General features: G+C 63.7%; 104 protein-coding genes and 2 tRNA genes (2 of these 106 running past the window's edge). 58 read left to right on the forward strand and 48 right to left on the reverse strand.

Annotated elements, in window-relative coordinates:
- From ACQ4W7_RS20090 to ACQ4W7_RS20110, 5 genes are all read left to right on the forward strand, one after another.
- Positions 1 to 66, forward strand: the end of a protein-coding gene (locus tag ACQ4W7_RS20090) for a response regulator (protein ID WP_426072058.1). The gene continues 300 nt to the left of window position 1, outside the view; 66 of the gene's 366 nt are visible here — the last part of the coding sequence; the start codon falls outside the window, past its left edge; the stop codon is at positions 64 to 66.
- A gap of 11 nt (positions 67 to 77) precedes the next feature.
- On the forward strand, positions 78 to 698 hold the full coding sequence (locus ACQ4W7_RS20095; RefSeq protein ID WP_436532737.1) for a chemotaxis protein CheW: 621 nt from the start codon (positions 78 to 80) through the stop codon (positions 696 to 698).
- Complete coding sequence (locus tag ACQ4W7_RS20100) at positions 698 to 2,935, forward strand: methyl-accepting chemotaxis protein (protein WP_426072060.1); 2,238 nt, start codon at positions 698 to 700, stop codon at positions 2,933 to 2,935. The genes ACQ4W7_RS20095 and ACQ4W7_RS20100 overlap by 1 nt, the downstream gene beginning before the upstream one ends.
- 74 nt (positions 2,936 to 3,009) lie before the next feature.
- Positions 3,010 to 8,343, forward strand: coding sequence for an Hpt domain-containing protein (locus ACQ4W7_RS20105; protein ID WP_436532740.1), 5,334 nt, complete (start codon positions 3,010 to 3,012; stop codon positions 8,341 to 8,343).
- Positions 8,344 to 8,372: 29 nt separating this feature from the next.
- Positions 8,373 to 9,005, forward strand: a complete 633-nt coding sequence (locus ACQ4W7_RS20110) for a hypothetical protein (protein WP_436532742.1) — start codon at positions 8,373 to 8,375, stop codon at positions 9,003 to 9,005.
- A 39-nt stretch (positions 9,006 to 9,044) separates the two neighbouring features.
- Here the strand turns inward: ACQ4W7_RS20110 and ACQ4W7_RS20115 are convergent, their stop codons facing one another.
- A complete protein-coding gene (locus ACQ4W7_RS20115; protein WP_436532744.1) occupies positions 9,045 to 10,508 on the reverse strand; it encodes a cryptochrome/photolyase family protein in 1,464 nt (487 codons plus the stop codon).
- Positions 10,509 to 10,962: 454 nt separating this feature from the next.
- On the opposite strand from ACQ4W7_RS20115, the gene ACQ4W7_RS20120 reads away from it, so the two are divergent.
- The 6 genes from ACQ4W7_RS20120 to ACQ4W7_RS20145 all read left to right on the forward strand — a co-directional run bounded on the left by ACQ4W7_RS20120 (position 10,963) and on the right by ACQ4W7_RS20145 (position 15,799).
- On the forward strand, positions 10,963 to 11,565 hold the full coding sequence (locus ACQ4W7_RS20120) for a YqgE/AlgH family protein (RefSeq protein ID WP_426072180.1): 603 nt from the start codon (positions 10,963 to 10,965) through the stop codon (positions 11,563 to 11,565).
- A 165-nt stretch (positions 11,566 to 11,730) separates the two neighbouring features.
- A complete protein-coding gene (gene ruvX / locus ACQ4W7_RS20125) occupies positions 11,731 to 12,114 on the forward strand; it encodes a Holliday junction resolvase RuvX (protein ID WP_426072181.1) in 384 nt (127 codons plus the stop codon).
- Positions 12,115 to 12,154: 40 nt separating this feature from the next.
- A complete protein-coding gene (gene pyrR, locus ACQ4W7_RS20130; protein WP_426072064.1) occupies positions 12,155 to 12,679 on the forward strand; it encodes a bifunctional pyr operon transcriptional regulator/uracil phosphoribosyltransferase PyrR in 525 nt (174 codons plus the stop codon).
- A complete protein-coding gene (locus ACQ4W7_RS20135) occupies positions 12,672 to 13,637 on the forward strand; it encodes an aspartate carbamoyltransferase catalytic subunit (protein WP_034746695.1) in 966 nt (321 codons plus the stop codon). Before pyrR ends, ACQ4W7_RS20135 begins: the two co-directional genes overlap by 8 nt.
- Positions 13,638 to 13,661: 24 nt before the next feature.
- A complete protein-coding gene (locus ACQ4W7_RS20140) occupies positions 13,662 to 14,963 on the forward strand; it encodes a dihydroorotase (protein ID WP_071075540.1) in 1,302 nt (433 codons plus the stop codon).
- An 86-nt stretch (positions 14,964 to 15,049) separates the two neighbouring features.
- Entirely contained in the window at positions 15,050 to 15,799 is a 750-nt protein-coding gene (locus tag ACQ4W7_RS20145) for a lysophospholipid acyltransferase family protein (RefSeq protein WP_436532747.1), read from the forward strand.
- A 5-nt stretch (positions 15,800 to 15,804) separates the two neighbouring features.
- Here ACQ4W7_RS20145 and ACQ4W7_RS20150 read toward each other — a convergent pair whose 3' ends face one another.
- The 7 genes from ACQ4W7_RS20150 to ACQ4W7_RS20180 form a co-directional block, all read right to left on the reverse strand.
- The gene (locus tag ACQ4W7_RS20150; RefSeq protein WP_436532749.1) at positions 15,805 to 16,569 is read right to left on the reverse strand and encodes an ABC transporter permease; all 765 of its coding nucleotides are present in this window, start codon (positions 16,567 to 16,569) and stop codon (positions 15,805 to 15,807) included.
- 2 nt (positions 16,570 to 16,571) lie between these two features.
- Positions 16,572 to 17,816: an ABC transporter substrate-binding protein gene (locus tag ACQ4W7_RS20155; protein ID WP_436532751.1), complete on the reverse strand. Its 1,245-nt coding sequence runs from the start codon at positions 17,814 to 17,816 to the stop codon at positions 16,572 to 16,574.
- Between the two features lie 17 nt (positions 17,817 to 17,833).
- Positions 17,834 to 18,640: an ABC transporter ATP-binding protein gene (locus tag ACQ4W7_RS20160; protein WP_436532753.1), complete on the reverse strand. Its 807-nt coding sequence runs from the start codon at positions 18,638 to 18,640 to the stop codon at positions 17,834 to 17,836.
- A complete protein-coding gene (locus tag ACQ4W7_RS20165; protein ID WP_436532755.1) occupies positions 18,637 to 19,722 on the reverse strand; it encodes an acyl-CoA dehydrogenase family protein in 1,086 nt (361 codons plus the stop codon). The genes ACQ4W7_RS20160 and ACQ4W7_RS20165 overlap by 4 nt, the downstream gene beginning before the upstream one ends.
- A 1-nt stretch (position 19,723) precedes the next feature.
- Positions 19,724 to 20,278 (reverse strand): carboxymuconolactone decarboxylase family protein, encoded by a 555-nt coding sequence (locus tag ACQ4W7_RS20170; RefSeq protein ID WP_436532757.1) that lies wholly within the window; start codon positions 20,276 to 20,278, stop codon positions 19,724 to 19,726.
- 118 nt (positions 20,279 to 20,396) lie between these two features.
- Entirely contained in the window at positions 20,397 to 21,317 is a 921-nt protein-coding gene (locus tag ACQ4W7_RS20175) for an AraC family transcriptional regulator (protein WP_436532759.1), read from the reverse strand.
- 100 nt (positions 21,318 to 21,417) lie between these two features.
- On the reverse strand, positions 21,418 to 22,257 hold the full coding sequence (locus ACQ4W7_RS20180) for a symmetrical bis(5'-nucleosyl)-tetraphosphatase (RefSeq protein WP_436532761.1): 840 nt from the start codon (positions 22,255 to 22,257) through the stop codon (positions 21,418 to 21,420).
- Positions 22,258 to 22,711: 454 nt separating this feature from the next.
- Between ACQ4W7_RS20180 and ACQ4W7_RS20185 the strand changes: the two genes are divergently transcribed.
- The 4 genes from ACQ4W7_RS20185 to waaA all read left to right on the forward strand — a co-directional run bounded on the left by ACQ4W7_RS20185 (position 22,712) and on the right by waaA (position 26,827).
- Positions 22,712 to 23,020 carry an H-NS histone family protein gene (locus ACQ4W7_RS20185; RefSeq protein WP_077408468.1) on the forward strand — a complete coding sequence of 103 codons (309 nt, stop codon included), beginning with the start codon at positions 22,712 to 22,714 and terminating at the stop codon, positions 23,018 to 23,020.
- A gap of 93 nt (positions 23,021 to 23,113) precedes the next feature.
- Positions 23,114 to 24,508, forward strand: a complete 1,395-nt coding sequence (locus ACQ4W7_RS20190) for a phosphomannomutase/phosphoglucomutase (protein WP_436532763.1) — start codon at positions 23,114 to 23,116, stop codon at positions 24,506 to 24,508.
- Positions 24,509 to 24,512: 4 nt separating this feature from the next.
- A complete protein-coding gene (waaC, locus tag ACQ4W7_RS20195; RefSeq protein ID WP_436532765.1) occupies positions 24,513 to 25,535 on the forward strand; it encodes a lipopolysaccharide heptosyltransferase I in 1,023 nt (340 codons plus the stop codon).
- Between the two features lie 17 nt (positions 25,536 to 25,552).
- On the forward strand, positions 25,553 to 26,827 hold the full coding sequence (gene waaA, locus ACQ4W7_RS20200) for a lipid IV(A) 3-deoxy-D-manno-octulosonic acid transferase (RefSeq protein ID WP_436532767.1): 1,275 nt from the start codon (positions 25,553 to 25,555) through the stop codon (positions 26,825 to 26,827).
- On the opposite strand, the gene ACQ4W7_RS20205 is transcribed toward waaA, so the two are convergent.
- The 11 genes from ACQ4W7_RS20205 to miaB form a co-directional block, all read right to left on the reverse strand.
- Entirely contained in the window at positions 26,824 to 27,747 is a 924-nt protein-coding gene (locus tag ACQ4W7_RS20205; RefSeq protein WP_436532899.1) for a M48 family metallopeptidase, read from the reverse strand. The two genes, waaA and ACQ4W7_RS20205, sit on opposite strands and share 4 nt — an antisense overlap.
- A 44-nt stretch (positions 27,748 to 27,791) precedes the next feature.
- Positions 27,792 to 28,532, reverse strand: a complete 741-nt coding sequence (locus tag ACQ4W7_RS20210; RefSeq protein WP_100874414.1) for a lysophospholipid acyltransferase family protein — start codon at positions 28,530 to 28,532, stop codon at positions 27,792 to 27,794.
- Positions 28,533 to 28,548: 16 nt separating this feature from the next.
- Positions 28,549 to 29,136, reverse strand: coding sequence for a D-glycero-beta-D-manno-heptose 1,7-bisphosphate 7-phosphatase (gene gmhB, locus ACQ4W7_RS20215; protein WP_436532769.1), 588 nt, complete (start codon positions 29,134 to 29,136; stop codon positions 28,549 to 28,551).
- Positions 29,136 to 31,238, reverse strand: a complete 2,103-nt coding sequence (gene glyS / locus ACQ4W7_RS20220; protein WP_436532771.1) for a glycine--tRNA ligase subunit beta — start codon at positions 31,236 to 31,238, stop codon at positions 29,136 to 29,138. The genes gmhB and glyS overlap by 1 nt, the downstream gene beginning before the upstream one ends.
- Before the next feature lie 53 nt (positions 31,239 to 31,291).
- Complete coding sequence (gene glyQ, locus ACQ4W7_RS20225; protein WP_426072079.1) at positions 31,292 to 32,209, reverse strand: glycine--tRNA ligase subunit alpha; 918 nt, start codon at positions 32,207 to 32,209, stop codon at positions 31,292 to 31,294.
- 147 nt (positions 32,210 to 32,356) lie between these two features.
- Entirely contained in the window at positions 32,357 to 33,883 is a 1,527-nt protein-coding gene (gene lnt / locus ACQ4W7_RS20230) for an apolipoprotein N-acyltransferase (protein WP_436532774.1), read from the reverse strand.
- Between the two features lie 79 nt (positions 33,884 to 33,962).
- A complete protein-coding gene (locus tag ACQ4W7_RS20235; RefSeq protein ID WP_034746750.1) occupies positions 33,963 to 34,841 on the reverse strand; it encodes a CorC family transporter in 879 nt (292 codons plus the stop codon).
- 117 nt (positions 34,842 to 34,958) lie between these two features.
- Positions 34,959 to 35,378: a DUF4259 domain-containing protein gene (locus tag ACQ4W7_RS20240; protein ID WP_436532776.1), complete on the reverse strand. Its 420-nt coding sequence runs from the start codon at positions 35,376 to 35,378 to the stop codon at positions 34,959 to 34,961.
- Positions 35,375 to 35,848: an rRNA maturation RNase YbeY gene (ybeY, locus tag ACQ4W7_RS20245; RefSeq protein ID WP_436532778.1), complete on the reverse strand. Its 474-nt coding sequence runs from the start codon at positions 35,846 to 35,848 to the stop codon at positions 35,375 to 35,377. The genes ACQ4W7_RS20240 and ybeY overlap by 4 nt, the downstream gene beginning before the upstream one ends.
- Positions 35,832 to 36,896 (reverse strand): PhoH family protein, encoded by a 1,065-nt coding sequence (locus ACQ4W7_RS20250; RefSeq protein ID WP_426072083.1) that lies wholly within the window; start codon positions 36,894 to 36,896, stop codon positions 35,832 to 35,834. Before ACQ4W7_RS20250 ends, ybeY begins: the two co-directional genes overlap by 17 nt.
- Complete coding sequence (miaB, locus tag ACQ4W7_RS20255) at positions 36,893 to 38,260, reverse strand: tRNA (N6-isopentenyl adenosine(37)-C2)-methylthiotransferase MiaB (RefSeq protein ID WP_436532780.1); 1,368 nt, start codon at positions 38,258 to 38,260, stop codon at positions 36,893 to 36,895. Before miaB ends, ACQ4W7_RS20250 begins: the two co-directional genes overlap by 4 nt.
- A gap of 686 nt (positions 38,261 to 38,946) precedes the next feature.
- Here miaB and ACQ4W7_RS20260 point away from each other — a divergent pair.
- Positions 38,947 to 39,273, forward strand: coding sequence for a hypothetical protein (locus ACQ4W7_RS20260; RefSeq protein ID WP_034746769.1), 327 nt, complete (start codon positions 38,947 to 38,949; stop codon positions 39,271 to 39,273).
- 152 nt (positions 39,274 to 39,425) lie between these two features.
- On the opposite strand, the gene ACQ4W7_RS20265 is transcribed toward ACQ4W7_RS20260, so the two are convergent.
- Entirely contained in the window at positions 39,426 to 40,271 is an 846-nt protein-coding gene (locus tag ACQ4W7_RS20265) for an HDOD domain-containing protein (protein WP_426072085.1), read from the reverse strand.
- Positions 40,268 to 40,606, reverse strand: a complete 339-nt coding sequence (locus ACQ4W7_RS20270; protein ID WP_426072086.1) for a hypothetical protein — start codon at positions 40,604 to 40,606, stop codon at positions 40,268 to 40,270. The genes ACQ4W7_RS20265 and ACQ4W7_RS20270 overlap by 4 nt, the downstream gene beginning before the upstream one ends.
- Before the next feature lie 206 nt (positions 40,607 to 40,812).
- Here ACQ4W7_RS20270 and ACQ4W7_RS20275 point away from each other — a divergent pair, with 206 nt between their 5' ends.
- From ACQ4W7_RS20275 to ACQ4W7_RS20290, 4 genes are read left to right on the forward strand one after another with little or no spacing between them, the layout of a single operon-like run.
- Positions 40,813 to 42,378, forward strand: coding sequence for a sensor histidine kinase (locus ACQ4W7_RS20275; RefSeq protein WP_426072087.1), 1,566 nt, complete (start codon positions 40,813 to 40,815; stop codon positions 42,376 to 42,378).
- A 15-nt stretch (positions 42,379 to 42,393) separates the two neighbouring features.
- The gene (locus ACQ4W7_RS20280) at positions 42,394 to 42,981 is read left to right on the forward strand and encodes a DUF1697 domain-containing protein (RefSeq protein WP_426072088.1); all 588 of its coding nucleotides are present in this window, start codon (positions 42,394 to 42,396) and stop codon (positions 42,979 to 42,981) included.
- The gene (locus tag ACQ4W7_RS20285; protein WP_436532784.1) at positions 42,981 to 43,382 is read left to right on the forward strand and encodes a DUF3224 domain-containing protein; all 402 of its coding nucleotides are present in this window, start codon (positions 42,981 to 42,983) and stop codon (positions 43,380 to 43,382) included. The genes ACQ4W7_RS20280 and ACQ4W7_RS20285 overlap by 1 nt, the downstream gene beginning before the upstream one ends.
- Positions 43,379 to 43,561, forward strand: coding sequence for a hypothetical protein (locus ACQ4W7_RS20290; protein WP_436532786.1), 183 nt, complete (start codon positions 43,379 to 43,381; stop codon positions 43,559 to 43,561). The genes ACQ4W7_RS20285 and ACQ4W7_RS20290 overlap by 4 nt, the downstream gene beginning before the upstream one ends.
- Positions 43,562 to 43,628: 67 nt before the next feature.
- Here ACQ4W7_RS20290 and ACQ4W7_RS20295 read toward each other — a convergent pair whose 3' ends face one another.
- Positions 43,629 to 44,033 (reverse strand): hypothetical protein, encoded by a 405-nt coding sequence (locus tag ACQ4W7_RS20295; protein ID WP_436532788.1) that lies wholly within the window; start codon positions 44,031 to 44,033, stop codon positions 43,629 to 43,631.
- A 331-nt stretch (positions 44,034 to 44,364) separates the two neighbouring features.
- On the opposite strand from ACQ4W7_RS20295, the gene ACQ4W7_RS20300 reads away from it, so the two are divergent.
- From ACQ4W7_RS20300 to ACQ4W7_RS20315, 4 genes are read left to right on the forward strand one after another with little or no spacing between them, the layout of a single operon-like run.
- Complete coding sequence (locus tag ACQ4W7_RS20300; RefSeq protein WP_426072091.1) at positions 44,365 to 44,718, forward strand: ArsR/SmtB family transcription factor; 354 nt, start codon at positions 44,365 to 44,367, stop codon at positions 44,716 to 44,718.
- Between the two features lie 7 nt (positions 44,719 to 44,725).
- Positions 44,726 to 45,151: a YeeE/YedE family protein gene (locus ACQ4W7_RS20305; RefSeq protein WP_436532790.1), complete on the forward strand. Its 426-nt coding sequence runs from the start codon at positions 44,726 to 44,728 to the stop codon at positions 45,149 to 45,151.
- 8 nt (positions 45,152 to 45,159) lie between these two features.
- On the forward strand, positions 45,160 to 45,591 hold the full coding sequence (locus ACQ4W7_RS20310) for a DUF6691 family protein (RefSeq protein ID WP_426072093.1): 432 nt from the start codon (positions 45,160 to 45,162) through the stop codon (positions 45,589 to 45,591).
- 43 nt (positions 45,592 to 45,634) lie between these two features.
- The gene (locus ACQ4W7_RS20315; protein WP_426072094.1) at positions 45,635 to 46,492 is read left to right on the forward strand and encodes a ChaN family lipoprotein; all 858 of its coding nucleotides are present in this window, start codon (positions 45,635 to 45,637) and stop codon (positions 46,490 to 46,492) included.
- 27 nt (positions 46,493 to 46,519) lie between these two features.
- On the opposite strand, the gene ACQ4W7_RS20320 is transcribed toward ACQ4W7_RS20315, so the two are convergent.
- Positions 46,520 to 47,347: an IclR family transcriptional regulator domain-containing protein gene (locus ACQ4W7_RS20320; protein WP_436532793.1), complete on the reverse strand. Its 828-nt coding sequence runs from the start codon at positions 47,345 to 47,347 to the stop codon at positions 46,520 to 46,522.
- Between the two features lie 166 nt (positions 47,348 to 47,513).
- Here ACQ4W7_RS20320 and ACQ4W7_RS20325 point away from each other — a divergent pair, with 166 nt between their 5' ends.
- The 7 genes from ACQ4W7_RS20325 to ACQ4W7_RS20355 all read left to right on the forward strand — a co-directional run bounded on the left by ACQ4W7_RS20325 (position 47,514) and on the right by ACQ4W7_RS20355 (position 54,510).
- Entirely contained in the window at positions 47,514 to 48,212 is a 699-nt protein-coding gene (locus ACQ4W7_RS20325) for a 3-oxoacid CoA-transferase subunit A (protein ID WP_353660054.1), read from the forward strand.
- Positions 48,213 to 48,223: 11 nt separating this feature from the next.
- Positions 48,224 to 48,865: a 3-oxoacid CoA-transferase subunit B gene (locus tag ACQ4W7_RS20330; protein ID WP_436532795.1), complete on the forward strand. Its 642-nt coding sequence runs from the start codon at positions 48,224 to 48,226 to the stop codon at positions 48,863 to 48,865.
- 41 nt (positions 48,866 to 48,906) lie between these two features.
- A complete protein-coding gene (gene pcaF / locus ACQ4W7_RS20335; RefSeq protein WP_436532797.1) occupies positions 48,907 to 50,109 on the forward strand; it encodes a 3-oxoadipyl-CoA thiolase in 1,203 nt (400 codons plus the stop codon).
- 152 nt (positions 50,110 to 50,261) lie between these two features.
- The gene (locus ACQ4W7_RS20340; protein WP_426072098.1) at positions 50,262 to 51,557 is read left to right on the forward strand and encodes an MFS family transporter; all 1,296 of its coding nucleotides are present in this window, start codon (positions 50,262 to 50,264) and stop codon (positions 51,555 to 51,557) included.
- A 76-nt stretch (positions 51,558 to 51,633) separates the two neighbouring features.
- Entirely contained in the window at positions 51,634 to 52,329 is a 696-nt protein-coding gene (locus tag ACQ4W7_RS20345) for a fumarylacetoacetate hydrolase family protein (RefSeq protein ID WP_436532799.1), read from the forward strand.
- 18 nt (positions 52,330 to 52,347) lie between these two features.
- The gene (locus ACQ4W7_RS20350; protein WP_426072100.1) at positions 52,348 to 52,671 is read left to right on the forward strand and encodes a thioredoxin family protein; all 324 of its coding nucleotides are present in this window, start codon (positions 52,348 to 52,350) and stop codon (positions 52,669 to 52,671) included.
- A gap of 540 nt (positions 52,672 to 53,211) precedes the next feature.
- Complete coding sequence (locus tag ACQ4W7_RS20355) at positions 53,212 to 54,510, forward strand: MFS transporter (RefSeq protein WP_436532801.1); 1,299 nt, start codon at positions 53,212 to 53,214, stop codon at positions 54,508 to 54,510.
- A gap of 86 nt (positions 54,511 to 54,596) precedes the next feature.
- Here ACQ4W7_RS20355 and ACQ4W7_RS20360 read toward each other — a convergent pair whose 3' ends face one another.
- The 9 genes from ACQ4W7_RS20360 to ACQ4W7_RS20400 form a co-directional block, all read right to left on the reverse strand.
- A complete protein-coding gene (locus ACQ4W7_RS20360) occupies positions 54,597 to 56,201 on the reverse strand; it encodes a histidine-type phosphatase (RefSeq protein ID WP_495542748.1) in 1,605 nt (534 codons plus the stop codon).
- A gap of 111 nt (positions 56,202 to 56,312) precedes the next feature.
- Entirely contained in the window at positions 56,313 to 58,790 is a 2,478-nt protein-coding gene (locus tag ACQ4W7_RS20365; RefSeq protein ID WP_436532803.1) for a TonB-dependent siderophore receptor, read from the reverse strand.
- Positions 58,791 to 58,873: 83 nt separating this feature from the next.
- Positions 58,874 to 59,878, reverse strand: coding sequence for a FecR family protein (locus ACQ4W7_RS20370; RefSeq protein ID WP_436532805.1), 1,005 nt, complete (start codon positions 59,876 to 59,878; stop codon positions 58,874 to 58,876).
- The gene (locus ACQ4W7_RS20375; protein WP_426072104.1) at positions 59,875 to 60,402 is read right to left on the reverse strand and encodes a sigma-70 family RNA polymerase sigma factor; all 528 of its coding nucleotides are present in this window, start codon (positions 60,400 to 60,402) and stop codon (positions 59,875 to 59,877) included. Before ACQ4W7_RS20375 ends, ACQ4W7_RS20370 begins: the two co-directional genes overlap by 4 nt.
- A gap of 182 nt (positions 60,403 to 60,584) precedes the next feature.
- A tRNA-Met gene (locus tag ACQ4W7_RS20380) sits at positions 60,585 to 60,661 on the reverse strand.
- A gap of 61 nt (positions 60,662 to 60,722) precedes the next feature.
- Positions 60,723 to 60,799 (reverse strand) — tRNA-Met (locus ACQ4W7_RS20385).
- A 91-nt stretch (positions 60,800 to 60,890) separates the two neighbouring features.
- Positions 60,891 to 61,850: a tRNA (adenosine(37)-N6)-dimethylallyltransferase MiaA gene (miaA, locus tag ACQ4W7_RS20390; RefSeq protein ID WP_436532807.1), complete on the reverse strand. Its 960-nt coding sequence runs from the start codon at positions 61,848 to 61,850 to the stop codon at positions 60,891 to 60,893.
- Positions 61,851 to 61,940: 90 nt separating this feature from the next.
- Positions 61,941 to 63,848 carry a DNA mismatch repair endonuclease MutL gene (gene mutL / locus ACQ4W7_RS20395; RefSeq protein ID WP_436532809.1) on the reverse strand — a complete coding sequence of 636 codons (1,908 nt, stop codon included), beginning with the start codon at positions 63,846 to 63,848 and terminating at the stop codon, positions 61,941 to 61,943.
- Positions 63,849 to 63,886: 38 nt separating this feature from the next.
- A complete protein-coding gene (locus tag ACQ4W7_RS20400; RefSeq protein WP_436532811.1) occupies positions 63,887 to 64,825 on the reverse strand; it encodes a peptidylprolyl isomerase in 939 nt (312 codons plus the stop codon).
- A 269-nt stretch (positions 64,826 to 65,094) separates the two neighbouring features.
- On the opposite strand from ACQ4W7_RS20400, the gene ACQ4W7_RS20405 reads away from it, so the two are divergent.
- Entirely contained in the window at positions 65,095 to 65,745 is a 651-nt protein-coding gene (locus ACQ4W7_RS20405; protein WP_436532813.1) for a VTT domain-containing protein, read from the forward strand.
- Between the two features lie 99 nt (positions 65,746 to 65,844).
- Here the strand turns inward: ACQ4W7_RS20405 and ACQ4W7_RS20410 are convergent, their stop codons facing one another.
- Positions 65,845 to 66,048, reverse strand: a complete 204-nt coding sequence (locus tag ACQ4W7_RS20410; protein ID WP_436475399.1) for a hypothetical protein — start codon at positions 66,046 to 66,048, stop codon at positions 65,845 to 65,847.
- On the opposite strand from ACQ4W7_RS20410, the gene ACQ4W7_RS20415 reads away from it, so the two are divergent.
- Entirely contained in the window at positions 66,047 to 66,961 is a 915-nt protein-coding gene (locus tag ACQ4W7_RS20415; RefSeq protein WP_436532815.1) for a carbonic anhydrase, read from the forward strand. The genes ACQ4W7_RS20410 and ACQ4W7_RS20415 overlap by 2 nt on opposite strands.
- Here ACQ4W7_RS20415 and ACQ4W7_RS20420 read toward each other — a convergent pair.
- Genes ACQ4W7_RS20420 through tsaE form a run of 3 tightly spaced genes read right to left on the reverse strand, consistent with a single transcriptional unit; the run spans position 66,958 to position 69,658 of the window.
- Positions 66,958 to 67,794 (reverse strand): D-hexose-6-phosphate mutarotase, encoded by an 837-nt coding sequence (locus ACQ4W7_RS20420; RefSeq protein ID WP_426072111.1) that lies wholly within the window; start codon positions 67,792 to 67,794, stop codon positions 66,958 to 66,960. The two genes, ACQ4W7_RS20415 and ACQ4W7_RS20420, sit on opposite strands and share 4 nt — an antisense overlap.
- Positions 67,795 to 67,808: 14 nt before the next feature.
- Positions 67,809 to 69,206: an N-acetylmuramoyl-L-alanine amidase gene (locus tag ACQ4W7_RS20425; RefSeq protein WP_426072112.1), complete on the reverse strand. Its 1,398-nt coding sequence runs from the start codon at positions 69,204 to 69,206 to the stop codon at positions 67,809 to 67,811.
- The gene (gene tsaE, locus ACQ4W7_RS20430) at positions 69,170 to 69,658 is read right to left on the reverse strand and encodes a tRNA (adenosine(37)-N6)-threonylcarbamoyltransferase complex ATPase subunit type 1 TsaE (RefSeq protein WP_436532818.1); all 489 of its coding nucleotides are present in this window, start codon (positions 69,656 to 69,658) and stop codon (positions 69,170 to 69,172) included. The genes ACQ4W7_RS20425 and tsaE overlap by 37 nt, the downstream gene beginning before the upstream one ends.
- An 88-nt stretch (positions 69,659 to 69,746) precedes the next feature.
- On the opposite strand from tsaE, the gene queG reads away from it, so the two are divergent.
- Positions 69,747 to 70,838, forward strand: coding sequence for a tRNA epoxyqueuosine(34) reductase QueG (gene queG / locus ACQ4W7_RS20435; RefSeq protein WP_436532820.1), 1,092 nt, complete (start codon positions 69,747 to 69,749; stop codon positions 70,836 to 70,838).
- A 7-nt stretch (positions 70,839 to 70,845) separates the two neighbouring features.
- Here queG and ACQ4W7_RS20440 read toward each other — a convergent pair whose 3' ends face one another.
- Both ACQ4W7_RS20440 and ACQ4W7_RS20445 read right to left on the reverse strand, forming a co-directional pair.
- Complete coding sequence (locus ACQ4W7_RS20440) at positions 70,846 to 71,016, reverse strand: hypothetical protein (RefSeq protein ID WP_436532822.1); 171 nt, start codon at positions 71,014 to 71,016, stop codon at positions 70,846 to 70,848.
- A gap of 183 nt (positions 71,017 to 71,199) precedes the next feature.
- Positions 71,200 to 71,337, reverse strand: a complete 138-nt coding sequence (locus ACQ4W7_RS20445) for a hypothetical protein (protein ID WP_436532824.1) — start codon at positions 71,335 to 71,337, stop codon at positions 71,200 to 71,202.
- Here ACQ4W7_RS20445 and ACQ4W7_RS20450 point away from each other — a divergent pair.
- The gene (locus ACQ4W7_RS20450; RefSeq protein WP_426072117.1) at positions 71,332 to 71,880 is read left to right on the forward strand and encodes a PadR family transcriptional regulator; all 549 of its coding nucleotides are present in this window, start codon (positions 71,332 to 71,334) and stop codon (positions 71,878 to 71,880) included. The two genes, ACQ4W7_RS20445 and ACQ4W7_RS20450, sit on opposite strands and share 6 nt — an antisense overlap.
- Before the next feature lie 22 nt (positions 71,881 to 71,902).
- Positions 71,903 to 72,730 carry a siderophore-interacting protein gene (locus ACQ4W7_RS20455; protein ID WP_426072118.1) on the forward strand — a complete coding sequence of 276 codons (828 nt, stop codon included), beginning with the start codon at positions 71,903 to 71,905 and terminating at the stop codon, positions 72,728 to 72,730.
- Between the two features lie 46 nt (positions 72,731 to 72,776).
- On the opposite strand, the gene ACQ4W7_RS20460 is transcribed toward ACQ4W7_RS20455, so the two are convergent.
- Positions 72,777 to 73,361 (reverse strand): response regulator transcription factor, encoded by a 585-nt coding sequence (locus tag ACQ4W7_RS20460; RefSeq protein ID WP_426072119.1) that lies wholly within the window; start codon positions 73,359 to 73,361, stop codon positions 72,777 to 72,779.
- Between the two features lie 53 nt (positions 73,362 to 73,414).
- Positions 73,415 to 75,427, reverse strand: a complete 2,013-nt coding sequence (locus ACQ4W7_RS20465; RefSeq protein ID WP_426072120.1) for a PAS domain S-box protein — start codon at positions 75,425 to 75,427, stop codon at positions 73,415 to 73,417.
- 136 nt (positions 75,428 to 75,563) lie between these two features.
- Between ACQ4W7_RS20465 and ACQ4W7_RS20470 the strand changes: the two genes are divergently transcribed.
- The 6 genes from ACQ4W7_RS20470 (at position 75,564) to ACQ4W7_RS20495 (ending at position 80,661) form a co-directional block, all read left to right on the forward strand.
- The gene (locus ACQ4W7_RS20470) at positions 75,564 to 76,556 is read left to right on the forward strand and encodes a TRAP transporter substrate-binding protein (RefSeq protein ID WP_436532903.1); all 993 of its coding nucleotides are present in this window, start codon (positions 75,564 to 75,566) and stop codon (positions 76,554 to 76,556) included.
- Positions 76,557 to 76,672: 116 nt separating this feature from the next.
- Entirely contained in the window at positions 76,673 to 77,245 is a 573-nt protein-coding gene (locus ACQ4W7_RS20475) for a TRAP transporter small permease (protein ID WP_436532827.1), read from the forward strand.
- The gene (locus ACQ4W7_RS20480) at positions 77,242 to 78,522 is read left to right on the forward strand and encodes a TRAP transporter large permease (RefSeq protein ID WP_436532829.1); all 1,281 of its coding nucleotides are present in this window, start codon (positions 77,242 to 77,244) and stop codon (positions 78,520 to 78,522) included. The genes ACQ4W7_RS20475 and ACQ4W7_RS20480 overlap by 4 nt, the downstream gene beginning before the upstream one ends.
- A 425-nt stretch (positions 78,523 to 78,947) precedes the next feature.
- The gene (locus ACQ4W7_RS20485; RefSeq protein ID WP_436532831.1) at positions 78,948 to 79,460 is read left to right on the forward strand and encodes a methylated-DNA--[protein]-cysteine S-methyltransferase; all 513 of its coding nucleotides are present in this window, start codon (positions 78,948 to 78,950) and stop codon (positions 79,458 to 79,460) included.
- Complete coding sequence (gene xerD / locus ACQ4W7_RS20490; RefSeq protein WP_426072124.1) at positions 79,457 to 80,374, forward strand: site-specific tyrosine recombinase XerD; 918 nt, start codon at positions 79,457 to 79,459, stop codon at positions 80,372 to 80,374. The genes ACQ4W7_RS20485 and xerD overlap by 4 nt, the downstream gene beginning before the upstream one ends.
- A gap of 80 nt (positions 80,375 to 80,454) precedes the next feature.
- Entirely contained in the window at positions 80,455 to 80,661 is a 207-nt protein-coding gene (locus ACQ4W7_RS20495; protein WP_426072125.1) for a hypothetical protein, read from the forward strand.
- A gap of 66 nt (positions 80,662 to 80,727) precedes the next feature.
- On the opposite strand, the gene ACQ4W7_RS20500 is transcribed toward ACQ4W7_RS20495, so the two are convergent.
- The 3 genes from ACQ4W7_RS20500 to ACQ4W7_RS20510 are packed head-to-tail and all read right to left on the reverse strand — an operon-like array spanning position 80,728 to position 86,213.
- Entirely contained in the window at positions 80,728 to 82,005 is a 1,278-nt protein-coding gene (locus ACQ4W7_RS20500) for a TolC family protein (RefSeq protein ID WP_436532834.1), read from the reverse strand.
- Positions 81,992 to 85,096, reverse strand: coding sequence for an efflux RND transporter permease subunit (locus ACQ4W7_RS20505; RefSeq protein WP_436532836.1), 3,105 nt, complete (start codon positions 85,094 to 85,096; stop codon positions 81,992 to 81,994). Before ACQ4W7_RS20505 ends, ACQ4W7_RS20500 begins: the two co-directional genes overlap by 14 nt.
- Positions 85,089 to 86,213, reverse strand: coding sequence for an efflux RND transporter periplasmic adaptor subunit (locus ACQ4W7_RS20510; protein ID WP_436532838.1), 1,125 nt, complete (start codon positions 86,211 to 86,213; stop codon positions 85,089 to 85,091). Before ACQ4W7_RS20510 ends, ACQ4W7_RS20505 begins: the two co-directional genes overlap by 8 nt.
- Positions 86,214 to 86,455: 242 nt before the next feature.
- Between ACQ4W7_RS20510 and ACQ4W7_RS20515 the strand changes: the two genes are divergently transcribed.
- Positions 86,456 to 87,136, forward strand: a complete 681-nt coding sequence (locus ACQ4W7_RS20515; RefSeq protein WP_436532840.1) for a response regulator transcription factor — start codon at positions 86,456 to 86,458, stop codon at positions 87,134 to 87,136.
- Entirely contained in the window at positions 87,129 to 88,526 is a 1,398-nt protein-coding gene (locus ACQ4W7_RS20520; RefSeq protein ID WP_426072130.1) for a HAMP domain-containing sensor histidine kinase, read from the forward strand. The genes ACQ4W7_RS20515 and ACQ4W7_RS20520 overlap by 8 nt, the downstream gene beginning before the upstream one ends.
- On the opposite strand, the gene ACQ4W7_RS20525 is transcribed toward ACQ4W7_RS20520, so the two are convergent.
- From ACQ4W7_RS20525 to ACQ4W7_RS20540, 4 genes are all read right to left on the reverse strand, one after another.
- Positions 88,518 to 88,826 (reverse strand): hypothetical protein, encoded by a 309-nt coding sequence (locus ACQ4W7_RS20525; protein WP_436532843.1) that lies wholly within the window; start codon positions 88,824 to 88,826, stop codon positions 88,518 to 88,520. The two genes, ACQ4W7_RS20520 and ACQ4W7_RS20525, sit on opposite strands and share 9 nt — an antisense overlap.
- A gap of 2 nt (positions 88,827 to 88,828) precedes the next feature.
- Positions 88,829 to 89,548, reverse strand: a complete 720-nt coding sequence (locus ACQ4W7_RS20530; protein WP_436532905.1) for an MgtC/SapB family protein — start codon at positions 89,546 to 89,548, stop codon at positions 88,829 to 88,831.
- Positions 89,549 to 89,914: 366 nt separating this feature from the next.
- Positions 89,915 to 93,022 carry an efflux RND transporter permease subunit gene (locus ACQ4W7_RS20535; protein WP_436532845.1) on the reverse strand — a complete coding sequence of 1,036 codons (3,108 nt, stop codon included), beginning with the start codon at positions 93,020 to 93,022 and terminating at the stop codon, positions 89,915 to 89,917.
- Positions 93,023 to 93,025: 3 nt separating this feature from the next.
- A complete protein-coding gene (locus ACQ4W7_RS20540; protein WP_436532847.1) occupies positions 93,026 to 94,267 on the reverse strand; it encodes an efflux RND transporter periplasmic adaptor subunit in 1,242 nt (413 codons plus the stop codon).
- A 395-nt stretch (positions 94,268 to 94,662) separates the two neighbouring features.
- Between ACQ4W7_RS20540 and ACQ4W7_RS20545 the strand changes: the two genes are divergently transcribed.
- Entirely contained in the window at positions 94,663 to 97,197 is a 2,535-nt protein-coding gene (locus tag ACQ4W7_RS20545) for a sensor domain-containing protein (protein WP_426072134.1), read from the forward strand.
- 20 nt (positions 97,198 to 97,217) lie between these two features.
- Here ACQ4W7_RS20545 and ACQ4W7_RS20550 read toward each other — a convergent pair whose 3' ends face one another.
- Complete coding sequence (locus ACQ4W7_RS20550) at positions 97,218 to 98,189, reverse strand: endonuclease/exonuclease/phosphatase family protein (RefSeq protein ID WP_436532849.1); 972 nt, start codon at positions 98,187 to 98,189, stop codon at positions 97,218 to 97,220.
- A 37-nt stretch (positions 98,190 to 98,226) separates the two neighbouring features.
- Here ACQ4W7_RS20550 and ybaK point away from each other — a divergent pair, with 37 nt between their 5' ends.
- The 13 genes from ybaK to ACQ4W7_RS20615 form a co-directional block, all read left to right on the forward strand.
- Entirely contained in the window at positions 98,227 to 98,718 is a 492-nt protein-coding gene (gene ybaK / locus ACQ4W7_RS20555; protein WP_436532851.1) for a Cys-tRNA(Pro) deacylase, read from the forward strand.
- Between the two features lie 97 nt (positions 98,719 to 98,815).
- Positions 98,816 to 99,460 (forward strand): glycerol-3-phosphate 1-O-acyltransferase PlsY, encoded by a 645-nt coding sequence (gene plsY, locus ACQ4W7_RS20560; RefSeq protein ID WP_426072137.1) that lies wholly within the window; start codon positions 98,816 to 98,818, stop codon positions 99,458 to 99,460.
- Between the two features lie 90 nt (positions 99,461 to 99,550).
- A complete protein-coding gene (locus ACQ4W7_RS20565) occupies positions 99,551 to 100,216 on the forward strand; it encodes a DsbA family oxidoreductase (RefSeq protein ID WP_426072138.1) in 666 nt (221 codons plus the stop codon).
- Between the two features lie 70 nt (positions 100,217 to 100,286).
- The gene (locus tag ACQ4W7_RS20570) at positions 100,287 to 100,577 is read left to right on the forward strand and encodes a DUF427 domain-containing protein (RefSeq protein ID WP_426072139.1); all 291 of its coding nucleotides are present in this window, start codon (positions 100,287 to 100,289) and stop codon (positions 100,575 to 100,577) included.
- 42 nt (positions 100,578 to 100,619) lie between these two features.
- Positions 100,620 to 101,579, forward strand: a complete 960-nt coding sequence (locus ACQ4W7_RS20575) for a DUF2157 domain-containing protein (RefSeq protein WP_436532854.1) — start codon at positions 100,620 to 100,622, stop codon at positions 101,577 to 101,579.
- Positions 101,576 to 103,237: a GDYXXLXY domain-containing protein gene (locus tag ACQ4W7_RS20580; protein ID WP_436532856.1), complete on the forward strand. Its 1,662-nt coding sequence runs from the start codon at positions 101,576 to 101,578 to the stop codon at positions 103,235 to 103,237. Before ACQ4W7_RS20575 ends, ACQ4W7_RS20580 begins: the two co-directional genes overlap by 4 nt.
- Before the next feature lie 74 nt (positions 103,238 to 103,311).
- Entirely contained in the window at positions 103,312 to 104,556 is a 1,245-nt protein-coding gene (locus ACQ4W7_RS20585; RefSeq protein WP_436532858.1) for a metal-dependent hydrolase, read from the forward strand.
- Positions 104,557 to 104,662: 106 nt separating this feature from the next.
- Complete coding sequence (locus ACQ4W7_RS20590; RefSeq protein WP_436532860.1) at positions 104,663 to 106,414, forward strand: cation:proton antiporter domain-containing protein; 1,752 nt, start codon at positions 104,663 to 104,665, stop codon at positions 106,412 to 106,414.
- 69 nt (positions 106,415 to 106,483) lie between these two features.
- Positions 106,484 to 107,392, forward strand: a complete 909-nt coding sequence (locus tag ACQ4W7_RS20595) for an ion transporter (protein ID WP_426072144.1) — start codon at positions 106,484 to 106,486, stop codon at positions 107,390 to 107,392.
- A 49-nt stretch (positions 107,393 to 107,441) separates the two neighbouring features.
- Positions 107,442 to 108,422: a 3-oxoacyl-[acyl-carrier-protein] synthase III C-terminal domain-containing protein gene (locus tag ACQ4W7_RS20600; RefSeq protein WP_426072145.1), complete on the forward strand. Its 981-nt coding sequence runs from the start codon at positions 107,442 to 107,444 to the stop codon at positions 108,420 to 108,422.
- A gap of 10 nt (positions 108,423 to 108,432) precedes the next feature.
- Positions 108,433 to 109,470, forward strand: coding sequence for an NAD-dependent epimerase/dehydratase family protein (locus ACQ4W7_RS20605; RefSeq protein ID WP_436532862.1), 1,038 nt, complete (start codon positions 108,433 to 108,435; stop codon positions 109,468 to 109,470).
- Entirely contained in the window at positions 109,463 to 110,293 is an 831-nt protein-coding gene (locus ACQ4W7_RS20610; protein WP_436532864.1) for an MBL fold metallo-hydrolase, read from the forward strand. The genes ACQ4W7_RS20605 and ACQ4W7_RS20610 overlap by 8 nt, the downstream gene beginning before the upstream one ends.
- Positions 110,290 to 111,209: the 5' portion of a F390 synthetase-related protein gene (locus ACQ4W7_RS20615; protein ID WP_436532866.1), read on the forward strand. 394 nt of this gene lie beyond the right edge of the window; 920 of the gene's 1,314 nt are visible here — the first part of the coding sequence; its start codon is at positions 110,290 to 110,292; its stop codon lies beyond the right edge, outside the window. Before ACQ4W7_RS20610 ends, ACQ4W7_RS20615 begins: the two co-directional genes overlap by 4 nt.

Genomic DNA, 111,209 nt, shown 5'->3' on the forward strand with positions numbered 1-111,209 from the left:
CGCGATTACTTGGTCAAGCCGGTGGTCGAAGCCGAGCTGCTGGTCAAGATCGCTGCGCTTTCCTGAGAATGCAAACGATGCCAGGTTACGGCGTTTCCACAGCGGCCTTCCCGCCTGCCGCTACCGCCATGCCATCCTTCGAGACGGGCGCGCGGCAGGGGCGCTTGCGCCAGTATCAGTTGCAATTGATCGAGCGGATACAGGCCGCGCGCGGCGGCGCGCTGGCCGCGCGCAAGGAACTGGGCGTGATGCTCGGTGGCCGGCCGTGCCTGCTCGACCTGACGCAGCTCGGTGAAATCGTCATTGCCGCCGGCGTGCAGATCCAGGGCGTGCCGCTGGCGCAGGACTGGTACCTGGGCCTGGCAGCCATGCGCGGGCGCCTGACGGGGGTCGTCGACCTGGCCCGCTACATGGGCGAACCGCCTTGCGCGGCAGGCAATCACTGCCGCATCATCACGTTTTCTCCCCGCCTGGGCCTCAATTGCGCTTTGCTGGTCGAGCGCGTACTGGGCTTGCGCCAGCTGCGCACGCTGCAATCCGTACCCTTGCCGGATGCGCCACCATCCTGGGCGGCGCAGGCGCTGTGCGACAGCGAAGGGCAGCAGTGGCTGCGCCTGGACCTGGCGCAGCTGGCGCAATCGGAACGCTTCCTCGATGCCGGTTTTGGCGGCCTGGCCGCACACAAGGATATTTGCTGATGGGCGCCCATTCCCCTATCCTGGCCGCTGGCATGCCCGAAGCGGAACACCTTGCTGGCGAGCCGGCATCGGCGGCCGACCTGCCGCTACGCTTGCGCGACGCGCTGGGACGGCGCAAGTCGCTGGCCAGCGCGCCGGTCAGCGACTTGAAGCTGCCGCTGATTGGCCATTTGCCGCTGCAAAAGCAATTAAGCATCCTGTCGACGGTGATGGCCCTGAGCCTGGCCGCCAGCCTGCTGTTCGTCGGCCTCAACACGCGCAGCGGCAATATCGCCTCGGCGCAGACGCAGCTGGCCAGCGACGCGCTGATGCATTCTCAGCGCATCGGCAAGGCTGCGCCGAATGCCGTGCAAGGCAATCCGGAAGCCTTCCGCCAGCTCGAGGAAAGCCGCAATGAACTGAACCAGGATTTCCGCCTCATGCTGCGCGGCGGGACGTATCACGGGCGCGATATCGGCGAGTCGCGTTCCGGCCTGCTGGCGGCGGTGGCCGACGCGCGCAAGAAGTGGGCCAGCAGCGACCGCGCAGCCAGCACCATCTTGCGCCTGAAGACGGAGCTGGGTGAATTCGACAAGACCTTGCAGCAATTGAACGCGCTGTCGCCGGCTTTGCTGGCGCAGACGGAAGAAATCGCAGCGCTCAAGGTACAGCACGGCGGCAACGCGCGCGACCTGGCCGTCATCGGCCGCCTGATGATGCTGAGCCAGCGCATGAGCCGCAGTGCCAGCGAGTTTCTGTCGTCGGGCAGCATCAGCTCGGAAACGGCATTTTCGCTGGGGCGCGACACGACGTATTTCCGTACTGCCGTCGAAGGCTTGCTCAATGGCAGCGTGGCGCTGCAATTGGCACCCACGCGCGACGCCGAATTGCGCGACCGGCTGGTGGCGCTGAAAGCCAGTTTCGACACTTACCAGAAAATGGTCTCGTCGATACTCGACCGGCTGGATAAATTCAGTTCGGCCAAGAGCGCCGAACAGCTGATCTTCAACGAGAACGAAGACCTGCGCCAGCGCTTGACCCTGCTGCAGCAGATGTACCATGTGAACCAGGAAACGCTGGGCATGGTTTTCTGGATGATGGTCGGCGGCGTGTTGCTGACCCTGATCGCGGCGGCCGGCATTGGCCGCGTGCTGCTGCAGGACTCCGTCAACCGCACGCGCGACGCCGAGCGGCGGCGCCAGGAGGCGGAAATCCTGCGCCTGCTGTCGCAGGAAAAGGAAGCGCAGGCCAAGGCCAAGAATGAGCAGAACCAGGCGGCCATCCTGCGCTTGATGAACGAATTGCAGAAGGTCGCCGACGGCGACCTGACGGTGCAGGCCACCGTGTCGGAGGATATCACGGGCGCCATCGCCGATTCCGTCAACTACACGGTCGAGGAATTGCGCGGCCTGGTGGGGCGCGTGACGGCGACGGCCGAGCAGGTCAACCGCGCCTCGACGCAGGCGCAAGGCATCTCCAGCAAGCTGCTGATCGCTTCACAGCAGCAGTCGCGCGAAATTCAGGGCGTCAGCGCCACCGTGGTCAAAATGGCCAATGCGATTACCGACGTGTCGAAGTCGGCCAGTGTCTCGGCCGACGTAGCGCGCCAGTCGGTGGCGGCGGCGCAGCAGGGGGCGACGGCGGTGGAAAACGCCATCAAGGGCATGCATGAAATCCGCGAGCAGATCCAGGATACCTCCAAGCGCATCAAGCGCCTGGGCGAATCGTCGCAGGAAATCGGCGAAATCACCGAGCTCATTTCCGACATCACCGAGCAGACCAACGTGCTGGCGCTGAACGCCGCCATCCAGGCCGCCTCGGCCGGCGAGGCGGGGCGCGGCTTCTCGGTCGTCGCCGAGGAAGTGCAGCGCCTGGCCGAACGCTCGGCCGCCGCCGCCAAGCAAATCGGTGCGCTGGTGCGCACCATCCAGGCCGACACCCAGGATGCGACGCGGGCGATGGAAAAATCCACGCAGGGCGTGGTCGAGGGCGCACACCTGTCCGACGCTGCCGGCGCTGCCTTGAACGATATCAGCCAGGTGTCGAAACACCTGGCTGAACTGATCCAGGGCATCTCGTTTGCCACCGGCACGCAGGCCAGCTCGGCCAGCGGCGTGGCCTTGAATATCCAGCATATCCTGAGCGTGACGGAGCAGACCCAGGACGGCACGCAGCAAACGGCGCAGTCGATCCACAAGTTGTCGATGCTGGCGCAGGAACTGAAAAACTCGGTGTCGCGCTTCCGCGTCGCCGCCTGAACGGCGCGCCATTCCAGGCGCGGCGTGTTGTGCGTACCGATTTTTTGCGCTACGATTTCTTTACCGAGGCATGCATGAGCACACCTGATAGTCCGCAGCAGTCCAAGCCGTTCGACAGCGAACCCCTGTCGTGGGTGATGCTGGAAATCCGCGAAGCGCTGGGCCGCTCGAAAACGGCGCTGTTCGAAGCGGGTGGCCGCGAGCGCGAGGAACGCGCCACGGCACTGCAGCATGCACGCTCGCACTTGCACCAGGCGCATGGCGCGCTGGTGATGGTGGACGTGGCCGGTGCCAGCCTGCTGACGGATGGCGCCGAACAGGCATTGACGCGCTTTCGCGACGGCAGCCTGGAATACACGCTCGACCATGCGCAGATCGTCGCCGGGCTGTATCAGGCCCTGATCGAATACCTGGAAGACCTGGTGGCCGGCACGCCGCCGCAGCCGACGCGTTTGTTCCCCTACTACCGCGACCTGCAAACCATGCTGGGCGCCGAGCGCAGTCACCCGGCCGACCTGTTTTTCCCGCCCCCGGCTATGCTGGAAGGCCATGCCATTGCGCTGGCGGACGCTCCCCTGGTGACCGATTATCCGGCCTGGCGCGGGCGCTTTGAAAAGTCCTTGCTGCCTTTCCTGAAGGCGCAGGATGACGCGGCGCGGCGCCAGCATGCGGGCGACCTGCACGCCACCCTGACCCTGGTGGCGGCCGCGCAGCAAGAAGCGCCGGCGCGTACCTTCTGGTTCGCCATGCAGGCGTTTGCAGGACTGGCGGCCAGCGGCGAGGGCATGGGCACGCTCAACATCAAACAGTTGTTCGGCCTGATCAATCTGCAATTGCGCCGCCTGGCGCAGGGCACGGCCAGCCTGCCTGCATCGATGCTGCGCGACGCCTTGTTCTTCATCGCCTCCGCCGCCGAGCCGACGCCGGAGGCGCGCCAGCTGCGTGCCGCTTTTGCGCTGGAGGGGCTGGTGCCCGCCGACGTGGAAGCGCGGCGCTACGGCCAGGTCGACCAGGATGCCTTGCAAGGCGCGCGCACGGCATTGGCGCAGGCGCGCGCCAGTTGGAGCCGTCTGGCGCAAGCCGACCTGGATCCTGACCTGGACGAAGCATTCGAACAGTCCTTGCAGCAGGTGGCGGCGCAGACCGACATCTTGAAGCAGCCGGCCCTGGCCAGCCTGCTGCGCGAATGCGCGGCCGTGGCGCGGCAAGCCGTGGCCAGCGGGCGCAGTGCGGCCTTGGCGAATGAAATCGGCATGGCGCTGCTGTTTGCCGACACGGGCCTGGAGCAGGTGCGCCGCCTGCCCGACGATTTCGCCGGCAATGCGGAAACCATTGCCGCGCGCCTGCAGGCGCTGCTGGCTGGCGAAGCGCCGCCGCCCGTCACGGCGGGCGAGCTGTCGCGCCAGATCGAACAGGGACAGACCGTCGCCGCGCTGGCCGAGGACATGAAGACGGGCCTGCGCCAGGTGGAAAAGGTGCTCAATGCGTACTACGCGGATGCCTCGCGTGGCGTAGCGGGGTCCCTGGATTGCGTCGCGCCCGTGCTGGGGCAGTTGCAGCAGCAGTTGGCCGGGCTGGGACAGGACGATGCGCGCGCCGCCGTGCTGCAGGTCGACGCGGCCGTGCGGCAGCTGGCCGGTGGTGACGCCAATGCGGATACCAATGCGGAGGCGCACGCCGACGCGCTCGACGAGATCGCGCAAAATGTCAGCGCGCTGGGCTTTTTTATCGATATGCTGGGCCGCAACGCGCAGGCGGCCAGCGGGCGTTTCCATTTCGATGCCGCCGCCGGTACCTTTCGCGCCCTGCCCTTTGAAAAAGTCGCCGCCGCCGGCGTCGTGCCGGTGCCCTTGCTCGACCAGGCCCTGGCGCCCGCCGCGCCTGCCGGCATGGATGCCGCGCCGGCAGTGACCGATGTCGATGCGCAGATGCTCGACATCTTCATCGCCGAAGCACGCGAAGTGCTGGCCTTTATCGATACCACGCTGGCCCTGCCGCGCGAGCAGGCCGCCAGCGGCGACCACCTGGCCATGCTGCGCCGCTCGTTCCATACCCTGAAAGGCAGTAGCCGCATGATCGGCCTGGCGCAGTTTGCCGAGGCCGCCGGCGCCATCGAGCGTGTCATGAATACCTGGCTGGCCGAGGCGCGCCCTGCCAGCGACGACTTGTTCACCCTGCTCAATTACGGCTGGTACCAGCTCAGCGAATGGGTGGCCGAACTGGAAGGCGGCGCAGGACGCGAGCGCGAGGCCGGCATGCTGCTGGCGGCGGCCGAGCGCGTGCGCGAAGGCGGTCCGTTCGAACTGCGCAAGCCGCGCCCGGCCGCGCCCGTTGCCAGCAATGGCAATGTGATCGGTTTTCCTTCCGCCACGGCGCCCGCCGCGCACGAAGCGCCTGACGATCACCTCAAGCATGTCGGCGAACTGCGCATCAGCCTTCCCTTGTACAACATCTATCTGGCCGAGACGGATGAATTGCTGCGCGTGCTGACGCGCGACTTCGGCGAATGGCGGCATGAACAGCGCGCCGTCAGCGCGGAGGCGCTGCAAGCCGTGCATACCCTGGCGGGAACGTCCGGCACGGTCGGCTTCCAATCTCTGCGCGACCTGGCGCACGCGCTCGAGACGGTGATCGAGACGGTGGTGCCGCCACTGGCCGGCTTGCGCGCCGCGCAGCACGATGTGCTGGAGCAGGCCACGCAGCGCATCGCGCAGATGCTGCAGGCGTTTGCGCTGGGCGACCTGGCGCCATCGCAGCCGGACATGATCGAAGCGCTCAACACCCTGTGGCGCGCATTGACGGCGGCACCAGGAGCGGGCAAGGAAGAGCAGCTCGACGCCCTGTTTGCCGCCGCTTACGCCAGCATCGTCGGCACGCCGGCGCAGCCTGCCGAAGCGCAGGCCAACGCCTTGGCCGAGATCCCTGCGGCGCAGCTCGAGACCTTGTTCGAGGCAACGTATGCGAGCATCGTCGCCGATGCGCTGCAGTCGGCCACGCCAGTCACGCCAGCCACGCCCGCAGCGCTGGTGCCGACGCCGACGCAGGACAGTGGCGCCAGCGATGACCTGTTCGACGCCGGTTTCGAGCACTCGCCGCCGTTGGAGCACGTGGAGCCGGAAGCGCCGGCGCCCACCATCATGCCGGCCGATGCGGCTGCGCTGCTGGCGGCGAGCGCCGGCATCAGCGATGAACTCGACCTTGATTTGCTGTCCGTCTTCCTGGAAGAGGGCGCCGACCTGCTGCCGCAGATCGGCGAGGCGCTGCGCAGCTGGCAGCAGCAGCCGCACGACAGCGGCCAGGCGCAGATGCTGCTGCGCACCCTGCATACCGTCAAAGGCAGCGCGCGCATGGCCGGCGCCATGCGCCTGGGCCAGCATGCGCATGAAATCGAGACGCATATCGAAAACATGCTGCACGCAGGTACCGCCACACCGCAGGCTTTCGATGAATTGCTGGCCCATTACGACCATGCGCTGCACCTGTTCGAACAGTTGCAGCAGCCCTTGCTGCCTTTGCCAGGCATGGAAGACACGCCGGCGGCCGAACCGAAGGCGGCGCTGGTGCGCGTGCGCGCCGATATCCTCGACCGTCTGGTGAACCAGGCTGGCGAAGTGTCGATTACGCGCTCGAAGATGGAAAATGAAGTGGGCGTGCTGGGCGCTTCGCTGTCCGAGTTTTCCGACAACCTGGCGCGCCTGCGCCGCCAGCTGCGCGAAGTGGAAATGCAGGCCGAATCGCAGATCGCCTCGCGCATGGCCGTCGGCAGCGAGCGCGATTTCGATCCGCTCGAATTCGACCGCTTTACGCGCTTGCAGGAACTCACGCGCATGATGGCTGAAAGCGTCAACGACGTGGCCTCGTTCCATGAAAACCTCAGCCACAGCGTCGATGCGGTGACGGACGACCTGGTGCTGCAGGCGCGCCTGACGCGCGAGCTGCAGCGCGACCTGATGCAGATCCGCATGGTGCCGTTTGCCAGCATTGCCGAACGCCTGTTCCGCGTGGCGCGGCAAAGCGCCAAGGAAGTCGACAAGCGCGTCAATCTCGATATCCGGGGCGGTGGCGTGGAAATCGACCGCAGCGTGCTCGAACGCATGGCGGCGCCCTTCGAGCACCTGCTGCGCAACGCCATCGTGCACGGCATCGAGCCGCGCGATGCCCGCCTGGCCGGGGGCAAGAACGAGACGGGCGAGCTGCTGATACAGGTCAGCCAGCAGGGCAATGAAGTGGCGATCGCTTTTTCTGACGATGGCGCGGGGCTGGACCTGGAACGCATCCGCGCCAAGGCGCACGGCGCCGGCCTGGTGGCGACGGATGCGCCTTTGACCGACGCGCAGGCGGCCGAGCTGATTTTCAAGCCCGGTTTTTCCACCGCCGACAGCCTGACGGAACTGGCCGGACGCGGTGTTGGCATGGACATCGTGCGTTCCGAGGCATTGGCCCTGGGCGGGCGCGTGGAAACGTTGACGCAGGCGGGACTGGGCATGCGTTTTACCATCCACTTGCCGCTGACCCTGGCCGTTACGCAAGTGGTGCTGCTGGCGGCGAACGGCAAGACGTATGCCTTGCCATCAGTGCTGGTGGAGCAGGTGTTGCACCTGAAAGGCGCGCAGCTGGAGCAGGTGCGGGCGGCCGGGTGCGTCGAGTCGCACGGGCAGTCGCTGGCGCTGCACCACCTGTCGGCCATGCTGGGCGAGACGCCGACGGCGCAGTCCACGCAGCGTTATGCACCCGTGCTGTTGCTGCGCAATGGCAATGACCGGCTGGCCTTGCAAGTCGATGACGTGGTGGGCAACCGCGAAGTCGTGGTCAAGCATGTGGGGCCGCAGCTGGCGCGCATGCCGGGCATCGCCGGCGCCACGGTGCTGGGCACGGGCGATATCGTGCTGATCCTCAATCCGGTGGCGCTGGCGCAGCACCTGGAACATCATCCGGAACTGCTGTCGCAATATGCGCTGGCCAGCAGCGAACAACATGCCGCTTCCAGCGCACTGGCCGTGCCAGCCGTGCGCGTGATGGTGGTCGACGATTCACTGACGGTGCGCCGCGTGATGCAGCGTTTGTTCGAGCGCGAAGGCTACCAGGTATTGCTGGCCAAGGATGGCGTCGATGCGCTGGAACAGCTGCATGCGCTGGAAGCCGCTGCCGTGCCGGCCCTGCTGCTGGTCGACGTGGAAATGCCGCGCATGGACGGTTTTGACTTGACGCGCAATGTGCGCAGCGACGACAAGACGCGCGCCATCCCCGTCATCATGATTACCTCGCGCAGCGCCGACAAGCACCGCGCGCACGCATTCGAGCTGGGCGTGAATGCGTATTTCGGCAAGCCGTTCCAGGAAGAGGAATTGCTGGCCGAAGTGCGGCGCTTACAAACGGGGGCGGGTTCCGAACTACCTCGGCAACCATGACAGGCGTGCATCGCCGCGCCAGGAAAATAATGAGCCTTCACGCCAAACTGAAAAAACTCGAAGACAAAGCCACGGCCAAAGGCGAGCATGCGGTCGCCGCGGCAGCAGCCCATCTGTTGCAAAATATCGACGCCATCGACAGGCAAATCAACCTCGTCGGGGCGCTGCACGAAGTGGGCTACCTGCAAAACTCGCTGAAGCCCTACTGGAATGCGTTCAGAGCCGATGAGTCAGCATGGATAGAACGCTGCCTGGCGAGGCTGCTCATGTCCGATCATGACTATTGGGCACTCGCCGCGCTGCTGGGATGCGATGGCCCGGCCACCATCGGCATCGCCATGGGCAAGGGATTCAACTCCGCCGCGACGCGGCTATATGAGCGTTTTGATCAACCCGATGTCCATGTCGATACCTTGTATTTGACAGGTGTGGGGAGGGTGCTGCATCCCATATTGGAAGTCGGTTATGACACCAGGGAAATGATCAATGTGGACGTGGGAAGGGCGCGGGCACTGAGTTTGGACAATAAGCTGGACAATGCGCCATGGCAGCCTGGTGACCCGCTGGGAACGGGGGGACTCTCCATTTCCATGCAGGCGAAACTTCCGCACGGCGCCTGGCGGTCGGCCTGGACCGCGTTCACGCCACCCGATGCCACCTGACGGCAGTGGCGGCGCCCGGCTTTGCTCCCGCCAGCTGCCTTATTTGACCACTTTGACGACTTCATAACGCTCCAGGGTTTCCTTGCGCGCCTCGTCGTGCTGTACCAGCGGTTCCGGATAGTCGCGCCCCAGCACGATATTTTTTTGCTCGAGCAGCATGCGTGGCACCAGCCAGGGCGCATGGATTTCCTTGTCGCCCAGCGCCTTCAGTTGCGGCAGGTAGCGGCGGATGAAGCGCCCGCTGGCATCGAATTTTTCCGACTGCGTGATCGGGTTGAAGATGCGGAAGTAGGGCTGGGCGTCGCAGCCGGACGACGAAGCCCATTGCCAGCCGCCGTTGTTCGAGGCCAGGTCGAAGTCATTCAGGTGCAGCGCGAAATACGCTTCGCCGCGGCGCCAGTCGATGCCCAGATCCTTGATCAAAAAGCAGGCCGTGACCATGCGCAGGCGGTTGTGCATATAGCCCGTCTGGTTCAGCTGCGCCATGGCCGCGTCCACCAGCGGATAGCCGGTGCGCCCCTCGCACCAGGCCGCAAAGGCGGCATCGGCGTCAAGCCCCGTTTCCCAGGCGATGGCGTCGTAGGCCGGTTTGAAGGCGCCGCCTTCCACATGCGGGTTCTGGTACAGGATCATGGCGTAGAAATCGCGCCAGATCAGTTCTGCCAGCCACACGGGGGCGCCATCGCCGCCGCTACCCCGGTCCATCAGGTCAAGTACGGTGCGCACCAGGTAGCGCAGCGATACGGTACCGAAGCGCAGATGCATGGACAGGTAGGACGGCCCCTTCAGGGCAGGAAAATCGCGTGCCACGTCATAGCGGGCCACGCGCGGCAGGAAATCCTCGAACAGCTTGCCGGCGCCCGACATGCCCGTGGGAATGGCCAGTTCGGCCAGGTTGCTCGCTTCGAAACCCAGCTCGCCCAAGGTCGGCAGGGGGGCAGGCGTGCCGGTGCGCGGCGGCGCCAGGCTGGCCGCGTGCGGTTCGATATCGAACGGCGCCAGGCAGCCGGGTTCGGCGCGCATTTTCTTCAGCCAGGCATTCTTGTACGGCGTGTAGACCGTGTACGGCTTGGCCGAGAGCGTCAGCACCTCGTCCTTTTCAAAGATGACCTGGTCCTTGAAACTGAACCACAGGCGCGCGTCGCGCGTAAGCGCCGCGGCTACCCTGGCGTCGCGGGCGATCGCTTGCGGCTCGTAGTCGTGGTTGGCAAACACGGCGTCGGCGTTCAGCTCGGCGGCCAGGCGCGGGATGGCTTCGGCGGCGTCCGCGTGCAGCACGATCAGGTCGCCACCCAGCTGACGCAGCTCGCCGGCCAGTTCGGCCACGCTGGCATGGATGAAATCGACCCGCCGGTCGCGGCGCGGCAGCGCTGCCAGGATGGCGGTGTCGTATACGAAGACACAATGCACGGCCTGACTCTGACGCAGGGCGTGATGCAGTGCAGCATGGTCAAATGCGCGCAGATCGCGCCGGAACCATACCAGGGAAGTCTTGATTGTCATTATTTTGCGTGTTCAGGGTCAAAGATAGGTTATTTTTTGCCGCCAACAGGGCTTTGTGGGCGCGCGCGTCGTGCCTTTGGCGTCTCTGCGGCCGCAATTCAGTGTAAACTACCGGGTATGTTCGTGGTGCTTTATATGCGACAGCGATTGTGCAATCAATTTTTCAATTGGCATTGAAATGCGTCTGCAGGCAAAGCGATGTTTGATATTGAACAAGCCATTGAGCAAGTCGTTGAGCGTGCAGGATGTTGCCGCAGGGCGCAGCGAATAAATAATTAATTTACAATATAACAAGAATAGCGCCTGGCATCACGGTGCGCGCCGCCCAATATTCGCGGCAGCTTGCGCCAGGCGTACGATAGCGGGGTAAGCGAGACTTGCCAGCAAGCCCACAGAGAGAGCATCGCGTATGAAAAAGAGTAAAATCGACCAGACTCTACTAGGGCATCGTTTGATGCAGGGTGTGGGAGAGCCTGCCGCGACCGGTTCCTCCACCTTGAATCTGGCCAATCACTTCCTGATCGCAATGCCGGCCATGCAAGATCCGATCTTCGGCGGCACGGTCGTGTACGTCTGCGAGCACAATGAAAACGGCGTGCTGGGCGTCGTCATCAACAAACCCACCGACATGACCATGGAAGTGCTGTTCGACCGCATCGATCTGAAACTGGAGGCTGGCAGCGACACGCCCATCATCAACGAGCCGATCATGTTTGGCGGCCCCGTGCAGGACGACCGCGGCTTCGTGCTGCATACGCCGGGCGCGCATTATTCCTCATCGCTGACGGTGACGGATGAAATCGCGTTTACCACCTCGATCGACGTGCTCGAAGCTGTCGCCAAGGGCGATGGTCCCCAGCGCATGCTGGTGTCGATCGGCTATTCGGGCTGGAGCCCGGGCCAGCTGGAAGACGAGATCGGCCGCAATGGCTGGCTGACGGTGGGTGCCTCGGCCGACATTCTGTTCGACTTCCCCATCGAGCAGCGTTACGTGGCGGCCATCAAATTGCTGGGCATCGATCCCCTCATGTTGGCATCGGAAGCCGGACACGCATGAGGTGGATGCCATAAACCTACTGCGCAGCCCACTTTCGGGCATCCGTTGCTCGCTGTACCTTTGTACAGCTCCGCTACTCAACCCGACATTGAGCTTGCTCGCTACGGTTTCTGACACCACCTATGTTGATCTTTATTATGGAAAAATGCTGTGACGAGTGACGCCATCGACACCATCCTCGCCTTCGATTTCGGCTTGAAACGCATCGGCGTGGCCATCGGCAATACCATGATTTGCCAGGCCAAGCCGCTCAGCGTGATCACGGCCACGGCGAATGAGCCGAAGTTTGCCGCCATCGATAGCCTGATCAAGGAGTGGGGCGCGAGCCGCATCGTGGTGGGCCTGCCCAGCCATCCGGATGGCACCGAACACGAGATGAGCGCGCGTTGCCGCCGTTTCGCCAACCAGGTACATGGCCGCTTCAACCTGCCGGTGGAACTGGTCGACGAACGGTATTCCTCGGCCGTGATTACCGCCAAGCGCGGCGAAGTCATCGACGACCGCGCCGCCGCCATCATCCTGCAACAGTATTTCGACGCGAATTATTAATCTGACCTTAGCCCTCCATCCCTGAATGATTAAGAACTCTATGCCGCATCTTACGAATCCTTCCCAACTCGACGCCGAGGCCCTGTATGCGGTCTTGCTGCAGCAGGTGCAGAGCGGCCTGGCGGGCATCCCCAACGTTGCCATCGTCGGCATCCATTCGGGTGGCGCCTGGCTGGCCGAACGCCTGGCGCGCGACCTGAACCTGGTTGATCGCCTGGGCGTGCTCGACGTGTCGTTCTACCGCGACGACTTCGCCCAGAAGGGCCTGCATGCCGACGTGAAGCCGACGCAAATCAGTTTTGACGTGGCCGGCGCCACCATCCTGCTGGTCGACGACGTGCTGTACACGGGCCGCACCACGCGCGCGGCCATCAATGAATTGTTCGACTATGGCCGTCCGGCCAAGATCATGCTGGCCGCCCTGGTCGACCGCGGCGAGCGCCAGTTGCCGGTGGCTGCCGATTTCGTGGCCGCCTTCACTGCCGTGCCGCCTGGCCAGGCCCTGGTCCTGAAGCAAGCCGACGATGGAAAATTCACGCTCACCATAGATACCCACCATGCTTAATCCGCAACTGAATAAACACGGCGAACTGCAACATCTGCTGACGATTGAAGGCTTGCCGAAGTCTATCGTCAACCACATCCTCGATACCGCTTCTTCGTTCGTCGGCATATCCGACCGCGATGTGAAAAAGGTGCCGCTGATGCGCGGCAAGAGCGTTTTCAATCTGTTCTTTGAAAACTCCACGCGCACCCGCACCACCTTCGAAATCGCCTCGAAGCGGCTGTCGGCCGATGTCATCAACCTGAATATCCAGGCTTCGTCGGCCAGCAAGGGCGAGTCCCTGCTCGACACCATCGACAACCTGTCGGCCATGCATGCCGACATGTTCGTCGTGCGCCACGCGCAGTCGGGCGCGCCCTACCTGATCGCCAAGCACCTGATCGACACGAAGCAGCCGCACGTCCACGTCGTCAACGCGGGCGACGGACGCCACGCGCACCCGACCCAGGGTTTGCTCGACATGTACACGATCCGCCACTACAAGAAGGATTTCACCAATCTGACGGTGGCCATCGTGGGCGACATCCTGCACAGCCGCGTGGCCCGTTCCGACATCCATGCGCTGACCACCCTGGGCGTGCCCGAAGTGCGCGCCATCGGTCCGCACACTTTGCTGCCGGGCGGCCTGGAACAAATGGGCGTGCGCACCTTCACCAACATGGATGAAGGTCTGAAGGGCGTGGACGTGATCATCATGCTGCGCCTGCAGAATGAACGCATGAGCGGGGCACTGCTGCCCTCGGCGCAAGAGTATTTCAAGAGCTACGGCCTGACGCCCGAGCGCCTGGCGCTGGCGAAACCGGACGCCATCGTCATGCATCCGGGCCCGATGAACCGCGGCGTGGAGATCGATTCGGCCGTGGCCGACGGTCCGCAGGCGGTGATCCTGCCGCAGGTGACGTTCGGTATCGCCGTGCGCATGGCGGTGATGAGTATTTTGGCTGGTAATCAGGGCTGATAGCCCAAGGACGAGTAAGCGAGCATGACGACACTACATATCAAGAACGGCCATCTGATCGACCCTGCCAACGGCATCGATGGCTTGCAAGACCTGTTTATCGCCGATGGCAAAGTGCTGGCCGTGGGCAGCGCCCCGGCCGGTTTTACCGCCGACACCACCTTTGACGCGGCCGGCCTGGTGGTTTCCCCCGGCCTGGTCGACCTGTCCGCGCGCCTGCGCGAGCCGGGCTACGAATACAAGGCGACCCTGGAATCGGAATTGCAGGCAGCCCTGCAGGGCGGCGTCACGAGCCTGGTCTGCCCGCCCGACACCGATCCCGTGCTCGACGAGCCGGGCCTGGTGGAGATGCTGAAATACCGCGCCAAGACGCAGAACAAGGCCCACGTGCACCCGCTGGGCGCGCTGACCATGGGCTTGAAGGGCAAGTCGCTGACGGAAATGGCGGAATTGACGGAAGCGGGCTGCATCGGCTTTGCGCAGGCGGAAGAGCCAATCGAAGACACCACCGTGCTGCTGCGCGCCATGCAGTACGCGAACACCTTCGGCTACACGGTCTGGCTGCGCCCGCAAGATCCGCACATCGGCCGTGGCGGCATCGCCCACAGTGGCCCGCTGGCGTCGCGCCTGGGCCTGTCCGGCGTGCCCGTGATGTCCGAAACCATCGCCCTGCATACGATCTTTGAATTGATGCGCGCCAGCCGCGCGCGCGTGCACCTGTGCCGCATCTCGTCGGCGGCGGGCCTGGAACTGATACGCGCTGCCAAGGCCGAAGGCTTGCCGGTCACCTGCGACGTTGGCGTGCACCATGTGCACTTGACGGACGCCGATATCGGCTTTTTCGATTCGAACGCGCGCGTCACGCCGCCGTTCCGCAGCCAGCGCGACCGCGATGCGATCCGCGCCGGCCTGCTCGACGGCACGGTGGACGCGATGTGCTCGGACCATACACCAGTCGACGACGATGAAAAACTGCTGCCCTTCGGCGAAGCGTCGCCCGGCGCCACAGGTTTGGAACTGCTGCTGTCGCTGGCCTTGAAATGGGCCGACGACTACGCGCTGGCGCAACCGCAAGCCGGTGCCCGTCCGCTGGCGCGCGCCGTGGCCAAGGTCACGTCCGACGCGGCCCGTGTCGCCGGCATCCCGGCCGGCAGCCTGGCCGTGGGCGAAGCGGCCGACATCTGCGTCTTTGATCCGGCCGCGCGCTGGACGGTATCGTCGGCGTCGCTGGCCAGCCAGGGCAAGCACACGCCTTTCCTCGGCTATGAGCTGAGCGGCATCGTCAAGGCGACCATCGTGGCTGGACAGGTGGCGTTTCAGCGTTAAAAATCAGATCCATGGACCGGGGCACGCTGCCCCGGCATCCCTTGTCTGCTCCCGGATTTCGGTTCTGGTTTATTTGTTGGTGTGATTTGAAACTTCTGCTTACCTACCGCCTCGCGCGCATCGTTATCCACCTGAGCTGCGGCATGGCCAAGAGCGCCGTGCTCTTTCCCTGGCTGGACCTGGAAGGGCGCAACCGGCGCATCCGCCGTTGGTCGACGCAGCTGCTCGATATCTGCGGCGTGCAAGTGGTGCATCCGGCAGACAGCGTGCCTGCACTCGACCATGCGATGGTGGTGGCGAACCATGTCTCGTGGCTCGACATCTTCGTCATCAATGCCGTCCACCCCTGCCGTTTCGTCGCCAAGGCGGAAATCCGCGCCTGGCCGATTCTTGGCTGGCTGGCGGGACGCGCCGGCACCATCTTCATTTCGCGCGGCAGCAAGCGCGACCTGCGTTTGATTTTCCAGGGCCTGGTGGATAAATTGACGGCGGGCGAGCGCATCGCGTTTTTCCCCGAAGGTACGACCGCCGCGCAAGGACAAATCCTGCCGTTTCACGCGAATCTGTTTGAGGCGGCCATCGACGCGCAAGTGCCGGTGCAGCCGTTCGCGCTCGTGTATGTGGATGGCCAGGGAGCTTTGCATCATGCCGTCGACTTTATCGGCGACATGAGCTTTGCGCAAAGCATGGTGGCGATTTTGAGCGGCCCGCCCATCACGGCGCGCCTGACCTGTTTGGCGCCAGTGGCGACGCTGGACGCACACCGCCGCGAACTGGCGGCGGCAACGCAGGCGGCGGTGGCCGCCGCGCTGCCGCTGGAAAAGCTGCCTAGCTGATTGGCTTAGTTCTTCACGTGCAGCCAGCGTGCATGCGCGGCGCGGGCCAGGTAGTCGAGGATGAAACCGAGTATGCCGATCAGCACGATGGCGGCCATCAGTTCCGAATATGCGAGGCGGTCGCGCGTGTCGAGGATGAAGTAACCGAGACCGGCCGACACACCCAGCATTTCCGCCGGCACCAGCACGATCCAGATGATGCCGATGGCCAGGCGCACGCCCGTCAGGATATCGGCCGTGATGCCCGGCAAAATCACCTTGAAGACGATTTCGCTGCGCGTCGCCGACAGGCTGCGCGCCAGCAGCAGCCAGTTCGGATCGAGGCGCGCCACGCCGGCCGCCGTATTGAGCAAAATCGGCCAGATGGCCGCAAACGCCAGCAGGAAGTACACGGGCGCGTCGCCCACGCCCAGCACCATCACGGCAATCGGCATCCACGACAGCGGCGAAATCATGCGCAGCAGCTGGAACAGCGGCATGGCCGCACCGGAAAAACTTTTCGACATGGCCACCAGCACGCCCAGCGGCACGCCGATGATGATCGCCAGCCCCAGGCCGACAGCCACCCGTTGCAGGCTCAACACCACGTGCAGCCAGATATCCGCGCCGCCCAGCATTTCCCGGAACGCCAGCGCCGTGGGCAGCGGTGCAAAGGCGGTGGCGATGGGCGTGGATTTCTCCAGCGCCGTCACGCCCATGGACCACAGCAGCAAGGCACAGGCCAGCCCCACCAGGGGCAGTCCGAACTTCGTGAACAACTTGCTTGCCATCGTCAGACCGCCACGGTTTCGCTGCGCAGCAGGTTGGCCGGCAAGCCGAAGGCGGCAGGGCCGCCGACGGCCGTGATGGCCTTGCGCACGAAGCGGTCATCGACCAGGTCGCGCGCGGCGAACTTCGGATCGAGCTTGGCCAGGAAGCGCGTATCGCCTTCAACCTTGGTGCGGCCGATGGCGCGCACCAGTTCTTCCGTGTACGACGCGAACGGATACGGCTGGAAGTCGATGCGGCGCTGCTGCCAGTTCTTGTGCACGATCAGGCCCTGTTTTTCGTAGCTGGCGTAATCGGTGGTGGCCAGCACCTTGGTCAGCACTTGCAGCGGATGCGGCGTGTAGCGATGCTCGCCCACGTTTGACAGCAGCTTGGCCGTATCGACCTGGTTCGAGCGCGTCCACAATTGCGCCTTGACGATGGCGTTGGTGACCTTCTGTGACCATTCCGGACGCGTGTTAATGTCGCGCTCGGACAGGAACGTGACGCAGCACGCATGGTTTTTCCAGACGTCGCCCGAGAAGCGCAGGATCTTGCCGATGCCGGCGTTTTCCGCCGCCGCATTGAATGGTTCGGCCACGATGTAGCCGGCGATGGACTTGCTGGCCAGGGCCGAGACCATTTCGGCCGGCGCCAGCACGATCAGGTTGACTTCATTCGGTTTGATGGCCGCGTTGCGCGCGCGTGTGACCGGCGTCAGGCCGTTGGCGCTGAGGATTTGCTGCAGCAGGATGTTGTGGATCGAGTACCAGAAGGGGATGGCGACCGTGCGCCCGCCCAACTCGGAGACCTTGTTGATCTCGTTAGCCACCGTCAGCGCGGAGCCATTGACGTGGTTCCACGCGACGACCTTCGCCGGGAACTTGGCGCCGTAGCGCACCCACAGGGTGGCGGGCGACAGCAAATGGATGACGTTGACCTGGCCGGCGACGAAGGCTTCGATGATTTGCGCCCAGCTGCGGAACAGGCGTGGCGTTTCCGCCTGCAAGCCTTCCGCTTCAAACATTTTACGGGCGTGGGCGACGAGCAGCGGAGTGGCGTCGGTAATCGGCAGGTAGCCGATTTTCACGGGTTGGTCGTCGCCTTTCGGACCTTGCTGGGCCATGGCGTCGCCGGCGAACAGCAGCGGCGAGGCGACGCTGGCCGTGGCCAAGGCCGACATGCGCAGGAAGTCGCGCCGGGTCAGGCCGCAATCGCAATCGGAAGAGGCGCAGATGTGCAGGGGTTTGTTTTGATCTTCGAATGTCATGGAAAAGTTCCGGTCGATTAATTGGGAGCAAAGGCGGGCGTTTGATCTTGCTTTTGCAGCGCTTGCAGGGCATCCAGAATGTCCATCTTGAGGGCGATGACCTCGGCGCTGTGGCCGATTCTGGGTTGGGCGATGGCGACGGGCCATTCGCGCATGATGTTGCCCGGCTTGCCGCCCATCAGCAAAATGCGGTCGGCCACCAGGATCGCTTCATCGATATCGTGCGTGACCAGCAGCACGGCCGTGTGCCAGCGGTGCACCACGTCGACCAGCAGCGACTGCATCTCGGCGCGCGTGATGGCGTCGAGCGCTGAAAACGGCTCGTCGGCAAACAGCAGTTCCGGTTCGCGCGCCAGCGCGCGGGCCAGCGCCACGCGCTGCGCCATGCCGCCCGACAGCGCGGACGGATACAGCTTTTCGCGGCCCTTCAAGCCCACCGCTTCGATGGCTTGCGCCACGCGCGCCTGGTGCGCTTCGCGCGTCAACTGCGGCTGGTGCTTGAAATCCAGGCCAAAGCCGGCGTTGCCCGTGACATTCAGCCAGGGCAAGAGGCTCGCCTGCTGGAACACGAGGGCGCTGCGCGGGTCCGGTTCGCGCATGGTCGCATCGAGAAACTGGATCTCTCCCGTCGATGGCGGCTGCAAGCCGGCCAGCACGCGCAGCAGGCTCGATTTGCCGCAGCCGCTGCCGCCCAGCAGGCAGACGATTTCGCGCTTGCGCACGCCCAGCGAGACATGCTGAAACACGGGCGCTGTGGCGGGATAGGCGTAGCTGAGATCCTGCGCCTGCAGCGCCCAGTCTTGCGCTTCCACTGCTGCCGTCATGCGGGCGCTCCTGCAGCCTTAGCCGCCTGCTGGCTATCGAACAGCTGCAAGGCTGCCTGCAATTGCGTCAGGCTGGGGGTGACGATGGGGATGAATGACGACTCGCGCCAGCGGCGCGCAAAGCCCTGCTGTTCGGCATTCAGGTAGGCGCGTCCACCCATGGCTTGCAGTTCCAGCATCAAGGCTTGCTGCAGCACGTCGGCCAGTTGTATGCGCAGGCGGAACATGGCTGGCGCCTGCGTCTTGAAGCGGCCATCGTGCACGCCGGCCAGCAAGGCAGCGACAGCGGCTTCCAGGGTCGCTTGCAGCGCTTCGATGCGCGGCGTGAGCTGGTTGCGCGAACCGGCGGAAATCTGCGCCGCTTGCGCCAGGCTGGCGCGCGCCAGGCCGATCGACAGGCCGCACTGCATGCCGAGGAACGATGGGCGCACCTGCGGCAGCCAGGCTGGCGCATTGTCGCTGATGATGTCCGCAGCGGGGATGTGCACCTGCGTCAGCTTGACGGAGGCCGTATTGCTGGCGCGCAGGGCGATCAGGTCCAGGTCGTCGCTGCGCTTGACGCCTGCCGTGCCGCTGTCGAAGGCGACGATGACGGGTGGCGCGCCGTCGTTGGGCGCCACGGCGGCCGCGGCGACAAAGCCCGCCTTGCGCAAATTCGTCACCCAGGCCAGGCCGCCGTCGACCAGCAAGCCGTCATCCTGGCGCGCCCCCGTGATTTGCAGCTGCTCGATGCCGGACAAGAATTTCATGGCGTTCGACAGGCCGCTGGCGCCCGCCTGCGTGCCCGCCAGCAGGCCTGGCAGGCGGCGCTCGGCCAGCGCGCGGTTCTCGCTTTGCAGTAGGAATTCGATGAAGCAGCGCTGGCCCCAGAAGACAAAGGCCGCTGTCACCGATTGCTCGGCCACTTTGGCGATGGCATCGATGGCGTCGCGCACGTCGCCGCCCGCGCCGCCATGTTCCTGCGGCACGCCGATGGCCAGCAACTGGTCGCTGGCCAGCGTCGGCAGGATGGTTTCAGCCAGTGCCGACGATTGGTCGAGCTGGTCGGCATGCGTGTGCAGCCAGTCAGTGAGCTTGCCCATGTCAGACGGCGCCGGGCAGGTAGGGCGTCAATTGCGGATTGACGGGCGTGCCGGCCAGGCTGTTGGAGAAATTGCACAGGGTAGCCAGGCAGATGCCCAGCACCACTTCCAGCGCCTGCTGCTCGTTGTAGCCGGCGGCCAGGAAGGTTTGATATTCGGCGTCGCTGACGGCGCCGCGTGTGGCGATGACGGCCGTGGCGAAGGCGGCGACAGCGTCCAGCTTGGCGTCCCCCGTCGGCTGGCCATGCTGCAGGGCGCGCACGATATCGGGCGTCTGTCCCGCTTTTTTCAGCGAGATGGCGCTATGGCCGGCGATGCAGAAGTCGCAGCCATGGATGCGCGCGGCCGTGATCTGCACCACTTCGCGTTCCATTAACGTCAGGCTGGCGCGTGCATTGATGCCGGAGACGGTCAGATAGGTTTCCAGGGCCAGCGGGGCATTCGCCAGCACGCCGATCAGGTTAGGCAGGAAGCCGTTGTTGGCGATGGCCTTTTCCACGAAGGGGCGGCTATCGGCCGGGGCGGTATCGAGAGTGTGCAGCGTCAGACGGGGCATGGGGTACCTTGCTAAGTTAGTAAGTCACCCAGCCATTATATCGGCCATGCCGTGCAGGTAACAGACGTCAGCGTCGTCCTTTTGTGCTCGTTCGTCTGCGAATGTGCGATTCTTGATTTCAGCTGGCCAGTTGACGCTGGCGCTGGTCGCGGCGGTAGGCACCCGGTTGCTCGCCCGTGACCCGCTTGAAGGCGCGCGTAAAGGCGGCGTGCGAGCGGTAGCCCACCAGTTCGGCCGCGCGTTCGACGGAGACGCCTTCGTGCAGGCGTCGCGCGGCGATCTTCATGCGCAGCAGGAGCAGGAATTGGGCCGGCGATTGGCCGCTGGCGCTGGCAAAATGCTTGCAGAAGCTGGCGCGCGACATGCAGGCCGCTTTGGCCATTTTCTCGATCGACCAGTCGTCGGCGGGGGCGTCGAGCATGCGTTCGAGCAGCGGCGAAAATGCGGGCTGGTGCAGCAGCGACAGCAGGCCGGCTGCCACCTGTTCGCCCTGCGCCACATGGCGGATCAGGTAAAAAAACAGCAGTTCGACCAGGCGCGCGATGAGTGGCGACGGCTGTTCCGGATCGCCGCCCGCCTCTGCCAGGATCAGGTCGAACAGCGCGGCGGCGGCGCTGAAGGCGGGTGCATCGCCGCGTATCAGCAGATACGGCGGGAAGGAGTCGACGATCAGCGCGGAGAGGGCGCCGCGAAATTGAAAGAAGCCGCAGGCCAGCGCCGTCGCCGGCTGCTCCGTGAGCGCCTGCAGCGGCAGCATGGCTTGCGCGCTTACCGCCTGCAGCGGATCGCTGTGGGGGCTGAGGAAATGCGGCAAGTCGCGCAGCAGGAAGACGCCATCGCGCGGGCCGAGCGCTATCGGCGCCGCGCCATCGAAATGCAAATAGCAGTGGCCATCGAGCACCAGGTGAAAGCTGCCCAGTTCCCGGCCCGCCGTGGAAGCGCGCCAGCGGCCACAGTACTGGCCCACATGCAGGACAGCGGTGTCGAGCTCCAGGCTGCCGAGCAGCCAGCGCGCCAGTCTGTCGGTATCAGGATGCATGGGATGGCACAGGCAAAAGCTGCATCATACGGGGCTTGGGCGGCAAGGCAAACGACCGATTTCGACTAAGCATATGCGCGCCATGCGTATCACTTGGCACTTACCGCTTGCCACTGTGCTGCTGGAAGGCGGGACAGTCCACTTGCAGCAGCGAGCGGTCTTCCAGGCACACGGCGGAGAGTTTTCCACCCCAGACGCAGCCGCTATCGAGGCCGATCAGGTGGGGCCGCAACTGCAGTCCCAGCGCCGACCAGTGGCCGAAGACGATGGTGTCGCCGGCGCTGCGCCGGCCCGGCACGTCGAACCAGGGCAGCAGACCGGAGCCCGGCGGCGCGCTGCCGCTCTCCTTCATCTTGAAGTCCATCACGCCGCCCGGCGTGCAAAAGCGCAGCCGCGTCATGGCGTTGACGATGCAGCGCAGCCGGTCGGCGCCCTGCAGGTCGTCGCGCCAGGCAGCCGGCTCGTTGCCGTACATGCTGCGCAGGAACGCCACCCAGCCATCGCTGCGCAGCATGGTGGACACTTCCTCGCCCAGGGACAGGGCCTGCGAGGCGCTCCATTGCGGCAGCAAGCCTGCATGCACGAGCACATGGCCCTGATGCTGCAAGACGAGCGGACGGTGGCGCAGCCAGGTAATCAATTCCTCGCGGTCGGGCGCGTCGAGGATCTCGGCCAGCGTATCGGACGCATGCTCCGGGCGGATGCCGTTGGCCACGGCCAACAAGTGCAAGTCATGGTTGCCCAGGACGCTGTCGGCCAGGCCCTGTTGCGCCAGCGCATGCACATGGCGCAGGGTGGCCAGCGATGCCGGGCCACGATTGATCAGGTCGCCCGCGAACAGCAGGCGGTATGGGCCTTCTGCCGCCGCCTGGATCCGTTCGATCAGTTCGACGGTTTGTGCATGGCAGCCTTGCAGATCGCCGATAAAGTAAGTTTTCATAGGTACCGAGGTGAAGTGAACTACGCACATGCATTATAAGCATGGCTGCCCTTAGTCGTTGGGTGCATTCTTTGCTGGCGCCTGATTGCGCCAATGGTTGCTCGGCAGGATAAATCCGGGCGCCGGTTAATCTGTATTGGCATTTGCTGTGGCTGAATGTCCCGCTGTTTTATATCGATAATCATTTTATGGCTCGCTCGCTGGAATGGATGACCTCGCCATGCCGGCCTTGCCAGCACGCCCATCAGACCTGCCGGAATGCCAATCATCCATGTTTACGCATTTTCCACGCGTGCTGCCTGCATACTCTTCATTTAATCTTAATGTTGGGCCGTGAAATAAATCCGGGGCCGTGATTCAATTGGCGATGGATTATGCAACGGTGCGCAAATGTTTATGCAATGTAGTATATTCCACGTGATTTTATTATTTAACAATGTAAAGGATATACCGGATGGATCTGTCAACGATGACGATGCTGGAATTGCGCAAGCTGGAAGATAATGTGAAGCAGGAATTGAACAGCCGCGAGCGTGAAGACTTGAACAAGGCGCGCGAACAGATCATGGCCATCGCGCAGCAAGCGGGCATTCCGCTGAAACAGCTGATACTCGATGGCTTGCACCCGCGCACGGGCAAAGTCGCGGTACGTTACCGCCATCCTGACAATGCAACTGAACAATGGACAGGCCGTGGCCGCCAGCCGCTGTGGGTCAGGCAGTGGGTGGAATCGGGCAAGTCCATCGATCTGCTGCGCGTATAATTCGGTATACTCTTGGCGCAGTGGCAAGCTGCCAGTCGCATGCTGCACCTTGCCAGGCACCCTATTGATACCCTTACTTATAGCGCCCATACCATGCTTCCATTGTCCAGAACGATCTTCAAGGCCTACGATATTCGCGGCATCATCGCTAAAACCCTCGATGCCAGCGTGGCCTACAAGATCGGTCAGGCATTTGGCCAGGCGGCCCTGGCCAAGGGCGAGCAGCGGGTCGTGATCGGCCGCGATGGCCGCCTGTCGGGGCCTGAACTGACGGCGGCGCTGGCGCAGGGCTTGCAGGCCGCCGGCGTCGATGTGATCGACCTGGGCGTGGTAGCCACACCGATGGTCTACTTTGGCACGAACGTGCTCGACACGCGCTCCGGCATCATGGTCACGGGCAGCCACAATCCACCCGATTACAACGGCTTCAAGATGGTGCTGGCGGGCGAAGCGATCCACGGTGTAGCGATCCAGGCGCTGTACCACAGCATCGTGGCCCACGATGGCAGCGCCAGTACCGAGGACGTTGCCAACCTGGGAAGCTACACCACGCACGATATCCGTGCCGCCTACCTGGAGCGCATCCTGGGTGACGTCAAGCTGGCGCGCCCGATCAAGATCGCCGTCGACTGCGGCAATGGCGTGGCCGGCGCATTTGCCGGCGACCTGTTCCGCGGCATGGGCTGCGACGTCATCGAACTGTTCTGCGAAGTCGATGGTAATTTCCCGAACCACCATCCGGACCCGGCGCATCCGGAAAACCTGCAAGACCTGATCCGCTGCCTGGCCGAGACGGATGCGGAAATCGGCATCGCCTTCGACGGCGATGGCGACCGTCTGGGCGTGGTCACAAAGGATGGCCAGATCATCTACCCTGACCGCCAGATGATGCTGTTTGCCGCCGACGTGCTGACTCGCCATCCGGGCGCGCAGATTTTGTATGACGTGAAATGCACGCGCCACCTGGCACCGTGGATCAGCAAGCATGGCGGCGTGCCGCTGATGTACAAGACGGGCCACTCGCTGGTGAAAGCCAAGCTGCGTGAAACGGGTGCGCCGCTGGGCGGCGAAATGAGCGGCCATATCTTCTTCAAGGACCGCTGGTACGGTTTCGATGACGGCCTGTACTCGGCCGCGCGCCTGCTGGAAATCCTCACCCGCGAAGCAGATCCTTCGGCCCTGTTGAACTCTCTGCCGCAGTCCGACAGCACGCCGGAACTGCATCTGGAATTGAAGGAAGGCGAGAATGTCGCGCTGATGGACATGCTGCGCCGCGACGCCGTCTTCCCCGGCAATGAACAGATCATCACCATCGACGGCTTGCGCGTGGAGTACGCGGACGGTTTTGGCCTGGCCCGTTCGTCGAACACCACGCCGGTGATCGTCATGCGCTTCGAAGCGGAAACGCCGCAAGCCCTGGCGCGCATCCAGGGACAGTTCAAGAGCGTGATCCTGGCCGCCAAGCCTGACGCCGTTCTGCCCTTCTGACAGCATGGCCGGTCAATCTGGCGCACAGGCGCCCTTGAAAATCCTGCTGGTGCGGGTATCTTCGCTGGGCGATGTGCTGCATAACCTGCCGATGGTGGCAGACATCGCCCGCCATTATCCAGATGCGACCATCGACTGGGTGGTCGAGGAAGGCTACACCAGCCTGGTGCGCCTGAACCCCCGTGTGAATACCATCTTCCCGTTCGCGCTGCGGCGCTGGCGCAAAAGCCTGGGCAAGAAGGAGACGCGCGCGGAAATCGCCGCCTTCTTCCGCAGCCTGCGCCAGACGCATTACGATTATGTGTTCGATACCCAGGGCTTGCTCAAGACGGGCATCATCATGGGCGCCGCGCGCCTGGCGCCGGGCGGACAGAAGGTCGGCCTGGCGAATGGCAGCGAAGGTTCCGGCTACGAAGGCATTTCGCGCATTTTTCACACGAAAAGCATTCCGCTCGACCCGCGCACGCATGCGGTAGCGCGCGGCCGCCTGGTGGCCGCCGCCGCACTCGGCTACACGGCCGATACGCCGGCCGATTTCGGCTTGCCGGTATTGGCAGGCAGCGAGCCGCGCCCGGACTGGATGGGCGAGGCGCCGTATTGCGTATATTTCCACGGCACGGCGCGCGACGCCAAGAAATGGGCGCCGCAGAACTGGATCGCCCTCGGCCATGCGCTGGCACCGATGCCGATTTTGCTGCCCTGGGGTTCGCCCAAGGAAAAGGCGGAAGCCGAACAACTGGCGGCCAGCCTGCCGAACGCGCGCGTGCTGCCGAAGCTGTCGATGGGCGACGCCACCCTGCTGGCGCGCCACGCGGCACTGGTGATCGGCGTCGATACGGGCCTGACGCATATCGCCGCCGCCTTCCTGCGCCCGACGGTGGAAATCTATGCTGATTCGCCGTTGTGGAAAACGGAAGGCAACTGGTCGCCGAACATCATCAACCTGGGCGACAAGGGTGCGCCGCCCGGCGTGCCGGAAGTGCTGGCCGCGGCGCAGCGCCTGCTGGCCGAGCATCCTCCCGCCTGACTTCAACGTTACCTATCATGCGACTTCTTTATACCCTTGCCTGGTGGCTGGCCTTGCCCCTGGTGCTGGCGCGGCTATGGCTGCGCGGACGCCAGGAACCCGGCTATCGCCAGCATTGGGGCGAGCGCCTGGGCTGCTACGGGCGCCAGCCGACACCTGCGGATACCATCTGGCTGCACGCCGTCTCCGTCGGCGAGACGCGCGCGGCCGAGCCGCTGATCGATGCGCTGCTGGCCGCATGGCCCGTTTGCCGCATCGTCCTCACGCACATGACGCCCACGGGACGTGCGACCGGTAAAACCCTGTTCGCCAAGCACGGCGCGCGCCTGGTACAAAGCTACCTGCCGTACGACACGGGCGCCATGCCGGCCAGTTTCATCCGTCACTTTGCGCCGCGCATCTGCATCCTGATGGAGACGGAAGTGTGGCCGAATTTGATCCACCAATGCAATCGCCACGGCGTGCCCGTGGTGCTGGCCAACGCGCGCCTGTCGCAGCGCTCGCTGGGCAAGGCGCAGCGCCTGGGTAAACTCATCGCCGATGCGGCGCGCGGCATCACCCTGGTGGCGGCGCAGACGCAGGACGACGCCGATCGCGTGCGCCAGCTGGGCGTGCAGGAGGTGGTCGTCACGGGCAGCATCAAGTTCGACGTCGTCGTGCCCGAGGCGGCCCTGGCGACGGGTTCCTGGCTGCGCGGCGCCATCGGCACACGCCCCGTGCTGCTGTGCGCCAGCACGCGCGAAGGCGAAGAGCCATTGATTCTTGATGCCTTTACCCGCGCCAGCCTGCCCGCCAACGTGCTGCTGCTGATCGTGCCGCGCCATCCGCAGCGCTTCGACGAGGTGGAAAAACTGGTGCTGACGCACGGCCTGGCCGTGCAGCGCAGGTCCGGCCTGGCGCAGGACGACGCCGTTGCTGCGGGCACGCAGGTGCTGCTGGGCGATACCATGGGCGAGATGTTTGCATATTACGCGGCCTGCGATTGCGCTTTCGTCGGCGGCAGCCTGCTGCCGCTGGGCGGGCAAAACCTGATCGAACCGGCGGCACTGGGCAAACCCGTGCTGATCGGCCCCCACACTTTCAATTTTGCGCTGGTGACCGAACAGGCGATTGCCGCCGGCGGCGCCGCGCTGGTGGCGGACGCCGACGCGCTGATGGCGCAGGCGTCGGCCTTGCTGCAGGATCCCGCGCGCCTGGCGGCTATGGGACAAAAGGCGCTGGCCTTCGCGGCGCAGCACCGGGGCGCCACGCCGCGCACGATTGCGGCCATCAAGACCCTGCTGCCCGTTTAATTGAACAAGACGGGGAGTTCCTGCGAGCGTTTTCTCAGCGCCTGCTTGGCGCCATCGTAATCGGGATAGATCGATTCCACGGTGGCCCAGAAGCGGGGGCTGTGGTTCATTTCCAGCAGGTGCGACAGTTCATGCGCCACCACGTAGTCGATCAGCGGCAGGGCGAAGTGGATCAGGCGCCAGTTCAGGCGGATCTTGCGCTCGATGGTGCAGCTGCCCCATCGCGTGCCGGCCGAGGATAGCGATAATGAATCGTAGCGCACACCCAGCTTGTCCGCATACAGGTCCAGCCGCGCCTCGAACAGCTGGCGCGCTTCATGCTGGAACCAGCCTTTCACTTTTTCCTTCAACTGTTGTTCGCTGCCCGCGGGCGTGACCCATACGTGCAGTTCATTCGTCTCGCGCTGGAAGCTGGCGCGGTGGCGCGGCGCCTGGTGCAGTCGCAAAATGATTTCGCCACCAAGATACGGCAGCACGGCGCCATCGACCCATGCCACGGGCGGGCGCTGCTGGCGCTGTACCTTGCGCTCGCCCCGCTCCAGCAGTTTCGAGACGATCCAGCCTTGCTTGGCGCGGATGGCGTTGTCGATTTCGGCCAGGGTGACGCGCTTGGGTGCCGTGACGCGCAAGCCGTTATCGTCGATCATGAAGCCGATGGAGCGGCGCGTTGAGCGGCGCAGGGCGAATTCGACGAGGTGGCTGCCCAGCTGAAGCTGGCGCAATGGCGGGCCATCGGCGGTGCGTGGCGGGGACGGCAGGGGAGGCGGGGCAGGACGAACGATGGGGGGCGCGGGTGCCACTAGCGGTGGTGCCACGGGCGGCGCTGGCGGTGCCGTGGGGCGCACCGCCGGGGGCGTGCTGGTCGAGACGTCGTGCGCGAACAGGTCCAGTTGCTGGTCGCCGACCTTGATGGTCTTCATCTGCTGGCGCAGAGTCGGCTCCTGGATGACCGCGCTGATGCCGTCTAGCCAGCGTTGTAGGCGTGAGGCGAAATGACGCGCATTTCTGATTCTATCCAATTTTCCACCTGTTGCATCATGCTGTCCGGGGTTTGCCCTTCCGGCGAAATCGGTTTGCCTATCGAGACGGTGATCAGTCCCGGGCGTTTGAGGAATGACTGCTTGGGCCAGCATTCGCCTGAATTATGCGCAATCGGCACCACCACGGCGCCCGTGGCGATTGCCAGGCGCGTGCCGCCGCTCTTGTACTTGCCGGCCTGGCCCACCGGAATGCGGGTACCTTCGGGGAACATGATAATCCATTGGCCGTCGGCCAGGCGGCGTTTGCCATGCGCGACCACGCTTTTGAAGGCATGCTTGCCCTGCTTGCGGTCGATGGGGATCATGCGCAGCAACGCCATGGCCCAGCCGAAAAACGGGATGTACAAAATCTCCTTCTTGAACACATACACGAGCGGGCGTGGAAGGCTGGGCAGCAAAAAGATGGTTTCCCATGCCGACTGGTGCTTCGACAGCACGATGGCCGGCGCATCCGGGAAGTTCTCGGCGCCCTTGACTTCATAGCGGATGCCGCAAATGACCTTGGCGCACCACAGGATAAACACGTTCCAGCGCGAGGTGACCCAATAGCGCTTGTTGTAGCTCAATGGCGCGGCAAAAAAGCACACGCAGGCCCAGACGATGGTGGCCACGATCATGATGGTCATGAACAGCAGGGATCGCAGGAACAGGGAAATATTACGCAATGCGGTTCTCCGAAAATTAGATACTGAATGCCACGGTGGGCGCTGGCGCCGCTGGCGCCTTGAGCAGGTGGCTGACCACGGCGGCCAGGTCGGGGAAGACCTGGCTGCCAGGCGGCAGGCCACCCGTTTCGTTGGTTTTTTCACCCTTGCCCGTCAGGACCAGGTAGGGCACGCAGCCGCTGATGAAACCTGCCTGCAGGTCGCGCAGCGAATCACCAACGGTGGGCACGCCTTTCAGGTTAGTGTTGTAGCGCTTCGAGATTTCATGGAACATGCCCGGTTTCGGCTTGCGGCAGTCGCAATTGTCCGCGCCCGCGTGCGGGCAAAAGAAGATGGCGTCGATATCGGCGCCCACCTGCTGCGCCAGGGTATGCATCTTCTGGTGGATCGCGTTCAGCACCGTCATGTCGAAGTACTCGCGCGCGATGCCCGACTGGTTCGAGGCGACGACGACGCGATAGCCGGCCTGGTTCAGGCGGGCTATCGCTTCGAGCGAACCGGGAATCGGCAGCCATTCGGCAGGCGACTTGATGAAGTCCGGCGAGTCATGATTAATGACGCCGTCGCGGTCGAGAATAATCAGTTTCAGCACCGGAGTGCCCATTATGCCGCCAGCTTGGAAATGTCGGCCACGCGGTTCATCATGCCGTGCAGCGACGACAGCAAGGCCAGGCGGTTGTTGCGCAGGGCGACATCTTCGGCCATCACCATCACGTCGTTGAAGAAGCCATCGACGTCGTCGCGCAGCTGCGCCAGCGTTTGCAGGGTGCTGGTGAAGTCGCCTTTGGCGAAGGCCGCGTCGACTTCCGGCTGCACGCGCGAGACGGCGGCGGCGAGTTTTTTCTCCGCTTCGTCCTGCAGCAGGGCCACGTTGACGCCATTGTCGGCAACCAGCTTGAGCGCTTCCTCGTTCTTTTTCAGGATGTTCGTGATGCGCTTGTTGGCGGCGGCCAGCGAGGCGCTTTCCGGCAGGGCGGCAAACGCCTGCACGGCTTCCAGGCGCTGAACGATGTCGTCCAGGCGGTCCGGATTTTGCGCCACGACGGCTTCGATTTCATTCGGCGAGAAACCGCGTTCGCGCAAAATGCCGCGCAGGCGGTCCAGCATGAAAGTGGTGACGTCCGCCACAGGGTCCTTGAAACCGGGGATGGCGGCAAATTGCGCAGCGGCGTCGCCCAGCAAGCTCTGGATCGACAGGGGCAAGCGCTTTTCCAGCAGCATGCGCAGCACGCCCAGGGCGTGGCGGCGCAGCGCGAACGGGTCCTTGTCGCCCGTGGGTGCCAGGCCGATAGCCCAGATGCCGACCAGGGTTTCGAGCTTGTCGGCCAGGGCCACGGCGGTGCCGGTGGCGGTCGATGGCAGGCTGTCGCCGGCAAAGCGCGGCTGGTAATGCTCGGAGGCGGCCAGCGCCACTTCTTCCTGCTCGCCGTCATGGCGCGCGTAGTACGTGCCCATGATGCCTTGTAGTTCCGGGAATTCGCCCACCATGTCGGTCAGCAGATCGGCCTTGGCCAGCAGGGCGCCGCGTTCGGCCAGGGCCGCGTCGTAGCCCAATTTGGCGGCGATGGCGCCGGCCAGCGACTTGACGCGCTCTGTGCGGGCGGCTTGCGTCCCCAGTTTGTTGTGGTAGACGACGTTGGCCAGCAGCGGCAAACGCGATGCCAGCGTTTTCTTCTTGTCTTGCTCGAAGAAGAACTTGGCGTCCGACAGGCGCGGACGCACGACGCGCTCGTTGCCGCCTATGATGTGTTCGGGCGTGTCCGTTTCGATGTTCGAGACGATCAGGAAGCGCGAGCGCAGCTTTCCTTCACTGTCGGTCAGCGCGAAGTATTTCTGGTTTGTCTGCATGGTGAGGATCAGGCATTCCTGCGGCACGGCCAGGAATTCTTCCTCGAAGTGGCACTCATACACGACCGGCCATTCGACCAGGGCCGTGACTTCGTCGAGCAGTGCTTCTGGCATCAGCACCTGGTCGGCACCGGCCTTGTCCAGCAGTTGGGCGCGGATGCGTTCCTTGCGCTCCTCGTTGCTGGCGATGACGCTGGCGTTGAGGATCAGGGACGGCGCATAGTTTTCCGCGTGCGCGATGGTGATAGCCTTGCCGTCGGTCAGGAAGCGGTGGCCCAGGGTGGTGCGGCCGGCGCTAAGGCCCAGCAGGGTCAAAGGCAGCACGTTGATGCCATGCAGTGCGATCAGGCTGTGGGCAGGGCGCACGAATTGCACGGTCGTGCCATCCGGGCGCTGATAGCTCATCAGTTTTGGAATCGGCAGCTTGGCGGCCGATTCGCTCAGGGCCGCCTGCGCGCCGGTGGCGAGCTGGCTGCCAGGGGCCGTGTAGGTGTAGAAGAAGCTTTCGGCCTTGCCATCGGCGGCGCGTTCCAGGTCGGCCACCGTCAGCTCGGGGAAGCCCAGCGCCGCCAGTTTCTTGGCCAGCGGCGGCGTGCCGTTGCCGTTCGCGTCCAGCGCCACGGAGACGGGCAGGACTTTTTCACGAATGGATTTATCGGGCGAGACTTCGCGCACGTTGGTGATGGAGACGGCCAGGCGGCGCGGCGAGGCATAGCTGGTGGCGACGCTGTCGGCTTCCAGGAAATCGCGCGCCTTGAGGCCGTTGACGATGCCGGCGGTAAAGGCCGCGCCCAGTTTGGCCAGCGCTTTCGGCGGCAGTTCTTCGGTCAGCAGTTCGATGAGCAGTGTTTGGTTCATGGTGTTCTTGTCTGGTACGGCGGTGTAGAGGCTCGAATGATGGAGGCTCGAAGTTAAGCGGCGGCGGGTTGGTCTGCGGCGGGCAGCATCGGGAAACCGAGGCGCTCACGCGAGTCGTAATACGCTTGCGCCACCAGGCGCGACAGGGTGCGCACACGGCCGATATAGGCGGCGCGTTCCGTCACCGAGATGGCGCCACGCGCGTCCAGCATATTGAAGCTGTGCGAGGCCTTCATGATTTTCTCGTAGGCGGGCAGGGTCAGTTGCAGCTCGATCAGGCGCTTGGCTTCCGCTTCGTAGTTGCTGAACTGTTCGAACAGCAGGTCTGTATTCGCGTGCTCGAAGTTGTAGGTCGATTGCTCCACCTCGTTCTGGTGGAAGACGTCGCCGTAGGTCAGTTTTTTGGTCACGCCGTTTTCTTCCCACTCGGTCCACACAAGGTCATACACGTTTTCCACGCCTTGCAGATACATGGCCAGGCGTTCGATGCCGTAGGTGATCTCGCCCAGCACGGGCTTGCAATCGAGGCCGCCCACTTGCTGGAAGTAGGTAAATTGGGTCACTTCCATGCCATTCAGCCAGACTTCCCAGCCCAGGCCCCAGGCGCCCAGAGTCGGGCTTTCCCAGTCGTCTTCGACGAAGCGCACGTCATTCTGTTGCAGGTCCAGGCCCAGTGCGACCAGCGAACCCAGATACAGGTCGAGGATGTTTTCCGGCGCGGGCTTGAGCACCACCTGATACTGGTAGTAGTGCTGCATGCGGTTCGGGTTTTCGCCATAGCGGCCATCTTTCGGGCGGCGCGACGGTTGCACATACGCGGCGCGCCAGGGTTCCGGGCCGATAGCGCGCAGGAAGGTGCCGGTGTGGAAGGTGCCGGCGCCGACTTCCATGTCGTAAGGCTGGAGCAGGGCGCAACCTTGCTTGTCCCAATAGGTTTGCAAGGTCAGGATAATTTGTTGAAATGTGAGCATCGTATGAGTTCGCCGCGCGGGAGGCTGCGCGCTGTAAGGGGTTGCTTGAAGCCCGGACGCAGTTAATCAAGCGCGTCCGGGCCGGAGTTTTGCTAATTTTAGCGGTTTTTACGGGCCCACTGTGACTCTTCGGGCAATATCGGCCGCTTATTGCTGCGCGGCGCCGCCACGGCGCGCGGCGCGCGACAGCAGGAAGGCCGCCAGCAGGGCCAGTGTGGCCAGGGCCAGCACCAGTTTATTGCCATACAAAATGTACGGCGTCATGCCGCCCATGCCTTGCACCTTGGCTGCCAGCGTGGCTTGCTGTTCCGGCGGCAGCAGGCTTTGCACCACGCCTTTGCCGTCGATGACGGCGGTGGCGCCCGTATTCGTCGAGCGCAGCATCGGGCGGCCCGTTTCCAGGCTGCGCATCTGCGAAATCTGCAGATGCTGCGGGATGGCGATCGAATCGCCAAACCAGGCCAGGTTGGAGATATTCAGCAGCACCGAGGCCGACTGCTTGCCATTGCGGTGGGCGCTGGCCAGCTGGCCCGCGATTTCTTCACCAAACAAGTCTTCGTAGCAGATATTCGGCAGCACCAACTGGTCGCGCACCTGGAGCGGCGCTTGCACGTCGGCGCCGCGGCCCATGTCGCCCAGCGGGATGGCCATCATGGCGACAAACCAGTGCAGGCCGGGCGGCACAAATTCGCCGAATGGCACCAGGTGGTGCTTGCGGTACTGGTAGTAGGGGCCAGCTGCGCTGTTGGGCGTGATGCCCAGGGCCGCATTGTAGAAGCGCTGCTGTTCGTCGAGCACGGGCATACCGAGCAAAATCGTGCTGCCCGTCTGCTGCGAATAAGTCGCCAAGCTATCCAGATAGCCGGGCGGCAGCTGGTGCGGCAGTACGGTGACAGCCGTTTCCGGCGTGGCGATCAGGTCGGCCGGCGCGCTGGTGATGGCGCTCTGGTACATTTGCAGGGCGCCCAGCACGAAGCCGGGGTCAAATTTCTGCTGCTGCGGCACATTGCCTTGCAACAGGCGTACCGTGATCGGGCGTCCGACCGGATGGGTCCAGTTTATGTATTGCAAGCTATAGCCTGCCGCGTACAGGGCGATGACGCCGCCCAGCGCGCTCCAGCGCGTGCGGTGCAGGGGGTGGACTAGCAAGAGCAGGGCACCGGCCGATAGCGCCGCCAGCCAGCCCAGGCCATATGCGCCGACGATGGGGGCAAAGCCGCCCAGCGGGCTGGTATTGTGGGCGTAGCCGGTGGCCAGCCACGGGAAACCCGTAAACAGCCAGCCGCGCGTCCATTCGAACAGGGTCCACAGGGAAGGTAAGATCAACAGCGTCATCGTCGGCAGCGAGAGTACCCAGCGCTGGCGCAGCCAGGCGGCCGCGCCCATGGCCAGGGCCACGTAAATGGCCATCAAGAGTGCCAGCAGGGCCACGGCGATGGCCGCCAGCGGCGCGGCCATGTCGCCATAACGGTGCATGGAAATGTACAGCCAGTGCGTGCCGGCCGCGCACCAGCCAAAACCGTAGGCCCAGCCGATCAGCGTGCCGGCCTTGACGTTCGCCGCGCGCAGCACCTGGTAGAACAGTACGCCCAGGCTGAGGATTTGCAGCGGCCAGTAACCGAAAGGGGCGAACGCCAGCACCGCGACGGCGCCGGCGATGGCGGCAGTCAGCATGCGCGCCCACGTGCTGCGGGGCGGTTTGGCGGGGGCGTTGGGATCCAAGCGTCTGAAACGCATTTACAGCACGCGCATGTCAGAGTTCCAGTTCCGGCACGTTGGGCAGGCGCTCGACGAGCAGCACGTGCACCTGGCGCGCGTCGGCGCGCAGCACCTCGAAGCGCAAATTGCCCAGGTCGAAAATATCGCCCTTGTGCGCCATGCGGCCCAGGTACTTCGAGACCAGACCGCCGATGGTGTCGACGTCGTCGTCCACCAGGTGGCTACCCACTTCTTCGTTGAACTGTTCGATCTCGGTCAGCGCCTTGACGCGCCAGCGGGGGCCGAACTGGCCTTCCTTGAGCGACAGGATATTGTCCTCGGCTTCATCGAAGTCGTATTCGTCCTCGATATCGCCGACGATCTGTTCCAGCACGTCTTCGATGGTGATCAGGCCGGCGACGCCGCTGTATTCATCGACGACGATGGCCATGTGATTGTGGTTGGCGCGGAAATCGCGCAGCAGCACATTCAGGCGTTTCGATTCGGGAATGAAGATGGCGGGGCGCAGCATGTCGCGCACGTCGAAAGTTTCTTCTGCGTAATAACGCAGCAAATCTTTCGCCAGCAGGATACCGATGACCTTGTCGCGCTCGCCTTCGATCGCGGGGAAGCGCGAGTGGGCGGTGGACAGGACTTCCGGCATCCATTCCTCGATCGGCTTGCTGATGTCGATGACATCCATTTGCGAACGGGGAATCATGATGTCGCGCGCACAGAGATCCGATACCTGGAACACGCCTTCGATCATCGACAGGGCGTCGGCGTCGATCAGCTTGCGTTCATGCGCATCGTGTAGAACTTCGAGCAATTCTGCACGGTTCTCTGGCTCGGGGGAGATGAGTGCGGTCAGGCGTTCAAACAGTGACCGGTGGGGCTTGACGTCAGTTCTGACGCCACTAGGGTGCTCGGGCATAGGAGGCGTGAGCCGTTGTTGCGAAGGGATATAGGATACACCAAAAGTGGGCCAATACCGGATTTCCCCGCTTTTGATGCAAATTTAATACGTTGAAGTGTGCCGTTGCCCGACGTTTCAGGCGTCCTGGCCCAGCACGCGTGCGCGCAAGGCTGCCACGTCCGCCTGCCAGTCGGCGAAATGCTCGCTGTCCTGCCATAGCTGGCGCAGTTCCGACGTTTCCGCCACGATCTTGTCCAGTGCCAGGCGTGCTTTTTCCAGCAACGGCGGCGTGACTTTCTTCTTGCAGGCAGCGACCCATGCGTCCACTTCGGCGGTGGCCGGGTCGTCCTCGCCCGGTTTGCCCAGCAGGCGCGCGATTACTTCCAGCGCGGCCAGCGCTTCGGCGGCAAACGGCGCTTCCAGTTCCGCTGCCTGGCTGTCGATGACGTTGTCGAGCGTCGTCTCGACCAGTTCCAGGGTTTTATATTCGTGCAAATCCTGCGCCCAATCCATGGCGTAGTCGTTGCCGAAGGCATCCAGTGCCCAGGTGCTCATGGCGCGCACTCCTGGTACGGGTCTGTGATGCCGAGTTTCGCGAGGATGTCCGTTTCCAGGCCCTCCATCTCGGTGGCTTCCTCGTCATCCATGTGGTCGTAGCCCTGCGCATGCAGCACGCCGTGCACGATCAAATGGGCCGTATGCTCTTCCACGCTTTTCTTTTGCTCTTGCGCTTCCTTTTCCAGCACGTCCGTGCACAGGATGATGTCGGCGCGCGTGGGCTCGTCGTCACCGAGTTCTTCGCCTTCGTTGTAGGCAAAGGTCAGCACGTTGGTGGCGTAATCCTTTTCGCGGTAGTCGCGGTTCAAGGTACGGCCTTCTTCCGCATCGACGAAGCGGATGGTGAATTCGGCCGGCGCGAACAGAGCCGCCTTGACCCAGCGGCGCACTTTCGGGCGCGTGATCAGGGTTTCCAGGCGGGTGTCCGGGTATTGCACGGACAGCGAGAGTTTATTTTTTTCGGACATTTTTGGCGGCAGCTGGTTTCAATAAGGGGAGTAACTGGGCGGCGTTGGCGCCGGCCGCCTGCGCCGTTTCATAGGCATCGACGATGCGGGCGACGAGCGGATGGCGCACCACGTCGCTACTGTTAAATTGCGTAAAGCCGATGCCGCGCACATCTTTCAGCACGTGTACGGCGTCGATCAGACCGCTTGTCTGGCTCTTGTGCAGGTCGACTTGCGTCACGTCGCCCGTCACCACGGCCTTGCTGCCAAAGCCGATGCGCGTCAAAAACATCTTCATCTGCTCGACGGTGGTGTTTTGCGCTTCATCGAGGATGACGAAGGCATGGTTAAGGGTGCGCCCGCGCATATAGGCCAGCGGGGCGATCTCGATCACCTGTTTTTCAAACAGTTTTTGCGTGCGGTCAAAGCCCAGCAAATCGTACAGTGCGTCGTACAGGGGACGCAGGTAAGGGTCGACCTTTTGCGCCAGGTCGCCCGGCAAAAAGCCCAGGCGTTCGCCCGCTTCGACGGCGGGGCGCGTCAGGATGATGCGCTTGACGGCGTCGCGTTCGAGCGCGTCGACGGCGCAGGCGACGGCCAGGTAAGTCTTGCCCGTGCCGGCCGGACCCACGCCGAAGCTGATGTCGTGTTCGAGGATGTCGCGCAGGTAGGCGATCTGGTGCGGCGTGCGCCCGCGCAGGTCGCTGCGCCGGGTTTTCAGCACGGGGCTGGCGATGTCCGGCTCGACGAAGGTGCTGATGGGCGCGTTGGTATGGTGTTCCGAGGCGGCGGACAGCCCTGCGCGCTGTTCCACCAGGGCCAGCTGCACTTCTTCCAGCGGCACGACCTTGTTGGCGATGGCGTAGAACTGTTCGAGAATTTCCACGGCGCGTACGGCATTGCTGCCGCCAACGATGAATTTCTCGCCGCGGCGGAAGATCGTCACGTCGAGAGCGGCGGAAATCTGGCGCAGGTTTTCATCGAGCGGCCCGCACAGATGCGCCAGGCGCGTGTTGTCCAGCGGCTCGGGGATGAAGTAATGCGGCTGTATCGGGGCTTTGGTTTTCAACTGGCTCTTTTCAATGCGGGTGCGCTGGCGACAAGTTCGCCGCGCAGGGTGTAGGAATGGCTTTCGGTGATGCGCACGTCGACCAGTTGGCCGACCAGCTGCAGCGCGTCCGGGCCGGCGTCGAAATTGACCACGCGGTTGTTTTCCGTGCGGCCTTGCAGCTCGCGATCAATCGTATCTTTCTTCGAGCGGCCTTCGACGAGGATGGTTTGCACGCTGCCCACCATGGCCAGGCTGTACTTGCGCGTGTTGGCGTCGATGGCCGCCTGCAGCTGCTGCAAACGGGCCAGCTTGACGTCATGCGGCGTGTCGTCTTCCAGGCTGGCAGCCGGCGTGCCGGGGCGCTTGCTGAAGATGAAGCTGTAGCTGTTGTCGAAACCGACGTCGGCGATCAGCTTCATCATGGCGTCGAAGTCGGCCTGGGTCTCGCCAGGGAAACCGACGATGAAGTCCGAGGAAATGGCCATGTTCGGGCGCACGGCGCGGATGCGGCGGATGATGGACTTGTATTCGAGGCCCGTGTAGCCGCGCTTCATGGCGCCGAGGATCTTGTCGGAACCGTGCTGCGCCGGCAGGTACAAATGGTCGACCAGTTGCGGGATCTTGGCATAGGCGTCGATCAGGCGCTGCGTGAATTCCTTCGGGTGGCTGGTGACGAAGCGCATGCGGGCGATGCCGGGAATGTCGGCCACGTACTCGAGCAGCAGGGCGAAGTCGGCGATCTCTCCCCCTTCCATCGCGCCGCGGTAGGCGTTCACATTTTGGCCCAGCAGGGTGATTTCCTTGACGCCCTGGGCGGCCAGTCCCGCCACTTCCTTCAGCACGTCCTCGAAGCGGCGCGACACTTCTTCGCCGCGCGTGTAGGGCACGACGCAGTAGCTGCAATATTTGCTGCAGCCTTCCATGATGGAGACAAACGCCGAAGCGCCGTCCACTTTGGCCGGCGGCATGTGGTCGAACTTTTCGATTTCCGGGAAGCTGATGTCGACCTGCGAGGCGCCGCTGGAGCGACGCAGGGCTATCATCTGCGGCAGGCGGTGCAGGGTTTGCGGGCCGAAGACCATGTCGACATACGGCGCGCGCTTGACGATGGCGTCGCCTTCCTGCGAGGCCACGCAGCCGCCCACACCGATCAAGAGGTGCGGCTTGGCCAGTTTCAGCTCGCGCAGACGGCCCAGGTCGGAAAACACCTTTTCCTGCGCCTTTTCGCGCACGGAGCAGGTGTTGAGCAGGATCACATCGGCATCTTCCGGCGTGTCGGTACGCACCAGGCCGTCGGAGGCGCCCAGCACGTCGGCCATCTTGTCTGAGTCGTACTCGTTCATCTGGCAGCCGAAGGTTTTAATGAATACTTTTTTCTGCATGGAGTCGGGTGCTTATCGGTAAATGTGGCGGCAAATAAATGGGGCAAAAAATGGGGCAAAAAATGGGGCAAATAAGTGTGGCGACAAGGGGGCTTGCGCCGTGCGCCGCCCAGGGTGGGGACGGTGGATGACCGGCCGGGCGCCTCTGGCTGCCCGGTGGCAGGCTCGCTGCAAGTTCAAGCCATAGTTTAGCGTAAATCGCCGGGACGGGCCATGGCGCGCTGATCTTGCCGACCAGATTGCAGCGTGAATACGGCGCACGACATGACGATGCTGAAAAGCATTTATTGCCGTGCGACACCATTGATTTGTAACAAGTTGCTGCAAAGCCTTGTGCGCGCCCGCTGGCATCCTAATGTGTTGAAATAGCATCGTTTCCAAGCCAACCAGCAGCTTGATTGATATTTAACAATCAGGAAGTTTGCGCGAGGCGCAGATGCGGCCTGTTTGGGCTAGTATATTGTCTTATATGCAATTCATTTTAGTGAATTGCACGTGTTTTACTCACGCGGCATGCTGCACACGTTGGCTGAACGTGGCTGTGCGAGTCCTGTGCAGGCAGTGCGAGAAGGAGGGAAGAAGGAGGGGAGGCTGAATCGGATGGGAAGACGTTTATTTAAACACTCTAAGCCAGCCTTAAGTTCGTATCGGCATTATTTTCTACATTCACCAGACGAGGAAAAATCATGGCACATCATGCATTAGCATCGCAAGAGAGTTACAACCCGAATCACCTGCTGGATATTCTGCTGAGCAAGATGCAGCTGAAAAACGACGCAGCCCTGTCGCGCCTGCTTGAAGTGGCGCCACCCGTCATCAGCAAGATCCGCCACCACCGCTTGCCGGTCGGCGCCTCGCTGTTGATCCGCATGCACGAAGTGACGGGCATGAGCATCCGTGACCTGCGCGACTTGATGGGCGACCGCCGCACCAAGTATCGTCTGTCCGACGCCCAGGGTCGTCCAAAAGCGGAAGACCGCGGCGATGCGCAAGAATCGAATTACGCGCACTGATGTGGTTGCGCGCTGACTGTGCCGCTTGCGTAGCTGCTGGCGGCAACAGGCTGGCGCGGACCGGGCAGCATGGACCGGGTAAGATGGATATACCGCAGTACCCATAACGGCTTTCGCTTCGCGGCGAGAGCCGTTGGCATTTGGCGCGGCGGTTAGCTCAGCAGTGCCGAGGTGATTTCGTCGTAGCGCAGCTCCGTTTCACGGAACAGTTGCAGATACGTGTCTTCGCCCAGGCCCAGCGCATCCCAGGCCACCGGCGAGACGCGCGGCACCATGTCGTCGCCCGCTTGCGCCAGGTCGAGCGCGCAGACGATAGCATTGGCCACGTGGATCAGCGCTGCCAGGAAGCCGGCCCCCGGCGCTTCCGGCTGCAGGTAGTTGGCCAGTGCCAGGTGCATGGTGTCGGAAAAATTCCAGTGCTCGGCCAGTGCCACGCCTGCCTGCACATGGTCCACGCCCAGCACGGCCCGCTCCGCTTCGAGCAGGCTGCTATCGTGCGTTGCCTGGTGCGCGATGACTTGGGCGTAGTGCGCGGGAAAACTGCTGACCAGCACCAGACGGCCGATGTTATGCAGCAAGCCGGCCGTAAAGGCGTAATCCTGGTTAAAGCGGATCTGCCGCGCCAGCACCTTGGCGCAGGCGGCCGTCGCCACCGAATGGCGCCAGAAAGCCTTGTCGTCGAAGCCGGGACAGCGTCCTTCCGGGAAGCAACCCGTGATGGCGGCGGACGTGATCAGGCTGCGCGTGGTCTGGAAGCCCAGGTAGGTAATCGCCTGCTGGATGGTGGTGGCCTTCACTTGCAGGCCATATTGGGAAGAGTTGGCCAGGCGCAAGGTTTTCGCCGTCAGCGCCTGGTCGTACGACACTTTTTTGGCCAGCACGGAAATATCGACGTCTTCCTGGTCGATGCTGTTGAGTAACTCCATCACGACGGCGGGCAGCGAGGGCAGGTTATCAAGGTGGGCGACGATATCGTCTAGGGTCAACTGGGTGCTCATGTCGCGTCTCCCGTACCCAGGCGGTATTGCATGACATAGCTGCGCAGCAAGGTGGTGGCCGCGTCCTCGGGATCGTCCGGATCATGCTTGCGGAACAGATGGGCTAGCCGCGCGCTGTGGGCCGCTTGCTGTGCGGCGATTGCTTCCGGCGAGGGCGGCGGCGCCTGGATCGGCAGCATGTCGATGCCGTGGCGCGGCATCAGGGCCAGCATGTTTTCCGTCAGTACCGCGCCTTGCGGCAACAGCACTTGTCCATGCGCGTCGAGCAAGACATCCGACAAGACCATGCCAGGACGCACTTGTTCAAGGGGTAGATGTTGATGCATGACCGCCATGACGACTCCTTAGATGATTGCGGGATATTACCATTGCCATGACGCAATGTCTCAACCTGTATCAAGACCACGCTGGAAAACGGGGCTGCTGTAAATCTTGCCAATAAGCATGTCATACCGTACATTTGCTTCAGGCTGTTGTCCGCTGACGTATCTGCGCCCGCACCGCGGGCCGGCGAGCTGCCTGGTCCGGGGAGTGTTGATCGATGGTGAGTATCCAAGTCCGGCTGACCCTGCTTTTTGTCGTGATCGTCACCTTGGTGTTGGGCATTTCCGGCAGCTATACCCAATATACACTGAGCCAGGAACTCGAATCGGGCAGTGCGCGCCTGCGCAGCGGCGTGCTGACGCGCTTGCAGACCAGCTTGCCTTCCGCCCTGTGGGACCTCGATAAATCCAAGGTCGACAGCATCGTCGCTGCCGAAATGCTGCCGCCGGAACTGGTCGGCATCCGCGTCTACGATGCTTCCGTGGGCCTGTTCGCGGGCGAAGTGCGCGATGCGGCCGGCACCTTGGTGCCTTTGACCTCCGACGTGGCCATGGGCGGCATGCCCGTCGAGGCGCCGCTGGTGTTCCGCGACGCCGTCGCGGCGGCCACGGGTGGCAAGCCGGTGATCGTCGGCAAGGTCATCGTCAATTTCAGCCGTGCGCAGATCGATGCGGCCCTGCGCAGCGAAGTGCGGCGCAAGGTGCTGGAAGTGTTGCTGCTTGACATCATCCTGGTGGGTGCTCTGGCGCTGAGCCTGCGCATCGTCTTCGGGCCCTTGAAACAGTTGCGCGACGGCTTGATCGACCTGGCCACGCGCGGCAGCGATGAGGTCGAGGAGTTGCCGGAAAACCGGCGCGACGAATTGGGCGACGTGATCCGCGGCTTCAATGCCGTGCAGCGCAAGCTCAAGTCCATCATCGAGGGCAGCCGCGAGGCGGAAGACATGGCGCGCCGTTCGCAGCAGGAGACGGCGCAGGCCATGGACGAGCTGCGCCGCGCGCAGGAATCGTTGCTGCAGTCGGAACGCCTGGCCTCGCTGGGCAGCCTGGTGGCGGGCGTGGCGCATGAAATCAATACCCCGGTCGGCATTGCGCTGACCAGCGCTTCGGTGCTGAAGGAAGCCACCGATCACATCAGTGCAGCGGTGGCCGGCGGCAGCGTGAAGAAAACCGATATCGTGCGTTACCTGGAAACGGCCAGCGAAAGTGCGCGGCTGATCATGAACAATGCCTACCGCGCCGCACATCTGATCCACAGCTTCAAGCAGATCGCCGTCGACCAGGTCAGCGAGGCGCGCCGTTTGTTCGAATTGCGCGACTATATCGGTGAAGTGGTCTCGAGCCTGCAGCCGACCTTGAAAAAGACGCGCATCAGCATCGATATCCATTGTCCGCCTGACATCATGCTCGACAGCTATCCGGGCGCGCTGGCGCAGGTGCTGACCAATTTGGTCTTGAACTGTGTCGAGCACGCCTTCGATGCAGATACTGCCGGTAACATCCATATCGGCGTGCGCCGCGACGGCGAGTGGATCTCCATGCAGGTGCGCGACAACGGCCGCGGCATCGCGCCCGATATGCTCGACCGCGTGTTTGACCCGTTTGTCACCACGCGGCGCGGACAGGGCGGCACGGGCTTGGGCTTGAATATCGTGTTTAACTTGATTGCCAAGCAGTTTGGCGGCACCATCACGGTCAGCAGCACGCTGGGGCAGGGCGCGACATTCCTGCTGCGTCTGCCCACGGTGACGCCGTTACCTGACAGCACCAGCAGCCAGGCATAGGCAAGGAGAAGAGACATGGCACAGCTAGAAAACAGTCAGCAAGTCGCGTTTTTGCGCGGGATCAATGTGGGCCGTGCCAAGCGCGTGGCCATGGCCGATCTGCGCAAGCTGCTGGGCGACTTGGGTTTTGCGCAGGTACGTACCGTACTCAACAGCGGTAACGTCGTATATGAGGGGGGCAAGGTGGCACCGGCCGAGGCCGCTGCCCGCATCGAAGAAGCGCTGGTACTGAAACTGGGCGTGGCGGCCAGGGTGACGGTGCTGTCGGCCAGCCAGTTTGCCGAACTGATGGAGCAGAACACCTTGGCGCCCGCGGCCGATGCCGCCCGTCTGCTGACGCTGGTGCTGAACAATCCTGCCGACGTGCAGCGCCTGGCGCCGTTACTGCAGCGGCCGTGGCAGCCGGAAGCGCTGGCGCTGGGGCGGTGGGCAGCGTATGCATGGTGTCCCGATGGCGTGCTGGCCAGCAAGGTGGTGGCGGCGCTGGGCGTACTGCTGGGTGATGGCGTCACCTCGCGCAACTGGGCCACCATGCAAAAATTACATGCGCTGCTGAACGGGCCCGATGCGGCTGCCACATCCTCATTTTCCAAGGAGTACTGATGCCTGCCATTACCGGCGCATTCGACGTCACCATCAGCCCGGAAACCTTGTCGGACACGGCCGCGCAGTCGGGGTTGGGACGCTTGTCGCTAGCCAAGCGCTACCATGGCGCTCTCGACGCCAGCGCACAGGGCGAGATGCTCAGCGTGCGCGCTGCCGTGGCCGGTTCGGCAGGCTATGTGGCGCTGGAACGGGTCGAGGGTGCCCTGGACGGGCGCCACGGCAGTTTTTATCTGCAGCACAGCGGCAGCATGACGCGCGGTGCGCCCGCCTTGTCGGTGACGGTGGTGCCCGATACGGGGACGGGCCAGTTGCAAGGGCTGTCGGGCAGCCTGGCCATCCGCAGCGAAGACGGCAAGCATTATTATGATTTCACGTATGACATTGCTGAGACGCCATGAACTGGGATATCGTCAAGGGCGTGCTGATCCTGCTGGTCGCCGTCAGCGCCCTGGGCATGGCATTCGTACTCATGTCCGCCTCGGGGCCGGACAAGGCAGGCTGCATCGCGCGCGCCCTGAAATCAGGCATTCCTGTGGGTAATATCGAGAGAGTCTGCCGTCTGCTGGACAAGTCGTAGCGCAGATAAAAAATTCCGCGCAAGGCGGAATTTTTTACGCTGGCGCCATGACGCCGCACAAGTCGCTTCAACTATCGAATTTTTCCTGTTTTTCACCGTGCATGCTCAAGGCCAGCAAACCCAGTCCCACCATTAACATCGAAACCATGCTCGCTTCTGGCACGGGCGCAGGTACATTGGATTGCTGTGCAGGCGCTGCCGTGATGGGCTTGGGAGGTGCCAGGGTGCCATGGCGTGCGCCGTTGCTCCAGTGTGACACCGTAATCGCGGTACTGCTGGCCAGCAGGCGCGCGTACGGCAAGTCCGGCGTTTCCCAGCCGGGATTGTTATTCAAGCTGATGCTTTCATCGATCGTCACAGCTTCGCTGGCATCGTGTAGCTTGCCCACCGTCGTATCGCTGACTGCCGCCACGCTCCATGCACTGGCCGACAGCGCCAGCATGGCCACGCATAGCGGCTGAAAGATCTTCATCTTTGACTCCTTGGTTCACCGTTCGGCGCGGCCGAAACCGGCCTGCGCCTGGACGGACAATGCGCCTGTACGGGGGCGTATCACGATTTTTCTGATGAGGCCTTATTACAGCACAAATCGTGGCAATTTTGCTACGTAAATTTGCATTAAATTACGAATATTTATCATTTTGATAGTGCGAAGACTATCGCTGCGGCACACTTTGCATGAGCACGCTATCGTTGAAAAACACTGTTGTTTTTTTGTGCGAATCGCCAGCAGGAAAACAATATATTGATTAGTATATTGTTTATCGCACGATGCACAACATGACCGCCTGTGGGAGGGCAAGATGGAGACAGTTGCAACACAACACGCCGAATACAAGCTCGATGCCATGCGCGCCTCGGCCTACAAAGCCAGCGCGCTGCTCAAGGCCATGGGCAATGCCGACCGCCTGATGCTGCTGTGCCAGCTTTCGCAGGGCGAGCATTGCGTCAGCGACCTTGAGCAAAAGGTGGGCATCGGCCAGCCGACCCTGTCGCAGCAACTGGGCGTGCTGCGCGAGGAAATGCTGGTGGCCACGCGGCGCGACGGCAAACAGATTTATTACCGTGTCGCCAGCGCATCCGTGTTGGCCGTGCTGCAGGTGTTGTACGCGCAATTTTGCGCGCCGCGCCCCCTGTTCAACGACGAAGCGGACTGACCTTGCCATGAATATAGCCTGGCAACACTTCACCCCCTGGGCCTCGCTGGCCGGCGGCATGCTGATCGGCCTGGCGGCTGCCCTGCTGATCCTGTTCAATGGCCGCATTGCCGGCATCAGCGGCATCCTCGGCGGCCTGCTGCGCCCGCGCCAGGGCGACCTGGGCTGGCGCATCGCTTTTCTAGCGGGCCTGATCGGCACGCCCCTGTTGTATTCGCTGTGGCAAGCCTTGCCGCCTGTACAGATCGACGCGGCCACGCCGGCCCTGATCGTCGCGGGCCTGATGGTGGGCGTGGGCGTGCGCTATGGCGCCGGCTGCACCAGCGGCCACGGCGTGTGCGGCCTGTCGCGCCTGTCACCCCGTTCGCTGGCGGCCACCATGGCCTTCATGGCGGCCGGTTTCCTCACCGTGTATCTGTTGCGCCATCTGTGAGCAAGCCTATGAGCAAGCTACTCCTTTCCCTGTTAAGCGGCCTCGTCTTTGGCTTGGGCCTGATCGTTTCCGGCATGAGCAACCCGGCCAAGGTGCTTGGTTTCCTCGACCTGGCAGGCGCCTGGGACCCGTCGCTGGCGCTGGTGATGGGCGGTGCCATCGCCGTGGGCCTGCCTGCGTTCTGGCTGGCAGGACGGCGCAGCACGGCGCTGCTGGGCGAGCCCATGCAATTGCCAGCGGCGCGGCGCATCGACCGGCGTTTGCTGCTGGGCAGCCTGGCCTTTGGCGCAGGCTGGGGCATCGCCGGTTTCTGTCCCGGTCCCGCCCTCGTATCCCTGCTGGCGGGCCAGCCGAAGGCATGGATTTTTGTGGGCGCGATGCTGGCCGGTATGGCCCTCTTTGAAGTACTGGAGCGCCGCAAGGCACCCGCGCCGGCCTGAGACGGTACAATCTGGCGCATCGTCACTCTGGATACCCGCATACATGAAGACCGTGATTTTCCGCGCCGGCGCGCGTGCCGCCCTGCTGTGCAGCGTGCTGGCGCTGGCTGCCTGCGGCAACTTGCTGAAGAAGACAGCGCCGCCCGCTCCCGCGCCCGTGGCCGATACCTTGCCCAATCCGCAAGTATTGCTGCTGGGTGAAGTGCATGACAATGCGCAAGGCCAGCGCCTGCGCGTCGAGGAGTTGCAGCGCCGCCTGGCGGCTGGCTGGCGTCCCGTGATTGTCATGCAGCAGTTCGACCGCGAAAACCAGGCCTTGCTGACGCGCGCCGCGCGCGATTGCGCCGACCCCGACTGCATCATCCGCGTGATGGAACAGCCGCGCTGGGACTGGAGCTTGTACCGGCCCGTGCTGGACCTCGTCATCAGCTACCAGCTGACTCTGGTCGCCGGCAATTTGTCGCCGGCCGATGCCTCGCGCATCGTGCGCGACGGCATCCAATCGGCGATGCCGCCCGCCATGGTGGCCACTTACCTGGCCGCGCCCGTGCCGGCCGATATCCTGGACGGGCAACAGAAGGAGGTCCAGGCGGCCCGCTGCAATATGCTGCCCGAGATGATGATCAAAGGTGTCGTCAACGCCCAGGTGGCGCGCGATATCTGGATGGCCAAGCTGATCCGCGACCAGGCGCCGCGCGATGTGGTGCTGATCGCTGGCAATGCGCATGTGCGCAAGGATATCGGCGTGCCCCGCTGGCTGAAGCTGGCCGACCCGCAACTGAACGTGCGCAGCATCGGCTACCTGGAGCAGGGCGGCAGCGGCTACAAGGGCACGTTCGACTTGACGCAAACCATGCCGGCGCAGTCGCGTCCGGACCCGTGCGCGAAGTTCAAGCAATAAAACAAGCAATATATCAAGCAATAAGCGCTACTGCTGCACCCGCACCAGGGCGCTGACCCGGCTGGCCGTATCGAGCAGTTTCGGCAAGCTGTCTTCCAGCAAATGCGCCACGGACGGCCCCGCCGTCTGGCCGCTGACATTGATCGCCGCCACCACCTTGCCGCCCCGGTCGAACACGGGCGCGGCCAGGGCGATCAAGCCCTGTTCCAGCTCTTCCTGCACCAGGCACCAGCCCTGGCGCCGCACTTGCGCAATCTCTTCCATCAAAGCCTCGATATCGACCTTGGTCGCCGGCGTGATTTTCAGCAGCGCCATCTTCGACAGCCGTTCGCGCAGCACGTCGGGCGTCAGGCCCGACAGCAAGACTCTGCCCATCGAAGTGCAGTAGGCGGGCAGGCGGCTGCCGATGCCCAGGTTGATCGACATGGTGCGGTGCGCGGACAGGCGCACCACGTACACGATGTCGTCGCCGTCGAGCACTGTAGCCGAGCACGACTGGCGCAAGGTGTGCATCAATGCTTCCAGCAGCGGCTGCGCCTGGGTCCACACGGGCAAGGACGACAGGTAGGCGTAACCGAGGTCGAGCACCTTGGGCGTCAGGCGGAACAGCCGCCCGTCCGCTTCCACATAACCGAGATGCAACAAGGTGAGCAAGATGCGCCGCGCGCCCGCGCGCGTCAGCTGCGCCCGTTCCGCCACTTCGCTCAAGGTCTGTTGCGGCGCCTCCGCGCCAAAGCTGCGCAAGACGGCCAGGCCCCGTGCGAACGATTGCACATAGCTGTCGCCAGGGCGGGGCGCGCCGTCGCCATCCAGGGTTTCTTCGGCGGAAAGGGGCGTGCTGCGGCGGTCGGTCATGGCGATTCCAATGGGTCAAGGTGGCAATTATAGCCATGGCGCTGGTGAAACCGGCAAATTGACAAGCGCGCCGATCAGGCATATTCTCACGAATAAGTTCTAAATACGAATATTTGTTCTTTATGCGAACAAATGGTTGATGAGTTTGATTTGGAGGAGACAGGCAATGATCGACAAACTGCGTTCCAGCGTCCTAGAGGCGCTGGCCGATATCCACGATGGCGCCACCGTCATGATTGGCGGCTTCGGCGGCGCGGGCCAGCCGGCCGAGCTGATCGACGGCTTGATCGCCCAGGGGGCGCGCGACCTCGTCATCGTCAACAACAATGCGGGCAATGGCGACACGGGTCTGGCCGCCCTGTTGAAAAACGGGCAGGTGCGCAAGATCATCTGCTCGTTCCCGCGCCAGGCCGATTCCCACGTTTTTGACGCGCTGTACCGCGCGGGCAAGCTGGAACTGGAACTGGTGCCGCAGGGAAACCTGGCCGAACGCATCCGCGCTGCCGGCGCCGGCATCGGCGGCTTTTTTACGCCCACGGGTTACGGCACGGACTTGGCCAAAGGCAAGGAAACGCGCGAGATCGATGGCCGCATGTATGTGTTCGAGTCGCCCATCCACGCCGATTTCGCGCTGATCAAGGCGGAGCAGGGCGACCGCTGGGGCAACCTGACCTACCGCAAGACGGCGCGCAACTTCGGCCCCATCATGGCCATGGCCGCGAAAGTCAGCATTGCTTCTGTGCATGAAGTAGCCGAGCTGGGCAGCATCGATCCCGAACACGTCATCACGCCGGGCCTGTTCGTGCAGCGCCTCGTGCAAGTGCCGCGCACGGCCACCGGCCCCGCCGGCTTCAAAGCTGCCTGAGGAGTATCAAATTGAACAAATGGAATCGAGAGCAAATGGCGGCCCGCGTGGCGGCCGACATTCATGAAGGCGCCGTGGTGAACCTGGGCATCGGCTTGCCGACCCTGGTAGCGAATCACTTGCCGGCTGGCGCCGACATCATCTTGCACAGCGAAAATGGCGTGATTGGCATGGGTCCCGCGCCCGCGCCCGGCGAGGAAGACTACGACTTGATCAACGCGGGCAAGCAGCCCGTCACCCTGTTGGCGGGCGGCAGCTATTTCCACCATGCCGACAGCTTTGCCATGATGCGCGGCGGCCATCTGGACATCTGCGTGCTGGGTGCTTTTCAAGTGTCCGCCACGGGCGACCTGGCCAACTGGCACACGGGTGCCCAAGACGCCATTCCCGCCGTGGGCGGGGCCATGGACCTGGCCATCGGCGCGAAAAAAACCTGGGTCATGATGGAATTGCTGACCAAGACCGGTGAAAGCAAGCTGGTGCAGGCGTGCAGCTATCCGCTCACGGGCATCGCTTGCGTCAGCCGCATCTACAGCGACCTGGCCGTGCTCGATCTGGGGCCAAACGGCGCCACGGTCGTCGAACTGGCCGATGGCTTGAGTTTTGAGCAGTTGCAAGCGTTGACGGCCGTGCCGCTGACGGACGGATGTTAATTCATCATCAATACGCACACCACTTTCTTGGAGGAATGAACATGCACCACGCGTACATTTGCGACGCCCAGCGTACGCCATTCGGCCGTTATGGCGGCGGACTCGCTGGCGTGCGCGCCGACGACCTGGGCGCCGTGCCCATCCGTGCCTTGATGGCGCGCAATCCGAACGTGGACTGGAGCTTTGTTACTGACGTGCTGTACGGCTGCGCCAACCAGGCGGGCGAAGACAACCGCAACGTGGCGCGCATGGCCGCCTTGCTGGCAGGATTGCCCGACAGCGTGCCGGGCGCCACCCTGAACCGTTTGTGCGGCTCGGGCCTGGACGCCATCGGCAGCGCCGCGCGCTTCATCAAGAGCGGTGAAGCGGGCATGCTGATCGCCGGCGGCGTAGAAAGCATGAGTCGCGCACCGTTTGTCATGGGCAAGGCCGACAGCGCCTTTGCACGCGGCATGAAAATGGAAGACACGACCATCGGCTGGCGCTTCATCAATCCCCTGATGAAGGCGCGGTACGGCGTCGATTCGATGCCGGAAACGGCGGAAAACGTGGCGTCCGACTTTGGCATCAGCCGCGCTGACCAGGATGCATTCGCCCTGGCCAGCCAGCTGAAAGCGCTGGCGGCGCAGCAGGCGGGCGTGTTCGACAGCGAAATCTGTCCCGTCAGCATCGCCCAAAAGAAGGGCGATCCCATCGTCGTTGCCCGCGACGAGCATCCGCGCGCCACCACGCTGGACACCCTTGCCAAATTGCAGCCCGTCGTGCGCGCGGATGGCACGATTACTGCCGGTAACGCGTCCGGCGTCAATGATGGCGCGGCAGCGCTGTTGCTGGCCGACGAAGCAAACGCGGCCCGTTTTGGCCTGACACCCCGCGCGCGCGTCGTGGCCATGGCGACGGCCGGCGTGGCGCCGCGCATCATGGGCATCGGCCCTGCGCCCGCCACCCTGAAAGTGCTGGCCATGACGGGTTTGCGCCTGGCCGACTTCGACGTCATCGAACTCAACGAAGCGTTTGCCGCGCAAGGGCTAGCCGTGCTACGCCAGCTGGGCTTCCAGGATGACGACCCGCGCGTCAACCCGAACGGCGGCGCGATTGCCCTGGGCCATCCGCTGGGCGCCTCGGGTGCGCGGCTGGCCATGACGGCCGTCAATCAGTTGCACCGCACGGGTGGACGCTACGCGCTTTGTACGATGTGCATCGGCGTAGGCCAGGGCATCGCGCTGGTGCTGGAACGCGTCTGATCGGCAGCGCCGGATGGCGAAAAAAGTTGCCGACGCTACGTATTAACCCGTATGTCGGGCGGCTTTTTCACCTTGACCCAGCGCGTATGATGCAACACCAGCCCGGGCAGCCTGGTTGGCGTTGGCTTTTTTACACGAACAAGAAGATTGATATGACATCCCACGATACTCCGCATGACGTTGCGCAGCTGACTTCCCAGCAGCGCATCAAGGCCATCATTGGCGCTTCCTCCGGTAACCTGGTCGAATGGTTCGACTTCTACATTTACTCGTTCTGCGCGCTGTATTTCTCGCACGCCTTCTTCCCTTCCGGTAACCCCACCACGCAGCTGCTGCAGACGGCCGGCATCTTTGCCGCCGGCTTCCTCATGCGTCCGGTGGGCGGCTGGCTGTTCGGCCGCATTGCCGACAAATACGGCCGCCGCCAGTCGATGATGATTTCCGTGCTGATGATGTGCGGCGGTTCCTTGATGATCGCCGTGCTGCCCACGTATGAAACCATCGGCGCCTTCGCCCCGTTCCTGCTGCTGGTGGCGCGGCTGTTCCAGGGCCTGTCCGTGGGCGGCGAATACGGCACCAGCGCCACCTACATGAGCGAAGTGTCGGAATCGGGCAGGCGCGGTTTCTTTGCTTCGTTTCAGTACGTGACCTTGATCGGCGGCCAGTTGCTGGCATTGCTGGTGCTGGTGGTCTTGCAGCAATTGCTGACCCTGGAAGAATTGCGTGCCTGGGGCTGGCGCATCCCGTTTGTGTTTGGCGCGCTGGCGGCCCTGGTGTCGCTGAACCTGCGTAAATCCCTGACGGAAACGACCACCGCCAGCGAGCGCAAGGACAAGGACGCGGGCAGCCTGCGCGGCTTGCTCAAGCATAAGCGCGCCTTCATCACCGTGCTGGGCTTTACGGCCGGCGGCTCGCTGGTGTTCTACACCTTCACCACCTATATGCAGAAATACCTGGTCAACACGGCCGGCATGGATACCAAGACGGCCAGCGCTGTCATGACCTGCGCGTTGCTCGTCTACATGATTTTGCAACCGGTGTTCGGCGCCCTGTCCGACCGCATCGGACGCCGCACCTCGATGCTGTTCTTCGGCGGTCTGGCCACCCTGTGCGTGCTGCCGATCATGCATGCCCTGAAAGACATCACCAGCCCGTACGCGGCGTTCGGCTTGATCATCATCGCGCTGGCCGTCATCAGTTTCTATACGTCGATCAGCGGCTTGATCAAGGCGGAAATGTTCCCCGTCGAAGTGCGCGCGCTGGGCGTGGGCCTGTCGTATGCGGTCGCCAACGCCATGTTCGGCGGTTCGGCCGAATACGTGGCGCTGCAGTTCAAGGCCTGGCACGTGGAAGAGTATTTCTATTGGTACGTGACCATCATGTGCCTGATTTCCTTCATCGTCGCCATCCGCATGCCGGACCCAAGCCGCTCGGGCCTGCTGAAGTAATGTTGCCGTAAAATGGGGGACACTGCGGTGTCCCATTTTCATCACCGCCTTTTTATCGTGCCGATCAGGAGTCTTCATGTCGTATGTCATTCCCGCACCGATCCAGCCCAGCGTTCCCGTTACCGGCAGCGTTGATACTTTTCCTGTCCACCGCATCTATTGCGTGGGCCGCAACTATGTCGACCACGCCAAGGAAATGGGCCACACGGGCCGCGAGGCGCCGTTTTTCTTCATGAAACCAAACGACGCCGTGCTGCCCGTGCCTGCCGGCACGACGGGCGAGTTGCCGTACCCCGCGCAAACGCAGGATTTCCAGCACGAAATGGAACTGGTGGTGGCCATCGGCAAGGGCGGCAGCGATATCGGCGTAGCCGATGCGCTGAGCCACGTCTGGGGTTATGCGATTGGTCTGGACATGACGCGCCGCGATGTGCAGGGCGCAGCGAAAAAGCAGGGTCGTCCGTGGGAGACGGGCAAGGCCTTCGAGCACTCGGCGCCCATCGGTTCCATCACCCCGGCCGCGCAGGCGGGCGACGTCAGCCATGCCGCCATCACCTTGCACGTGAATGGTGAGCTGCGTCAAAGCAGCAGCATCGACATGCTGATCTGGAACGTGGCCGAAACCATTGCTGACCTGTCGAGCTACTTTAGCTTGCAGCCGGGCGACCTGATCTACACGGGCACGCCGGCCGGCGTGGCGGCGGTGCAGCGCGGCGACGAACTGGTGGGAGCCATCGATGGCCTGGGCACCTTGCGCATGAAAGTGGTCTAAGCTGTCAAGGAGACTGGCATGATGAACGATACCTATTCTGTAGCACAACCGGCGCGCGCCGAGATCGACGCCTTGACGGGGCCGGCTTTGCTGGAATTTGGCACGGGCTGGTGCGGTCACTGCCGCGCCACCCAGGCGCCGCTGGCCGCCGCCTTTGCGCAGCATCCCGGGGTGCCGCACCTGCGCGTGGAAGACGGGCCCGGCCGCGCGCTCGGGCGTTCATTCCGGGTGAAACTGTGGCCGACCTTGATCTTTCTCAAGGATGGCCAAGAAGTGGCGCGTCTCGTGCGTCCGCTCGATAGCGCGGAGATCGCCAGCGCGTTGGCCCTGATTGATGTGTAGGCCGTTTTAAACCCAACAGCAAGGACTGGGTTTGCACTTCAAACTGTCTTGCCGCACTGCAGCACTGCGCGTATGATAAGGCGCTTACAGCAAGATCAACCGCATCCTTCGGGATGTTGGCGCGATCATCGCCGGCCCGCTCCACCCGGAGGGGCCGCAGGCAAGGATTCACCACAAATGACCGATGCCGCGATGCCGACGCGCGGGTCTGGTACGGAATGCCTGGCGATACGCCGGGCCTGATACACGTCGACCATCCCCTGACGCCTTTCCTGCCGTGCCCCGGGTAACCGGATGGCGCACGACCGTTGTTTCTCTAAATCAGCACTGATCACAGCGCGTTAGCGCGCGTTGCCGGCAGTTCGCTACGGCAATAAAAAACCGTTGTTTTTGTTTGCAAATTTAATAGCAAATGCACAGCAAACGCTGGCGTGCGCAGCTATGATATGCCAACAACGCGCCTAGACAACGTGCTGTGCTGCTGCCTGAAAAAACATCCAGAGAATGGCCTTTAGACACCCTCCCCAAGGAGCGCAGTAAATGAGTATGCCCCGGAGCACCCCCCCCAAGAAAAATTCCCCCGGCACGGTGCTGTTCGCCAGCCTGATCGGCACCACCATCGAGTTCTTTGATTTTTATATCTACGCCACCGCCGCCGTGCTGGTGTTCCCGAAACTGTTCTTCCCGGCCGGCGACCCGTCGGCCGCCGTGCTGCAGTCGCTGGCCACGTTTGCCATCGCCTTCTTCGCCCGCCCCATCGGTTCGGCCGTATTCGGCCACTTCGGCGACCGCATCGGCCGCAAGGCCACCCTGGTGGCCGCCTTGCTGACCATGGGGATTTCCACCGTCATCATCGGCTTGTTGCCCACGTATGCCGCCATCGGCACCCTGGCACCATTGCTGCTGGCACTGTGCCGTTTCGGCCAGGGCCTGGGCCTGGGCGGCGAGTGGGGCGGCGCGGTGCTGCTGGCCACGGAAAACGCGCCACCGGGCAAGCGCGCCTGGTATGGCATGTTCCCGCAGCTGGGTGCGCCGATCGGCTTCTTCCTGTCCGGCGGCATCTTCCTGCTGCTCAGCGAAACCATGACCGATGAACAATTCTTCAGCTATGGCTGGCGCATCCCGTTCCTGGCCAGCGCGCTGCTGGTCATCGTCGGCCTGTACGTGCGTCTGAAGATTACGGAAACGCCGGACTTCCAGAAAGTCATCGACAAGAACGAAGTCGTCAAACTGCCCGTCGCCACCGTGTTCCGCCAGCATGGCCGCATGCTCTTCCTGGGCACCATCATCGCCCTGGCCACCTTCGTGCTGTTCTATCTGATGACGGTGTTTGCCTTGAGCTGGGGCACGACCAAGCTGGGCTTTACGCGCAAGGAATTCCTCATCGTGCAGCTGTTCGCCGTGCTGTTCTTCGCCCTGACGATTCCGTTTTCCGCCGTGCTGGCCGACCGCCGCGGCCGCCGCGCCACCCTGATCTGGGTCTCCGTCGCCATTGCCATCTTCGGCCTGGTGCTGGCGCCGATGTTCGGCTCCGGCGTGACCTGGGAAGTGACGCTCTTCATGGCTGTCGGCCTGGGCCTGATGGGCATGACTTACGGACCGCTGGGCACCATGTTGTCCGAGCTGTTCCCGCCCGAAGTGCGTTACACGGGCGCCTCGCTGACCTTCAACCTGGCGGGCATTTTGGGCGCCTCGCTGGCGCCGTACATCGCCACCTGGCTGGCCACCAACCATGGCTTGCAATACGTGGGCTATTACCTGTCGCTGGCGGCCGTGCTGACCCTGGGCGCGCTGCTGATGGTGGGCAAGCCGAGGGCAGGCAAGGAAGCCTGGGAATAAACGCGCACGCCGTGTGAGCACCCCACAAACCGCCAGCCTTCAAGCTGGCGGTTTTTTTGCGCCGTTATTGCGCCGTTATTGCACCGTTATTGCACCGCTACGTGGCCATAGCAGGCTTTCAGCCCCGCGTAGTCGTAGAATACGCTGCCCGGCGCGATGCGGGCGCCATCGCAGGCCGCCTGGAACGGCGTTTCCTTTTCGTTGTACAGCAGGTGCACGATAAGCTGGCCCGTCGCATTGCGGTACACATCCCACTGCAGGTTGGCCGCCAGCGGCGAGACCTGTGCGCCGCGCCATGGATTGTTGGCGTAACTGTAGGGCGTGGACTCCGGCAGGGGCGCCAGCACCTGCTGTAAACCCATGGCCGAGGCGAGCGGAATGATCATCTCGGCATGCGTGAAGCGCAGCTTGGCCGCATGGCGCAGGTCACCCTTGGCCAGCGCATCGACTTCCCGGAAAAAATCCTCGCGCAGCGCCACGGCGAAGCGCCAGGTGACGCCGGCACTGTCCGTGGTGGACGGCCCCTTCTTGTAAAAATCTTCGTGGTCGGCCACCGAAGCGTAATAGCGCGCATCGTCGGCCGGCATATAGCGGCTGAAATCGGCCTTCACCTCGTGGCGCATGCCGGCGGCGATGGCGTACAGCGCATACAGCGTCGTGGCGGCCGCATTCACGCTGCGGATGGCCGTCTTGCCGCTGCCCTTCAGGGTGCGCGTGAGTTTACCGTCCGCGCTGGTAAACGTGTAGCTGCCCGTATCTGTATAGCTGGTGGCGCCGCCGTTAAACTGCGCCAGGAAGGCGGGCGTGAACAAGCGCTCCAGCACCTGGCGCGCATGCTTGGCTGCCGCCGGCTGCCTGGCGGGGGGTGTCATCAGGGTGTCCAGCCGCTTGGTCCTGATGTAATGCTGGTAAGCCTGGCTGGCGGCATAGGTGGCGGCATAGGTGGTGGAATAGGTGGTGGAATACGGGTTGGCGCGATCGGCCACAAAATCCGTCTGCGGCACCAGCTTGTGTGCATATAGCAGGAAGCGGTTCACGCCATCCGGTTGTAATATCGGTCGTACTGCGGGCGAGCGTCCCTGCGGGTACGGCGCCGGTGCGGGCGGCAGGTACAACAAGGGTGCCAGCGCGGGCGCATGCTCGAGCAGCGACTGCGTGAAGAAGCGCGCGCTGTCGCGCGCGCGGTCCACGCCGGAATGGATGGTGACGAGCTGACGCGGTGCCGTGGCAGCATCCTGTCCCACTTGCGCAAACAGCGTGGGCAAACGTGCGAGCAGGCGCGCGGCCAGTTGCCGGTGTTCCTCGATGCCCGTCTGCGACAGATTGCCGTAACCGGGTTGCTCGATGCCGGGTACGCCATGGCCGAGCAGGGCGTTGGCCTGCATCAGGGCCAGGATGTCGGGTCCCAGTTCGCGTCCCAGCGGCGTCAGAGCATCCTGCGCGGCCGCCTGCTTCCACATCGCGTACAGGGCCGCGTCGCCCTTCATGCCGGTCAGCCCGCGCGAACCGTGGCGCGCCACCAGTTGCGTGAAGATGGGCTGGAAGCCGGCCGGTGGCACGGCATACGTGGCCGGGTCCTGCTGCGGCGCGTAGGGCGTCTTGGTCTGGTAGTAGCCCTCGAAGGCCAGGGCGGGACTGGCGCAGGTGGCCAGGGCCAGCAGCATGCTGGACAGGGGAAGCGGTGGGGGCATGGTTTTTTTGGCGGATGGTTTCTTGAATACAAGCCTAGCACTGAACGAAAGAAAAAAAAGCGGGCACGGCAGAATGCCGGCCCGCCTGTTCCGTTACCGCAGCGTGTCAGCTTACCACTTCGGCGTGTACTTCAAGGTGAACTGCAGGTTGCGCGGGTCGCCATAGTAGTTATTCGAACCGGTGGTGTTGTAGGACGGAATGATATAGCGCTTGTCGAAGACGTTGTTGACGTTCAGCGACAGGGCCACTTGCGGCGTGGCTTGCCAGGCCAGACGCGCATTCCAGATCGAGAAGCCGGCAACCTTGAAGGTGCGCTCGGTATCGAGCGTATGGCTTTGCAGGTTGGCGCCAGCGCCTAAGCTGAACTTGTCCCACGCGCCGGGCAGCGTATAGCTCGACCAAAGGCGCAGCATGTGCTTCGGCGTCCAGGTGGAAAAGACCTGGCCCTTGTTGTCCGGATCGTCCAGGTAGGTCGTCGTCGTATAGGCGTAGCCGGCCGACAGTTGCAGGCCACGCGCCACTTCGCCCGACACTTCCGCTTCCAGGCCCTGGCTGCGCACCTTGCCCGAGGCGCGTGAGCAGTACCAGCCATCGCAGGCGAAACCGGCAGCGTAGTCGTTGACGGCGCGGTCCTTATGGTCGTAGCGGAACACGGCCAGCGATGTGTTGACCTGGCCGTCCAGCAGTTCACCCTTGATGCCGCCCTCGTAGCTGCTGCCCGTGATCGGTTTGAGGATCTGGCCTGCCACATTGTGGTTGGTCTGCGGCTGAAACACGTCCGCATAGCTGGCGTAGGTCGACCATTGAGGCGTCAATGCATAGATCAGGCCCACCGATGGCGTGAACTTGGCCGCGACGCTGGTGGTGTCGCGGTAGCCGTCCGGCGTGGCGTACACGAAGTCATACCAGTTGAAGCGCCCGCCCAGCAGGGCTTTCAGATTGCTGGTCAGCTGGCCGTTCCAGGTGCCGTACAGGCCTTTCTGGCGCATGTCATAGCTGCTGTAGCTGGTGACGCCCGTCTTGCGCGCGGCAATGGTATCAAAGTCTTGCCACGGGCGATGGTGGTTGATATTGAAGATATCCGCGCCCGGCTCCCACGCGCGCGCATAACGGTCATTCGACGTGAGGCTGACATAGCTGGCGCCGACGACGATTTCCTGCGCGATGCCCAGGCCGTCGAATTTGCCACGTACGAAGGCGTCGATGCCGCGCTTGCGGTTGTCGAAATCGGTGGAAAAATCGCCATAGCGCGCGCCGCTGCCGTCGGGGGTGATGGCGAAGGCCGTGCGCTGGTGCGTTGAGCTGGTGCTTTCATTCATGCCCAGCGCCGAGGCTTTCAGGCTCCATTGGGTATTGAAGTGGTGTTCCAGGTCCAGGTAGACAGTGCTTTGCTCCACCTGGCTGCGATTCCAGTCGGCACCCGTGAAGGTAGAGCGCGGCAGCGGCAGTTCGCTGCCGTCCGCGTAGCGGGGCAGGCCGATGAACGTGGGGCGGCCGTGGGCTTTGACGTGGCTGGCGGCCAGGCCCACGGTGGTGGCTGGCGCCAGGTCGTAGTCGAGCGCCGCGTACAGGGTGCGGTTCTTGCTCCACACCTGGTCGATGAAGGAGTGGCTGTCGTCTTCATCGACAATAACGCGTCCGCGCAGGCTGGCGTCCGCGTTCAAGGGGCTGCTGACGTCGAGCTGGGCGCCAAAGTGGTTCCACGAGCCGGCGCGCGCCGTCATGCTGACACTGCGCGCGGCGGTCGGACGCTTGCGCACCAGGTTGACAGAGCCGCCCGGACTGCCCGTGCCAACCAGCATGCTCGATGCGCCGCGCAGCACTTCCAGGCGGTCGTAGATGACCATGTTTTCCTGGCCCCAGTTACCCAGTGCATAGGTATTGCGGTCGATCGGCACGCCATCGTATTGCCATTGGTCGATCTGGAAACCGCGCGCCGTGATGACCACGCCCGGCCCCACGCCATGCACGCCGACCACGCCGGTGACGTTGTTGACCGCCTCGCGCAAGTCCGTGATGCCCTGGTCGTCCAGGCGCTGGCGCGTCAGCACGCTGACCGATTGCGGGATGTCCTTCATCGCTTGCTCGCCCTTGCCGATGCTGATCTTGCGCGCCGTGTAGGAGCCGCTGCCTTCCGTGGTGGCGCCTTGCTCGGCCCGGCCGACGATGGTAATCGAGGGCATGGTGCGCTCGGCCGCCGAAGCGGAGGATGCGGCTGCAGTCGATGGAGCCGTTGCCGGCGCGGGGGCTGTCACCAGCACATAGCCGGTCGGCGTCTTGCCGATGGCGTAGCCGCTGCCGCGCAGCAGCACGGCGAAGCCGTCCTCGATGGCGTAGCTGCCTTGCAGGCCTGCGCTGGTCAAACCCTGCACCTTGGAGGCGTCGATGACGATGGACACGCCAGCCTGCTGGGCATAGCGGTTCAGGGCGCCGGCCAGCGGACCGGCGGGGATGGTGTAGCTGGCGACAGGCGGTGCAGCCTGGGCATGCAGGCCGACGCCAGCCAGCAGCATGGCCGCCAGGGCCAGCGGGCGCAGCCGCGTGCGCAGGGTGTTCGGGGAGGAAACGGCAAGGACTTGAACGGACATGGTGACAGCCTTTTTTTGATTGATCTCAGCTGCCTTGACGCACGAGATGCGCAAAGTGGAACCGCGAACGCAAAAATATTTATTTATTTTTTTGCGGGGCTGCGGGCCGGAGCGTCGACCATCACCAGGTAGCGCGTCAGCATGCGGATGCGCAGTTGCGGAAAATTGTCGATCAACAGTTGCAGCGCCTTGTCCGTGTCGTCCAGCGGCAGCACGGCGGCCACGCGGATGCCGGTGATCTGCGCGCGGTCATAATGCAGCTGGCCGGGGCGGTGGCGCGCCAGTTCGTCGAGCACCTCGGCCAGCGGCAAGTCGTCGACTACCAGCTGGCGCGCGCGCCACGCATCCTGCACGCTGGCCGCATCGATGGCTTGCAACGGGCCAACCCCATTGTCCGTGATGCGCGTGCGCTGGCCCGCCTGCACCATGACGGGCGGATGTTGCGGCACCTGCGCCAGCACTTTGGATTCCAGCATGCTTAAGATGGTGGCGCCGTTTTCCTTGCGCACGCTAAAACGCGTGCCCAAGGCGCGGATCGCCGCCTGCTTGCTGTCGACGATGAAGGGGCGCTGCGCATCCTTGGCCACGTCGACGAGGATGTCGCCACGCACCAGCTCCACATGCCGCTCGCCTGCATTGAAACGCACGTTGACGGCGCTGTCGCTGCCCAGGGTGAGGCGGCTGCCATCGTCCAGCGTGTGCGTGCGCCATTGTCCTGTGGGGCTGCGCAGGTCGGCCAGCAGGTAGGCGGGGCGCTCGCTGATGACCAGTGCACCGGTCAGCACCAGCATGGTCACGGCGCTGGCCGCAGCCAACTGGCGCAAATGCTGGCGCGGACGCTTTGGTGCGATGGCGGCCAGGGCGGCGCGCGCGGGCCTATGGTTGCCGCCGGCCGGCTCGCGCACGACGTTCAATTGGCGCAGCAGGTTTTCCATGCCGGCGGCCGCGCTCGCGTGCAGCGGGTCGGCCGCCTTCCACGCAGCGAAGCCGGCCTGCGCGGTGTCGCGCTCGGCCGGATCGTCGGCGCTCAGCCGCACGATCCAGTGCGCGGCCTGCTCGGCTACCACGTCGGTGTGGGGGCGATTCATGCCGCCATGGCCGGACAGGCGTGGCGGCAGGCCAGCAAGGCTTGCACCAGGTATTTTTGCACCATGCGCGTGGAGACCTTCAGTTGCGCCGCCACCGCAGCCTGCGGCTGCTCTTCCAGGTAGTGCAGCAAAAAGGCGTCGCGCGCCTTGGCTGATAAGCCGGCCAGCGCCATGGCGATTTGCTCGAGCGCCTGCACGGCCATCAGGATCTCGTCGGGCGAGGGCGCGCCGGGCAAGCTGTCGGCCAGCATTGCCAATTCCGCCATGTAGCTGCGTTCGAGTATTTGCCGGCGCGCGCGGTCGAGCAGCAATCGCTTCGCCGTGGTGGACAGATAGGCGCGCGGCTCGCGTATGCCGAACAGGGCATCACGCGAAGCGATGATGCGCACAAACGTGTCTTGCGCCACGTCGGCCGCGCCGTGTGGGCAGCTGAGTTTTTTGCGCAGCCAGCCGAGCAGCCAGCCGTGATGCTCGCTGTAGAGCGATTGCACTTGCTGTTGCAGGCTGGGCTGGATGGCGGACATGAGTGACGAATAATATAAATGAGAATTATTCTCATTGTAAGCGCCAGTGGCGGCTTGCCACAATCCCCAATGCTTGCGGATGGGGCAGGTGTTGCATGCAGGCCGCACGCGAGGCGATGCAGGAAATGAAAAAACCCGCCGCTGCGCGAGGCAGGGGCGGGTTCATCAATGCTGCACATTCTTGGTGGTGATAGGTGGACTTGAACCACCGACCCCAGCATTATGAATGCTGTGCTCTAACCAACTGAGCTATATCACCAAACAGACCGGTCAGACCGGATGCTCGTTGCGACCATGGCAACACCATGATCTTTGTTCTTTGGTGGTGATAGGTGGACTTGAACCACCGACCCCAGCATTATGAATGCTGTGCTCTAACCAACTGAGCTATATCACCCAACAGCCGAGCATTATCCAGTCTTCCCATTTCCTTGTCAATGCCGGCCATGAAAAATCTGTGGATTTTTCATGGAGATTTGCCGGTATGATTATTTTTGTAACGGCGTCAGCAATGGCTGGATCTGCGCCAGCATGGCGCTGGCCGGGTCAAAGCCCAGGCAATCAATGACGATGCGCTCCGGCATGGCGCGCAGCCAGGTCAGCTGCCGCTTGGCCAGTTGGCGCGTGGCGATGATGCCCGTCTCGCGCAAGGCGGCGCGGTCGATGCGGCCATCGAGGTACTCCCAGGCCTGGCGGTAGCCCACACAGCGCATGGACGGCAGGCCCGGATGCAGGTCGCCGCGCCGACGCAACCGTTCCACTTCATCGAGCAGGGCATCGTCTTTCAGCATGCTGTCGAAGCGCGTGGCGATGCGCGCATGCAGCACGGCGCGGTCCGATGGTTCCAGCGCAAACGACTGTAATTGAAATGGCAGCACGGTCTTTTCGCGCAGGGCCAGCAGGGCCGACATGGGCTGGCCCGACAGGGCGATGATTTCCAGCGCGCGGCCGATGCGCTGCGCGTCCTGCGGCGCCAGGCGCGCGGCCGTGATGGGGTCTTGCTGCGCCAGGCGCGCATGCATGGCGGGCCAGCCGATGGCGGCCGCGTCCTCTTCCAGCTGGGCGCGCAAGGCAGGATCGGCGCCGGGCAAGTCGTCGAGGCCATCGGTCAAGCCCTTGAAGTACAGCATGGTGCCGCCGACCAGCAGCGGCAGCTTGCCGCGCGCGGAGATTTCGCTCACCAGGCGCAGGGTATCGTTGCGGAACTGCGCTACCGAATAGGCGTCCAGCGGGTCGATGATGTCGATCAAATGATGTGGCACCTGGGCCAGTTCCTCTTTCGACGGCTTGGCCGTGCCGATATCCATGCCCCGGTAGACGAGGGCCGAATCGACGGAAATGATCTCGGACGGAATGGCTTGCGCGATAGCCAGCGCACTGGCCGTCTTGCCGCTGGCCGTGGGACCCATGATGGCGACGGCCAGGGGGAGGTGTGGAGAGTTTTGCATGTTGGTTTTGTATGATGTGGTGCAAAAGAGACTGGCAAAACTTTCAGGGCGAGGCAGTGCAACGCCGCCATGGACGTTTTTCAGGCTCTTTTACTGGCCGCGCAGGAATAATTTATCGAGGGCGTTGATCTCGACCTGCACCCATGTGGGCCGGCCATGGTTGCACTGGTCGGCGCGTTCCGTGCTCTCCATCTGGCGCAGCAAGGCGTTCATTTCCTGTACCGATAAAATCCTGTTGGCGCGCACGGCCGTGTGGCAGGCCAGGGTGCCCAGCAATTCGTTCTGGCGCTCGATCAGCACGCGCGAGCCGCCGTATTCGCGCACGTCGCGCAGCACGTCGCGCGCCAGGGTTTGCGCGTCGGCGTTCTTCAGCAGGGTCGGTACGGAACGCACGGCCAGCGTAGTGGGCGACAGGGCGGCGATGTCGAAGCCCAGCGCTTTTAATGTGTCCTGGTTTTCATTCGCCGTCGACACTTCGATGGCGTCCGCGTAGAACGTCACGGGTATCAGGAGCGACTGCACCTGCATGTCCTGGCCCGAGACTTGCGCCTGCAGCGCGTTTTTCAGCTGCTCGTACAGGATGCGCTCATGCGCCGCGTGCATGTCGACCAGCACCAGGCCCTTGGTGTTTTGCGCCAGGATGTAGATGCCGTGCAGCTGGGCCAGGGCAAAGCCCAGCGGGTATTCTTCGCGCGCCATCGCTTCGGGCGAGGCGATGTACGGTTCCACCTGCGTGATGGGCGAACTGGCAGCGCCGCCGCCGAACAGGGCGCCGTAGGCCGCCGTGTCCTGGGCCACACCTGGCGCATCGGCAAAGAAGGGGCGGGCCGCGCCGGGCGCCGCTGGCGCAAAGGTATTCGTGAATTGCGCGCCGAACGACGTCTGCGTCTGCTCGCGGCGCCAGATGCCAGATCCACCCAAACCCGCGCCGGCAGTATCGCCGCTCAGGGTGGCGGCGGCCGGCAGCGGCGCCGGTACGCTGCCAAACGCCGTGGCCGACGTTTGCGCCAGCGCGCGCTGCACGGCGTGAAAGACGAACTGGTGTACGGAGCGGCTGTCGCGGAAGCGCACTTCGATCTTCGACGGGTGCACGTTGACGTCGACCAGGGCCGGGTCGAGGTCGAGCGCCAGCACGTAGGAGGGAAAGCGGTCGCCGTGCAGCACGTCCTGGTACGCCATGCGCACGGCGTGCACCAGCAGCTTGTCGCGCACGAAGCGCCCGTTGACATAAAAGAACTGGCCATCGGCGCGCGCCTTGGATGCCGTCGGCAAGCCGGCAAAGCCGTGAATGCGCAAGGTGCCGGCCGATTCGTCCAGCGCCAGGCGCGCTTCGGCAAAGTCATTGCCCAGGATGTGCGCGCTGCGCTTGGCCAGTTCGCTGATATTCCACTGGTCTATGGTGCGCCCATTGTGCGACAGCGAGAACGCCACGTCGGGCCGCGCCAGGGCGATGCGGCGCACCACTTCGGCGCAGTGGCCGTATTCCGTCTGCTCGGATTTGAGGAACTTGCGCCGCGCGGGCGTGTTGAAATACAGGTCTTGCACGTCGACCGTGGTGCCGTGCGCGCCCGATGACGGCGAGACGCTGCCATTGTGCGAGCCGACGATTTCCCACGCATGGGCCGCGTCCGCCGTGCGCGAAGTCAGGGTGACGGCGGCCACCGAGGCGATGGAGGCCAGCGCCTCGCCGCGAAAGCCCAGGGTGCCCACGTTTTCCAGGTCGTGCAGCGAGGCGATCTTGGAAGTGGCGTGGCGCGCCAGGGCCAGCGGCAGCTGATCTTTATCGATGCCGCGGCCATTGTCGGTAATCGCGATGCGTTTTACGCCCCCCTCTTCCAGCCGCACCGTGATCTGCGTGGCGCCCGAGTCGAGGGCGTTTTCCAGCAACTCCTTGACCACGGCCGATGGCCGTTCGACTACCTCGCCAGCGGCGATTTGCGAAATCAACTGGTCAGGCAAGGCCTGGATCGGGCGGTGGGGCGTGATGGGAGCGTTCATGCCCTGATTATAACGGGTTGCGAATTGCCGGGCACCGCCTACTTCGCCACCTCGCGCACCGGTATCGGCGCATTGCATAGATCGACGTGGCCGGCCGTGACCTTGCTCCAGGGGCCGCCACGGTGGCGCTGGGCTTCCAGCACGGCTTGGTAAGCGGCGCTGTCGGTGCGCATCACTTCCAGCTTCGCGCGCTGCTCGGGTTGTACGCTGGCGGCCAGGCGGATGGCCTTGATCGGCACGTTTTTCTCCGGGCTGTCATAAAAGCCCATGGGTCCCGCGCCGCGCGGCAGGGTCGACAGCAGCGGCATGCCGGAGACGACCCGGCCGACGACCGTGATGTCGCGGTCCAGGTGGCGCGGCGACTGGCCGATGACGGCGTACAGTTCCGTGCCGCCGCCGCTGTCGCTGGCACTGTCGCGGCCCACGCCCACGGTGGCATAGCAATGCGTGAGCCATGCCGTGCCGGTTTTCGGGTCGCGCGCGGACGGGAAACCGTTCGAATGGCCCACCTGCGGCGCATAGCCATCGACGTCCGGCAGGCGCGTGAAGTTCTTGATGTTTTTCAAGGGCACGGTGAATTCGCCGGGCAGGGTGCGCTGGGCATGCAAGATGGTCTTGGGATTTTTCTCGTTCGGATCGCCCCACTGGGCCACCCAGTTGTCTTGCGCGCGCGTGATGGCCAGGCCGTCGTAATACTGTTCGGCCACCAGGGCCTTGATATTGGCCACGTGCTTAGGCGCGAAGTCGGGCGCCAGCTCAATCACCACGCGGCCGGCGGGAATCTCCAGGTACAGGGTGTTGTCCGGGTCCAGCGGACGCCAGTCGGAAGGTTTCGAGGCTTTGATCACGTCGGCCAGCGTCGCCTTGGCGGGCAGTTCGGCGGGCGCCTTGATCTGGACAGGCGCCGCGTGGGCAGTCAGATGTGCAAGGCCCAGTACGGTGGCCATGGTCAGGCCGCTCAGTGGGTATCGATACATATTCTCTCCTGGTCGGCGCGGATTGCACCGGTCAGAAAGTGTATAACGGAATAGCAATATTTCGCTGAAAAAACATTGTACTGGCCCAACCTGGCATGCATGGAGGAAGACTGGCCTGAGCAAGTTGACGCGGGTATTTCCTTAACCTTTACTTAAATTGCCACACGCGCAAGGGCAGCACATAATTAATCCTGAAATATCGGCCGGGGGACTGCCGTTGCGCTGTCCGGGTGGTGTATGATTCCGCCGCTACCTTTAGGGAAAAATATATGGATTTTGTGCAATTCCTCGACATGATCGTGCATGTCGACAAGACGCTGGGTCTCTTGATCGAGCAGTACGGTACCCTCGTGTATGCAGTGCTGTTTGCCATTATTTTTTGCGAGACAGGCCTCGTGGTGCTGTTTTTCTTCCCTGGGGATACCTTATTGTTTATCGCCGGCGCGTTTTGCGCGACAGGACAGATGCACCTGGGCTTGCTGATCTTCTTGCTCGTCACAGCGGCCATCACGGGCAATACGCTCAATTACTGGATAGGCGAGGCCATCGGGCAGAGGGTGTTTACCCACGACTACCGCTGGATCAACAAGGATGCCATGCGCCGCACGCATGAATTCTTTGAAAAGCATGGCGGCAAGACCATCATCCTGGCCCGTTTCGTGCCGGTGGTGCGCACCTTCGCCCCTTTCGTGGCCGGCATTTCCGACATGACGCATGCGCGTTTCCAGATGTACAACGTGACGGGCGCCCTGTTGTGGGTGGTCGGTCTGGTGACGGCGGGCTACTTCTTCGGCAATATCCCGTGGATCCGCGACCACCTGACCTTGATCGTGCTGATCGGTGTCGGCGCCGCTGTCGTGCCGGTGGTACTGGGCGGCATGTGGAAACTCTACAAGCGCATGGTCGGCAAGTCGGTGTAAGGCCGCATGGATCCGGGGCAAGCGCGCTGCGGCACAGCCCGCAGCGAGCCCCGGATCTCGTTTTTCTCTGCGTTGTTTTTGTTTTACTCCCACGCTGATTCAAGTTTTGTTGCTTTCCAGCCGTAAACCAGAGGGTATTCTCACTTTCTGGATTTCCATGCGACATTTGAGCGCCCTGTTAGCTTGCAGCCTTGCCGCGATGGCGGTCATGGCAAGCGCCAAAGATGCCCCCGCTTCGGCGAGCGCCGCCGCATCCGCGCCTGCGAGCGCGCCCATGTCGGCGTCGGCGCGCGCGGCCGCCATGAAAACCCTGACCGAATCGGTCAAGGGCAAGGAGGTCAAGGGCAAGGAGGTCAAGGCGCCTGTCGTCGTCGCGCCCACGGCGCGCGAGCAGGAAGAAGCGGCCGAAGTCGACCTGTCCGAACGTATCGCGGCGCGCCTGGCGGAAATGCGCGCCACCCAGGCGGCCCGCGCCGCCGCCCGCGCCAAGCGCGTCGCCGTGGTAAAAGCGGCGCCACCGCCACCACCTCCGGTGGCGCGCGGCACGCACTGGTCGTACGAGGGCGACAGCGGCCCGGCCAACTGGAGCAAGATCAATGTCGACTGGGCCAAGTGCGGCAATGGCAGCCGCCAGTCGCCGGTCGATATCCGCGATGGCATGAAAGTGGAACTCGAACAGATCAGCTTTGACTACCACCCGTCTTCGTTCAATGTGGTCGACAATGGTCACACGGTGCAGGTGGGGGTGAGTGGCGGCAATTACATCACGGTGCAGAACCGCATGTTCGAGCTGCAGCAATTCCATTTCCACCGCCCGTCCGAAGAGCGCATCAACGGCAAGGCCTTTGAAATGGTGGTGCACCTGGTGCACCGCGATGCGGAAGGCCGGCAAGCCGTGCTGGCGCTGTTGCTGGAGCGGGGCGCGCCGCAAGCGACCATCCAGACCGTGTGGAACAACCTGCCGCTGGAAAAATTCGAGACCATGCAGCCCACCATCCTGCTCGACCCGGCCGAGATGCTGCCGGCGCGGCGCGATTACTACACCTACATGGGATCGATGTCGGAGCCGCCTTGCAGCGAAGGCGTGCTGTGGCTGGTGATGAAGCAGCCGGTCCAGGCGTCGCCGGCGCAGATGGCGCTGTTCAGCCGCTTGTATCCTTTGAATGCGCGCCCAATTCAGCCTGCCAATGGCCGCATCATCAAGGAATCGAACTAAACAAATGCGAGGCGCTGGCGGCCGACCCATTCGGCGCCGGCAGCCAGCAGGTCGGGCTGGATCAGGGCTGGCTCGATGCAGAGGAAGCGCTGGTATTCGTCGTCGGCCAGGTCGGGCAGGGCGGCTGCGTCTTGCACGCCCGGGTTCCACACGACGGCATCCGTAAAGCCCTGCTGCTCCAGGCGCAGCGTGTGGCTGCCAGACTGCAGGTGCAAGGCGCCCGGCAACTGATAGTAGATGCGGTCCAGCTTGTCTGCGAACTGCAGCAGCTCTTCCGCCTGCAAGGCATCTTGCGGCGTCTCGTCCGAATAGCGCACGCGCTGCAAGCCGCCAACGCGCGCTTCGCTCAATTGATCTATCGAAAAATAGCTGTGCAGGGCGGCCGAGAACGGGAACGCCTGCTCGCCCGTGTTGTGCACGGACAGACTCAGCTCCAGCGATTGGCCTTGCACTGCCACGCGCAGGCGCAGGGTGAAGGCGTAGGGCCAGGTGGCGCCGATCGCTTCCGGCAAGTCAGCCTGGGTCAGGGAAAATTGCGCCCATGCAGCGCCATCGGCGTCGCCGGTCGATTCCAGCTGCCAGGTTGCCACGCGCGCAAAGCCGTGGCGCATACCCGTGCCGCGCGCGCCGAACTGGGGAAAGATCACGGGTACGCCGCCACGGATGGCGCGACTACCGTCGAGGCTGGATGCGCGGCTGCAGAACAGGCGCTCCTGGCCGTCGCTGGTTTTCCAGGAGACCAGGTGGCCGCCGTATAAAGTCACCGTCGCCTGCGCGCCATCGGTGGCGCGGATGGTCACGGCCGGCAATTGGCCAAATGTGCTCTTGCTCATACTGGATTGTCCTGTCAGGTCATGCGGCTTTTCGCCAGCGGCGGATTCTTCGCGAAGTAGTTCTTGATGCCGGTGACGATGGCGTCGGCCATCTGATCCTGGTAGCCGTTGTCGGTCAGCTTGGCTTCTTCTTCCGGATTCGAGATGAAGGCCGTCTCGATCAGGATGGAGGGAATGTCCGGCGCTTTCAGCACGGCGAAGCCGGCCTGCTCGACGGAGCCCTTGTGCAGGCGGTTGATGCCGCCGATTTCGCGCAGCACGGCCTTGCCCAGCTTCATGCTGTCATTGATCTGCGCCGTCGTCGACAGGTCGAGCAGCACGCTGGCCAGCTGCTTGTCGTGGTTCTTTACGTTCACGCCGCCGATCAGGTCGGCCTGGTTTTCCTTGTTGGCCAGCCAGCGCGCGGCCGTCGAGGTGGCGCCTTTTTCGGACAGTACGAAGACGGACGAGCCGCGCGCCGTCGGCTGGATGAACGCATCGGCGTGGATCGAGACGAACAGGTCGGCTTGCACCTTGCGCGCTTTTTCCACGCGCATGCCCAGCGGGACAAAGAAATCGGCGTCGCGCGTGAGCATGACGCGCATGTTCGGCTGCAGTTCCAGTTTGGTCTTGAGGCGCTTGGCGATGGCCAGCACCACGTCTTTTTCGCGGCTGCCCCGGCTGCCCATGGCGCCCGGGTCCTCGCCGCCGTGGCCGGGATCGAGCGCGATGGTAATCATGCGCACCACTTTCTGACCCGGCAGCGGACGCGCTTCGGGGCGCTGTTCCGGGCGTATATCGGGCACGGGTGGCACGATGGTCGCCACCGGCGGCGCGACGGCCACGGGCGGCTTGCCGCTGTCGGGCAGGGGCAGCGCGGGTGGCGCCGTATGCGTGCCGGCCATCGGTGGCTTGGTCGGGTCGCTCGACCAGTCGCCCTTTTCGATCATCTGCGCGATCAGGTCCGGCTCGCGCACGGGATACAGGTCGAAAATCAAACGGTGGTTGTAGGAGCCGGCCGGCGGCAGCGTAAACAACTGCGGCGTGACTTCTTCCTTCAAGTCGAAGACCAGGCGCACCACGTTGGGCCGGTTCTGGCCCACGCGCACCTGCTTGATGTACGGGTCGTTCGACTGGATCTTCGCCACCAGGCCCTTCAAGGTGGGATTGAGTTCCAGCCCTTCGATGTCGACCACCAGCCGTTCCGGGTCCTTGACGATGAAGTGGGTGGCCTTGAGGATGCTGTCGTTTTCCAGCGTGACGCGCGTGTAATCCTCGGCCGGCCAGACGCGCACGGCGAGAATTTGCGCCGCCATCGCCGACATGGGCGCGAACACGGACAACAGCAGGGTGCCGCCGGCCTTGAGTACCGTGCGCCGGGTGATGGGCGAGGAGATCAAAGGTTCGGGGCGAATTTGAGACGGTGAAGGCATGACAGACCCAATTCAGAAGACGCTTGCAATTCTACATCACGTCCTGTACCCGCAACGCTCAAATAAACATTCAGGTCCGCCGGCGGCAGCACCGGTTCGGCTTTCTCCGGCCATTCGACGATGCAGATATTGCGGCCGTTGAAGTCTTCGCGAAAACCGGCGTCGAGAAATTCCTCGGCGCTGCCCATGCGGTACAGGTCGAAGTGGATGACGTTGATGGGCTGGCCAGCGAGTTGCACCGTGTACGGTTCGGACAGCGTATAAGTGGGGCTTTTGACGTGGCCCGCATGGCCGGCCGCGTGCAACAGGGCGCGCGTGAGGGCCGTTTTGCCGGCACCCAGGTCGCCATGCAGGTAGATCGCCAGGCCTGGTGCCAGTGCGCGCGCCAGTGCTGCGCCCAGCGCGGCGGTACCGGCTTCGTCGTGGAGGTGGGCTGTGAAGTGTTCGGTCATTGTCGCTTGGTGTGAATAATATCGCATAAAATAGAGGCTGCTGTCATTGTAACCGCCCGCGCGCCTGCCGTTTTCCGTAAAGTCCCCTATGTCTGCCACCGTCACCGATCTCGCCGTCCTGGCGCGCACCATTAAAGAATGGGGGCGCGAGCTGGGTTTTGCCGAGGTGCGCATCGCCGACGTGGACCTGTCGCACATGGAAGCGCCCTTGCAAGCCTGGCTAGCCGCAGGGTACCACGGCGAAATGGACTACATGGCCAGCCACGGCATGAAGCGTGCGCGCCCGGCCGAACTGGTGCCGGGCACGGTGCGGGCCATCAGTGCGCGCATGAATTATCTGCCGCCGGCGCTGGGCCCGGACTGGCGCACACACGAGGCGGCGCGCGACGCCGACCCTGCGGCGGCCGTGATTTCCGTGTATGCGCGGGGCCGTGACTACCACAAGGTGATGCGTTCGCGCCTGCAGCAGCTCGCCGAGCGCATCAAGGGCGAGATCGGCGACTTCGGCTACCGCGTCTTCAGCGATTCGGCACCCGTGATGGAAGTCGAGCTGGCGCAAAAGGGAGGGCTGGGCTGGCGCGGCAAGCACACCTTGCTGATCAACCGCCAGGGCGGCTCCTTCTTCTTCCTCGGCGAAATCCTGATCGACGTGCCGTTGCCGGTGGACGCACCTGAAACGCCGCGCTGCGGCCAGTGCTCGGCGTGCATTACGGTGTGCCCGACGCAAGCCATCCTGGGGCCGTACCAGCTCGACGCGCGCCGCTGCATCTCTTACCTGACGATCGAATTGAAGGGCGCCATTCCCGTCGAGATGCGCCCTCTGATCGGCAACAAGGTGTATGGCTGCGACGATTGCCAGACCGTCTGCCCGTGGAACAAGTTCGCCCAGCGCGCCGTGGTGCCCGATTTCGACGAGCGCCACAGCCTGGGCAGCGCCGGCATGGTGGAACTGTTCGCCTGGACGGAAGAGGAATTCAACCGCCGCATGGAAGGCAGCGCCATTCGCCGCATCGGCCACGAACGCTGGCTGCGCAACTTGGCCGTCGGCATGGGCAACGCGGCCGCCAAGGCCCGTGGCCAGGACGACATCGTAGCGGCCCTGCTGTCGCGCCGCGAGCACCCGTCGGCCATCGTGCGCGAGCATGTGGAATGGGCGCTGGCGTTGCACGGCGTCGTTTGATTTTCGTTTAAACCTGCTTCAGGCGCAACGCCGACCACTCACGATCGATGGCGATCATCGCCACGCTGTCGAGTCCTATTGTTTGCGCAAAACTGCGCAGATCGTCGCGGTGGGTGTCGCTGCCCGCCTTCACGCCGCCCTTGCGGTACGCCACCCACAGCGCGCCGCCCGGCATCATTCAGCACAGCCAGGGTCTTGGCATTTTTCACCAGCATGTTGTCAAAGGCGGTTTTGCCGGGCATGGCGGGCTGAGTGATCATGAAAAGCCGAGCATAAAAATTTCTCCTTGACTTATCGATATATCGTTATAAAATAGCGATACCTACTAACGATATATCTTTAAACAGAAAACATGAGAAACTCACACCACGCAGAACACGGCCACCACGGCCACCACGGCCACCACGGCCACCACGGTCATCAGCATCACCATCATCACGGCGATTGCGGCCAGCAGCAGCACCACCACGGCGAACATCGTCACGAACACTTCATGCATGGCCGCGGCCCGCGCGGCTTCGACGAGCGCGGCGACGGCATGGGCGGTGGTCCTGGCGGGCGCGGTGGGCGCGGCGAGCGGGCCGAGCGCGTCTTCGGCCGTGGCGACTTGCCCCTGATCGTGCTGGCGCTGATCGAAATCAGCCCCCGTCACGGCTATGAAATCATCAAGGCCATCGAAGAGCGTTGCGGCGGCGCCTATGCCCCCAGCCCGGGCGCCGTATATCCGACCCTGACCCTGCTGGAAGAGCAGGACCATGTCACGTCCTCCGAAAGCGCCAGCGGCAAGAAGCTCTACACGATCACGGACCTGGGCCGCGCGTATCTCGACGAGAACCGCGCCCAGGTGGACGGCATCCTGGCCCGCCTCGACATGTTCGCCCGCGTCCAGGCGCGCAACGCCTTGCCCGAGCGCGTGCACCAGGCCATGCATACCCTGAAACATGCGCTGTTGCTGAACAAGAGCAACTGGAGCGATGCGGAAGCCGAGCGCGTTTCCGCCGTGCTGGAACAGGCGGCGAACGCCATCGTCGACGGCCACTGAGCCTACTTTACAAGGATAAGCAATGACTACTGCATTACCTACGGCACCGCGCCCGCATGCCATTGAGCGCGTGCGGCATGACTTGAAACTGCGCGTGCTTACCGTCGTGCGCACCGAGCAGCTGACGCCGCACATGCGCCGCATCACGCTGGCCGGCGAGGACCTGGACGGCTTTGTCTCGCCGGCGCACGACGATCACGTCAAACTGTTCTTTCCCGCCCCGGGAGAAACAGCGCCTGTGTTTCCCGTGCTGGGCAATGGCCCGAATCCCATCCAGTATGCGGAAGGGGCGCGCCCCATCGCCCGCAACTACACGCCGCGCCGCTACGACGCAGAACGGCGCGAGCTGGAAATCGACTTTGTGCTGCATGGCGACGGGCCTGCATCGCTGTGGGCGGCCCAAGCCTTGCCCGGCCAGACCCTGGGCGTGGGCGGCCCGCGTGGCTCGATGCTGGTGCCGCTCGATTTTGACTGGTATGTGCTAGTGGGCGACCAGACCGCCCTGCCGGCCATCGCCCGCCGCCTGGAGCAGTTGCCGGCCACGGCGCGGGCGATGGCCGTGATCGACATCGTCGAAGACGGCGAACAGATCGCGTTGGACAGTGCGGCGCAGCTGGACGTGCGCTGGGTGGCGCGCAATGGCCGCAAGGGGCCGCTGCTACTGGAAGCGTTGGCGCAAGTCGCCTTGCCGCAGGATGGCGATGGCTATGTATGGGTGGCGTGCGAGCATGCGCAGGTGCAGGGCTTGCGCGGGCATTTTATTGACGCAGGGGTGCCGAAGCAGCACCTGCATGTGGCCAGCTACTGGAAGCATGGGGCGGCGGAGCACCATGAACGCCATGACGACTGATTAGATACCTGAAACCTAAAGCCGGGGGCTGACCTCAGACTTCAGTCTATTTCAACAACCCCGCCAGCTCCACCGCCGTCTTGACCTGCATCTTGTCGAAGATATGCGCGCGGTGCACTTCCACGGTGCGCATGCTGATGCCGAGCTTGTCGGCCACCACTTTGTTCATCTTGCCCGCCAAAATCAGGTCCAGCACTTCGCGTTCGCGCGTCGACAGGGTGGCCAGGCGCGCATGCACGGCGGCCAGTTCGCCCGCCTGGCGCGAGTTGGCCAGGCCCTGCTGCACGCGGTCCATCAAGTCGTTGTCGTTGAACGGCTTTTCAAAGAAATCGAAGGCGCCCCGTTTCAGGCTGTCGACGGCCATCGGCACGTCGCCGTGGCCGGTGAGGAAAATCACGGGCAGGCGCGCCGTCAGGTCGCGCTTGACCAGATGGTCGAACAGGGCGATGCCGTTCATGTCGGGCATGCGCACGTCGAGCAGCACGCAGTCGCCGGCGGCGTCGAAGCTGCCGTCGAGGCTATCGAGGAATTGCTGAGCGTTGGCGTAGATGCGCGCGTCGATGCTGCGCGAGGCGGCCAGCCAGGAGAGCGAGTCGCGTACGACCTCTTCGTCGTCGATAATGTGTAGCATGGTGTCTCCGGCTTGTCGTTATTCGTTATTCGTTGTTCGTTATTCGTTATTGCTTAGTGCGGCGCGCGCGGCGCAGCCGGCACGCTGAATGTAAAGATAGTACCGCCAGCGGGGTTGACGCTGAAGGTCAGCGCGCCGCCGTGAAATTCGATGGCGGTGCGGCAGATGTTCAGGCCCATGCCCATGCCTTCAGACTTGGTTGAGAAAAACGGCGAAAACAGCCGCTCCGCCACGTCTTGCGCAATGCCGTGGCCATGGTCGATCACGTCCACCGTTACCATGTCTTGCTGCGCATCGTGGCTGGCCCGCAGGCGCATGATACGCCGTCCGGGCGCCGCATCCTGCATAGCCTCGATGGCGTTGCGCGTCAGGTTGAGCAGTACTTGCTCGATCATCACGGGATCGGCGCGCAGCAGCGGCAGGTCCGGCGGCAGCTCTTCCTGGATGGTGACATAGTATTTGCGCGCCTGCAGGTCGATCAGCGCGCGGATGCCGTCGATCAGCGTGCGGATAGCGATATCCTGGCGCTGCGGTTCGCTCTTGCGCACGAAATCGTGCACGCTGCGGATGATCTGGCCGGCCCGCTGCGCCTGCGCGCCGGCCTGCTCCAGCGCCGGCTTCAGGGTGTTCGGATCGACGGGGGCGCCATGCTCGATGGCGCGGCGGATCAGGTTCAGCGCGCCCGTGGTGTAGCTGGAAATGGCCGCCAGCGGCTGGTTCAGCTCATGCGCCAGCATCGAGGCCAGCTCGCCCATGGTGGCCAGGCGCGAACTCGTTTGCAGTTTTTCCTGCTGTTGACGATTCAGTTCCTCGACCCGCTTGCGGTCCGAGATATCGAGCACGGAACCCATCCAGCCTGTCTGCCGGCCGTTCTTGTCCACCAGCGGCGCTTCGAAGATCAGCACCGCCACGCGCGTGCCGTCGGGGCGCTGGAAATAGGTTTCGAACTGCGGCGTGGGATTGCCGGCCAGGGCCTTGACGAAGCGCTGCTGGTATTCCTCCAATGCTTCCGGCACCCAGTAGGGCATGGGCGGCAAACACCCCAGGATTTGCTCGGGCGGATAGCCGACGATTTGGCAAAATGCGGGATTGACATACGTGACGCGGCCTTCCAGGTCGCGCGCGCGCATGCCCGTCACCAGCGAGTTTTCCATCGCCGTGCGAAACAGCATCTGCTGGCGCAACGCCCCTTCGGCCACCAGGCGGCGCGAAATATGCCGCCACAGGGCCAGCAAGCTCCACAGCAAACCCAGCGACAGGGCGATGACGGAGCCGACCAGCAAATTGGGCAGCAGCTTGGGTTGGCTTTTCACGCTGTCGGTAAACAAGGTGATGCTGGCACCGGGCACGTCGAGCGCGCGCTTGTGCGTGTACACGCCGTGACCGGGACCGGCGGCGGCACGCCGTGCCAGCACCTTGTCGTCGCGGTCGATCAGCGAAATCTGGTTATCCTGGGCAAACCACCACGGCACCATCTCATCGAGCAGGCTGCTGATCTGGTAGGTGGCCACCAGGCTGCCCACATGGCGCTGGCCATCGAACAGGGGCTGGTGGTAATCCATCAGCATGGCGCCCGGCGGCGCGTCGGGAAAGCCGCTTTGCTGCGAGGGCTGGGCATACTGCCCCCGGTGCAGGCGGCGCGCATTGTCGGCCGCCGTCAGCGAGGCCGGTGAAAATGACAGGGCATGCGGCAGGTTGTTGTCGCTGGTGGCAAGCACCTTGCCGCTGGTGTCGAGCCACAGCACGCGCTGTAATTCGCGGCCATTGCGCAGCATTTGCTGCAGCCGTTCGTGCACTTTTTCCGCGCTCAGCGAGGCGCTGGCGATGTCCTCACCCAGGTTGAACAGGCTTTCCTCGTTGCGCGCCAGTTGAAAGCGGATGGTTTGCTCCACCCACAGCGTGTCGGCGATCAGCTGCTCCTGGCGCTCGTTGCTCTCCATCTGGCGTGCCTGCCAGGGCAGCCAGAACAGGATGGACAGGAACAGCAGCAGCAGGATGACGGGCAGCAGCCAGCGCATCGGGCTCGATAGCTTGAAGCGGCGCGCAAGGGTGGGGGGAGTCGGCATGGCAGGCAGGGTAGCGGCTTATCGGGAACTGGCTATTGTGGTTAACCACAATAGCAGGGGCGGTTTCTTTGATACTATATTCAAATAGACAAATAATAAAGTTTTTCTAAAAACCATCCAGGAGACAATCATGCAGATGAAAACCATGCTCGTCGCGCTGTGCGCGGCCATAGGCGCCACCGCCGGCGTCCACGCATACGCCCAAGCCCCCATCGTCATCAAGTTCAGCCACGTGGTGGCGACCGACACGCCGAAAGGCCAGGCCGCCGTGCGTTTCAAGCAACTGGCCGAAAAAGCCACGAATGGCAAGGTCAGGGTAGAACTGTACCCGAACAGCCAGCTGTACAAGGACAAGGAAGAGCTCGAAGCGCTGCAGCTGGGCGCCGTGCAGATGCTGGCGCCGTCGCTGGCCAAGTTCGGCCCGCTGGGCGTGAAGGAATTCGAAGCGTTCGACCTGCCCTACATCTTCCCCACCAAGACGGCGCTGTACAACGTCACCGAAGGCGAAATCGGCAAGAGCCTGATGAAGAAGCTGGAGCCCAAGGGTATCACGGGCCTGGCCTACTGGGACAATGGCTTCAAGGTGATGTCGGCCAACAAGCCGCTGCATAATCCGGCCGACTTCAAGGGCCTGAAAATGCGCATCCAGTCGTCCAAGGTACTCGACGCGCAAATGCGCGCGCTGGGCGCCAATCCGCAGGTGCTGGCCTTCTCGGAAGTGTATCAGGCGCTGCAGACGGGCGTGGTCGACGGCACGGAAAATCCGCCGTCGAACATGTACACGCAAAAGATGCATGAAGTGCAAAAGCATATAACTGTATCGAACCATGGCTACCTGGGCTATGCCGTCATCGTCAACAAGAAGTTCTGGGATGGCTTGCCGCCCGACATCCGCACGCAGCTGGAAAAAGCCATGCGCGAAGCGACCACATTTGAAAAAGCCATCGCCCAGCGCGACAACGACCAGGCCCTCGAGGCCATCAAGAAAGCCGGCAAGACGCAGATCTATACCTTGACGGTGCAGGAGCAGGCCGAGTGGCGCAAGGCGCTGGCGCCCGTGCAGAAGGCCATGGAAGCGCGCATCGGCAAGGACTTGATCTCGTCCATCAACAAGGAAAGCGCGAAGTAATAGCGCTGGCCGCGCCACCCGGCGCGGCTGTCAGGGACATCCCTGTCTTTCTGTAGCAACGGCACCTGCGCGTCCTGCGCGGGAGTGCGTGTACCCGCATTCTTTGAAAGTCCACCATGAAATTTCTGGATCACCTGGAAGAGTGGTTGATTGCGACCCTGATGGGCGCAGCCACCTTCATCATTTTCGTCGCGGTCGTGCACCGCTACCTGGCCGGCTTGCCGATACCGGTGGTGCAAGATTTCCTGATTCAAATCAATACCAGCTGGGCGCAGGAACTGTGCATCTACATGTTCGTTTGGATGGCCAAGTTCGGCGCCGCGTATGGCGTGCGCACGGGCATCCACGTGGGCGTCGATGTGCTGATCAACCGCATGAACCCGCGCTGGCGTGACCGCTTCATCGTCTTCGGCCTGGCTGCCGGCGCCCTGTTTACGGGCGTTGTGGGGACTTTGGGCGCCAGCTTCGTGTGGTCGATCGGCCACACGGACCAGACCTCGGCCGACATGGAAGTACCAATGTGGCTGGTCTACCTGGCCGTGCCGCTGGGTTCCTACCTGATGTGCTTCCGCTTCCTGCAAGTCATGCTGCATTTCATCAAGACGGGCGCCTTGCCGAAACACGACCATTCGCATGTCGCGGGGCTGGAAGATGAATTGACGGCGGAAGAAAAAGGAGCCAAGGCATGAATGCGCTGATTATTTTTGTGCTGCTGCTGGTACTGATGCTGACCGGCATGCCGATCTCTATTTCGCTGGGGCTGACGGTACTGACTTTCCTGTTTACCATGACCAGCGTGCCCATCGAATCGGTGGCCCTGAAGATTTTCACGGGCATCGAGAAGTTCGAGATCATGGCCATTCCGTTCTTCATTTTGGCGGGCAACTTCCTCACACATGGCGGGGTGGCGCGGCGCATGATCAATTTCGCCAGTTCCATGGTGGGCCACTGGCATGGCGGCCTGGCGCTGGCCGGCGTGATGGCGTGCGCGCTGTTTGCCGCCGTCTCTGGCTCCAGCCCTGCCACCGTGGTGGCGATCGGTTCCATCATCCTGCCGGCCATGGTCAAGCAAGGCTATCCACGCGGCTTCGGCGCCGGCGTCATCACCACCTCGGGCGCGCTGGGCATCTTGATACCGCCCTCGATCGTGATGGTGATGTATTCCGTCAGCACGAACACCTCCGTGGGCAAGCTGTTCATGGCGGGTGTGATTCCCGGCATGATGCTGGCCATGCTGCTGGGCCTGACTACGTGGTTTTTGGCGCGCAAGCACAACTATCCGCGCATGAAGAAGGCCAGCTGGGGCGAACGCTTCGTGACCTTCAAGAAGAGCGCTTGGGGCTTGCTCCTGATCGTCATCGTCATGGGCGGCATCTATTCGGGCGTGTTTACGCCCACGGAAGCGGCCGCCATGGCTGCCGTGTATGCCTTCATCATTGCCGTCTTCGTCTACAAGGACTTGAAGATCAAGCAAGTGGGCAAGGTCTTGCTCGATTCGGCCGCCATGTCGGCGATGCTGTTGTACATCATCACCAATGCCGTGCTGTTCTCGTTCCTGATGACCAGCGAAAACATCCCGCAAGCGATGGCCGAGTGGATCACGGGCAAGGGCCTGGGCGTGATCAGCTTCCTGCTGGTGGTCAACGTGCTGTTGTTGTTGGCTGGTAACGTCATGGAACCGTCGTCCATCGTGCTGATCATGGCACCGATTCTGTTCCCCGTCGCCATGAAGCTGGGCATCGATCCTGTGCACTTCGGTATCTTGATCGTGGTCAATATGGAGGTGGGCATGTGCCATCCGCCCGTGGGCCTGAACCTGTACGTGGCTTCCGGCATCACCAAGATGGGCATTTCCGAATTGACCGTGGCCGTGATGCCGTGGCTGCTGACGATGCTGGGCTTCCTGGTGCTGATTACCTACGTACCACAAATCTCGCTGTGGCTGCCAAATTTAATTTACAACTAAAACAGTTGTCCCCGTCATGGTGCAAAAAAAGTCGATTCTGCCGAATAAATGCGCTATGATGGGCAGCCTTAAGGGGAAACACGTATATGCATATACGCTCCGGTAGCAAGGCTGAAATACAGAATTGGCAGCAAAGTTGGTGGGGGAGTGGTCTATAAAAACGGTATTGATACCGGGGATATATTGAGGAGACACACGTTTCACAGAAGTTGTTGAGTCATAGCTGTCTGCGGCCACAAGCCGGCACCGGCGGACCCAAACGACCGGGAACGTGAAGCAATATTTGAAGCGCACCGACTGGTGCGCTTTTTTTTCGTGCGCGGGAAACGTCCGCCGAGACGCCCAAAGTCGGTGCATAATTCCCGTGGCGCTGTTTCCGGCGCCGGCAGGTTGTATATATGCCACACTTGAATAATGATCAGCAGATGAAAAAACAACAGGGCAGTGAGCTGTTCAGCGCCATCGTGGCCGCGCCATTCGGCGCCATGGGCGTGCGTGCGCAGGACGGCCAGTTGCGTGAACTGGTCTACCTGCCGCCGCACTTCGACGAGAAGGAGCCGCAGGATGCCGTCTCCGAGCGGGCGTGCGTGCAGCTGGCGCGCTATTTCCTCGACCCCGATGAGGTCTTTGACCTGCCGCTGGCCGAGCTGGGCAGCGCCTTCCAGCAACGCGTATGGGCGGCGATCGCCGGTATCCCGCGCGGCCAGGTGCGCACGTATGGCGACGTGGCGCGCCTGATCGGCTCGGCACCGCGCGCCGTCGGCCAGGCCTGCGGCGCCAACTGGTATCCCGTGCTCATTCCGTGTCACCGCGTCACGGCCGCTGGCGGCCTGGGCGGTTTTGCCCACCACGACGATGCCAGCGGTTTTCACCTGGGCGTGAAGCGTTGGCTGCTGGCGCATGAAGGCGTGACGGGCATAGCGTGGTCAACACGATGATGAACAGCTTGCTGGCGCCCGACAACACTACCCTGATCGATGAATTCTGCGACAGCCTGTGGCTGGAAGACGGCCTGTCGAAAAACTCGCTGGACGCCTACCGGCGCGATATGCGTCTGTTCGCGCGCTGGCTGGAGGTGGCGCGGCCCGGGCGCGAGGGGCTGTACGAGGTCTCCACGGCCGATGTCGAAGCGTATTTCGCCGCCCGCCATGACGAGAGCAAGGCGACGTCGTCAAACCGGCGCTTGTCCGTGCTCAAGCGCTTTTACCAGCTGGCCTTGCGGCAAAAACATATCTCGTTTGATCCCTGCCTGAAGATGGTTTCGGCCAAGCAGCCGGCGCGCTTCGTGCATACCCTGAGCGAAGCGCAGGTGGAAGCGCTGCTGGCGGCGCCCGACGTGAGCACGCCGCTGGGCCTGCGCGAGCGCACCATGCTCGAACTCATGTACGCGAGCGGCTTGCGCGTGTCGGAACTGGTGGACTTGACATCCGTGGAGTTGAGCCTCAACGATGGCGTGCTGCGCATCACGGGCAAGGGCAGCAAGACGCGGTTGGTGCCGTTCGGTGAGCAGGCGCGGCTGTGGATCGAGCGCTACCTGAAGGAGGCGCGCGGCGTCATCCTCGACGGTCAGATGGACGATGCGCTGTTCGTCACGCGGCGCGGCGGCGCCATGACGCGGCAAATGTTCTGGGTCATCATCAAGAAACACGCGCTGAGCGCCGGCATTACGGCGCCGCTGTCGCCGCATACCCTGCGCCACGCATTCGCCACCCATTTGCTGAACCATGGCGCGGACTTGCGTGTTGTGCAATTGTTACTGGGGCACTCCGATATTTCCACCACGCAGATTTACACGCATGTGGCCCGTGAACGGCTGAAACTGCTGCATGCGCAGCATCATCCGCGAGGCTAAACATTTGGTGTTTGGTTCAATTACGTCATAATGTGCCTTATGTGCTTATCTGTAACATCTAAAAACTAAAGAGGTAGTAAATGGCCAAGACAAATTTCCAATACGAAAAACGGCAAAAAGAGCTGGAAAAGAAGAAGAAAGCCGAGGAAAAAGCCAGGCGCAAGCTGGAAGCGAAGAACAATCCCAAGCCGGCCGATGGCAGCGAGGGCGATGAGCCGGAAGCGGACGACGCCGATGACGCCGCCGATGCGGCCGCCGAAGGCGACGCGCCCGCCCAGCCGCAGTAATTCCCTGTTCCTGATGACCGGTGCGGCATAGCCGCGCCGGCCCCGCCTCGTACTTTCTTTCCCTTGCTATAACGTCGGCCGCTGGCCGATGGCCAGTTGTAGCTGCGTGCTGGCGATGGCCGCATCGGCGCGCGCCTGCACATAGCCTTGGTACGCTTCATCGGCCGAACGCTGCGCCGCCAGCCATTCCAGCAGCGAGGCATTGCCTTTGATGTAAGACAAACGCATGCCATCGACCACCTTTTGCGCATCGACCAGCACGCCGTCGCGGTAGCGCGCCAGCCGTTCCTGCGCCGCACGCAGCTGCCGCTGCGCCGTGCGCACTTGTGTCTCCGCCTGCAGTTCCGCCTGACGCAAGGCCAGCATCGCCTGCGTCACGCCCGCTTCGGCCTGCACGATGTCGCCCTTGTCGCGCCGCGACAGGGGGATGGGAATGGCCAGCGAGAGGGACAGGGCGCGCGAACGGGGTGAGCCATCGACGGGATTGCCGCTGCCATCGATCCCGTCATGGTAACCGCGCGCGGCGGCCAGACCCAGCGTGACGGTGGGATCGACGGTGCGGTTGGCGCGCACGAGCGCCGCGCCGTCGCGCAGATTGTCCAAGGTGGCGCGGGCGATGCGCACGTCGCTGCGGGCGTTGAGCGCTTGCGCCACCAGCCCGCTGGCCTCCCTGTCTGCCTGCGCGGCGAAGTCACATGCCAGCTGCGCGTCTGGAAACAGCGCCTCGAACTGGCGCCCCAGCGGCGGCGACAGGTTCAGCATGGCGCTATCGGCCTCGCTGCGCGCCTGCGCCAGGTCGGCCTGGAACTGGTCGCGTTCCACGCGCGACTGCAGCAGCTCGATGCCGCCCACGTCGCCCGCTTTGCGCCGCACGACGTTCGCTTCCACCACCGTCGACAGGGCCGCCATGGTCTGCTGCTTGCGCGCGACGACTTCGCGCGTGCGGCACGCTTCCGTGAACGCGGCGGCGGCCGTGCCATACAGTTCGCTCCTGAAGCCGGCCACCTTTTCCTCGGCCAGCGCGACATTGCTGTGCGCTGCTTTGATGCGCGCGGCGCGCTTGCCGCTCGTCTCGATGGCCATGCTGATGGCCGGGTTCCACGTGACGGGGCGGTGTCCTCCTGTGGCTACCGTTTCGCGCGTGGCACCCAGCGTGAATTCGGGATCGGGACGCAGGCCGGCGATGCCGATGCCGGCCTTGGCCGACGTGATGCCTTCCTGCTGCGCCTGCAGTTCCAGGCTGTGGCTTTCCACGGCGGACAGGTAGGTGTCGAAGCTCAACGGGGCGGCGCTGACGCAGGGGGCGATCAGCCAGGCCGCCAGCAGCAGATTAAAACGTGTCATGGTTCACTCCTTCGGTATCGGTCTGGCGTTTGTGTAGGTGCGCCTCGATCAGGTAATACAAGGCCGGCAACAGCAGCAGGGTCAGTGCCGTCGCCGTGACCAGCCCGCCCACCACGACGGTGGCGAGCGGGCGCTGCACGTCGCTGCCCAGGCCCGTCGCCAGCATGGCTGGCGTCAGGCCCAGGGCAGCCACGGTAGCCGTCATCAGCACGGGGCGCATGCGGTCGCGCGCGCCTTCCAGCACGGCCTCGCGCAAGCTCCTGCCTTCGTCGGCGCGCAGGCGGTTGATCTGCGCCAGCATCAGCACGGCATTCAATACCGCCACACCGAACAGGGCGATGAAGCCCACCGCGCTCGAGACATTCAAGGTCATGCCGCGCAGGTGCAGCGCGGCCAGGCCACCGAGCATGGCCAGCGGCACGGCCAGCAAGACCAGCGCGGGCTGGCGCAGGTTGCGGAACTGCCCAAACAGCAGCAAAAACATGGCGCCCAGGGTCATTGGCAGGATCAGGGCCAATCGGCTTTGCGCGCGCTGCAGGTTTTCGAACTGGCCGCCCCATTCGACGCTGATGCGCTGGTGTTCATTGGCCACGGCTTGCGCCACCAGCGGGCGCGCTTCGGCCAGGAAGCCGGCCAGGTCGCGCCCACGGGCATTCAGGCGCACGATGATGTGGCGCCGTCCCATTTCGCGCACGATCACGCTTTCGCCCGAGGTGGTGCTGATGCTTGCCACTTGCGCCAGCGGGATCCTCGCGCCGTTGGCGGCATTGAGCATCAGTTTGGCGATGGCATCCGGGTCGGAGCGCGCGGCGGGCGGGAAGCGCACGGCGATGTCGTAGCTTTTCTCGCCCACGTACACCTGGCCGATGGGCGCGCCGCCGATGCCGGTGGCAATCAGGTCCGCCACGTCGGCCGCGTTGATGCCGTAGCGGGCCGCCTTTGCCCTGTCCAGTTCCACCTTCAGGTTGGGTAGCGGCGGCTCCACGTCCACCGCCACGTCGGAGGCGCCATGAACAGTCTTCAGGGCATTTGCCACCTTGCCGGCGATGGCGCGCACTTCATCGAGGTCGTTGCCGAAGATTTTCACCGTCAGGTCGCTGTGCGCGCCCGACAATTTATCCTGCACGCCATCGATCATCGGCTGCATGAAGGCCACCGTATAGCCGGGCATGCGGGCGAAGCGTTCGTTCATTTTCGCGATCAGCTGCTGCTTGCTCAGGCCCGACTTCCAGCTCTTGTAGGGGTGCAGGCCCACGCTGGCCTCGATATGTGATGGTGTCCAGTAATCGGTGCCATCGTCGTTGCGCCCCGTCTGCGTGACAATGGTCGACACTTCCGGAAATTCCAGCGCCGCGCGGCGCAGTTCACTGGCCATCTCGGAGGCCTTGTCCAGGGTGATCCCGGGCGGCATCTGCACCTGCAGCCACAGGGAACCTTCATCGAGATAGGGCAGGAAGTCGCGTCCGATGCTGCCGCCCAGCAGGGCCAGGCCCGCCAGCGAGGCGGCGCAGACGGCGGCCACCCAGCGCTTGCGGCCCACCATGCGCTCGAGGAAGCGCCCGTACGCGGCCGCCAGCTTTTCCAGCGCGCGGTTATGGAAGGTGCGACGCGGCTTGCGCAAGGCCAGCCAGGCCAGGCCCGGTATCAGCACCAGCGCCACCACCAGCGCGCCCACCAGCGCCGCGCCTACCGCATACGCCATCGGAGAAAACAGCTTGTACTCGATGCGCTGGAAGGCGAACAGGGGCAGGTAGGCGGCGATGATGACGGCCATGCCGAACATGATGGGGCGTGCCACCTGCAAGGTCGCCTCGATGGCGTCCTGCAAGGTGAGGGGCCGTTCCTGCTCGCGTTCGCGGCGGCGCAGCATGTTTTCCAGCACCACCACGGAACCGTCGACGAGGATGCCGAAGTCGATCGCCCCCAGCGACAGCAAATTGGCGGGAATTTTAAAATGGTGCATGAAGATGAAGGCGATCAGCAGGGCCAGCGGGATCGTCAGCGCAACGATGGCGGCCGCGCGCGGGCTGCCCAAAAACAGCAGCAGCACCAGGGCGACCAGCAGCATGCCTTCGCCCAAGGTATAACTGACCGTGTGCAGGGTGGCGTCGATCAGCGAGCTGCGATCCAGGTAGGGCACCACCTTGACGTCCTTCGGCAGCAGGTTGCCGTTCAAATCGTCCACTGCCGTATGGATGCCGGCCAGCGCTTCGGACGGATTGAAATCCTTCAGCAGCAGGGTGATGCCTTCGATGGTGTCGGGGTTGTCATCCTTGCCCAGGATGCCGCGCCGCTCCACATTGCCGTAGGCGAGCTTGCCCAAGTCCTTCACCAGCACGGGCACGCCGTTCTTGCTGCTGACGACAACGTTGCCCATGTCGCCCAGCGAGTGCAGCAAGCCCACGCCGCGCACCACGTACGATAGCTGGCCACGGTCGATGACGCTGCCGCCGCCGCTGATGTTGTTGGCGTTGATGGCGTCCTTGACCTGCGCCAGCGAGAAACCGTAACTGTCGAGTTTTGCAGGATCGAGCTCCAGCATGAACTGCGTCGTCAGGCCGCCGAAATTGCTGACGTCCGCCACGCCGCGCACTTGCTGCAGGCGCGGAATCACGGTCCAGAACTGCAGTTCGGACAGTTCGCGCAGGGACCGTGTTTTCGATTCCAGCGTGTAGCGGTAGATTTCGCCCGTCGGCGAGGTATAGGGATCGAGCCCCGGCTTGGCCTCGTAGGGCAGGTTGACGCTGGCCAGGCGCTCCTGCAGCCGTTCGCGCGTGAAGTAGCCGTCGCTGCCATCCTCGAACACGACCGTGATCAGCGACAGCGCGAACAGGCTGCGCGTGCGCAGCACATGCATGCCCGGTGTCCCCAGCAGGGCGCGCTCCAGCGGTATGGTGATCTGCTGCTCGATTTCCTCGGCGCCCAGGCCCGGCACCTGCGTGACGATTTGCGAGGTGACGTCGGCGATGTCGGGATACGCTTCGATGGGCAGCTGCTTCCAGCAATAGACGCCGTAGGCGGCAACGAATAGCAGTACCAGCCAGACGATGCCGCGCCGCTGGCAGCAGGTGGCGATGCAACGGTCAATCATTGAGCAGCACTCCTTCCTTGACGACGATGCGCTCGCCCGCCTTCAGACCTGCGAGGATTTCCACTTGCCCGCCATGGCTGGCACCCACTTCCACCGTGCGCGGCGCGAAGCGCAGCGGGCCGCGTTCGACCATCACGCGCGTCGACGGCCCGCTTTGCAGCACGGCGGACGCGGGCACCAGGATGGCGCGGCGGCTGGCGCCTGAAAAACCCGCGTGCGCGAACATGCCCGGTTTGAAGGTGCCGGCGCGGTTGTCGATGGCCACGCGTACCTGCACCGTGCGCGTTTCGGGATCGAGCACCGCACCCACGTAGGCGACCTTGCCTTCGAAGCTTTTTCCGGGCCAGGCATCGACGCTGATGCGGGCCGTCTGGCCCACGGCCACCTGCGTCAAGTCTCTTTCAGCCACGTTGGCCGATAGCCACACGGTGGACAGATCGGCCACCGTCATGACGGGTGCGTTGATATCGTTCCAGTAGCCGCCCTGGGCAGCGTCCATGGCGATCACGGTGCCGCTAATGGGCGAGCGCAAGACGTAGTCGCGGCGCGAACCGCGTGCGCTGGCGCCGTACTGGGCCAGCTTGTCGGCGCTGGCCTGCGCGTCGCTGCCGGCCTGGTTGTAGGTCGCCTGGGCCGATTCGTACTCCCTGCGCGCGGCGATCTCCGCATCGAACAGGGTTTTCTGGCGATCGAGTTCCTGACGCGCCTGCAGCAGGGCGGAACGGGCCTTGCTGTCGTCCGCGTAGGCGGCGCTCAGTTCGGCCGAGTCCAGGGTAAACAGCGGGTCGCCCGCCTTCACGCTGTCGCCCAGCGAACGCTGCAAGCGGGTGATGCGCCCGGCCAGCGGCGGGGTGATTTTCACCAGTTTTTCCGGCATGGCTACAATGCTGCCCGGCGCATCCGTCTGCGTGGCGATATCCTGCTCCAGCACGGCGGCGATTTGCAGGCGCTGGCGCAGGGGGGACATCTTGTCGACGGCGATGCTGCCGTCGTCCAGATGCGTCGACTGGGCAACGGGCGTGGCCGCTGCCGTCGGTTTGGCGCAACCGGCGAGGGCCGAGCAGGCGAGAGCGAGGGCGCAACTGGCGCCCAGGGCGTTGCGGGTGGTCGTGTTCATCCCGTGTTTCCTTGTTATTGATGGTGATGGTGATGGGGTATGCGTGGATGCCGTGCCCAGGCGGGCAGTCGGAGGGAGCGCAGGTGGCGCGGGCAGCGTCACTACAGCGCCGGGAAAGCATAGCAATGCCGTCCTGAAGAAGCGCCCAAGAATGCCTGAATCATTCTTCAGGTGCGGTGCGCGCACGGTGCGGCGCGGTAAAATGCCAGCATGGAAAACAGGGCGCGACGCGAAAGGCAGGCATGAGAATTCTCCTGGTGGAAGACGACCGCAAGGCGGCGCGCCTGCTGGCCCGTGGCTTGCAGGAAGAAGGTTTTGTCGTCGACGTGGCGCACAGCGCCGAGGAAGGCGAGGACGAAAGCTACGCCGTCGACTACGACGTGATCGTGCTGGACTGGATGTTGCCGGGCAAGCAGGGCATCGATTTTTGCCGCGACTTGCGCGCACGCGCCATCCAGACGCCCGTGCTGATGCTCACGGCGCGCGACGCCACGGCCGACCGGGTGGCGGGCCTGAACACGGGCGCCGACGATTACCTTACAAAACCGTTCGAATTCGAGGAGCTGCTGGCGCGCATCCGCGCCTTGCTGCGCCGCTCCGACATCAGCCGTCCGTTGGTGCTGGCGCTGGCTGATTTGACGCTTGATCCCGTCAGCCATCAGGCGATGCGGGCCGGTACGCCGCTGGTGCTCACGCCGAAGGAATATGCAATTCTGTTGATCCTGCTGCGCCAGGCGGGCGAAGTGGTCAGCCGCGCGCGCCTGGCCGAGCAGATATGGCAGGCGGACTTGATCGGCATCGATAACCTGATCGACGTCCACGTGCGCAACTTGCGGGGAAAAGTGGATGCGCCGGGCTTGCCGCCATTGATTCACACGGTGCGCGGACGCGGTTTCCGCCTGGCGGAAAACAACGGTGGCTAGCTTTCGCAAGCGCCTGTTGCTGGTGCACCTGGCCGTTATCCTTGCCATCGTCGCCTGCACGGCGCTGGCCGGCTACTGGGGCCTGTCGCGCGCCGTGCATGGCCAGCTCGATGCGGCCCTGCTGGCGCTGGCCGAGACGGAAATGGCGATGCTGCCGGCCGCGCCGCGCCAGCCCGTGCAGGTGCACGAGGTGGCGCCAGGTCTGGCGCCGCCGTCATTGACGCGCCTCGACCGCCTGGTGCAGATCATCGATGGCGAAGGCCGCGTGCTGGCGCGCAGCCGCAACCTGGAGGCGGCGCAGCTGCCGGCGCCTGCCGCCCTGCTGGCGCGCCTGGCGGCCGGCGACACCGTCTTCGAGACCCTGCCCAAATTTGGCGAAGAGCCGCTGCGCATGGTCTCGATTCCCGTGCCCTCATCCGGCGCAGGCCTGGCGGTGCAGGTGGCCGGTTCGCTCGACGACACCAATCACGTGCTGGCCGCGGCCACCGTGCTGTTTGGCGCCATGGCGCTGGCCTTGCTGGCGGCCGTGGGCCTGGCCGGCGAAATGCTCACGCGCCGCGTGCTGGGCGCCATCGACGACGTGGTGCGCCAGGCGCATTCGATCGGCGAAGCCAGCCTGCACCAGCGCCTGCCGCATCCCGGCACGCAGGACGAAATCGGCCGCCTGGTCGATACCCTGAACGCCATGCTGGACCGCCTGGAGCATGGCTACGATGCGCAGCGCCGCTTCACGGCCGACGCCTCGCACGAATTGCGCTCGCCCCTGTCGCGCCTGCGCACGGAAATCGAAATCACCCTGCGCCGCCCGCGCGAGTCGCCCGAGTATGTCGACGCGCTGGCGTCCTGCCTCGATGAAGTGCAGCGCCTGACGACCCTGGTGGAAGAATTGCTGATGCTCACACGCCTCGATGCTGGCCAGGAGCGCAATGCCGTGGAAACGGTCGCGCTCAATCCGCTCGTGCGCGCGGCGGCGCAGCGCCTGGAAAAGCCGGCAGCGCAGCGCGGCATTCGCATCGTCTTCGATGCCGGCGTGGCCGTGCACGCGCGGGTGGCGGCCGGTCCCGTGGACCTGGTGCTGGCCAATCTGCTGGATAACGCCGTGAAGTTTTCGCCGCCTGACAGCGTCATCATCGTCCATGTATCGCGCGATGGCGAGCATGCACTGGTGGGCGTGGCCGATGCAGGACCGGGCATCGGCGTGGAAGACTTGCCGCATCTGTTTGAACGTTTTTACCGGGGCGCCCAGGCGCGCGCGGGCGAGGCGCCCGGCTTCGGCCTGGGCCTGGCCCTGTCGCAAGCCATCGTGCATGCGTATGGCGGCAGTATCGCGGCGCAGAACCGCCCGGAAGGCGGCGCGCTGTTCCTCCTGCGCCTGCCGGCGTCAGATTGAGGCCGCCACGCCTTCCCAGCGCACTTGCCGCACTTGCGGCCAGGCGCCCGCGCGGTTGACGAAGCGCACCAGCACGGCGCGCTGCACGGCCTGGCACAGCACCGTGGCGATCAGCTGCACCACTTGCCGCGCCTCGTCCCAGCTGCGCAGCATCTGTGACGGTGTCAGGCCCGCGCCTTTCAATTCGGCCAGCAGCAGGCGCACCACGTGGTCGGCCTGCGCCGCAGGGCAGGTGACGGTCAGGCGGTAGGTGGCCACGACAGGACCGCGCCTGGCAAACCAATGGAGGAATTTTTTCATCATCACACTCCCCGTTCGGCGACAAATTCCGCGTTATTCACCAGCGCCCAGCGCACGGCCGAGACGCTGCCTTCCAGGCTGACCTGGCTGACGATCTGCTCCAGCAATCCCAGGCTGGACAAGGGCGTGAGCAGGTCGGCGCGCACTTCGATGCGCCCGGCCTGCGACGCGTCTTCGCTGTGCAAGGATTGCAGCATCAGCGCCGGCATGCCGCTGATCATGCGCAGCATCAGCTTGCGCACCTGCACTTCCTGATCCGCCTCGCAGACGGCCGTGACGCGGTAGATGCTTTCCGTCTCGATGCCCGCGTCGCTGCCGTGGGCGTTGATGCGCTGCGCCAGGTGGCGCAGCACCAGGTTGGCGACCAGCACGAATCCCGTGCCGATGGCCGCTTCCAGCGCAAAACCGAGGCCGCACAGCACGCCGATGGCGGCCGAGCACCACAGGGTGGCGGCCGTGTTCAGGCCGCGCACCGTCATCCCTTCACGCATGATGACGCCGGCGCCAAGAAAACCGATGCCCGACACCACCTGCGCGGCGATGCGCAGATGGCCGTCGGGATCACCTTCGAGCACCGAGACCATCACGAACAGCGAGGCGCCGACGGACACCAGCGCGTTCGTGCGCAAGCCTGCCATGCGCTGGCGCAGCTGGCGTTCGGCGCCGATCATGGCGCCCAGGGTCAATGCTGCGGCAACGCGCAGCGCAAAGTCAAATACCACCATCAGTTTCTCCCGGCTGGGGAGGAACAGGCGAGTGCAAGGGCGAAGACAATTCGCCCCGAAAGGGGGCAGCAGACGATAACGGTGGAACGATGAGGAGGGAAGTGGCGGCGAATGTGCATCGCCGCTGGTAAAACCGCACCTTGCCATGGGCAAGGCGGGCGGAATGCGCGCGTCTTGCCTAAGGCCGATCGCCGATGGTCAATCGACTACTGTCACTGGAACAAGCACCCACGAGTCACTCCATATCATTGATAACGGGGACAGTCTAGCCAGTGGGGCAGCTTTGGTCAACTGAAGCTCTCTTCAGGAAGCCGCCGCGTCGTCCCCGCCAATGCGGGGACGGTGAAGGCGACTGTTGCGAACTTAATGGGCGGCGCCGGTGGCGTCGGCGTGGGCATGCTCTCCGCCGCCAAAGAAGCGCGCGGCACGCTTGCCCAGGCTGTCGAGGTAGGTGTAGGCGACGGGCACCACCACCAGCGTCAACAGGGTAGAGGTGATGACGCCGCCGATGACGGCGCGGCCCATCGGTGCCTGCGATTCGCCGCCGTCGCCCATGCCGATGGCCATCGGCAGCATGCCGAAGACCATCGCCAGGGTCGTCATCAGGATGGGGCGCAAACGCACTTGCCCCGCTTCCATCAGCGCTTCGAACTGCCCCAGTCCTTCGCGCTGGCGCTGGTTGGTGAAATCGACCAGCAAAATCGCATTTTTGGTGACTAAGCCCATCAGCATGATGAAGCCGATCACGGAGAAGATGTTCAGGGTACTGCCCGTGATCAGGAGCGCCAGCAGCACGCCGATCAGCGACAGCGGCAAGGACACCATGATGGCGATCGGCTGCAAAAAGCTGCCGAACTGGGACGCCAGCACCAGGTAGATGAAGATCACGGCAATGCCCAGCGCCATCATCGCGCCGCCCATGGTTTCGGCCATCTGCTGCGCATTGCCGGCCACGTCGAAGCGCACGCCGGGCGGCAGGTCGATGGACTTGATGGCTTTCTGCACGTCGGCGTCGACGTCGCCGGCAGGGCGGCCCTGCACGCCCGCATAGATGGCGACGCGGCGCTGCAAGGCCTGGCGTTTCAGCACCTGCGGGCTGGACGAGGGCACGAATTCGACCACCTGGCGCAGCGGAATCATGACCGGCTTGCCGTTCGCATCGAGCTTGCTCGACGCCAGCGACAGGTCGGCCAGGTCAGCCACTTTCTGACGGCCCGACTTGGGCAGCTGCACGTTGACGTCGTAGTTTTGCCCGTCGGACGCCAGCCAGTGGCTGACCGTGTCGCCCGCCACGAACGGACGCAGGGCATTGCCGATCTGCTGCACCGACAATCCCAGGTCGCTGGCCAGCTCGTTGTTGATCTTCACGGTGGTCGACGGATTGGCGCCTTCCTGGCTGTATTCCATGTCGGCCAGGCCCTTGATGCTGCGCATCTTGTCCATCAGGCGGTGCGCCACTGCATCGAGCTTGCCTTCATCCGTGCCCAGGATGGCGATGAAGATGGGGCGGTTGCCCACCGACAGGGTGATGCCGGCAATCGGCGCCAGGCGTTCGCGGATCAGTTTTTCCAGTTCCTGCTGCGAGCGGCGCTTGTGCGTCTTGATGTCTGTCAGCTTGAGGTTCACCTCGGCCGCGTTGCGTCCATCCGGCGTGCCGATATTGGCCACCAGGCTGTCGATTTCGGGAAATTCCTTCAAGGCCGTTTCGATCTGGCGCACCTTGGAATCCGTGTAGGCGAGGCTGGAGCCGACGGGCGTCTTGAAGCGCAGGTTGACCCAGCCCTGGTCCGTTTCCGGGAACATCTCGCCACCAATCATGGGCACGAGCATCAGGCTGCCCGCGAACAGCGCCACGGCCGTGGCCAGCGTGGTCTTGCGCCAGCGCAGGGCCACTTTCAATACCTTGCCGTACCAGACGTGCAGGCGGTCGATGCCCGTTTCGATCCAGGCCATGAAGCGACCCAGCCACGGCGCGTACTTGAAGCGGTCCTTGACGGGGTCGCGCCAGACGGATGACAGCATGGGGTCGAGCGTGAAGCTGACGAAAAGCGACACCAGCACGGCGACCGCCACGGTGATGCCGAACTGCAGGAAGAAGCGGCCGATGATGCCGTCCATGAAGGCGACGGGCACGAACACGGCGACGATGGCGAACGTGGTGGCCATTACCGCCAGGCCGATTTCATTGGTGCCGTCATTGGCCGCCTTGTAATGGTTCTTGCCCATGCCCAGGTGGCGCACGATGTTTTCGCGCACCACGATGGCGTCGTCGATCAACAGGCCGATGCACAATGACAGCGCCATCAGGGTCAGGAAGTTCAGGGTAAAGCCGAAGGCCTTCATGGCGATGAAGCTGGCCAGCACGGAGATCGGCAGGGTCAAGCCCGTGATGATGGTCGAACGCCACGAGTGCAGGAACAGGAAGACGATCACCATGGTCAGCACGGCGCCTTCGATGATGGTGCGCTTGACGTTATTGAGCTGGCTTTGCACGCGTTCCGATTCGTCGTCCAGCACGCGCAGGGTGATATCGGGCGGCAGCGTCTTTTGCAGGTCGGCTGCCACTTTCAGGATGCCGGTGCCCACTTCGACCACGTTGGCATCCTGCACCTTGGTGATTTCCATGGTCACGGCTTGCTGGCCGTTCATGCGCGAAATCGACAGTTCTTCCTGTTCGCCGTCGACGACGGTGGCTACCTGGTCCAGGTAGACGGGGCCGACAGCGCGGCGCGCGACGATGATCTTGCCGAATTCGCGCGCATCCTTGATCTTGCCTTCCACGCGCACCAATTGTTCGGCCGCGCCATGGCTGATCGAGCCGGCCGGCAAATTGGTATTCGTGGCCTGGATGGCGCGGATCACTTCATCGACGCCGATACCCTGGGCATTGAGTTCGATCGGCTTCATGCTGATGAGGATCTGGCGCGCGCGCAGGCCGCGCAGCTTGACTTGCCCCACGCCGGCCACGCCCTGGAAGCGCTTGCTGATGATCTGCTCCGTCATGGTCGACAGCGAGCGCAGGTCATGCCCGGTCGACGTCAGCACGATGGTGGCGATGGGGCGCTCGTTGTCACCCTCGGCGCGCGCGATGAACGGGTCCTTGGCTTCCTTCGGGAAGCGCGGGCGTACCAGGGCCACCTTGTCGCGCAAGTCCTGCATGGCCTTGTCCATGTTGGTCGACAGCTCGAATTCCAGGTACACGCCGGCGCGTCCTTCCCAGGAGTTGGCGCGGATGGTCTTGATGCCGCTGACGGTGTTGACGGCGTCCTCGATGGGGCGCGTGATGTCGTTTTCCACGGCTTCGGGCGAGGCGCCAGGGTAGTTCACTTCAATGGCGGCGAACGGAAACTGCACGCTGGGCATGCTTTCCACGCCCAAGCCCCGGTAAGAGAAGATACCCAGCACCACCAGCGCCACCATGACCATGGTGGCGAAGACGGGGTTTTGAATACTGACTTTAGTCATCCACATGGTTTAATCCTTCCGTGCCAGCACGGCCGCCGGTGCTGCGGGGACGGCGGGCGCGGTGGCTGGCGCGGCGAAGGTCACGCCGTGGCCCGGTTTCACGCCATCGAGCTTGGCGACGATGACTTTCGCGCCCGGCACCAGACCGGACGTCACTTCAGCATAGCCTTCATCCTCGTTGCGCAAACCCAGGGTGACGCGCTGCGCGACCACCTTGTTATTGACCAGCGCATACACCACGGGGCCCTGCTTTTCATGGCGCACGGCCGTCAACGGCACCAGCGGCGCCACGGGCGAGCGCTCGGTAACGATGCTGCCCTTGGCGAACATGCCGCCGCGCAGCGCGCCATCGCCATTGTCGACGGCGATGTAGACCAGCATGGCGCGCGAGCCGCTCTCGGTGGTGGGGTTGATGCGCGTGACCTTGCCGGCAAAATCGCGCGCGCCGAAGCCGTCGACCTTGAAATGCACATCCTGGCCCAGCTTGATGCGCGGAATCTCCGCGCTGGGCACGGGCGCTTCCAGGGTCAGCTGCGCCAGGTTGACGATGGTGTAGACGGGCATGTCGGGCGAGACCTTTTCGCCGGCCTGCAGATGGCGCTTGCTGACGATGCCAGCCATGGGCGCGCGGATCACCGTGTCGGCCAGCGCGATGCGGGCGATGTCGAGCATGGCAGCGGCGGACTTGACGTTGGCGCGCGCCAGGTCGACCGAGTTTTGTGTCGTGTCGTAGGCTGTCTGCGAAATGTATTTTTGCTTGAGCAGCGCCTGGCTATTCGCTTCATTCTTGGCCGCCATGGACAGGCGCGCCTGCGCTTCGTCCAGCATGGCTTGCTGCTGCGTCAGGCGGGCGCGCAGGTCGGCCGCATCCAGGCGCACAAGGATTTGCCCATTGGCCACTGGCTGGCCTTCCTGCAAGGTCGTTTCCTGGATGACGCCGGAGACCTTGGCCTTGATGGTGGCCTGGGTCACGGGCGCCAGCGAGCCGGACAGGGGCAGGCTGATGGCCAACGCGCGCGCATCGATGGCGGCCACGTCGCCCTGCGCCAGTTCATGCACGGGCGTCTTGGCCTGTTCCTTCTTCTTGCTCGCTTGCAATTCGGCAGCCTTGGCGGCTTGCTGCTTTGATTGCATGACGCTCCATCCGCCGCCGGCCAGGCCCAGCACGACCAGGATCAGCACGGGGGTGCGCCAGCGCCGGCGGCGCGTGGCGGCAAGGGGAGAGGCGGGGGGCAGGGTCTCGTTTTTCATAGGTTTTTTAGTCAGGAGCGGCGCAGGGGCTCGGCGCCAGGTCTCGGTGCGGACCCGGCCTGTCGCTGGCCGGGGGGAATTCGGGTAGCGCATCACCGTGGCGGCCGCAGGCAGCACGCCTGCCGCTGCGGCCGTTCACGGCGATGCGCATGTTGCCACTTTAGGAAGATTCAAGTCCGGCCGCCATCGCCATGCGACAGATTGCACAAAATCGGGGCTGGAATGCAAAAAACGGCGACCAAAGACAACTGCCTGCATGGAAGCCGCGTACGTCACGATGCTTGCGCATCCTCAAGAAGCCGATTCGCCGGCGCGCAAGAATGGTCGGGATGGTTGCGCCACCGGACAGGCCATTCGCTCGCCGGTTGCCGTGCGGCCGCGCCACGGGGGGCCTGATGTCTGATCGGATTGTCGGAGCCGCGTCGTCGCCGGGGCGCCTGCTGGCTGCGGCCGAACCGCAGGGCGGACCGGCCGACAAGGCACTGGACTTGCTGTCCATTATTGTTGCTGCTGTCGAACAGGCGCCTGGCCTGGCCGTGCGCGGCATCGACCGCGACGGCATTGTGCGCTACTGGAGCAGCGGCGCGGCGCGCCTGTATGGCGTGGCAGCGGAGCTGGCGCTGGGCCAGCCGTGGGCCACGGTGGCCGCCTCGCTGCCGGACGCCGCCAGCCTGGCCGAGGATGTCTGCGGCGAATTGGCGACCGTGTGGGAGAGCGGCAAGGCGCGCAGCACACGCCTGTGGAAGCTGGACGCCGATGGGGCCGCGCCGCGCTGCATCTGTTCCACCGTGTTTCCTGTCATTCAGTCCGGGCGCGTGCGGCAAGTGGTCTGCATCGATGTCGACATCACGGCCAGCGGCCAGGATGGCGCCGCGCAGGGCGCCTTGCTGCAGATGGGCGACAATTTTCGCCAGTTGTACGACAAGTCCGCCGACGCCATCGTCATGCTGCGCGACGAATACATCGCCGAGGCCAACCCGGCCGCCATTGCCCTGTTTCAATGCGAAGACCGGTCACGGCTGCTGGGGCGCCGCCTCAGCGACTTTTCGCCCTTGCATCAGCCCGATGGCGAATTGTCATCGTTGCGCGGCACGCAACTGGCGGCGCAGGCCCATGCCGACGGCAATTGCCGCTATGACTGGCGCTATCAGACGTGCACGGGCCAGCTGTTCTGGAGCGAAGTGCTGCTCACTTCCGTCACGCTCGACCATACCTATCTGTTTTACGCCGTCATCCGCGATATTTCCTCGCGCAAACTGGCCGAGCGGGCCTTGTACCTGGCGGCACAGGTGGTCGAACATGCAAGTGTAGCCATCGTCATGATGGATCCGCAGCAGCGCGTCGTCAGCATGAATCCCGCGTACAGCGAGATCAGCGGCTACAGCCTGGACGACATGCTGGACAAGCCCTTTGTCTTGCACGGCGTGGAGCCGGATGCGCCGGCGTTTTTTGACCACGTGTGGGACGAAGTCGATGCCAACGGCTATTGGCAAGGCGATATCCTGGGCCCGCGCAAGCAGGGCGGGCGCTATCCGGCCTGGCTGTCGCTGACGGCCATCCGCGACAGCCAGGGGCAGTTGAGTAATTATCTGGCCATACTCAGCGATATCAGCGAGCGCAAGAAAAACGAGGAGCACACGCGGCACCTGGCCGAGCACGATTTCCTCACCGACTTGCCGAACCGGGTGCTGCTGCTGGACCGGCTGTCGCTGGCGCTGGCGGCCGCGCGGCGCAAACTGAGCATGCTGGCCATCCTGTACCTGGACCTCGACCATTTCAAGCACATCAATGACAGCATGGGCCACCACGTGGGCGACCTGTTGCTCAAGGAAGTGGCGCGGCGCCTGGTGCGCTGCGTGCGCGGCGTCGATACCGTCAGCCGGCATGGCGGCGACGAGTTCGTCATCATCCTGGCCGAGGTGGGCGGCATCGACCAGGTGGCTCATGTGACGTCCAGCCTGCTGCATGCCGTCACGCAGCCCTATCAATTGGGCGAATACGAACTGCATGTGTCGACCTCGATCGGCGTGGCCATCTTTCCCAGCGATGGCGACAGTATCGACACCCTGATGCACAACGCCGACATCGCCATGTACCACGCCAAGGAAAGCGGGCGCAACAGTTTCCAGTTTTTCAATGCCGAGATGAATGCGCAAATTGTCGAGCGGGCCAGCCTGGAGCAAGGCTTGCGCGCCGCGCTGGGCCGCGATGAACTCGTGCTGGAGTTCCAGCCCGCGCTCGATATCGCCAGCGGGAAGATCCTCGGCGCCGAGGCCCTGTTGCGTTGGCGCCACCCGCAACTGGGCGTGCTGCCGCCCGAGCGCTTTATTGCCGTGGCCGAGGAGTGCGGCTTGATGGTGTCGATTGGCAACTGGGTGCTGCGCCACGCCTGCCTGCGCGCACGCGCCTGGCACGATGCGGGCCAGGCCTGGCGCGTGGCTGTGAATCTGTCGCCGGCGCAATGCCTGCACAATAATTTATTGCTCAGCGTGCAAGATGCGCTCGCCGTGTCGGGTTTACCTGCCGCCTGCCTGGAATTGGAAGTGACGGAAGCGCTGCTGATGAAGGGCGGCGCGCGCCTGGCCGGCGTGCTGGCGCAGCTGCGCGCGCTGGGCGCCAGGCTGGCCATCGACGACTTCGGCACCGGCTATTCGCGCCTGGCCAATCTGCGCCATTACCCGGTAGACAAGTTGAAAATCGACCCCTCGTTCTTGCCTGCTGCGGCGGAAGGCGCGGCCGGCGAGTCTGACACGGCCGTCGCCGCCACCATCATCGCCATGGCGCGCGAGCTGCAATTGACGGTGATTGCCGAAGGCGTGGAAACGGCGCAGCAACTGGCCTATCTGCGGGGGCAGGGCTGCCAGCAATACCAGGGGCGCTATGCCAGCGCGCAAGTCGAGGGCAGTGCGCTGGCGACGTTGTTACATTAGTTGTTACATTAGTTGTTGCATTAATCAATGTTTCCCAGCAGCTTGATGCGCGCCAGCACCTGGCCATGGTCGGATGCGTGCGGCAAGCCCAGCAGCAAATGGTCGTTGAGGCAGCTCACTTCCTGCACCACGCCGATGGCGCGCGGCGAGGCGGCGTGGAAGTGTTCGGACACGAGAATATGGTCGATCGTCATGTAGGCGCTGTCATGGATATTCGTGTAGCCCACGTGGCGCAAGGCATCCTGGCGCAGCTGGATGGCGTTGGCGTCATACAGGCGCGCGCGCATTTCCGGCATCTCACCATGCGCTTCGCACGGCGCGCCCGCTCCCATGACGATGGCCGTGGTGACGGCATTGGCGATGTCGTTGAAGTCGCCCAGCACGATGCGGGGACGGCCGCTGTGGCCCAGTTCGCTTGCCAGCACGCGCAGGGCCACGGCTTCCGCTCCGCGCCGCTGCAGCGAGCGCAGGTTGGCCAGCGCATAGGCAGCGGCATCGTTGCCGTCGCCATGGCGGTAGTCGGGTCGGCGTGATTTCAAATGTACCACGACGACATCGGTGAGTTGGCCGCCAGGCAAGTGCACCTGCACATGCAGCGGGGCGCGGGCGAAGCGGCAGGCATTGTCATCGGCGGACACGGTCATGCCGGCCGGGAAATTTGCCCATGCCACACCGGCGCCGGCCAGCGGCAGCCGCGATACCAGCGCCACCGTGGGCAGCATGCGTCCTGCCGCATCCATCGCATCGTAGCCGTCCAGGGTGGCGTCGCGGTAGTGGCGCGTGCGCGACAGCACATCGCGCAGGGCCGCTTGCGAGAAAATTTCCTGGAAACCGATCACGTCGGCGTCGAGCAGGTCGATTTGTCGCGCCGTCCACTCCGCCTTGGCCGCGTATTGCGCCGGGCTCAACGGTTCCAGGTTGTCATACAATTTCGCCCCGGCCGGGGCCAGGTTGCAGACATTGAATGTGGCAAAGCGGATTTCTTCCTGCATAATTAGTACTCCTCACTGAACGATCAGCGTATCACGCATGGCTAAAAAAGAGCATATTTCCGAAACCCAGGCGACGCAGTTGCTACGCAAGCATCAAGTTTCCTTTGAAGAACACCCGTATCCGTATGAGGAGCACGGCGGCACCAGCGTCTCGGCGCGCGAGCTGAACGTGCCGGAACACGCGGTGATAAAGACCCTGGTGATGCAGGACGAGGCGGCGCGGCCGGTGATCGTGCTGATGCATGGCGATTGCAAGGTCTCGACCAAGAACCTGGCGCGCGGCATCGGCTGCAAGTCCGTCGAGCCGTGCAAGCCCGAGGTGGCGCAGCGCCATTCCGGCTACATGATTGGCGGCACCTCGCCGTTCGGTACCAAAAAGGCCATGCCCGTGTATGTGGAAGCGTCGATCCTGGAATTGCCGCGTATCTACATCAATGGCGGGCGCCGCGGTTTTCTCGTCTCGCTGGCGCCCCAGGTGCTGCTCGATTTGCTGAACGCCAAGCCGGTGCAGTGCGCCCTGCCGGATTAAGAAAACGCGACGCCGCCCTGTCCCTGGACTGGGCGCTGGTGTATATTCTGCTGCGCCAGCTTTGATGCTGCTGTAAAAAATACAACAAAGGGAAGAAATGAATCCAGTAATCACAACCGTGGCAATGACAGTGGCCGCTTACTTGCTCGGCTCGATATCGTTTGCCGTGGTGATGAGCAAGGTCTATGGTATTGCCGATCCGCGCACCTATGGCTCGAAAAATCCGGGCGCCACCAATGTGCTGCGCAGCGGCAACAAGGGCGCCGCCATCATGACCCTGCTGGGCGATGGCGCCAAGGGCTGGCTGGCCGTGTTCCTGGCTGACCACTTTTCCACGGCGCTGGGCGTGGGCGACACGGCCGTGGCGCTGGTGGCCATCGCCGTTTTCCTCGGCCATTTGTGGCCCGTGTTTTTCCGCTTCGTCGGCGGCAAGGGCGTGGCCACGGCCCTCGGTGTGTTGTTGGGCATCAATCCATGGCTGGGCCTGGCGACCCTGGCCACCTGGCTGATCATTGCCTATGCCTTCCGTTATTCCTCGCTGGCGGCTCTGGTGGCGGCCCTGTTCGCGCCGTTTTATTATGGCTTGCTGTTCGGCGTCGATCCCATCTTGCTGGCCGTCATCGTCATGAGCGTGCTGCTGGCTTACCGCCACAGCCAGAACATTGCTAACTTGCTCTCTGGAAAGGAAAGCAAAATCGGCGGCAAGAAGGACGCGGCCAAGGCCGCTGGCAAGAAACAGTAAGCGCTTGATTTCCCGCGGCCCGCACGCATATGCTGTGCTTGCGGCGCCGCGCGGTGCGGCCGCCACCGACTCGCGCAAAGGCTGCCCACCATGAGTTCCACTCCCGCCACACCCACTCCCATCCGTATCGACTTCGTTTCCGACGTTTCTTGCCCTTGGTGCGTGATCGGCCTGAAGTCGCTGGAGCAGGCACTGGACAAGTTGCAAGACACCGTCCAGGCCGACATCCACTTCCAGCCCTTCGAGCTGAACGCCAATATGCCGCCCGAAGGCGAGGATGTTGGCGAACACATCGCCCGCAAATATGGCTCCACCCCGGAACAGATGGCGCAATCGCGCGAAGCGATCCGCGCGCGCGGCGAGCAGCTGGGCTTTACCTTTGCCATGGACAAGCGCGGCCGCATCTACAACACCTTCGATGCGCACCGTTTGCTGCACTGGGCCGAGAGCGAAGGGCGCCAGAAAGAACTCAAGATGGCGCTGTTCGAGGCCTATTTCACGCAAGGGCAGAATCCGTCCTCGCACGAGGTGCTGCTGGCCGTGGCGGGCAAGGTGGGGCTCGATACCGTGAAAGCGGCCGAGGTGCTGGCGTCCGATGCCTATGCCGGCGAGGTGCGCGCGCAAGAGCGGTTCTACCAGCAGAACGGCATCAACTCGGTGCCCGCCGTCATCATCAACGAACGCCACCTGATTTCCGGCGGCCAGCCGCCCGAGGTGTTTGAGCAAGCCTTGCGCCAGATCATCGCAGGCGGCTGAACGGCGCGCCAATGGCGCGCGCCATGGCAGACTTTTTGCGCTACACTCGGCGCAGAAGGAGGATAGTCAAATGCCAACAGCCCGCTGGAATGGTGTCGTTATCGCGCAAGCGGCCGACGATCAGGTGCAAATCGTTGAAAACAATGTGTATTTTCCTTTGTCCAAGGTGACGCAGGATTACCTGCGTCCCAGCAGTCATACGACCATCTGCCCATGGAAAGGCACGGCCAGCTATTACGACCTCGTCGTCGATGGCCAGACAAATGCCAATGCAGCCTGGTATTACCCCCAGCCCAAAGATGCCGCCAAGCAGATTGCCGGCCACGTCGCCTTCTGGCGCGGCGTGAGCGTCGAGCGCTGACGCTTTTTCCCATACGCAATAAAAATCAACAGAAAGCAGACGATGGATTTACGCCTCGCCGTGTACCAGCTTGCCTCGGACTATGCGCTCGATGTCCAACAAACCCGGCAGTTGCAGGAAGTGGCGGGCTTCCAGCGCGCGCCTGCGCGCCTGGCCTACTGGCTGCCGCGCGGCGTCGCGGTGCTGGGTGCCGCGCTGCTGGGCATGGGCCTGATCTGCTGGGTCGCCGCCAACTGGGAAGACCTGGGCCGCATGGGCCGTTTTGCCCTGCTGCAAGGCGTGTTTGCCGCCACCTGCTTGGGCGCGTTTGCCGTGCCCAAGGCGCGCGTGCCCTTGCTGCTGTTGGCCTTGCTGGCCATCGGCGGCCTGTTCGCGTATTTCGGCCAGACTTACCAGACGGGCGCCGATCCGTGGCAGCTGTTCGCCCTGTGGGCCGCGCTGGCGCTGCCCTTGTGTGTGGTGGCGCGCAGCGACGTGCTGTGGACGCCGTGGATGCTGATAGTGTCGACGGCCTCCGCCCTGTGGATGCAGGCGCATGCACATCACAGCTGGCGCATCGATTCGTCCGATCTGAGCATTTTTGTCAGCGGCTGGCTGGCCGTGCTGATTGCCTGTGCGTTCGTCTCGCCCCTGCTGGCGCGCTGGACGGGCGCAGGCAGCTGGGCCTTGCGTCTGGGTCTGGTGCTGGCCACCATCCTTATCACGGGCACGGCCGTCAGTGCCCTGTTCGGCGGTGAGGTCGAATCGCCGTACTGGGCCGGACTGGGCTTGTTGGCCGTCGCCGGCGTCTTGCTGGCCACGCGCCGCTACTTTGACGTGTTCGGACTGAGTGCCGTCGCGCTGGGCCTGAATATCTTGCTCGTGGGTGGCCTGGCGCGCGTGCTGCTTCGCGGAGGAGGCGATGGCGTCGGCAAGCTGATTATGCTGGGCTTGCTGGCTGCCGTGCTGCTGGCGCTGACCGTGCAAGGCATCCTGTGGCGCACGCGCCAGGAGACGGCATGAGCAATATCAATAGTCAAAGAGCCGATGCGCTCGCCACCCTGATCGACGACGCCACGCGCGCCGGCCTGTTGCCGCCCAACGCCACCCGGCCGGTGCAGGATGTGCGGCCGTGGCCGCTGGTGCTGATGACGGCCTTCGGCGCCTGGCTGGCCGCCATTCCCCTGATGATTGCGCTGGGCGTGGGCCTGGAAAGCGTGGTGCGCCACGGTCCCGGCGCGTATGTCGTGGCCGCCATCGTGCTGGTGGCGGCCGTGCTGCTGATACGCGCGCGCGGCGTGGCGCTGTTTGTCGAGCAGCTGGCCGTGCCCTGCCTGCTGGTGGGCGGCGGCTTGCTCGGCTATGCGCTGTACCGCGATTACACGGCGCAGATGGCTTCCTCGCTGCTGTGCCTGGCATGCTTGGTGGTGGCAGCCGCCCTGCCGCGCGACTGGCTGCGCGTGCTGCTGGGCGTGGTCTCCTGCGGCTTGCTGGCGCTGGGCATCGTCGATAGCAGGACCGACTGGATTTTCGAGAATGATCCCACGCAACTGTATCTGGCCTGGATGCTAGCCCTGGCATTCTGGCTGGGCGTGCACTGGCTGCAGAAGCAGGCTTTCAACGATGGCCGCGGCGCGCCCATCGCCACCTTCCTGGAATCGCTGTCGACAGGCTGGGTGCTGGCGATCCTGATGGGACTGGCCTTCTGGTCCGGCATGACCTTCATGCTGGGCGCCAGCGTGGGGCCGGGCATCACGCAGGAAGTGGTGAACGAATTGGCCCGGCAGCGGGCGGGCACCTGGTATGCGCAGGCATTAAACGGAGTGTCGCTCGTGCTGGCCGTGGCGGCCACTGCCTGGACGGGATGGCGCTGGCCGGCACTGCGCCAGTTGCCCGCCATCGGCGTGGCGCTGGTGCTGATCGTGCTGGCGTGGTTCATGCCGGCGCTGGGGCCGGTGCTGTTGATCCTCGCGTATTGTTTGACGAGCGGACGCTCGCGCGTGGCCGTGGCAGCCGCGCTGGCGGCGGCGTGGATACTCGGCAGCTTTTATTATCAGCTGGCCTGGCCGCTGGCCAGCAAGGCGGCGTTGCTGGCCGTGGCCGGCGCGCTGCTGTGCGCCCTGTCGTGGCTAGCCACGCGCGGCGCGGTGCTGCACCTGGTGGAAAGCCAGCCGGCGGGCGTGGCTGCCGGAGGCCGCGCCGCGCGCCTGGGTGTGCTGGGAGGCGTGCTGCTGGTGTTGTTGGTCGCCAATGGCGGCATCTGGCAAAAAGAGCAGCTGATTGCCAAAGGGGAGCCTATCTTCGTGGCGCTGGAACCCGTCGATCCCCGCTCGCTGATGCAGGGCGATTACATGCGCCTCAATTTCGTCAACCTCGGCGTCCTCTCCACGTTGGCCAGCGTGGACAGGGCGCCTGGCCGGCCCCTCGTGGTGGCCACGCGCGATGCGCGCGGGGTAGCCGAGCTGCAGCGCCCGTACACCAAAGAGGCTTTGGCGCCCGGGGAATTCCTGCTCGAACTGACGCCGAAGGATGGGCGCTGGGTGCTGGTCAGCGATGCCTGGTTCTTCAAGGAAGGCGAGGCGGGGCGCTGGGAAAAGGCCCGTTATGGCGAGTTCCGCGTGCTGCCCGATGGCCGCGCCTTGCTGGTGGGCATGCGCGGCCCGGAGCTGGAAAAACTGTAGCAGCTGTAGCGCAAGCAGTCGTGCAAGCAGTCGTGCAAGTTCGCGCCGGGGTGGCCATCCTGTAAAATTGCCCGATGGATAATCTTACGCATTCGGTCATCGGCCTCGGGGTCGGCGAACTGGTACACCGCAGCCTGCCGCCCGAGCCGCAAGCCCCCGCCCAGCGCACCCGGCGCGCGCTGTTTCTGTTTACGGCCTGGTTTGCCAGCAACGCACCCGACCTGGACCTGGTGCTCACCCGCTTGCTGCCGCGCCCGTTCGGCTACATGTTGCACCACCGGGGCCACACGCATACCTTGCTGCTGGCCTTGCCGCAGGCGCTGCTGTTGCTGGCCCTGCTATGGCTGCTGTGGCCAGGCGCGCGCCGCTTGCTGAAGGACAGCGTGCTTGCCCGGCTGGGCCTGGCGGCCTGCTTGCTGCTGGGATTTTGCTTGCACATGGGCATGGATTTCCTTAATTCCTATGGCTTGCACCCGTTTTACCCGTTTGACAGCCGCTGGCTGTATGGCGACATGGTCTTCATTGTCGAACCCATGTTCTGGGTGCTGCTGGGCGTGCCCGTGATCATGTCCTTGCATTACGGCATCGTCAAAAGCGTGCTGCTGGCCGCGCTGGCGGCGACCTTGTTTTTCTTCACCTATAAAACCTATCTGGCGCCCGCCTCGCTGGCTGTCTTGCTGGGGCTGGGCGTGGTCCTGGCCGTGCTGCAAAAGCGGGCAGGCGAGCGGGGACGGGGAGCGCTGCTGCTGGCCTTCGCGCTGGCCGCCACCTTCATCGGCACGCAGGGCGTGGCCTCGGCCATCGGCCGTACGCGCATCGAGGCGGCCGTGCAGCGCCTGAACTCCGGCACGCGCGTGTGGGATGTGGCGATGACGGCGTTTCCCAGCAACCCCCTGTGCTGGATCTATGTCTCGCTCGACAGCAAGACAGACGTGTACACCCTGCGGCGTGGCACCCTGAGCCTGCTGCCTGAGTCGCTGGCGCCCGCCGCCTGCCCGGCCGGGCTGGCCGAGACGGGCAAGCAAGGACAGCAACTGGCGCCCGGCATTGCCGTGTCCGCGCAGGCGGCGGGCAGTCTGGCCACCTTGCGCGCCTTGCAGGAAGACAATTGCTATGTCGACGCCTGGTTCCGCTTTGCCCGCATGCCCAGATTGAATGCGGACAAGCTGACGGATGTGCGTTTCAATCCCGGCATGCTGCCCAATTTTACGACCGTGGAGTTGCAGCAGTTCCGTAGCCGGCCGTGCCCCGCCTACGTGCCGGACTGGGACCGGCCCCGTGCCGACATGCTGGCGCTGCCCGATCAGGGGCGCAAATAACGTAGATATTGCCTTGCGGAAAAAATATCGTGTGTGCGCTGACTTCGCCGTGCCCGTGCATGCGACACTAGCAATTGAGCATGAATATCATTGAGTTAGGAATATTTTGGAAGAGCAGCACGCCTTACCCTATTTGCGAGAAACCCTGCTGTTTCTCGCCCTGGCCGGGATTTTTATTCCGCTATTGCAACGCCTGAAGGTCAACCAGGTGCTCGGCTTCCTGGCCGTCGGCGCTCTGTTTGGTCCCTTCGGCTTCGGCCTGTGGGCTGGTGAATTCACGTGGCTGACGCATTTTTCGTTCGTCCGCGCCGAGCAGGTCAGCGGCCTGGCCGAGTTGGGCGTGATGTTTTTGATGTTCATGATCGGCCTGGAACTGTCGACGGAACGCCTGTGGGCGCTGCGCCGCTGGGTGTTTGGGGCGGGCGTGGGGCAGGTGACTGTCAGCGCCTGCCTGATCGGCGGCGTGGCGTATTACTTCGGCCTGTCGCTGGAAGCGTCCATCGTGCTGGGCCTGGTGCTGTCGCTATCGTCCACGGCCGTGGTGATGCAGCTGCTCACCGACCAGCGCTCCCTGCAGACGCCAGCCGGGCAGGCGGGCTTTTCCATTTTGATGTTCCAGGATTTGATGGTGGTGCCGCTGTTCATCCTGATCGACGTGTTCGCCAGCGGGCGCAGCGATGACCTGGCGTATCTGCTCAGTTTTGCGGCCGTGAAATCGGCGGGCGCCATCCTGCTGATCTATCTGCTGGGGCGTCGCGTGATCCGTCCGCTGTTCCAGTTCTTCGTCAAGAAACGCCAGCCGGACGTGTTCATGGCCCTGACCTTGCTCAGCACCTTGGGCATCGCTGGCCTGACGTATCTGGCGGGTCTGTCGATGGCGCTGGGCGCCTTGCTGGCCGGCTTGCTGCTGGCGGAAACGGAATTCCGCCATGAAGTGGAAGTGACGATCGAGCCATTCAAGGGTTTATTGATGGGCTTGTTTTTCATGTCGGTGGGCATGCAGATCGACGTGCGCGAAATCCTCAAGTCGCCGATTTTGATTCCCTTGGCCGTGCTGAGCCTGTTTGCGGTGAAAACCCTGGTCATCAGCGTGATTTTCCGCATCGGCGGCTTTCACTGGGGGCGCGCCGTGGAAACGGGCGTGCTGCTGGGACAGGGCGGCGAATTTGCCTTCATCGTCGTCGCGTATGCGCTGGGTACGAAGTTGATCGGTCCGCAGGTGGCGCAATTCGTCATGCTGGTGGTGGGCCTGAGCCTGTTTGCCACGCCGGCGCTGGCCAAGGCGGCGCGCGCTTTCGGCAACTGGTGGGAAAAGCGCCACCACCATCAGCTGGCCGACCTGTCGCGCGGGGCGCTGCCGCCGCAGGGCAGCACCGTCATCATCGCCGGTTTCGGCCGGGTGGGGCAGTTGCTGGCGAAGGTGTTGACGGAACAGGATATCGCGTATGTGGCGATTGAAAATGATGCGCGGCTGGTGACGACCCTGCATCCGCGCGGTTTTCCCGTGTATTTCGGCGACGCCTCGCGCGCGGAACTGTTGCAAAAAGTGAATGCGGACCGGGCCGCCGCCGTGGTGCTGACCATGGACCATGCGGCCTCCGTGCTGCATGCCGTGAAATCGATCCGCCGCGAATATCCGCAGTTGCCCGTGTATGCGCGCGCGCGCGACGAGGCGCATGCGGTGGCCTTGATACAGGCGGGCGCCACTCTGGTCGTGCCCGAGGCGCTGGAATCGGCGCTGCAGCTGACGGCCACCGTGCTGCACACGGTGGGCTTGTCGGAGGCGCGCACTGCAGACATCGTGCAGGCCGAGCGCGACCGGCGTAATGCCGTGCTGCTGGCGAAAAAGCTGTCGTAGTGCAAGCGTGCGTGTCGTCGTGCTTTGTAAATTATCTATACAATAATAGTATATGAGCATACTACCCACATGAAAGCCGCGACGAAGAGCGGAGCGGCACCCTTGACGCCGCAACAACTGGCGGCGCAGGAAACGCAGCAAAAATTTGGCAAGCCCGAGCGGGGCTGGCGCGAGCAGGTGTACACCGTCATCTTCGAGGCGGAAACGCGCACGGGCCGCGCCTTCGACTTGCTGCTGATCGCCGCCATCCTGATCAGCGTGACGGTGGTCGTGCTCAGCAGTGTCGCTTCCGTGGCCGAGCGCTATGGCACCTGGCTGACGGCGCTGGAATGGTTTTTCACCATTTTGTTTACCATCGAATATATTGCCCGCCTGGCGTGCCTGAAGCATCCGGTGCGCTACGCCAAGAGTTTTTTCGGCATTATCGATTTGCTGGCCATCGTACCGACCTACATCGGCTTGCTGTTGCCGGGCGCGCATGTGCTCATTGACGTGCGTATTTTGCGCCTGCTGCGCATGTTCCGTATCCTCAAGCTCACGTCCTATGTACATGAATACACGGTGCTGGGGCGGGCCTTGCTGGCCAGCCGGCGCAAGATCCTCATTTTCTTGTCTTTCGTCATGATGGTGGTCTTTCTGTTGGGTACGGTGATGTATGTCGTGGAAGGGCCGGATAACGGTTACAGCAGTATCCCCACGTCGATATATTGGGCCATCAGCACCATGACCACGGTGGGTTTCGGCGATATTACGCCGCGCACCGACATCGGGCGCACCATCGCTTCCCTGATGATGCTGCTCGGCTGGGGCATCCTGGCAGTGCCTACCGGCATTATCAGCGCCGAAATGACGGTACAGCGCAGTTCCAAGCTGGTCACCACACGTACCTGCCCCACGTGCCTGAAAGAAGGGCTCGATGACGATGCCAATTTCTGCAAGAACTGCGGAGTTGCATTGCCGCCGCTGGCACGCGATTAGCTCATAGACTATACATAAACCGTATTTACTTCATTTTTTTAAGGCCAACATGATTCCAGTTCGCCTGATCGCGACGGGCAAAGCCGTGCCGTCGCATAGCGTTACTTCCGCAAGCCTGGACCTGAAATTGGGCCATCCGGCCGGCTACACCTTGCGCAAGAGCGGCGTGCTGTCGCGCTTTGTCGCCGCGCCCGATGAGTCGCAAAGCCAGTTGGGCGCCGCCGCCCTGCTCGACGCGCTGAAGAACGCCAGCTTGCGTCCATCCGACATCGACTTGCTGATCTGCGCCTGCGGCGTGCCAGAGCAAGCCTTGCCGAACACGGCCTGCTTCGTTGCCGAACACGCCGGCTTGCCGCCCGGCACGCAAAGCTTCGACGTCAACGCCAGCTGCCTCAGTTTCATGGCCGCCTTCCGCGTGGCCGCGTCCATGCTGGCCGGCGGCGCCTACCGCCGTATCGCCATCGTCTCGTCCGACCTCGCTTCGCGCGGCGTCGACTGGAGCGAGCCGGAAGCGTCGATGATCTTTGGCGACGGCGCCGCCGCCGTCATCGTCGAGCGTGGCGATGGCAGCGCCGGCATCCGCGCCTACAAGATGGGCACGTATCCGGAAGGGCGCCGTTACTGCGAAATCCGCGGCGGCGGCACCGAGCGCAATCCCCGCAACGGCTGCGAACCGGGCGACTATCTGTTCCGCATGGATGGCAAGGCCGTGTTCCGCCTGGCCGTCAAGGTGATGCCGGATTTCCTCGCGGAACTCATGCAGGAATCGGGCGCCGGACTGGAGAAAGTCGACGTGGTCGTGCCGCACCAGGCCAGCCCGCTGGGCCTTGCGCATGCGGCGCGCATCCTCGACGTTCCCGATGCTAAAATCATCAAGATATTTGAAACGCATGGTAACCAGGTGGCCGCGTCCTTGCCCACCGCCCTGCACGAGGCGGTAATGACGGGGCGGGCCGTGGCAGGCCAGCGTTTGCTGATGATGGGCACGGCCGCGGGCCTGACCATCGGCGCCATGATTCTTGACCTGTGAAGGTGGTGTGATGAAGCGGATACTGGTCACAGGAGCGACGGGCGGGTTGGGGCGCAATGCCGTGCGCACCCTGCTGGCGCAGGGTGTGGAAGTACGCGCCACGGGTCGCAACGCCGCCGTGGGCCGCGAACTGGAGTGCATGGGCGCGCAATTCGTCGCGCTTGATCTGGCGCAAGCATCGCCGCGTCAGGTCGATGAGCTGGTACGCGGCATGGACACCGTCTGGCACTGCGCCGCGCTGTCCTCGCCGTGGGGACAGGAGCGCGACTTCATCGCCGCCAACGTCACGGCCACGGGCCAGTTGCTGCGCGCAGCCGCCAGCATGCATGTAGCGCGCTTCGTGCACATTTCCACCCCGGCCATCTATTTTGACTACCGCAACCGCTACGACGTGCCGGAAACCTTCCGCCCCGATGCCTTTGTCAACGCGTATGCGCGCAGCAAGGCGATGGCGGAAAAACTGGTGCAAGAGTCGGTGGACCGCCATCGCGGCATGACCTGCGTGATCCTGCGTCCGCGCGCCATCTTCGGTCCACACGACCAGGTGCTGATCCCGCGCCTGGCGCGCGTGCTGCACGAGCGCGGCGGCAAGCTGCCGCTGCCGAGGGGGGGCGCAGTCTCCATCGATGTCACCTATGTCGACAATGTCGTCCACGCGATGTGGCTGGCCACCGTGCACAAGACCATCGCTTCGGGTGCCGCCTTCAACATCACGAATGGCGAACCGGCGCGCCTGTGCGACATTTTGCGCACGTTGTTCTGCGAGCATCTGCAGCAGCCGTTCCAGATCGTCAGCGTGCCGTACCGCGTGCTGACGCTGGCTGCGCGTCTGATGCAGTTCGCTTCGCGTTTTACACACCGCGAGCCTTCCCTCACGCCTTACAGCATCGGCGCGCTCAGTTTCGACATGACGCTCGATAACGCCAAGGCGCGCAAGGTGCTCGGCTACCGTCCCATCGTCAGCCTGCAGGAAGGCATCGCCCTGACGGCACAGTGGATGCGCCAGGAAGCGGCGGCGCACAAGGTGGGCAAGGAGCGCAATGGCTAGTATTACCGCGTTTCGCGTCGGCCACTGCACCCACCCGTCCTGCATGGTCTTGAAAGGCAGCGGGCTGGCCAGTCGATGCTTCCCCTCGCGCGCCTATCTGATCGAGACGCGCGCGGGCCTGTATCTGTGGGACACCGGTTACGCCGAGCACTTCCGCGCCGCCACGGCGAAGGGTGTATACCGCATGTATGCGTGGGTGACGCCGATTTCCTTCGATGCGCACGAGTCCTTGCAGGGCCAGCTGCGCGCGCATGGCGTATCGGCCGGCGACATCCACACCTTGCTGCTGTCGCACTTCCACGCCGACCATATCGCCGGCCTGCGCGACTTTCCCGGCGTGCGGCTGATGGCCTCAAAACCGGGCTGGGACGCCGTGCGCGGCCTGTCCGGCGTGGCCGCCGTGCGCCAGGCCTTCGTGCCCGAGCTGCTGCCGCCCGATATTGCCGACCGCCTGGCTTTTGTCGAAAGCGTGCCCGAAACGGCGTTGCCGGCGGCCCTGCTGCCGTTTACGCACGGGCGCGACGTCAGCGGCACGGGCGAGATTTACATTGTCGACCTGCCCGGCCACGCCATCGGCCATCTCGGCGCCTTCGTGCTGCAGGATGGCGGCTGGACCTTGCTGGCGTCGGACGCCGCCTGGGTGCCGGAAAGTTTTCAGCAGCTGCGCGGGCCGTCCGAACTGTCGTTCATCATCCAGCATAAGCGCGCGCCGTATTACGCCACCCTGAACCGCTTGCACCAGTTGCACCAGTCGGGCAATGCGCAGATCCGCATCACGCATGAAGATACGCTCGATTATTTGCCTGTGGCAGGCCGCCCGTGAAGCGTATTTTCTGGTTATTGCTGTCGTACTGGCGCACGCGCCGCCTGTGCTTTACCGACCGCGCGCAGCTGGAAAGTTACCAGCAGGAGCAACTGGCCCGCTTCATCGATGTGCTGTGCGTGCGCAGCCGTTACTTTGCGCCGTACCGCAACCTGCCACTGGCGCAGTGGCCATTGATGAACAAGGCGCTGATGCTGGAACACTTCGATACCATGAATACCGAGGGTGTCACCTTGGCGCAGGCGATGGCTTCTGCCATGGCGGCCGAGCATAGCCGCGACTTCACGCCCGCCGTGGGCGACATTACCGTAGGGCTGTCGTCGGGCACCTCGTCGCGGCGCGCCGTATTTACCGTCAGTCCCCGCGAAAAGGCCCAATGGGCGGGCGTGATGCTGGCCAAGGCGCTGCCCGACGGCCTGTTTTCCGGCGAAAGAGTCGCCCTGTTCCTGCGCGCAAACAGCAATCTGTACACGGCCGTGCGCTCGCCGTGGCTCACGTTTGCCTTCTACGATCTGTTCGAACCGTTCGACAGCCTGTGCGCGCAGCTGGCGCAATATCAAGCTTCCGTCATCGTCGCACCCGCGCAGGTGCTGCGCCAGCTGGCCTTGCGCGTCATCGATGGCAGCCTGGCGCTGACACCGAAAAAAGTCATCTCGGTCGCCGAAGTTCTGGAAGCGCAGGACCGTGCCCTGATCGTGCAGGCGTTTGGCGCCGTGCATGAAATCTACCAGGCCACCGAGGGTTTTCTTGCCAGTACCTGCGAGCACGGCGTGCTGCACCTGAACGAAGAATACGTGCACGTCGAGCCGCAATGGCTGGATGTGGAACAACGCCGCTTCGTGCCCGTGATTACCGACTTTACGCGCATCACGCAACCCATCGTGCGCTACCGCCTGGACGATATCCTGCTCGCGCG

The sequence above is a fragment of the Janthinobacterium algoris genome (genome assembly GCF_051380935.1).
Taxonomy (GTDB): domain Bacteria; phylum Pseudomonadota; class Gammaproteobacteria; order Burkholderiales; family Burkholderiaceae_D; genus Janthinobacterium.

Excerpts from the sequence above, each read along its gene's own strand:
- ACQ4W7_RS20095 (WP_436532737.1), top strand. The coding sequence starts at position 78 with ATGCCAGGTTACGGCGTTTCCACAGCGGCCTTCCCGCCTGCCGCTACC.
- ACQ4W7_RS20100 (WP_426072060.1), top strand. The coding sequence starts at position 698 with ATGGGCGCCCATTCCCCTATCCTGGCCGCTGGCATGCCCGAAGCGGAA.
- ACQ4W7_RS20105 (WP_436532740.1), top strand. The coding sequence starts at position 3,010 with ATGAGCACACCTGATAGTCCGCAGCAGTCCAAGCCGTTCGACAGCGAA.
- ACQ4W7_RS20110 (WP_436532742.1), top strand. The coding sequence starts at position 8,373 with ATGAGCCTTCACGCCAAACTGAAAAAACTCGAAGACAAAGCCACGGCC.
- ACQ4W7_RS20115 (WP_436532744.1), bottom strand. The coding sequence starts at position 10,508 with ATGACAATCAAGACTTCCCTGGTATGGTTCCGGCGCGATCTGCGCGCA.
- ACQ4W7_RS20120 (WP_426072180.1), top strand. The coding sequence starts at position 10,963 with ATGCAGGGTGTGGGAGAGCCTGCCGCGACCGGTTCCTCCACCTTGAAT.
- pyrR (WP_426072064.1), top strand. The coding sequence starts at position 12,155 with ATGCCGCATCTTACGAATCCTTCCCAACTCGACGCCGAGGCCCTGTAT.
- ACQ4W7_RS20135 (WP_034746695.1), top strand. The coding sequence starts at position 12,672 with ATGCTTAATCCGCAACTGAATAAACACGGCGAACTGCAACATCTGCTG.
- ACQ4W7_RS20140 (WP_071075540.1), top strand. The coding sequence starts at position 13,662 with ATGACGACACTACATATCAAGAACGGCCATCTGATCGACCCTGCCAAC.
- ACQ4W7_RS20150 (WP_436532749.1), bottom strand. The coding sequence starts at position 16,569 with ATGGCAAGCAAGTTGTTCACGAAGTTCGGACTGCCCCTGGTGGGGCTG.
- ACQ4W7_RS20155 (WP_436532751.1), bottom strand. The coding sequence starts at position 17,816 with ATGACATTCGAAGATCAAAACAAACCCCTGCACATCTGCGCCTCTTCC.
- ACQ4W7_RS20160 (WP_436532753.1), bottom strand. The coding sequence starts at position 18,640 with ATGACGGCAGCAGTGGAAGCGCAAGACTGGGCGCTGCAGGCGCAGGAT.
- ACQ4W7_RS20165 (WP_436532755.1), bottom strand. The coding sequence starts at position 19,722 with ATGGGCAAGCTCACTGACTGGCTGCACACGCATGCCGACCAGCTCGAC.
- ACQ4W7_RS20170 (WP_436532757.1), bottom strand. The coding sequence starts at position 20,278 with ATGCCCCGTCTGACGCTGCACACTCTCGATACCGCCCCGGCCGATAGC.
- ACQ4W7_RS20175 (WP_436532759.1), bottom strand. The coding sequence starts at position 21,317 with ATGCATCCTGATACCGACAGACTGGCGCGCTGGCTGCTCGGCAGCCTG.
- ACQ4W7_RS20180 (WP_436532761.1), bottom strand. The coding sequence starts at position 22,257 with ATGAAAACTTACTTTATCGGCGATCTGCAAGGCTGCCATGCACAAACC.
- ACQ4W7_RS20185 (WP_077408468.1), top strand. The coding sequence starts at position 22,712 with ATGGATCTGTCAACGATGACGATGCTGGAATTGCGCAAGCTGGAAGAT.
- ACQ4W7_RS20190 (WP_436532763.1), top strand. The coding sequence starts at position 23,114 with ATGCTTCCATTGTCCAGAACGATCTTCAAGGCCTACGATATTCGCGGC.
- waaC (WP_436532765.1), top strand. The coding sequence starts at position 24,513 with ATGGCCGGTCAATCTGGCGCACAGGCGCCCTTGAAAATCCTGCTGGTG.
- waaA (WP_436532767.1), top strand. The coding sequence starts at position 25,553 with ATGCGACTTCTTTATACCCTTGCCTGGTGGCTGGCCTTGCCCCTGGTG.
- ACQ4W7_RS20205 (WP_436532899.1), bottom strand. The coding sequence starts at position 27,747 with ATGAAGACCATCAAGGTCGGCGACCAGCAACTGGACCTGTTCGCGCAC.
- gmhB (WP_436532769.1), bottom strand. The coding sequence starts at position 29,136 with ATGGGCACTCCGGTGCTGAAACTGATTATTCTCGACCGCGACGGCGTC.
- glyS (WP_436532771.1), bottom strand. The coding sequence starts at position 31,238 with ATGAACCAAACACTGCTCATCGAACTGCTGACCGAAGAACTGCCGCCG.
- glyQ (WP_426072079.1), bottom strand. The coding sequence starts at position 32,209 with ATGCTCACATTTCAACAAATTATCCTGACCTTGCAAACCTATTGGGAC.
- lnt (WP_436532774.1), bottom strand. The coding sequence starts at position 33,883 with ATGCTGACTGCCGCCATCGCCGGCGCCGTCGCGGTGCTGGCGTTCGCC.
- ACQ4W7_RS20235 (WP_034746750.1), bottom strand. The coding sequence starts at position 34,841 with ATGCCCGAGCACCCTAGTGGCGTCAGAACTGACGTCAAGCCCCACCGG.
- ACQ4W7_RS20240 (WP_436532776.1), bottom strand. The coding sequence starts at position 35,378 with ATGAGCACCTGGGCACTGGATGCCTTCGGCAACGACTACGCCATGGAT.
- ybeY (WP_436532778.1), bottom strand. The coding sequence starts at position 35,848 with ATGTCCGAAAAAAATAAACTCTCGCTGTCCGTGCAATACCCGGACACC.
- miaB (WP_436532780.1), bottom strand. The coding sequence starts at position 38,260 with ATGCAGAAAAAAGTATTCATTAAAACCTTCGGCTGCCAGATGAACGAG.
- ACQ4W7_RS20260 (WP_034746769.1), top strand. The coding sequence starts at position 38,947 with ATGGCACATCATGCATTAGCATCGCAAGAGAGTTACAACCCGAATCAC.
- ACQ4W7_RS20265 (WP_426072085.1), bottom strand. The coding sequence starts at position 40,271 with ATGAGCACCCAGTTGACCCTAGACGATATCGTCGCCCACCTTGATAAC.
- ACQ4W7_RS20270 (WP_426072086.1), bottom strand. The coding sequence starts at position 40,606 with ATGGCGGTCATGCATCAACATCTACCCCTTGAACAAGTGCGTCCTGGC.
- ACQ4W7_RS20275 (WP_426072087.1), top strand. The coding sequence starts at position 40,813 with ATGGTGAGTATCCAAGTCCGGCTGACCCTGCTTTTTGTCGTGATCGTC.
- ACQ4W7_RS20280 (WP_426072088.1), top strand. The coding sequence starts at position 42,394 with ATGGCACAGCTAGAAAACAGTCAGCAAGTCGCGTTTTTGCGCGGGATC.
- ACQ4W7_RS20285 (WP_436532784.1), top strand. The coding sequence starts at position 42,981 with ATGCCTGCCATTACCGGCGCATTCGACGTCACCATCAGCCCGGAAACC.
- ACQ4W7_RS20290 (WP_436532786.1), top strand. The coding sequence starts at position 43,379 with ATGAACTGGGATATCGTCAAGGGCGTGCTGATCCTGCTGGTCGCCGTC.
- ACQ4W7_RS20295 (WP_436532788.1), bottom strand. The coding sequence starts at position 44,033 with ATGAAGATCTTTCAGCCGCTATGCGTGGCCATGCTGGCGCTGTCGGCC.
- ACQ4W7_RS20300 (WP_426072091.1), top strand. The coding sequence starts at position 44,365 with ATGGAGACAGTTGCAACACAACACGCCGAATACAAGCTCGATGCCATG.
- ACQ4W7_RS20305 (WP_436532790.1), top strand. The coding sequence starts at position 44,726 with ATGAATATAGCCTGGCAACACTTCACCCCCTGGGCCTCGCTGGCCGGC.
- ACQ4W7_RS20310 (WP_426072093.1), top strand. The coding sequence starts at position 45,160 with ATGAGCAAGCTACTCCTTTCCCTGTTAAGCGGCCTCGTCTTTGGCTTG.
- ACQ4W7_RS20315 (WP_426072094.1), top strand. The coding sequence starts at position 45,635 with ATGAAGACCGTGATTTTCCGCGCCGGCGCGCGTGCCGCCCTGCTGTGC.
- ACQ4W7_RS20320 (WP_436532793.1), bottom strand. The coding sequence starts at position 47,347 with ATGACCGACCGCCGCAGCACGCCCCTTTCCGCCGAAGAAACCCTGGAT.
- ACQ4W7_RS20325 (WP_353660054.1), top strand. The coding sequence starts at position 47,514 with ATGATCGACAAACTGCGTTCCAGCGTCCTAGAGGCGCTGGCCGATATC.
- pcaF (WP_436532797.1), top strand. The coding sequence starts at position 48,907 with ATGCACCACGCGTACATTTGCGACGCCCAGCGTACGCCATTCGGCCGT.
- ACQ4W7_RS20340 (WP_426072098.1), top strand. The coding sequence starts at position 50,262 with ATGACATCCCACGATACTCCGCATGACGTTGCGCAGCTGACTTCCCAG.
- ACQ4W7_RS20345 (WP_436532799.1), top strand. The coding sequence starts at position 51,634 with ATGTCGTATGTCATTCCCGCACCGATCCAGCCCAGCGTTCCCGTTACC.
- ACQ4W7_RS20350 (WP_426072100.1), top strand. The coding sequence starts at position 52,348 with ATGATGAACGATACCTATTCTGTAGCACAACCGGCGCGCGCCGAGATC.
- ACQ4W7_RS20355 (WP_436532801.1), top strand. The coding sequence starts at position 53,212 with ATGAGTATGCCCCGGAGCACCCCCCCCAAGAAAAATTCCCCCGGCACG.
- ACQ4W7_RS20360 (WP_495542748.1), bottom strand. The coding sequence starts at position 56,201 with ATGCCCCCACCGCTTCCCCTGTCCAGCATGCTGCTGGCCCTGGCCACC.
- ACQ4W7_RS20365 (WP_436532803.1), bottom strand. The coding sequence starts at position 58,790 with ATGTCCGTTCAAGTCCTTGCCGTTTCCTCCCCGAACACCCTGCGCACG.
- ACQ4W7_RS20370 (WP_436532805.1), bottom strand. The coding sequence starts at position 59,878 with ATGAATCGCCCCCACACCGACGTGGTAGCCGAGCAGGCCGCGCACTGG.
- ACQ4W7_RS20375 (WP_426072104.1), bottom strand. The coding sequence starts at position 60,402 with ATGTCCGCCATCCAGCCCAGCCTGCAACAGCAAGTGCAATCGCTCTAC.
- miaA (WP_436532807.1), bottom strand. The coding sequence starts at position 61,850 with ATGCAAAACTCTCCACACCTCCCCCTGGCCGTCGCCATCATGGGTCCC.
- mutL (WP_436532809.1), bottom strand. The coding sequence starts at position 63,848 with ATGAACGCTCCCATCACGCCCCACCGCCCGATCCAGGCCTTGCCTGAC.
- ACQ4W7_RS20400 (WP_436532811.1), bottom strand. The coding sequence starts at position 64,825 with ATGTATCGATACCCACTGAGCGGCCTGACCATGGCCACCGTACTGGGC.
- ACQ4W7_RS20405 (WP_436532813.1), top strand. The coding sequence starts at position 65,095 with ATGGATTTTGTGCAATTCCTCGACATGATCGTGCATGTCGACAAGACG.
- ACQ4W7_RS20415 (WP_436532815.1), top strand. The coding sequence starts at position 66,047 with ATGAAAACCCTGACCGAATCGGTCAAGGGCAAGGAGGTCAAGGGCAAG.
- ACQ4W7_RS20410 (WP_436475399.1), bottom strand. The coding sequence starts at position 66,048 with ATGGCGGCCGCGCGCGCCGACGCCGACATGGGCGCGCTCGCAGGCGCG.
- ACQ4W7_RS20420 (WP_426072111.1), bottom strand. The coding sequence starts at position 67,794 with ATGAGCAAGAGCACATTTGGCCAATTGCCGGCCGTGACCATCCGCGCC.
- ACQ4W7_RS20425 (WP_426072112.1), bottom strand. The coding sequence starts at position 69,206 with ATGCCTTCACCGTCTCAAATTCGCCCCGAACCTTTGATCTCCTCGCCC.
- tsaE (WP_436532818.1), bottom strand. The coding sequence starts at position 69,658 with ATGACCGAACACTTCACAGCCCACCTCCACGACGAAGCCGGTACCGCC.
- queG (WP_436532820.1), top strand. The coding sequence starts at position 69,747 with ATGTCTGCCACCGTCACCGATCTCGCCGTCCTGGCGCGCACCATTAAA.
- ACQ4W7_RS20440 (WP_436532822.1), bottom strand. The coding sequence starts at position 71,016 with ATGATGCCGGGCGGCGCGCTGTGGGTGGCGTACCGCAAGGGCGGCGTG.
- ACQ4W7_RS20450 (WP_426072117.1), top strand. The coding sequence starts at position 71,332 with ATGCATGGCCGCGGCCCGCGCGGCTTCGACGAGCGCGGCGACGGCATG.
- ACQ4W7_RS20445 (WP_436532824.1), bottom strand. The coding sequence starts at position 71,337 with ATGCATGAAGTGTTCGTGACGATGTTCGCCGTGGTGGTGCTGCTGCTG.
- ACQ4W7_RS20455 (WP_426072118.1), top strand. The coding sequence starts at position 71,903 with ATGACTACTGCATTACCTACGGCACCGCGCCCGCATGCCATTGAGCGC.
- ACQ4W7_RS20460 (WP_426072119.1), bottom strand. The coding sequence starts at position 73,361 with ATGCTACACATTATCGACGACGAAGAGGTCGTACGCGACTCGCTCTCC.
- ACQ4W7_RS20465 (WP_426072120.1), bottom strand. The coding sequence starts at position 75,427 with ATGCCGACTCCCCCCACCCTTGCGCGCCGCTTCAAGCTATCGAGCCCG.
- ACQ4W7_RS20470 (WP_436532903.1), top strand. The coding sequence starts at position 75,564 with ATGAAAACCATGCTCGTCGCGCTGTGCGCGGCCATAGGCGCCACCGCC.
- ACQ4W7_RS20475 (WP_436532827.1), top strand. The coding sequence starts at position 76,673 with ATGAAATTTCTGGATCACCTGGAAGAGTGGTTGATTGCGACCCTGATG.
- ACQ4W7_RS20480 (WP_436532829.1), top strand. The coding sequence starts at position 77,242 with ATGAATGCGCTGATTATTTTTGTGCTGCTGCTGGTACTGATGCTGACC.
- ACQ4W7_RS20485 (WP_436532831.1), top strand. The coding sequence starts at position 78,948 with ATGAAAAAACAACAGGGCAGTGAGCTGTTCAGCGCCATCGTGGCCGCG.
- xerD (WP_426072124.1), top strand. The coding sequence starts at position 79,457 with ATGATGAACAGCTTGCTGGCGCCCGACAACACTACCCTGATCGATGAA.
- ACQ4W7_RS20495 (WP_426072125.1), top strand. The coding sequence starts at position 80,455 with ATGGCCAAGACAAATTTCCAATACGAAAAACGGCAAAAAGAGCTGGAA.
- ACQ4W7_RS20500 (WP_436532834.1), bottom strand. The coding sequence starts at position 82,005 with ATGACACGTTTTAATCTGCTGCTGGCGGCCTGGCTGATCGCCCCCTGC.
- ACQ4W7_RS20505 (WP_436532836.1), bottom strand. The coding sequence starts at position 85,096 with ATGATTGACCGTTGCATCGCCACCTGCTGCCAGCGGCGCGGCATCGTC.
- ACQ4W7_RS20510 (WP_436532838.1), bottom strand. The coding sequence starts at position 86,213 with ATGAACACGACCACCCGCAACGCCCTGGGCGCCAGTTGCGCCCTCGCT.
- ACQ4W7_RS20515 (WP_436532840.1), top strand. The coding sequence starts at position 86,456 with ATGAGAATTCTCCTGGTGGAAGACGACCGCAAGGCGGCGCGCCTGCTG.
- ACQ4W7_RS20525 (WP_436532843.1), bottom strand. The coding sequence starts at position 88,826 with ATGAAAAAATTCCTCCATTGGTTTGCCAGGCGCGGTCCTGTCGTGGCC.
- ACQ4W7_RS20535 (WP_436532845.1), bottom strand. The coding sequence starts at position 93,022 with ATGTGGATGACTAAAGTCAGTATTCAAAACCCCGTCTTCGCCACCATG.
- ACQ4W7_RS20540 (WP_436532847.1), bottom strand. The coding sequence starts at position 94,267 with ATGAAAAACGAGACCCTGCCCCCCGCCTCTCCCCTTGCCGCCACGCGC.
- ACQ4W7_RS20545 (WP_426072134.1), top strand. The coding sequence starts at position 94,663 with ATGTCTGATCGGATTGTCGGAGCCGCGTCGTCGCCGGGGCGCCTGCTG.
- ACQ4W7_RS20550 (WP_436532849.1), bottom strand. The coding sequence starts at position 98,189 with ATGCAGGAAGAAATCCGCTTTGCCACATTCAATGTCTGCAACCTGGCC.
- ybaK (WP_436532851.1), top strand. The coding sequence starts at position 98,227 with ATGGCTAAAAAAGAGCATATTTCCGAAACCCAGGCGACGCAGTTGCTA.
- plsY (WP_426072137.1), top strand. The coding sequence starts at position 98,816 with ATGAATCCAGTAATCACAACCGTGGCAATGACAGTGGCCGCTTACTTG.
- ACQ4W7_RS20565 (WP_426072138.1), top strand. The coding sequence starts at position 99,551 with ATGAGTTCCACTCCCGCCACACCCACTCCCATCCGTATCGACTTCGTT.
- ACQ4W7_RS20570 (WP_426072139.1), top strand. The coding sequence starts at position 100,287 with ATGCCAACAGCCCGCTGGAATGGTGTCGTTATCGCGCAAGCGGCCGAC.
- ACQ4W7_RS20575 (WP_436532854.1), top strand. The coding sequence starts at position 100,620 with ATGGATTTACGCCTCGCCGTGTACCAGCTTGCCTCGGACTATGCGCTC.
- ACQ4W7_RS20580 (WP_436532856.1), top strand. The coding sequence starts at position 101,576 with ATGAGCAATATCAATAGTCAAAGAGCCGATGCGCTCGCCACCCTGATC.
- ACQ4W7_RS20585 (WP_436532858.1), top strand. The coding sequence starts at position 103,312 with ATGGATAATCTTACGCATTCGGTCATCGGCCTCGGGGTCGGCGAACTG.
- ACQ4W7_RS20595 (WP_426072144.1), top strand. The coding sequence starts at position 106,484 with ATGAAAGCCGCGACGAAGAGCGGAGCGGCACCCTTGACGCCGCAACAA.
- ACQ4W7_RS20600 (WP_426072145.1), top strand. The coding sequence starts at position 107,442 with ATGATTCCAGTTCGCCTGATCGCGACGGGCAAAGCCGTGCCGTCGCAT.
- ACQ4W7_RS20605 (WP_436532862.1), top strand. The coding sequence starts at position 108,433 with ATGAAGCGGATACTGGTCACAGGAGCGACGGGCGGGTTGGGGCGCAAT.
- ACQ4W7_RS20610 (WP_436532864.1), top strand. The coding sequence starts at position 109,463 with ATGGCTAGTATTACCGCGTTTCGCGTCGGCCACTGCACCCACCCGTCC.